The following is a 100,591-nucleotide window of genomic DNA, read 5'->3' on the forward strand; positions in this document are numbered from 1 at the left end:
CCCTCTGATACCCTGGGCTACACACGTGATACAATGGCCGCTACAACGGGACGCAATACCGAAAGGTGGAGCAAATCCTTAGAAAAGCGGCCTAAGTTCGGATTGAGGTCTGCAACTCGACCTCATGAAGCTGGAATCGCTAGTAATCACAGGTCAGCTATACTGTGGTGAATACGTTCTCAAGTCTTGTACTCAAAATTAAAAGCGCCGGGCAGGTGATGAATCTAGGTTGTTAAAATCAACCCACTTTCGAGTAGTTATCGAAAGATGTAGCGAACGGGTAATTGGTTGGCCGCGAGGCTGTCTGATGAAGGATCCTAGTAGCAAAAAGCAGCCCACTCAAAAAAGAGGGATACGACCTATATGGTGAGTTATGGGGAAGTATCAATAGAACCTCGAGTCGGATGCAAGGAATAGAATCATCACTAACCCCAGGGAGATCTCACGGTATCAAAAACAATCGAAGTATCGTGAGAAGTCAGCTGCGTCGTAGTACCATGCGTCAACTTAATGTTATAATTAAGCGAACATGGGAAGGACAAAACCAATAGTATCGAAAGAGTATATTGTAGGATTAACCGATGGAGAAGGATGTTTCCATGCAAACGTGTGGAAATCCGATTCCTATAGGGCGGGGTATGCTGTCCAATTGCATTTTCATATAAAAATGCAAGAAACAGACAGACCCTTGCTTGAAAAGGTTAAAAATACACTCGGATGTGGAAACGTGTACTTCCAAAAAGAAGTGCGTGCGAATCACTGCCAGTGTTACCGGTATACTGTATCTTCTTGCAAGGACATACAGGAAACCATCATTCCTTTCTTTCAAAAACACCCACTGCAAAGTATTTCGAAGCAAAAAAGTTTCAAAGTATTTTGTAAGATTGCACACATTGTGCAGTCGGGTGATCATCTCACAAAAGATGGTATTGAGAGAATCAAAACATTAAAATCTCAGATGAATAAAAAACTATTGGACTCGCGTAGTGCGGGAAATCCGCCCGCTACGTGGGAACGCAAAATGTTTGTTTCATTATTGCCATCCGCCCGTCAACTCAAGGGAGTTGGGAGTGCCCGAAATCCTACCTCGCGTGGGCCTAAGGCAAGCTCAATGACAGGGAGTAAGTCGTAACAAGGCACGGGTAGCGGAAGCTGCTCGTGAATTATTTCAATTTGAAGCCGATATATGTTCCTCTTCGGAGGCATACATCTTATCGAGTCGATGTTGTGGGTCTCGATCGAGTCCATAACGGTTTATGCGATACCTAAAACGCTTTTGACTGTCGGGAAAGGCCGACACCAGAACGGAACAAAACAAAGAATGTTCCTCAGCAAAAAACCGCCCAATAGGGCGGTTTTTTGCTACTCATTACGACACAAATTGACTATATTGACAATAGTGTTGGCTTGTGATATACTACACCTAGCTGTTTTTCCCAGTGTTAAAGCCCTCGATGTCCGAAAGGACAAGGGCGCGCCGCGGCCACCTTAGTTGGTGGTTTGAACTTCGATTCTTCGTGGACGTCCATCAAGGAAAGACAAATATTGCCGCAAGGCAAGAAAGGTAAGTTCAATGAAAGCTAACACGCCCTTCTTGGGAGACCGGTCAGGTCGCCAGGGTTTGACGCTAGTTCACTACGCAACCGCGCCGCTTTGGTTGCGCTGCTTGCGAGTCCTCCTTGAGCACCTCACGAGGTGGAGAGATCTCGCCTTCCCCTCGGCCCGCGATACGTTCATTCGTGTCAGCACCACCTTGTCGGTGGTGCTCGTGCTGTGGGTGATCTTCTACCTCTTCCAGTTGAACTATAGCAACGTGTATACGGTGCATATCAACGGGCGAGATCAGATTGTGAAGGTGTTCGATCCCAGCGGCAAAGAGGTCCATCTCACCCCTCAGGAAGTGTGGAAGATCAGGAACAAGAATCCTATCTACGTGCCCTGATCCGCCATTGGCTGTCCTGTTTTAGCAAAAAGCGTCGCTCGGCTTGTCCAGCGGCGCTTTTTTTGTTATATTGCTGGGGCGTTTCGGTGCGGCTCGGCTTTGTCGTTTCGGTGCCGTTTCGCATGGAGAAGATGCGCGCATAGCTCAGTTGGTAGAGCACATCACTGATACTGATGGGGTCCTAGGTTCGAATCCTAGTGCGCGCACCCGTATAGCTACGGATTTTATTATTCTATTTTTTATCCTCAAGAGTTCCCATGATCAATCTCGAAAAGAAGACCAAGATCGTCTGTACCATTGGCCCCGCGACCACGAGCGTGGAAAAGCTCTCCGCACTACTCGAGGCGGGTATGAATGTCGTGCGCATGAACTTCTCGCACGGCGACTTCGCTGAGCATCAGCAGAAGGTGGATAATCTCAAGGTTGCTGTCGAGAAAACGGGGATCCCTTGTGCGATGCTCCAGGATCTCGCTGGGCCAAAGATCCGCATCGGCACCTTCAAGACCGAACCGGTCATGCTCAAAGAAGGCGCATTTTTTACTTTGACTACCGAGAAGATCGAGGGTGATGTGAACCGTGTTTCGGTAAACTACGCGCCATTACCAAAGGAGGTGAAAGTCGGTGGATACATCATGCTCCACGACGGCAAGAAGAAGCTCCAGATCGTGGAGATCAAGGGAAGTGATGTGAAGTGCAAGATCATTGTCGGCGGCGAGATCAAAGGTAAACGAGGGGTGAACCTCCCCGGTGCCTATTTGTCGATCGCTTCTCTCACTGAGAAAGATAAAAAGGATATCGCTTTCGGCCTCAAGAACAAGGTGGATTTCTTTGCATTTTCTTTCGTGCGTCGCCCCTCCGATGTTGAAGAGCTCCGCGGAATTTTGAACAAGGCGAAGTCTGATGCGAAGATCATCGCGAAGATCGAGGACCAGGAGGCGATCGAGAATATCGACAAGTTGGTTGATCTCGTGGATGGTGTGATGATCGGTCGAGGTGACCTCGCAATCGAGATCGGCGCCGAGAATATGCCGATCACTCAGAAGATGATCATCGACAAGTGCAATGCCGCAGGCAAGCCGGTGATCACAGCAACCCAAATGTTTGAGTCGATGATCAAAAATGCCACCCCGACTCGCGCGGAAGTGTCCGACGTGGCGAACGCGATCTTCGAGGGTACCGATGCCGTGATGCTCTCTGAGGAGACCACGCTGGGTGATTATCCCGTACAGGCCGTGTCGATGATGGCATTGGTGTCGAAGACTACTGAGCACGGCATTGCCAAGGAACATGAGACAAAATGGAAGACGATGGGTGTTGTGGAATCTGTCGGTGCGGCGGCTGTACAGGTGGCTCACGATGTGAAGGCGAAGGCGATCTTTGTCCTCACGAACAGCGGTCAGTCGGTATTTATGGTGTCAAAGAACAAGCCGAATTTGCCGATCATCGGTATGACCCATAATACCCGCACGGCGAATCAGCTTCTCTTGAGCTATGGGTGCAAGCCGGTATTGGTCCCACGTATGTTGACCTTGGCTGAGGTGAGCAAGCAAGTGCGCGAGATCACGAAGAAGTTCAAAATCGGCGTGAAGGGTGATAAAGTGGTGGTGGTCGCCGGCATGCCCCTGGGCAAGACCGCCGAGACCAGCGCGGTGATGGTGGAGGTGATCTAGCCTCTACATAGCAACGCGCCGCGGATGCGTCAGCGCATCTGTAGTGCCGAGGTGGCGAAATTGGCAGACGCACTGCGTTCAGGTCGCAGCGAGAGCAATCTCATAAGGGTTCAAATCCCTTCCTCGGCACAAAGTATCTCGCTTTGACAGGCATCGACTTCCGGAGTATTATTGAAAAGTAATGAAAATTACGACCAACAAATCAGCGTTTACTTTCTGGGCTTTTAGCTTTGCAAAGGGAAGGCTGGTTTAGTGTTGTAGATTTCTCCTAAACAAAAAACCGGCCTACTTGGCCGGTTTTTTGTTTTGGACAGAGCTGTTTGAAAACCGAATACGCAAGCAACCAAGAAAGGAAACCACATGAACATCACCTATTTGGGACCCGAAGGCGCGACATTCAGCGCTCTCGCATACGACCGCCTCGCTGCATTGTGTGGCGGGCCAGCAGCAAATGACCTGCGAAACACCTTGGCGCTGGCCGCGGCAAATGAAGATGTCCTGCCACTCCTCCTCGAACGAGGTGGTTACGGTGCAATCGCCATGGAGACCAAAGCCGAAGGCAGGGTGGATCCACCGGTCAATTCGTTCATCGAATTGCTGAGGGGATACCCTGAAGCCTGCCCGATTGAAATTATCGGTGCGCTGCGGATGAAAATCCATTTCACGCTGATGGTCCTGCCTGGTACAAGGTTGGAAGATATCAAGACCGTCATCGCACATCCGAAAGCGATCGGCGCTTGTCGGCAGCGACTGAAGGCGCTCGGTGTTACGGTGGTGAATTCGCCGAGCAACGGCAAGGCCGCCGAGGATGTCTCGAAGACAGGTCTTCACGAGGGTGTGGCTGCACTAGGTCCGGCACAAGCTGCTCAAAAGTATGGCCTCGAGATCCTCGACGTGGCTTTTGAAGACATGGAAGCGATCACTACCTTCTTCTATCTGGGACCAAGAGTGTGCCAATTGCCGCCATCTCGTCGGGTGACGGTGCTGGCTCCATATCGAGCGCTCACCGTCTTCCAGGTGAAGCATCAGCCAGGCGCATTGGTGAAGGTGTTGCGGCCATTTGAAGCGGAGGACATCAATCTCCGCCTCATCCATTCGCTCCATGTGGAGAACGGCACCTACCATTTCGCTATCGAGAGCGAGAGCGGAAGTGGGTCCGCTGAGCTTGCCGCGCACGAGCGAGCGCTGGTTGGAGCGCGAGAACACATGGAAAAATGCATCCAGTTCGGACCATTTCCGGTGTTTGCGGGGTAGTGGAACATGTGTCGAAGGTCGGTCATTGGCCGATCACAAACCGCGAACGCCAAGGCGTTCGCGGTTTTCTTCTGATGTTGTTCTTTACTCTTTCTTCATCATTTCTCTACCACTTCTCAGCTCTTTCTTGAACACTTTTTAGCAGTTTCTTTAGCGGAGGTATGTGATACTATTATGGCCATGAACGTCGCATACACCATTCGAGATTCCAATTTGATCATGAGCCAGCCTATTCCTGGGCAGCCAAAACAGTATGTTTTGCGTGTGCAGGACATGCCCTCCGACGACAAACCGCGGGAGAAAATGCTCAAGAACGGTCCAAGCTCGCTCACTACGAATGAGCTGTTGGCCGTCGTGCTGAGTACGGGCACTACCAAGGAGGGGGTGATGGAAATGACCTCGCGAATCTTGAAGGAATACGGCGACCGGGCGATCATTGGCCGCGCCAACGCAAAAGAGCTTTCCGAGAGTCTCGACATACCGCTTATCAAAGCGATGCAGATCGTGGCCGTGGGTGAATTGGGCCGACGTTTCTTCGAAAAGAAAGACGGACCGCTCACCACTATCCGCACTGCGCAGGATGTCTTTGAGTATACGAAGGATATGCGCGAATTGCCAAAGGAGCATCTCCGCGGTATCTATCTCAATACGCATCACCGCATTGTCCATGACGAGACTATTTCGATAGGTACGATTAATACCAGCATCACGCATCCTCGCGAAGTGTTCAAGCCAGGCATCGAGTACGGTGCTGTGGCGGTGATCCTTGTGCACAACCATCCTTCGGGCGTCGTGACGCCAAGTGAGGCAGATATCGAGATCACCAAGCAGCTCGTGACAGCAGGGAAGATCGTCGGGATCCATCTCATTGACCACGTCATCGTCGGGAAAGATTCTTTCGCAAGCGTGAGTGTTGATTACAACTAGAATACGAAGCGACGCGCAAAAAACTGCGCTCGGATAAAAATAGACACAATATGCTGCAAACAAATGAATATGTGCTCGCCACAGTGATCTCACTGCTGCGAGACGGGAAAGTGCCGGCCGAAAGGAGTAAAGTGCTGGAGCTGTATTTTAATGACCTGTATAAAATGCTGCTGAGAAAGTTGGCAGATTTTGATTGTCAGGTGAAGGTGGATGAGGAAGACACAAAGAAGCTTCGGTCGCTCCTGGAAGAGCTGATTACGGTGAAAAGTTTGATTTCGGGAAGTGGGGCAGGGCCTCAAAAATAGGCCATATTTTGTAATTGTTGACAAGTGCCTTGAGGGGTGCTACAATACAGCTCAGTTACGAAAAGAGAAACAAACTGTGGAATCTTTTTCTTCCGACGTTCGGAAGAAGTTTCTCGCCACTTGAGAGGTTAACATGTTGTTGTCGACTCAACACGGTTCTGCTGCGGTGATGATTGCACCCGGCTTCTTGCTCATCCTCGGCCTCGACGGTCAGGGTGGCGATGTTGGTGACGGCGAGCCTGTCTATCTGGCGCCGCCTGTCACGACGACTCAGGGTATCCGTATGGCGAAGGGGAATGATGTTCCGTGCAGCGCGCAGCGCATCCCGCCTTCCGTCGGTCGTCGCCTCCGCGAAGAACTCGAAGCCGAATTCCCGCTCGACTGTCAGTGCCACAACTGTCTCCGCGGACGCAACGCGCTCCAGCTCGTCTGAGCCGCTCCGAACGCAGTTCGATCCTCCCACCCCGTGCTGCGCACCGGGTGGGAGTTTCTTTTTATAAAATTTCTCTCTTACTTCCCGCACACCACACAGACCACCGCTCCATCCCATTTCCAACCATTCGCCACGGCTTTTGAAAGTCCTGATACTGCCAATGCGCCATTTGGAGAGGCGAGCACGCCATCTTCGCGCAGCATTTCCACTGCTTTTGCGATCTCGTCATTTGTCATGATCCAGCCCGCTCCGCCACTTTCTAGCACCTCTTTGCTGAGCATATCTTTTCGGTGACCAACTGTGTCCACAATCGCGTCTGCGATCGAGCCTTGCATTTTTGGACTCACGATCGAACGCATTTTGGCGAGCACACCCTCATTCGCGGCACCGGAGAGGGAAGTACCGAGCATGTCCGCGATGGGGTGGCACGATTCGGTCTGAATGATGTGAATCTGAGGAATTTTGAAGTTCGCGCTTCCCGTGTCTTGTGTCTGTAGTTTTTTGAACCCTTCAAACAATCCCTGTGCACCGGTACCAGAAGAGGCCGGCATGAACACGGCTTTTAGGGAAGGAATTTTCGCCAACTCGCGAGCGAGCTCAGCGTAGCCTTCGAGGGCAACGTCGTCGGTAGATTGTCGGAGGCCTGTCACTTTCGGATCTTTGGTTGCTTGCAAAAAAGTCTGCAAAGGTCGGTCCACTTGCGTGATTTGGATTGAGCCACTCGCATGTTCCGAAAGAATCCGGCGTTTCTCATCCGAGATATTTCGTCCAATGAAGACTTTGAGTCGATACAGATCGCCGACATTTTCAGTATTGTGTTTGGTGCAATACATGGCGGCGGCAATACCCGCATTGCCTGAAGAGGAGATGGCAAAATCGCGCGCGTCGGCTTTGGCGTAGTGTTCAATCATCCGCGGCAAAGAGCGTCCCTTGTGCGAGCGCAGAGGGTGGAGATCCTCGCGTTTCAGGTACAGCGAGCCAGAAAGACCGAGCTTTTTGGCCAGTTTTTCGTGGGAGATCTGGGGGGTGACCATGCTTTGAATACTACACCGTTTCTAGTAAGATATAAAGCATGAAACACACATGCACCTGTCCGGAATGTAAGAACGAAGTCGACTTGTCAGCCTTTCCCAATGTCGTTGCGGGCCACGTGATCGAGTGCAATGTTTGCGGTATCTCGCTCCATGTTTTGAGCATCGGCGAGGACAGCAAGGTCGATGTGGAGATTGCGGATGAGGGGAAGTAATCCGACATGCAAAAAGTCACTTTCAGTACTATTCTCATCGGTGTCTCGGACCTGAATAAGGCGCGGCCTTTCTATGAAAAAGTCTTCGGGTTGAAGTTCGATGAGTTCCGTCCGCCGTTTGCTTCGGCGACCTTGGGTGATATCGAATTTAATATCGAAGAAAATGCCGACTACCGCTCGCCGGATTGGGCGCAGAAAAATATCGGCACCAGGAAATCCTGCACTTTCCGAGTCGAAGACATTTTTGTTTTTATGAAAGACGCTGTGACTCTCGGTGCGACGGTCGTTCACGGACCGATGAAACAGCATTGGGGCTGGTATGACGGAGTGATTGCCGATTCAGATGGGAATGAGTTTGTGATCGAGCAGGAGGCTAATTAGTCTTGAGTTTCTCCACCACCGCCTCAATCATCCCGCGGAAGCCGTGTGAGCCGAGAAAGATGACTACATCCTCCTTGCTGGTCATTTCCTGAACTGCCTCGTTCACCAACTTCTCATCGTCTTCGATGTATCGCACCTGTGTATCCTTGCCGAGAATCTTTGCCAATTCGTCACCTTCGAGCGGCTGTGTTTCGGCGGTGAGTGTCGCATCAATCTTCAATTTAGTGAGGCGGGGGATGAGCACAAGGTCTGCTGCGGCAAAGGCACCGGCATACATAGCTTGCGAAGCGCGCTGACGGCCGCCGATGTTGGGTTCAAAAATAGCGACGATTTTACCTTTGTATACCTCACGAACACTCTCGAGTCCGGCCTTCGCTTTGTCGGCCGTCGGAGCATGGGTGTCGATGGCTGTGCCTCGCGCACTCTCGCCGCGTTTTTCCAGGCGGCGTTTCAGTCCGGCAAATTCTTTGATCGCTGATATTGCGACCTCCGGTGCGATCCCGATCTCGCGAGCCATTGCGAAGCAGCCGGTGATATTTTCCGCGTTGTATGCTCCGAGCATCGGACTAACGATCGCGTACTTTTTGGCATCCGGTGCATGAATAATATCAAAACTCAAGCCGGCTTTCGTGTGCGACACGTTTTCATATCGGTAGTCGGTGGAAGAATCTTTGCCGTAGCTCACGTGCTGGACGTGTTTGTTGGCGAGCAAAATCTTCACGAAAGGCGAGTCCGCACAGGCGACAACGCGTTTCTCACGTAGGCTCGAAGGCACTTGGTCGAGGAGTTTCTCGAAAGCTTTCAGGTAGTCGGCTTCGGTGGGGTAGAGGTCGGCGTGATCCCAGGAAATGGCGGTGAGGAGGAGATGGGTCGGTTTGTAATAGAAAAATTTTGCTTTTTTGTCCCAGATCGCCGCTTGATATTCGTCACCCTCGACGACGCTCCAGTCGCTCTCGGTGATCTGTCCGGCATCTCGGCCCACGGCCACACCACCGGAGAAGAAGCTTGGTGCCATGCCGGCTCGCTCCATGATGAAAGCCAACAACGCGCTCGAAGTGGTTTTGCCCCAGGTACCCACGCAGACAATCGAATTCTTTTTCACGAGAAATTGGCCGATCGCTTCGGCAAAAGAGAGGAGGGGAATACCCTTTTCTTTCACATACATCACTTCGGGATTTTGCAGACTGGTGCCCGCGCCGCCCGCTACCACAATATCCGGCATGCCGACTTTCTCCGGATGCCAGCCGGCGTGATATGAGATACCCGCTTCTGTGAGCGTGGTGGAGACGGGCGGGTAGAAGCCTTTGTCGCTACCGGTCACTTTCCAGCCAGCGCGCTTAAAGGCCACGGCCAAAGCACCGGTTCCTACGCCGCAAATACCGATGATGTGGAGGTGTTTTGGCACATTGGCCGCTGAGCCAGTCGACATTGCGTGGCTAGGCGGAAGGGTCATTGAGTACATTTGGGTAGTATAGCGTAATTTAGGCTTTTTTGAACATTTCTTCACGATTTCCTTATCGTTTCTTTGCGGTTTCTCTATCACCCCTTTGCTACGCTTATTAGGTGGATGAGATAGAGAAAATTATCGAGGAATTTATTGCAATGAAGTCTGGAGAGTTGATCAGTGATCCCTCGGGCATTATTCCTATTGGTTGTAAGGCGCAGTTCTCGAGAAGATCATTCAAACATTTTATTGAGAGCCGGCTCAGGGGTGGAAATAGCCGACAAGATATATGCTATCTTGTGGAGAAAGCCCCACAGGTCTTATTGAGTCCTGAGCTTAATATCGTAAATCCTGTTCAAAAGTACAAAGATTCATCATTGTTGGGAAAGTTCTTCCAAGATTCCAATAAGGCCGTGATGATCGTCTTGGATAGTGGTGGGGAAGTGCGAGATATTATCTCCCTCCACTTTTCGAAAAGGAGTGATTTCGAGAGACTTGTTCGAACGTATAAAGAACAGGGCGCTATTCTCGAGAGTGGAGGGTCGGCGTACCCCTCATAGTAAGTTCCTGTTGGAACCTCCGCAGCGAGCCTTTCTGACTTTCGCTCCCGAGAACAATGCCTCGTTCTTTTTTGTAGGTGCCAATAACGTGCTTTTGGAGGGGCGGAATGGCCACGTCTTAGGTGGGTCTATCCCTCATCATATCATCGGCCAGAGTTGAGTCTGGTCAAAGTTTGCAGACTCCTTCCTGCGTTTCAAAAGCACATTGCTGGCATCTACCTTTAAGATACTACTCGCGATATTTTATTCCTCGCTGAGTTCAAAGTCAAATGCGTGAGATACAGAAATTGACGCTGTCCGTCTGTGTGTGGTAGTCTGCAACGCAGATCAGGAGTACCCGAACTGTTCCAAGGCTCTCTTTTGGGGGCCGCAGGGAAAGGACGAACGATCATTGAGAAAGTGAGTCAGTCATGTCTCCTAGAATAACCACAGAAATGCCGGCAACCCCGCGGCAGATCAAAGAACTGATGGGTCACCTGAGCCGGTCCCTTCCGGATCGCTTGAAATGGATGCCAGCATCCCAGATGCAACGTCTGATCTCAAATCCGCAGTCGCTGATCTTGGAGCCCATCACGACGCGCCTCCAGGAATCTTTTGAGGTGTTTCAGGCTCAGATCCTTGCGCTCCGGCAGAATATCTCCTTGCCGGGGGTTCCCTCGTGCACTTTGGGTAATGTCTTACCGGGCAAGATCAAGGACGTCACCATTAAGACGCATGAGCACCCAGACAGTTTCCCGAAAGGTCTTTCGCTGGCAACTGTTTTCCCGAGCTATCCCCGGCGTCGAGCCGCTTCTTTCCGAGCTTTCTGCTGGATGCTCAACCATTACGAGTTTCTCTCCCTTGTGAAGGAAGGCAAATTTGGTTGTGAGGAGTCACAAGTGCACACCTTTGCCGCGGGTTCCGTGATGTCGCCATTGCACATCATTGACTTGATCCGTCGTTCCGAGAAGGGTGACTACCTGCTCAGTCGGACAGACGGGGCGAAGAATTTTGCGATCGTCTCGGATGGGAGGAGTTACTACGCCTGCCAATTTACTCGCTCCAGGAATGAGCGCGGCGTGACCTGGTTCTTGAGTTTTGACCATCTCGAGGATCACACGCGTCACTCTGGCGCCCACTACGTCCTCTGAACAGCTTGTCAGTTTCCACCGCCCCGCGCTGCTTGCAGCGCGGGGCCTTCTTATTTTAAATTTCTGCTATTTTAAAACCTCCTTCAGCGGCTCAATATCTTTCCACCATTTTTCGCCATCAAACCATTCGAGGCCTGAGAACTGCAGCTTGTATGTGTCCGTCGGGCGCTGGAGCGATCCGAGGTATACATACTCGAGGCTCTGGCCGTTCGGTCCGGCGGTCTTCGCCCACTCGATCGCTTTGGTCATCATGCCGAGTCCGAGGCTCGAGAGTGCGCCGCCCGGAGCAGTCTCTTCATCGAGCTTGTAGAAAGGGTAGCTGTAGTGGAGCAGGGTCGAGGTCTTGAGGGCGATGCAGTAGCCGAGAACGCGGCCTTTTTCCGAGCCGCTTGCAGTACCTTCTCGAAACACCAGCAAGGCATTAAAGCTGCTTTTGTCCGCCTCAGTGAGCAGCTCCTTCGCTTTGTTCGCACTGAAGGTGTCCTCGCCGAATTTGGTGGTATAAAAATCTTTCGCGAGCTTGTGGATAGACCAATGGTAGTCGGTGTAGGGCAGTGGATGTGCTTCGAGCGTCACTTTCTCCACCTTTCGCAAGATGCGGCGATTTTCGCTCGACAGCTCAAAGTCCGCGAGGCGGATGCGGACGCTGCGGGTCTGGTTGAAGGTGCCTTTGTCGACACGCGTTGCCACATAACCTTGCTCATACAAAGCATCGAGCGTTGCCGGGCTGAAGTCAGTGACGATTTCGGTGTTCCAGTTGAGGTATGACATGGTGATTATTTAAACAATAGATAAATACCAAGAAACATTACAACTGAGGAGAAACTTCTTTGAATAAGGGTCTTTTTGGTAATGTCTTCCTGAATTAACTTGGGGAATACTAATGTGAGAATAATCCCCAGCACCAGAATGATAAAAGGTTGCAACCCGTTTATTAGGGTTACCACAGCAAGAGGGGCACTTAGCGTTGCGAAGCTCATCAATAGTTTTGCACTTAAGTTCAAGAGTTCTCCCAGCACGTTCATGCTAGGCACAATGAGGCGGTTCTTCTTGATCAGAGTAATAAATTCGATTCGATAGGGTTTGTAAAAAATAAGGAGACCTAGTCCAAATATACCTGCTCCCATGTATTCCCAGAAACCGGTTGTCCAAAAGTTACCTTCTAAGGCGATCATTTTGAAGACAAGGTAATTTACGGCCACTCCAAGAGAAGCCAAACACATCAAGGACAGTGTCCGGATTTTTAGGGAAAAGCCCCTTTTTAGATCTAGTGATATGCCTATGGATCCAGCGATCACAATCAAGCCAGCAATTACTTGCTGAAAACTTAGTTCTTCCTGAAGAAATATGAAGCCCAAAAAGTAGCTGAATACTGGAATTAGCTGATAAAGTGGCACGACTACGCTAGGGTCATCTTTTTGAAGTGCATATAGATAGGGGATGAAGGATGCTACTAGCATTGCCCCTGCTGTAACGATGATAAGAGCATGGCTGTAGCTAATAGAAAAAATATCTCCATGAATTAAGGCAATTACTGCCGCAACTAGAAATCCAGTCATCCCTGTAAAGACTATGAGTGAACCAGCGCCGGTGATACTTGAAACAAGATAACGATTGATCACTATCTTGTCGATGTAGTTCGCGATTGCCCAAAAGAGTGGTGCGAGAAGTGCGATAAAAACCCAATTCGTGTTCATATGTAAAAATTAATGCATCGCCACCCACACGCCGATGACGACGAAGATGAGATGGATGATCCAGAAACGCATGATGGTCTTTTCTTCGCTCCACCCCTTCAGCTCGAAGTGGTGATGGATTGGTGCCATCTTGAAAATGCGTTTGCCAAACAGTGAGCGGACGGCGATCTGAATCAACACTGACAATGCTTCGACATAGAACATGAAGCCGAGCAGGGGCAGGACGATGATGAGCTTCAGGACCAGCACGTTTATGGCCAATAGTGCGCCGAGACCGAGCGACCCGACGTCGCCCATTTGGAAACGCGCGGGCTTGATATTGAAATACGTGTAAGTGATGAGTGCGCCGGTGGTGGTGGCGTTGAGTACGGCCATCGAGCTGAAATCGTTGATCCAACTGAGCAGGGTGAGGGCGCCGAAAGTGGTGATGAGCATGCCGCCGGCAAGGCCGTCCATGCCGTCGGAGATATTTACCGCATTGGCAGTGAACATCACGGCAAAAATAATGAGCGGGATCAGCCAGAAGCCGAGACTCAACGAGCCGTCGAATGGAATATTGATGACGCGCCAATTTTCACCGAGTTTGAAATAGATCCACCAAGCAGCCGCGGCACCGGCGAGGAATTGGAGCAGGAGTTTCTCGTGTACGTGCACTCCTTTGCCCGGATGGCGCGAAAGCATGGTCGCGGCGCGCTTGAAGATCTCCCAAGGTAGGATGACGATGAGCCAAAGTCGTACATACCAGAGCTTGTGCACACGAATGAGTGTGAGGGTTTGTGAGAGTTTGCGATTGCGGCGTTCGGTGCCGAAAATGTTGAGGAGATCATCGATGCCGCCGAGTGCCGAAGAGAGGAGCATGACGCCGATCGGCATCCAGGTGAAGTGTCGATCCCAATTGAAAGTGAAAGTGATAAGGGCCACTGTTACGATCACCAGCAAGCCGCCCATCACCGGCACACCCACTTTGTCGCGGCGAGATTCGAGTGCGAGTGATGGGTCGTATTGGCTTTGGCGGACGATCTTGTATTTATACAAAAAATGCGTGAGGAGCGGCGCCCACAGGAAGGCGAAAATACAGGCGCCGATAGCGAAACCAATCTGGTCCGAGAGACTGTTTTGCGCGATGCTCAGATACTCCATGGATAGGGAAAAGGATAGCACAAAATGGCTATTTTCCAAGGGTTTTTACAGGACGTAGCTCTAGAACCAATTCAAGCGCCGAAGCGAGGTGGTTTCGGCCTTCACGGCGCGACCATGGGTATAGTTTTCTACGCCAGCTTTGCCATGCTCTTCCCAAACCTGGTCGGCGAGCTTAATGAGAGGGTCGGTGACAGTGATAGTGCCGGTGCGTACGCCGTGGCCGTACATACCGTCTGATGGCCAAGCAATAGAGTGGGTGTAGGTGAGGGTGGTGTGGGTCGTGGCTTTGTCGACGTGGGTGATGAGGATAATGTGGTCGAATGAGCGCGCGTCGGAGTTGTGGGTCATGACAATGAAGTCGCCCGCCTCTGCTTCGGCGAGGTCGACCTCGCGGCTATTGGTAGGCTGGGCAAAAGTGATGGCGCCGGCGTTTTGCGCGGGGCGGAGGCGGGCGACGAGTCGTCGCAAAAACGAACGATGATGAAACGAAATGTGCGAATGCATCGCGCCTGCGCCCCGCGCTCGGCTCTCCGCATCGAGGACGTGATATACAAAACCGGAGCAGTCAATACCGAGATGGTGATCGACAAGGAATTTGGTTTTATCGGTCCATGAAATACTCGCAAGGTTCACTTTTTCTCGAATCGAAAATAGTTCAGCTTCTTCCACGATTTCTTCTGGCAAACCCTTGCCGGCGAGGGCACGCAGACCGGCGACCAACTTGTGTCGGCGATTGTTGTAGTACGGTGCCGGCACCTCGAGCGAGGGGAGGGAGAGGTACTGTTCGATGGCAGTACGAGCTGGAACACTCAATGTGTTGGATTGCATAATGGTGAGTCGATTATACCTTTTTTGCTCTGGATGCGAAGCAGGTCACTATTCGGCTTGGTGTTGGCGTATTCAAGGACGGTGTAGCCTTCGGCGCGCAACGCTTCGGCTGTTTCGCGCACGAAATTCTGAGAATCCTTCAGTTTGGCGGCGATTGAGGCGGTGCGACGCTGGATCACTTGGCCGCCATCGCTGATTTTTTGCAGTTGTGCGTTATCGGCAATTTCACCAGTCAATGCCTCGAGGTGCGCTTCGAAGGTGGTGAGGATGGAGGCGGCAGAAGAGGTAGCGTCGGCGCCAGCGCCGCTTCTGCCACGTGCATCGTTCTGCAACTCTGATTCGAAAGTGGTCGAAGCTGGTTGGCGGGCGTTGATCTCGATGAGGTAGAAGCGCTGTGTGGATTCTTCGAGAATAGCGTCGATGCCGAAGAGACCTTTCCAGCCTAATGCTGCCAGGCGCGCGCCGCCGGCGCGCGCCATTTCCTCATACTGCTTGCGGAGCTCCGCCGAAAGTGCCGCCCCCTTTTTCCAGTCATTGCCCACTGTTGAAAAAGGAAGATCGGTGAACGGTGCGAGGCCGGTGATTTGATAGCTGATATTGCCGACGAGTGTCTTCGGTCGAGAAAAAGCGCCGAACAAACCGAAACCGTTTTTGAACATGCGCCTAATCGGTACCACGCAGTTGTTGCTCGTATACATTGATCCTTTCACGAATGGACTCATGCGCACCTCGCGCTGAGGGAATTGTCTTTGGATCTCAGCGAGCTGTTCGACGCTCTGCACCAACACAGTCCCTTCACCTGTATGCGCATGGGCAAATTGCAAGACAAAAGGTACGCCTTCCCATGCGAGCTCCATACAGATGGCGAGGCGAGTGCCAGGGACTAGAAAGCGAGCCGCGGCGCCGAGCGAGGCGACCTGGGTTATCTTGTTTTCGAGGTGTTCAGCGAGCGAGGCGGAAGGGTTCAAAAGTCGCCAGCCTTTTTCGCGCACACAACGCTCGATCCGTGACGTATTTTTGAATACGACGATCGCTGGCTTCTTGCCATGCGCCTTTGCAATATTTTTCACAAACGCTGAAGTAGCTGGATGCTCCAAAAGGTCAATTGTGTCGAGTTGCGCGCTACTACCTTTTGTCGCGATGTTCTCACTTCGCACAAGCAACACCTGCTCAGGGTACTTTGCTTGTACTGCCTCAGCATACGGACTGACATTGGCGACAATATAATAGCCGGCCGGCAGGGAAGCGAAGCCGGTCGCGCGCTCGATATCACGGGTGACGTAGAGGGTCGGAGCCTTCATGAAATTTTCAACAGTATAGCATAATACACAGCCTGGACTTGGCAGATTTCGTGATATGATGGGCGCATGAAATTGAAGATCAGAATCATTTTTTCTTCAGCAGCGCTCACTCTTTTTCTCTTCTCACCGTTTTGCGGCATTCCCACAACCTGGAAATCGAATCTCGCACTTTTGCTTTCATTGATTACGCTCCTCGCTACCTACCTTCTCCATCGGCAAATCCTCATCAGCTCTCTGCTTTCGAGGAAAGGAGAGCGGGTAACTGAAACATATAGCGAGAATGGCATCCAACACAGTACTCATGTCGGTGCGTGATCGGTGGATCTTGGGCAGCATCATAGCCGCGCTCGTAATGGTTTTTGTGTTGGCGTTCGTCATTTTGCCAAAGGCTTATCCGGCATACGGGGAAGGGTTTGGTCCGCATCCGTGGGGCATTGGTTTGCCGACAGCGGAAGATTTACTCGTCCAGTCGCAGCGCGCTCAGGTACTCTCGACGTTTGGCGGAGAAAATGATCCGAATACCAAGGTCAAAGTGACGTATCTCGACACCCCGGAGCCGCTAAAAGGCATCTACATTACTAGCTGGATCGCGGGGACCAAAACGTTGCGCGACAAAGTGCTCGACCTCATCGACGCCACTGGAGTGAATGCGGTGGTGATCGATATCAAAGATGCTACCGGCCACATTGCTTTCCCAGTGAACGATCCGGAGCTCAAGAAAGCAGGATCCGACAGTGCGCGTATTACCGATATCAACCAATTCATCCATGAATTGCACGAGCGCGATGTGTATGTCATTGGCCGTATCGCCGTATTCCAGGATCCGTTGTTGGCTGAACGATATCCGGCGATCTCTGTGAAGCGCGCTGACAAATTGTCAGCCTGGAAGGATCACAAGGGGATCGGTTGGGTGGATGCAGGCTCGAAGAAGGCTTGGGACTACACGATTGCTATTGCCAAAGAATCATATGCTCATGGTTTCGACGAATTAAATTTTGATTACGTTCGATTTCCTTCCGACGGTGACATGAACGATATCTATTTCCCCTATAGTGAAGGGAAGGTGAAAGCTGACGTGCTTGAGGCGTTTTTCGAGTACCTGCACCGCCGTCTCTCTGGTACCGGCATCGTCACTTCGGCAGACCTCTTCGGTATGACCACTACCAACAAAGGTGATCTGAATATCGGGCAGGTATTGAATCGAGCTTTGCCATACTTCGACTACATTATGCCGATGGTATACCCGTCGCACTATCCGGCCGGTTTTTTGAATCTGAAAAGTCCGGCCGCCGAGCCGTATCAAGTGGTGAAATATTCGATGGAGATGGCGCGGGAGAAAGTTGTAGCCGCTCAGACGTTGGCGAGCACGACGCCGATGGCGCAGCTCCGTCCGTGGCTCCAAGATTTCGATCTCGGTGCTATGTATACTGCCGAATTGGTGCAGGCACAGATGAAGGCGGTGTATGATGCCGGACTCACTTCGTGGATTCTCTGGGACCCAAAAGTTCAATACACGAAAGGCGCGCTGCTCGCCGACAAGCTAGCTGTGGACAAGAAAAGGGCTGGCCATTGACAAACAGTCTAGGAGAGGTATAGAATTGTTATCCAGTGAGCGGATGGGGTTGGAGTTGAGGTGGCCTGGGTGGCTGGTCACTCCTGGCATCGCGCTCTAGTAATTGTAGAAACAAGCTCGTTTATGACGAAGGCAACAGCAAAAGCCGGCCCGCAGAGTCCTGTGGGGAAACAGACGCAACCCAAAAAGCACGGTCTCGCGACCCTCGCGCAAATCCTCGGCAATTTTGCCGCCGATGCCCCGGTGCTCGAACCTGGGTCGCGTCAAGATCCCCGCAGTGTCGCTGGCCGGCTGTATGCCGGAAACGTCGCCCAGGCAGGTGCCTGAGGTCGAAGTCAACAAGCACCGCGTGTCCCCGTTTTGTGGGATGCGTCGGTGCTGTTTTTTTGATATAATTCCCGTACGTATATGGATGAGAACAAAGTGACCTACTTTGCTCAGACTGACTCTCGCAACAAGAGGGTGCCTTTTGGTATTAAGCGCAAAGATCGCACCCGACACATGTATGTTGTCGGCAAGACAGGTATGGGAAAATCGACGCTCCTCGAAAATATGGCAGTGCAGGATATCCAATCGGGCGAGGGTATCTGCTTCATCGATCCGCACGGCAAGACGGCCGATCTTCTGCTCGAGTATATTCCGGAATCGCGCAAAAAAGACGTAGTGTATTTTGCGCCGTTCGACCTCGAACACCCGATCGCCTTCAATGTGATGGAAGATGTCGGTTTCGACAAGCGTCACTTGGTGTTGTCTGGCCTCATGAGCACCTTCAAGAAGATCTGGGAGGATGCGTGGTCTGCGCGTATGGAATATATTTTGGGCAATACCATTTTGGCTTTGCTTGAATATCCGGGAGCGACGTTGCTCGGCGTGAACAGAATGTTTGCCGACAAAGAGTATCGTCGTCGCGTGGTGGAAAATGTGAGTGACCCGGCCGTGAAGTCTTTCTGGAACGATGAATTCGCGAAGTACACGGAGAAATTTGCCGCGGAAGCGACGCCGGCGATCCAAAACAAGATCGGGCAGTTTACTGCCAACCCGCTGATCCGCAATATCATCGGTCAGCCGAACTCTTCTTTTGATCTGCGAAAGATGATGGATGAAAAGAAAATCTTCATCGTGAACCTATCGAAGGGACGAGTGGGCGAGTCGAATGCAAACCTGCTTGGCAGTATGTTGATCACCAAGATCTATTTGGCGGCGATGTCGCGTGCCGACCTCACAGATAGCGATCTCAAAAAACATCCGAATTTCTATCTGTACGTGGATGAATTTCAGTCGTTTGCGAACAAATCGTTTGCTGACATTCTTTCCGAGGCGCGAAAGTACAAATTGAACCTCACGATCGCTCACCAGTATATTGAACAGATGGAGGAAGAGGTGCGGGCCGCAGTGTTCGGCAACGTGGGTACGATGATCACCTTCCGTGTCGGTGCATATGATGCCGATGTGCTTGAAAAGGAATTCGCACCAAAGTTTTTGGCGGAAGACCTTGTGAATCTTGGGTACATCCAGATCTACCTGAAATTGATGATCGACGGGATCAGTTCTCAGCCGTTTTCAGCCACCACATTGCCGCCCATCGCTCCGCCGGCGAAGAATATGAAGCAGGAGGTGATAGAGGCGTCTCGTGTGCTGTTCACTCGCCCGCGCGCCCAGGTGGAGGAGGAGATTAAACAATGGCATCAGCCGCTCAAGCCTGAGCCAAGGCCGGAGTCGAGACTGGAAGCGCGACCAAGTGAGGCGGTGAAGACGATTCTCACGCCGCGCAGCGAAACACGTACTGAAGTACGTCCTGAAACAAGACCTGCGTCGGTTCGTGCCGAGGTCCGTTCTGTCCCCGCCCCCGTGTCTGCTCCAGCGCCTGCCCCGGCTTCGGCGCCAGTTGCACGAATCGCGCCCGTTGTTTCGACTCCGGTAGCTGTTGTGGCACCAGCCAAGCCGATTGGCTCCGCTACAACAATGGTCATCCCTGCACCGAAACCTGCAGCGATCCACCATGCCCCAGTGCCTTCGTCACCTTCATCGGCTTTTGCGGGACAGCTTCATCAGTCGCAAGCGAAACCAATCTCTCTGAGTCAACTTAAGTCAAAGACCACACCCGATTCTCAGACTGGTCCGCTCAAAGAGAACATCTCGGCTTTGCGCCAGGCGCTTGCGTCGGCGATGAAGAAGGATCCGAATGATATTTCCAAGGCGGCACCGCGTCCTCTGGCGCCGCCGACTGTGGCCACATCTGTGGTGGCACCATCAGCTGCCCCCGTTCAGGTTGCGAAAAAAGAGCCGGTTGCTCCAATTGCTCCGAGTCATCGACCCGCACAGACCATACAAGAGATTCCGGAAAATGAACTCAGACGTCTGCTAGAAGTGGAGAAGTAGAAGAATGTAAAAATGAATATAAAGATATCGGTTGTTTTGGCACTCATCGTGTCAGCAGTTTTTCCTGTAGTCGCACAAGCAAAAATTGAATTTACCGAAGTGATGTATGACCCAGCTGGGACGGATACTGGCAGGGAATGGATCGAGATTCACAATACCGGCAGTGCGCCGGTTGATGTGTCCGCGATGAAATTGTCCGAAGAAGGCGTACAACATGTCTTGAAAGCGAGTGCGCTTGGCAGTGTGAGTACAGGTCTGCTCGATGCGGGGCAGTATGGGGTGATTGCGGATGATCCAGCGAAATTTTTGGTGGATTGGTCAACCTACTCCGGCCCGCTTTTTGACAGCAGTTTTTCGCTCAAAAATACCGGTGAGCCCATTGTGTTGCGCAGCAAGGATTTCGATGAAGACAGTCTCGTGTTTGATCCGACAATCGGCGCAGCTGGTGACGGCAATTCGCTGCAGAGACAGATCTCTGCAGAAGGGGTAATGACGTGGGTCGTTGCTGTACCGACGCCAGGTGGGGGTCTCAGTGTCGCTGATGTGAGTAGCACAAATGGTACAAGCGGCACAAGCAGCACGACTGATTCTCCACCGCCATCCGCCACTCCTGCTGCGGAAACCTCGAGTCCCGTTCAAGTATCGGCTGAAATGGCGACGCCTGTCGTCACGAAGAGTATTCCCGTGGAGCCACAAATCTTCTGCAAGATCAGCGGAAAAAGCGAGGTGTTTGCTGGTGTCGAGACCGCTTTTTCCGCTCAGGGTCTCGGTTTGAAGAAACAGCCGTTGCAAAATGCTCGATACGTTTGGAATTTTGGCGATGGACAGACGAAAGAGGGACAGTACGTGTTGCACACGTATACGCAACCGGGGACGTACGATGTGTTTTTGGCTGCTGCGTCGGATGTGTACTCCGCGAGTGATCGTTTGAAGGTGACGGTTCGCTCGCCCCAGCTCAGTGTCGCGCATTCGCAGGAGGTGTTGACGATCCTGAATCAAGACACTTCTTCGATTGATCTGTTTGGCCTGAAGATACACCAGGACGGCAGGAATGATTTCCTGTTTCCGGAGCATTCCACTTTGTCTGGTCGTGCGGAAATGAACATTGACACGAGTTTGTTTTCCATGGCGCATGCGGATGTGTCGCGAGCGAAAGAGCTGCCGATCACGTTGCAATATCTGAACGGTCGGGTGGTGGCGACTTCATCTGAACGAGAGATTTCGCCGACGGCCTCGGAGACGGTTGCAAAGGTCGTTCCGCCTAAAGAGACAAAAACGGTGACAAAGTCGACAAGGGCGGTGGCAAAGGTGGTAGCAAAACCGAAGGTGGCAGACAACGCTTCACAGACAATCGACCTCACGGCGAGCAGTAGTGAGGGGCAGATTATCGCGCTCGATACTACTGCGAAGGAGCGAAGGCTAAATTACTACGGTGCCACTATTGGCGTGCTAATACTGCTCGCTTTTGCCTGGTGGTACCTTTTGCGGTAAAATGGGCATAATCTATGAAGCGAATCCTCATTTTTTCCCTTGTCTACTATCCGCGCTTCATTGGAGGGGCTGAGATTGCGATCAAGGAAATCACCGACCGAATTTTGCCTTCGGACATTGAATTCGATATGGTGACATTGCGGCTTGACAGGCGCCTCCCGAAATACGAGAAAATTGGCAATGTGAACGTGCACCGAGTTGGTTTTGCGGGAGATTGTGTCGACTCAGCGGATTCATTGAAGTTTCCGTTGAAATTGAACAAGTACTTGTTGCCATTTATTGGAGCGTGGAAGGCGCGACAATTGCATCGAGAGAAAGCATACGATGCGACGTGGGCGATGATGGCCAACTATGCCGGCTTTGCAGGACTCTTCTTCAAGTGGTTGCGGCCGGAGGTGCCTTTTTTGCTCACCTTGCAAGAAGGCGATCCAATTCCGTATATTAAAAAGCGAGTGGGGTTGCTGTACCCAATCTTCCGACAGATCTTTGTGCGAGCCGATCAGGTGCAGGCGATTTCGCAATACCTTGCTGACTTTGCAACAGAGATGGGACACACGGGAAAAGTGGCAGTGGTGCCGAATGGTGTGGATGTGGAGCACTTTGCACATCGCGTGCCAGACATTGAACTGACCGCGTTGAAGGACGCGCTGGGAAAGAAATATACCGATGAATTTTTGGTGACGACGTCACGACTGGTGGTGAAGAATGCGGTCGGGGATATTATTCGCGCGCTCGCGCTGTTGCCAGAACAGGTGAAATTACTCATTCTCGGTGTTGGCTATTTGGAAAATCAATTGCGTCAGCTCGCGCGCGAGCTCAAAGTCGCCGACCGCGTGCAATTTCTCGGCCACGTGTCGCACGTAGACATGCCAAAGTATCTTCACATCTCCGATGTCTTCGTGCGACCAGCGCTTTCCGAAGGGTTTGGTAATTCCTTCATTGAGGCTATGGCGGCTGGTATTCCGGTGATTGCCACGCCAGTGGGCGGCATCGTTGATTTCCTCACCTCTCCTGAACAGACGGCGAAGATGGAAGCCGAGCGTGGCAAGTATGCAGCGAAGCCCGCAACCGGACTTTTCTGTCAGGTGGAGGATCCAAAGAGTATCGCTGTACAGGTGAAACGATTGGACGATCGACAGCTCCGTGATGTCTTGGTGCACAATGCCAAGGCGATGGTGGCCGAGAAGTATGATTGGTCGCTGGTCGCTCGCAACATGAAAGATTGGTTGGGCAAGGTATAATATGTCCATGAAGCGTTCCCAGCTCCCCGCGGTAGTGATGGTCTCGACCGATCTCTCTATTCTCAAAGAAGGGAGCCCGGCGCATCGCCGCATGCGTGAGTACGGTAATTTGTTTGCCGAATTGCACATTGTGCTGTTTACCCGACGTTTTGGAAAACGTGCGTCGAGAATGGGCGGGTCGAATGTGTCACGTGGCGTTCTTGTGCCCGCGACGATTCAGATCGGTCAGAATGTCTTGGTGCACAGCACACAATCGTGGAGTCGCTGGTGTTTTGTGCGGGATGGCGTGCGCGTGGGTCGCGCGGTGCTCGCGCGCCTGCTCAAGCGCACGCCGTCGAATCAGATCGTCATCTCCACACAGGATCCATTCGAGACCGGCTTGGTGGGGAAGCGACTCGCGGATAAGTTTGCCTTGGCGTTGCAGGTGCAGGTGCATACCGATTTTATGTCTCCGTATTTTTGTTGGCCAACATTCTCTTTCGTCGGCTTGTTGAATCGAATGCGTCGTCGCATTGCGCGCGCCGTGCTGGCGCGCGCTTCTTCGGTGCGAGTGGTTTCGGAGCGCATTAGAAAATCGCTCATGGGTTCTCATGTTTGGCACCCAGATCACATTCAAGTCTTGCCGATCTACGTCGACCCATTTGCCTGGGCGCTTTCGCAAGATGTACACGCTCGAGTGGGTGGCGAAAGGGAGGCAGATTGGGTACAGTTGCCGCATTGGGAAACGACAGGTTTGATGGCCTGCCGGCTCACCAAAGAGAAGCAGGTGGACCTCGCTTTACGGGCCTTTGCCAAGGCGGTCCGGGTGGCACCGAAAACAGGTCTTATTATCGCCGGGGAAGGCCCAGAAAGGCCCCACCTTGAGCGTTTGGCCCGTAAACTAGGAATTGAGCACCAGGTGCTTTTTGTAGGCTGGCAGAGGCGTTTATTGCCCTTCTTCCATTCGGCCGATTTTCTGCTTTCCACTTCGCTTTTCGAGGGGTATGGGATGACGATGGTGGAGGCGATGCTCGCCGGTATGCCGGTGATTTCCAGCGACACAGGTATTGCCGGCAGTCTGCTGATTGATGGTCGAAATGGGTACGTGTTTCCATTGGGCGCAGGGAATGCGAAAGAAGCCGAAAATCAGCTCTTCACCAAAATGACCAAGCTCATCATGCATCCGGAATTGCGCGAACAGTTTGGCGAGGCTGCTGCGCGCGATGCGCGCAAGCATGCCTACCCGAGCCACGGGGCGTATCTGAAGGCGTACCAAGAAGGCGTGCTGTCCGCGTTGAGTTCACGGGTTTCACGCGGCTAATTTTTCTATCATGCCTCCAACTCAACTTCCACTTCTTGAACGCTGTATGTTGGTTGTACGATATGGCATCGCCGGGGGCACTGCCGCGGCCATTGATGTCGGTTTTCTGTATGCACTGACGCATTACGCCGGTTGGTATTATCTATATGCCGCAGCATTCGCCTACACATGCTCTTTTTTTGCTCGGTTCTTCCTCCAAAAACATTTTGCATTCCGCGCCGCCGACACGAAGACAGTCGCTTTCGAATTTGGTAGCTACGCCGTTCTTTCCGGCTGGAGTGTGGTGGCGAGTTTCGGTCTCCTGAAGCTCTTTGTTGACGGCTTCGGTTGGTGGCCGGTATACTCGCAGGTCGCAGTGACGCTCCTCATTGCGGTGGTGAGCTTTTTTGTGTATCGTTTCGTTATCTTCAAGGCCAAGGGGGCGCCAAACGAATGAAACTCCTCATCATCACCCAAAAAGTCGATCAGAATGACCCGGTGCTTGGATTCATGCATGGTTGGCTACATGCCTTCGCCGAGCGATCGGAGAAGTTGACCGTGATCTGTCTCCAAAAAGGCGAGCATGCCTTACCGCCCAATGTGCGAGTGCTGTCGCTTGGCAAAGAAAGTGGTGTGCCGCGCTGCGGGTATATTGCGAATTTTTTCCGCTATGCGTGGCAGTATCGTGCCGACCACGATGCTGTGTTTGTTCATATGAATCAGGAATATTTGCTTCTCGGCGGCTGGCTCTGGAAATTGCTCGGCAAGAAATGCTTTATGTGGCGCAATCATCATTCGGGTGATTGGCGAACCCATCTGGCGGCGATGTTCTGTGGCGCAGTGTTTTGCACTTCGAAATATTCGTACACTGCGCGTTTCAAGAAGACCAAGCTGATGCCGGTGGGGATTGATACGGAAATTTTTAGGCCGACCTCATCGATTTCGTCCGGTGCGTCCTCGATGGTCAATCGAAACGTTCTTTTTCTTGCGCGCATGGCTCCGGTGAAGAAGCCGCACGTGCTCATTGAGGCTGTTTCGATGTTGGCAAAAAGAGGCGTGGCCGTGAAACTTGATTTGTATGGTGACCCGTTGCCGGCCGATGTAGGATATTATGAAGGCTTGAAAGATATGGTGAAGCGCGAAGGGTTGGATGAGCAGGTGAAGTTTTTTGCAGGTATTCCAAATATGCAGACGGTCGCGGTGTATCAGTCGCATGACGTGTGCGTGAATTTGAGTTCGAGCGGGATGTACGACAAGACGATTTTTGAGGCGATGGCTTGTGGCAGCTTGGTGTTGGTATCAAATCGCAACCTGGAAGGTGTGATTGATTCACGTTGTATATTCAAAGAAGGTGATGTTGCGGACTTGGCGGCAAAGCTATCTGCGTTGCTCAGTCTCAGTATTTCCGAACGGTCGAATATCATTGCGCGATTGAGGACTGTCGCGGAAGAAAACAATCTGAAGACCTTGGTGGGAAGGCTAATTACCGCGATGTCATGATTGCCCCTTCTCACATTTCTCTGTTTTGGTATTTATTGAAGTCTGTGTCGAAAGGACAGAGCGTGTTGCGTGCGTTGATGAACCGGTCTCTGTCTGATGAGATAATCCGCAGGAAAGTGGTAGACGTTGGTGGTGGGCGACATCCGGATTATTTTTCTTTTTTGAAAAAAGAAGGAGATGTTTCAATTGAGGCGCTCGATGCTTCGATCAGCAAGATTGATTTTGAAAAAGATGTGTTGCCGTACCCTACGGCTTCTGTGGATACGGTGATCTGTTGCAACGTTTTGGAGCACATCTACCACTACATTTTTTTGACAGGAGAAATGCATCGGGTGTTGAAGCCGGGGGGCTCGTTGATAGGCTTCGTGCCTTTTTTGATAAACTATCATCCCGATCCGCATGATTATTTTCGATACACCAAGGAATCGCTCGTGCGTATTTTTGGGGAGGCCGGTTTTTCCAAGGTGGCCGTGCGGGAGGTGGGTGCTGGACCGATCTTGCTGAATTTCAACAATATTGTGTTGTCGTTGCCGATTTTCTTGCGACCGCTTTTGCTGCCGTTCTATTATTGGGCCGATGTCATAGTCCTGGCGCTGCGGCCGGGTTTGCGTACACGCTATCCGATGGGGTATATTTTCGTTGCACATGCGTAATCTTTTTCTCATTTTTCATGGGAGGTTTCCGAGCGAGAAGGCCGCGGCTTTGTTTGCCGCGAAGAGCGCCGAGGCGTTTGCTGGCCAGGGACTCGAGACCACCATCGTGGCGCCTCGACGCCTCGGCCGCTCGAAGCAGTCGGCCTCGGCCTTTTACGGCGTTCGTGCCACCTTCGGGGTCGAGTATCTACCCGTCATCGATCTATTTTGGTTGCCATTCGTAAACCGCTTTTCGACCACACGAAAAATAGCCTTCTTTGTCAGCTTCGCCAGCTTCAGCCTCTCGTGCACCTACTTTTTTGCCATCCGACTTGCCAAAAGAGCGACGCGTTCCGAGACCATACTCTTCTCAAATGAATGGCTGCCACTTTTGGCACTGTCCTTCCTCTCAAAAAACACATTCTACGAGATGCATGATTTTCCAGAGAGTGGCCATGCTTTCTTTGTCCGCTTTCTGTGCCGGATGCGCTGGGTATTGATCCATAATCGCTGGAAGTCCGAAAAAGCACAGAGCCTTTTCGGAATCGACTCGGAGAAAATCCTATGTCGGGCAAATGCCGTCGACATCACACAATTTGCGATACCGCTTTCGAAGGTCGAGGCTCGCAAGCAGCTGACTCAGGCACATCCATGGATCGCCGCTCTCGCACCAGATACAAAGCTGGTGATGTACACAGGACATCTCTATGGCTGGAAGGGAGTCGACACTCTCGCTGCTGCGAGCGCTCTGCTATCTCCTAATACAAAGACGATCTTTGTCGGCGGAACACCGGCTGATGTTGCATCTTTCAAACTTCGACACGCCGAAGTAATCTCGAACGGCAAGGTGGTGGTGATCGGTCACCGACCTCACACCGAGATCCCTGTGTGGCAGAAGGCTGCCGATGTCCTGGTGCTCCCAAATACCGCGAAGGAAGATATCTCTAAATACTACACCTCGCCAATGAAGCTGTTTGAGTACATGGCGAGCAATCGGCCGATTGTTGCTTCGGATATTCCGTCTATCCGCGAGATTGCCGACGATCACTCAGTCCTTTTTGTACCCGCCGACGACGCAGAGGCACTCGCGAAAGGCATTTCCAGGATGATCGACGAACCAGCGCTTTCCAATAGTCTCGCAAGGGCCGCATTTGAGCAGGTGAAGGCAAATACATGGCAGGCCCGCGCCGCGGAGATTTGCGCTTTTGTCCATCGGCAGAAATAGCGGAATAGCACAGGATACATTCACATGAAACTCACGCTAAAGAATTTTTTCAAAACATATCGCTGGGAGACCATCATTTTTGGTGTCGCTCTCGCGTTACGTCTCGTGCTATTTTTTGTGAACTTACAACACAATCAATACGCCTTGATCCCGACGATCCACGCCGACGATGGTTGGTATGAATTGAGTCAAAGTGCTTTGCGACAACACGGATTTCTTGGGGAAGTGGACCCGCCTTTCCGTGCCAACCCGCTACGACCACCGCTGTGGCCGTACCTCATCGCGCTCTTCGCCTTCGTATTCCAGAGTTACTGGGCAGTGGTTTTCATTGAGTTGATCGCCAGTGCTTGTATCCCGGTGTTCGGCTACCGACTCTGTCGGCAGGTCTTTTTGGGCAGTTTTTTGGCTGACGCCGATCGTGTCGCGAAATGGGTAAGCGTAGCGATGGTCGTTTCGCCATACCCCGTACTTCTTTCGTTTCTTTTGTATTCGGAAACGTGCTTCACTTTCTTCCTTCTTCTCGGACTTATTTTCTTGTTCCGATTTTTCAAGGAGCAGAGTTGGCGTATGCTCGTCTGGTCGGCAGTGTTCCTCGGCTTGGCGACCTTGGTGAAGCCGACCATTCAGTATGTGCCGATCCTCGTGCCGCTTTTCATGCTCTGGTATTTTTGGCAGACGATGACGAAAAAGATAATTTGGCAGATGCTCGCCTTCGTCCTTGTCTTCATGGCAATCTTGATGCCATGGCTGGTACGAAACCGGGTTGAATTCGGCGTTTGGGGGATGAGTGCTCAGCCGGCATTCAACCTCGCGGTGTATCTGGCCCCGACTGTTCTGTCGATCGACAACCGCACGAATTTTCAGACTGAGCTCGATGCTATTAGAAAGCGACCAGGGTTTGATGAAAACGGTATCACTTTGGTGACCAGCAAAACGTACGCCTCTGAAGCTCTTGCGACCATCTTCCAACATAAAACCGCCCTTGTACAATCTGTGGCGAACACGACCATCACCTTTTTCACCCACGACGGCATGCTCACTATTTTGCAATATTCTGGAATTGTCGTGCCCAACATTCTCACCAAGCCTGCCTTGTGGCTGCTACTGCATGAGCCGCTGACCTTGCTGAAGGCAATCAGCCACTACGCATTCTCTCCGGCGATCCTCATTCTCATCTTCCGCATTCTTTGGATAGTGATCACGGTATTCTTTCTCCGGGGCGCATATTCCGCGCTTGCACAAAAAGACAAAAACGGGAACCGCTCAGTCGCAGACAAAAAGCTCCTCGTACTTGCACTTTGTATCGTCCTGTACTTCATGGCCACCACCTCGATCAACGGACTCGGCGTGAATGCCCGTTTTCGCGTACCGGTGGAGGTGTTCATCTTCATGTTCTCGTTCTATGGACTTTTTGAGGCAAGGCGTACTATACTGTCGAAACTATGAAATTGTCGATCATCATCCCGTGCTTCAATGAGAAGGCCACGATTCGTGAGATTCTGAAGCGAGTACAGAGTGTGCCGCTCGTGGGCTGGGAGAAGGAGGTCATTGTCGTCGACGATGCTTCGACCGACGGAACTGTCGATATTTTGAAGGATCTGTTGGCTAAAAAGGGCGAAACGCAGCCTGGTCTGAAGGTCTGTTTCCAATCAAAGAATGGCGGGAAAGGCAGTGCGGTGAAGCGCGGCATCGCCGAAGCGACCGGCGACTACCTGCTCATCCAAGATGCTGATCTCGAATACAATCCGGCTGAGATTCCGAGCTTGCTCAAACTCATTGGCACCAAACTGCCTGATGGACGGATCGTGGATACAGTGTATGGGTCGCGTAACCTTTTTCACGTAGCACGCAAAGGCTTTTTGATCCCCCGCGCTGGTGTGTGGCTGATCACTAAATTAGTTGACCTCATGTACGGACAAAAGCTCACCGATGTCTGGACGTGCTACAAGCTCTTTCCAAAAGCGGCGGGGAAGTATTTTGTGGCCGGCGGCTTTGAATCGGAAATTGTCTTCACACTCGCAGCGATTCGCAAAGGATACGTGATCGCCGAAGGGCCGATTTCCCACGCACCACGCGATGTGGAGCACGGCAAGAAGATCCGCTACCGAGATGGGGTTCACGCGATCATTGCCATTTTTTCTGACCGACTGCTGCATCTCAGAAAGCCGGCTCATGAGAATGTGAAAAATATGGAGACGTACCAGGCGGCTCTGCGTGCACCGCACACATTGCAATCCCTTGCTTCGGAGGTTCTTGCGGCTACGGCTATTCAGGGTGAGCAAAAAGGTTTGCGCGCTGTCGACGGTACGTTTTTTCGTATCGATGAAGCCGGTCGGCCGCATTTGATCGAGAAGGCAGTCTTTGAATTGAACGAAGACGAGCATGTCTCCGGGATCAACTGGCTGAAATCGTTTCTGAAACAGTTTCCGAAATTGTACTACGCTGTGTGGCAGGTGGTGTGTCCAGTGATGATGCTGAAAAATGGACCGTCCATCCTCTGGAAACATGTTGAGAAGATGAATGGTGGGAAGCCGTTGGTGATCGATGTTGGATCCGGTCCGGAGCGTCTCGGCAAGGATCTGGTGAATCTCGACGTCTTTCCATTTCCTGAAGTGGATATTGTGTCTGACGCGACAGCTCTGCCTTTTGCGACTGGTTCTGTGGATGGGGCAGTGAGTGAGTCAGTGTTCGAACATGTGCCACGAGCTGATTTGGTGGCGAAAGAGATGGTGCGCGTGCTCAAGCCGGGCGGCTATTTCTATGTGAGTGCGCCGTTTATCCACCCATATCATGCTTCGCCGGACGACTTCAATCGCTGGACGGTGAGCGGTCTGAAATTCCTCTTTACCGATCCCGAGCGTATGGCTGGCATGGAGGTGGAGATTGTGGAAACCGGCGTGCGATCCGGCCCATGGAGCGCCCTTCTGCTGTTTTTGGCATATTGGCTTGGAGTCCTATTCTCCTTCGGCTACAAGCCAATTGCACCACTTTTAGCCCATATCTTCATGATCCCGCTCGGTCTCCTGAAATATCTCGACTACTTCTTCATGGTGTGGCCAGGCGCCGATGCAGTGGCGACTCATTTGTATGTGATCGGGCGGAAGCGCTAGTAGTGGACCCAGGTGCAATATTTGTTGGGGAAGAAAGTGTTTTTTCCGGCATAGTATCCCCAATCGACTGGTTCGTTGGTCATCACGATGTGCGGAATGTTGCCGTAGTATGCCGCAAAGTCTCCGAAGGTGCTGTTGGAGCCAATCACGACATCGGCCTGGGCGAGCATGAAAAGATCCTCGACTGGTCCGTTTTTTGAGACGACAATGTTGAGACCGGCGAATACTGATTCATCGATCGGGCCGTCGGAGGCGATGACGAAACAGCTGTCTTTCGCGGCAGTACCGGCGTGCTGTAGGTATTCATTCAAGATTTCCCGTACTCGTTTCTGCTCGATGAAGTATGCGCCGTTCCGCCAAGTGCGATAGTCGCCTTGGCGGACATGTACCCCGACAATATTCTGATATCTTTGTCTGATTGGTGTCAGAAGATCGTTCGCCGTTTTTTGGATTGAGGGCTTTGGCGCAAAATACGCTCGAATCTCATTTCGATATTTTTCCAAACCGACTGGGTTGCGGAAGAGCCAGCCGTCGAGGTATGAGCAATGTCCCGGCAAGGCCTCTTTCGATGTGGTCGGTGCAAGATAGAAGGGGATGTTGTCTGGATGCTCGTATGAAAAGATACGTTGCTTTTTGGTTAGAAACATTACGCGAGCATACCAAGAGTACGCTTTGCGCCAAAGTCGGCGACGGAAGGCGGTCTTGCGGCCGCGGTAGTCTTCAAAAGGGAGAAAAAAAGCCACTTTAAAAAGCCAATTGGGCGCCGCAGACATTTCAAAGCTACTGCCATATTCAAAAAAAGATGGGTTTTTGAGGTCGAGTCCGCGCTCCAGGCAGTATGCGTAGATGCTGGCGTAATTCCAGAGCTGGTTGGCGAGCTCGTTGCCGCCGGCCCCTATAATTGAGATTTTTTTAGACATGTTTCGGACTCTTTTTGAAATGATAGAGACCGGTGCCAAAACCACGGGCTCGGTCGTACGTCTCATACATAGAGTCGCCGTAAATATATTTTTCTTCGACGACGACAAGGCCGGCAGCGAGTTCGAGCAGGTATTCGCGAGTGAAGGCCCGATGTGCGTTGAAATACACCTTGCTTTCACTGTCCACTGGCACGGTAAGGTACAGTGAGCCGCCTGGAGCGAGTACGCGAACCAGTTCTTTGAGTGCTTTTTCTGAACCGAGGGTATCGAGGGGATCTCCGTAGCGGCCGAGGCCAATATGTTCGATCACGCAAATAGAGCTGAGCGATGCAATCTCGCCGTCTTTGAAGGGGAGCTCAAGAATACTTCCTTTGACAAAAAAGAGTCCCGAAAGGGAAAGGGGAATTGGTCTAATGTCTACCATTGTTGTCGGCGTGAATTGTGAGATGATGCCGACCATGCTTGCTTGAGAACCAATGTCGTAGTGGTGGGACGGTTTCTGCTCAAAGATTTTTTTCGCACACCAGCAGCCTTGGAAAAAGTACACCGGGTCGAGGTGGTGGTTTGTCGTATTGTCGTAGATGCGAGGGTAGATGTCTTCGGTTTTCTGAATGAACCGAGGGTTGATCGGGAGTTTTTGGAATGCTCGATACTCAGAAAGAAAACGGGACAATAATCTGAGTTTTGTGGCAAAAGAATACTTATTTTTTAGCGCGCGCAGGCAAACTACAGTCACCTTAAGCGGCGCCACTTTCTTGAGCGATTGTCGGAGGTTAAATGACATACGAAGAGGCTTTTCTTTCTACAGGCTTTCCCTGTTCATCCAGTGCAATATAGTACAGATTCCGTTTTGGGAAAAGGGTGCGGTAGGTGAAAGAAAAGATTGGAGTGAAAAGTGGCGAGGATAATTTTGATCTCAACCAAAAGAACATCTTTACTTTTTTGTTGAGTGGGCCGGACTCTCGAGAAAGTGTTGCTTGTTCTTCTCTGTATTGTTTCATGTTGGTACTGAGTTGTCCGACGGAAGATCTGAATGAGCTTACTTCAGCATCGAGTGACCAAAGGGGGGTGACTTTTGCAAACTGTAGCCATAGAGAGTAGTCTCCAGCAAGCTTTAATGCAGGATCAATACCCCCAGCCTTATTCCACAACTCCTTACGCCAAAAGACGCTGTCTTGGTGGATGAAGTATGCGTTGCGGCCGTAGAACCCGCGAGCAATCCACTCTTGGTTGTATAGATAGCATCGTCCTCGTTCGGTAATGGCAGAGCGTTCGTCGATAAAAGACGTGATGCCTTTCAGCCAGAGAATGTCTGGGCGCGCAGAGAAGACAGCAGCGATTTTTTGGAAGGCGCCGGCGGCGTAGATGTCGTCGGCATTGATGTACGCGTAGACATCGCCGCCGGCGCGTGCGAACCCTTTGTTCACCGCATCATACATCCCAGCGTCTTTTTCCGATGCCCATTGCATCGTCACTTTTTTGCAGCGCGCCGGCACCAGACCCTCATCGACTTTTCGTTGCCATTCTTCCAGCAACGCGATAGTGCCGTCAGTGGATCCACCATCTTGCACGATATATTCGATTTCGAAATCTCCCGCTTGCGAAAGCACGCTCTCTATCGTTTCGGAGAGGAAGCGCTGACCGTTGTAGACGGGGGTGACGATGCTAAATTTCATTTCTTCATCAGTCCGAGTGCGCGGAGGGCGCGCTTGATGTAATACTTGGTGTAGCCGACGACGCGCGCCCAAGTCATCGGCGGCTTGTGCGTCTGCTGTGAGTCACTGAGAATCGTCCACGGCTTCTTCAGGATCGGCAATTTCCACTCGTCATTTTCTCGCGAGTAGCGATGCACGAACAATTTCTGTGTCGGATTTTCATACGGAAGGCAGTCGATGAGGAACATGAAAGACGAGTCAATCACGTGGATCTCTTTGGCTTTTTCGAACATCAGACAGTAGTCGATGATGTTTTCCGTAAATTGACGCTGCGGGCTGAACACTTCGAGGCCGGCGCCAATCTTGTCACGCTTGATAAGATATTGTCGAGGCAGGTCTTCGTGGATGAAGGCATAGTCGCCCTTCGGTGCCACTTTGTCGAACAACGCCTTTTCACGTACAGGATCGCGCTCAATATGGAAGCTGTCCCATTTTTTCTCGAGCGGCACGCCGGCGAGGGAGTAGAATTGCTTTTCGAGCTGGCGACCGCCCCATTCGTCGAGGAATTCGAAACCAATCAGCCTCACTTCGTCGTAGTGGTCGGGACCGCTACCGTTGCCACTCTCGCTGGCGATGTATTGTCGAGCAAAGGCATCGTTACCCTGGATGATATTGAGGTTCTTGAGGTCACGATACATGAAGGCGACAGAAGGGTAGTTGTGGGGGTAGCAAAACAGCGCTACTTTGTCGTATTTTTGGCAATATTCACGCACGATGCCGTGACACATGAAGTGGTCTCCGAGCCCAAGATGGTGATACAAAATGACGCTAGACATAGGGTGTTTGTTACGATAATATGGCTCTATATCGGTCAGTATACCATATCTATTTTATCCTCATTAATTCCAATGAAAGACGTCAAAAAAGCGATGAAAGCGGCCATACTCGAGACGATTGACGCGCCGCTCGCTATCGGAAATGTCGAACTCACTGACCTCACTTCCGGCCAGGTATTGGTGAAGGTGCTGGTGAGTGGTATTTGCGGGGCGCAGCTGCAGGAAATCGCGGGGAATAAAGGCAATGCGAAATTCGTCCCGCATTTGTTGGGCCACGAAGGCTGCGGTATTGTCGAGGCACTTGGCCCAGATGTGACGCATGTGAAGGTGGGCGACAAGGTGGTGATGCATTGGATGAAGGGTGACGGGATCGAAGCCGATTTTCCGACCTATATTTTGAATGGCAAAAAGATTCGCAGCGGCAAGGTGACCACTTTCAGTGAGTACTCGATTGTGTCGGAAAATCGGCTTACTGCTGTACCGCACGAGACGCCGAATGACCTCTGTGCGCTGCTGGGCTGCGGACTGTCGACTGCACTTGGTGTGATGGAGAACGAAGCGCAGGTGAAGCCGGGTGAGAGTGTGATGATTGTGGGCGCCGGCGGCTTGGGTCTCAATCTTTTGAACGCGGCGGTAATCGCCGGCGCCAAGCCCATCATTCTCGTCGACGTTCACGAAAGCAAGCGCAAGATGGCGGAGTCTCTCGGTGCACACCTATTCATCAATTCAAAGGAGAAAGGTATCAAGGAAGAATTGACCGAAAAACTGAATCTGAAAGACGTGGATGTGATCGTCGACACTTCCGGCAACAAGCACGCAGTCGAAGCGACCCTTCCGCTGCTCGGCGGAAACGGTCGCTATATTTTCGTCGGTCAGCCGAAACCGGGCGAAACCATTGAGCTCAAAAATGCACACCACATGTTCGACGGAAAAGGGAAGACTATCAAGGCGACTCAGGGTGGAAAATTCAATCCGACAAAAGACATCCCGCGTTATTTGCAAATGCACAAGACCGGCGCATTGAAAATCCACCATATCATTACGCATCGCATCAGCCTCGACAAGGTCAATGAAGCGATCGACATGGTGCGAGCGGGCCAGGCTGGACGAATTATTATTGATATTTGTCCAAACTAACCCGCGTGACGCACACGAACACTAAAATGTCTACATCCCTCCTCGACGCTTACAAAAAAATGCAGTTGATCCGCATCACTGAGCAAGAGATCGCGAACTTTTATTTGGCCAACAAGGTGATGAGCTTCGTGCATTTCTATGTCGGACAGGAAGCGGTCGCAACAGGCGTCTGCGCGGCGCTGGCGAGTGGCGACAAAGTGATGGGTAACCATCGTTCACACGGCCACTATTTGGCGAAGGGCGGCGACTTGAAACGCATGGTCTGCGAGTTGCTCGGCAAGGCGCACGGCTCGTCGAAAGGGAAGGGCGGTTCGATGCACATGATCGACAAGTCGGTGAACTTTGTCGGCTCCACCCCGATTCTCGGTAGCGTGGTACCACTCGCGTGCGGTGCGGCTTTTGAACAAAAATATAACAAGAAAAACGACCTCACCGTGTCGTTTGTCGGCGACGGTGCTTCCGAAGAGGGTGTGGTATACGAGACGATCAATCTCGCCGCGCTTTTTAAACTCCCATATCTCATTGTGGTAGAGAATAATCTCTATTCGGTCAACTCGAAAATAAAAGACCGGCGCTCTGAAGGCTACAATGTCGAAAAGATCGTCACCGGCCTCGGCGCGCAGTATATGAAGGCTGACGGTAACGATCTCGAAGATGTGCTCGCAAAGGCAACCGCCGCCGTCGCGAAGATCCGCGCTGGCGGCGGACCAATGGTGCTCGAGTGCATCACTTATCGTCACATGGCCCACAGCGCGCCGCTCTTTGATGACGCTCAAGGTTATCGCGAAGAAGATCCGCTCGAAAAGCGCCTCGAGCGCGACCCAATCAAGCGCTTGAAGCAAACCTTGCTCACTGCGGGTACTTCCGAGGAGCAACTCGCCAAGATCGAAAAGGAGACTCGAGATACCGTGCTCGCTGCAATCGCCTTCGCGAAGGATGCGCCATTTCCGGCGAAGGAGACTTTATATACTGACGTTTACGCGAAATAACTTTTGAATACTTGTATGCCCGAACGAATCATCAAATGCAACGACGCGATCAGGGAGGCCACCGACCAGATGATGGCCGCTGACCCAAGTGTGTTCGTGATCGGTCTCGGTGTCTCATACAAGAATGGCGCGGACGGGACCACTGCAGGGTTGAAAGCAAAGTATCCGGACCGCATCTTCGATGTTCCGGTCTCCGAAGCGGGATTCACTGGTATGGCAGTGGGTGCGGCGATCAGCGGCTTGCGCCCCGTCATTCATCATGGTCGCATCGAATTTGCACTGCTCGCCTCCGACTCGATCTTCACCCAAGCCGCAAAGTGGAACTATATGTTTGGCGGCGACAATCCGGTGCCGGCGGTCTTCCGCATTGCCATCGGCCGCGCCTGGGGCAATGGTCCGCAGCACACGCTCTCGACGTATTCTATGTTCGGCAATGTTCCCGGCTTGAAAGTGGTCATTCCATCGACGCCATACATGGCGAAGGGTCTACTGGTCTCTGCTTTGCGCGATCGCAGCCCGGTCGTCTTTCTCGAAACCCGCTATTCATACGGCATGAAGCAGCATGTGCCCGAAGAGCTATACGCCGAACCGCTCGACAAGGCGAAAGTGTTTCGAACAGGGAAGAGTGTCACGGTCGTCGCGTATGGTGACGGTTTTGTTGGCGCGCTACAAGCCTGCGAATTGCTCAATGCGAGCGGCAACGGCACAGACGTTGCAGATATCGACCTGATCGATCTCGTGAGCATCAATCCTGTCGACCACGAGACCATCACTCGTTCGGTGCAGAAGACCGGACATTTGTTGTGCATCGATACGACGATCGATTCATTTAGTGTTGGCTCGGAGATCATCGCAAAGGTGGCGCAGAACGGCGCGATCAGACTGAAAAAGGCGCCGGTCTCGCTCGCGTGTCCGAATGTTGCCTGTCCAACCTCGACTGCACTCACTGAAGGCTACTATCCGACCAAAGTGGACATCGCGAACGCTATTTTAGCCCTGCAAGGGAAGCCAGCGATCAAGTACGATCTTTCTTTTGACGATTTTCATACTCACGCCGCATTTGTGATCCAGGGTTAGATTGACGGAAAAGCTTCGAAAATAACGTCAAAAAGCCTTATAATTGGCCGCAAAATAGACATTGACAGTAGCATTAAAATATGCTACAATTGAGACCGGTCAGGAAATGCCCTGTTTGGCATGTTCCGAATTTGAAAAAACAGCAGAAAACGCAATAAACCAGGCCCTAAACAGGCCGCAAACCTCTTGAAAGGAGGCCGCAGTGCAACGTCAACAGTTCAAGCTCATCACGCTCAACGTTGGTCGCGGACTTTCCGGCATCGACCGGATCATTACCTTCCTACGGGAGCAGCAGGCCGACGTGCTTTGCTTGCAAGACATCAGCGCCGACCATATCGCCTCGTTCCCCGGAGTGTTCGGTCCGTCGATGCACTTCGTGCCGATGTGCCGCCACCACTTCAGGGGACTGGGCCATGTTCCGGTCGGCGTCGGCATTTTCTCCCGGTTTCCGCTCGCCAGCACCTCGGCGCATGCTTACGTCGGCAACATTCAGCCGGTCTTGGACATCGACGGCGTCACCTACGGCGAAAATGGCGCTGCCGCTCCGACGGATCTGGATCTGGTCCGCAAGACCGAATCCCGCGTCGCCGTGTTCGCCAACGTCCAGTTACCCGACAACGTTCAAGTCCGGGTTGGCACTACGCACGGGGTTTGGACTCCGGGCGGAAAAGCGGACGAGCATCAACGCAAGGCTACGCGCCTGCTGCGCAACTGCATGAATGAGCAACTGATTGACGGTGGCCTGATAGCCGGCGATTTCAACGCTGCCACTGGCGGCGAGATCTACGGCATTATTGCCGGCTCGGAGCACTATCAGAGCGTTATGCCGGGCAGCATCACCAACACCGTTGACTGGGAAGTTCGCGGCAAGAAAGGCCCGGAACTTGTCGTGGATCACGTCTTCGCCGCGCATGTCGCCGTTCCGGAAGTGGCTGCACACTTCGGTGTGAGTGATCATGCCGCGCTCTCGGCCATTGTCCGGGTGTAGCGGATTACTCGAAATAACAAGTGATACTTCGCAACTTCCTCGCGCCATCCGTGGCCGAGGGAGTTTTTTCTTGTAGACATTTTGCTACTTCCGCCACAGATACAGAGCAATCGGGAAGCAGTAACTATTTTTGAATGTTTCGGCGACTTGGAAATTAAAATCGCGATCAGCGCCGCGGCCCATGAAAGATGGCCAGACCCGGTTTTTGAGCTTTCTGAATTGGACCTTTTCTATCACTTCGCGCTTGAACATTGGACTGTTGCCCGCGCCTGGGTAGGGCGCCAGGTTGCCAAAGAAGAGCTTGTTCAGTACGCGGAGACGTTTGTAGTGAAAATGAATCGCGCTATTTACATACGTCGAGACTTTTGCAACCAACCCTTTTGCTTTCTGTGACAACGTGTAAATCTCTTTAGGTCCAAGGATTTTTCCGTCAATTTTGTATTCCGCTTTCGTCCCCAGGAGCTCTTCTCTGAACGGGACACACTCAGTAGTGATGTGCATCGCGCCATGCTTGGTGAGCAGATCGTGTTGAACCTCCAGTCGGTTCAATAGGGAGGCATCATCGCCGTCCTGGAAGGTGATGAGTTCGCCACGAGCCTTGGTGAAGCCAAAGTTTCGCGCAGCATAGCCTGCGTTGGTGTTGCGTTTCAGTATCGGATCGATGCGCTCGGTGTCGTTGCCGGGTAGTGAGTAATAAGCGACTCGCGGATCTTCTTTCGCGACGTCCTCGACAATCTTTTTGGTGTTGTCGGCGCTGTTGTCGTCCACAACGATGACTTCAAGATGTGTGTATGTTTGTTGGAGGATTGAATCAATCGCTGTTTTGATCGTCTCGGCGTTGTTGTGTGCAGGGATGATGACAGAGATGAGCGGATTTGTTGCGGGGCGTAGTATGTCGTCGATAAAATGTCCGTAAGCGGAAGAAAAATGCTCTTTCGTATGGTGTTCCCGAGCATACATCCAGGTGTTGTGAGCCAATGTGCTGAGCTGCTCCGGTGCAGTCTGTGCGATTTTTTTCGCCTGTGCGCGGATCGATTCAATGGTCGGCTCCTCCAAAATGATTGCCGGGGCTTTCTCAGCAAGACCTGTTTGTCTGGTGACAATCGGGAAGACTCCAGCATGCATTGCCTGTATCACGGCACCGGAAGTACCCTCAGAGGCTGAAGGGTAAATGAGGGTTGCGCATTTATTAGCGATGGCAATGAATGTCGTGTCGCCGACGGTCATTGTGCCAGCCTTGTCCATCTTTGGTCGTGGATAGCAAGTGATATTCGGTAAGGCGAGTTCGGTTGCATAGACTGCTTGGAACGTTGTTTCAGCGGCGGTGGGGCCGATGATATGTAAATGCAGTTCCGGCATGGTGGAGAAAGCTTCTATTACCAAATCGAGTCCCTTTAGGATAGCCCCACCGCCGCTGAAGAAGAGAAAGTGCTTTCGCGCTTCGGCAAAATCTTTTCCGCCCGCCTCGCCAATCTCGGAAGCTTCAAATGTCTGTGCGACGGATATAGGAATGTGGCGAATCGGTTTATTGAATCGAGCAAATGTTGCGTAAACAGTGTCGTTGCCGAAGCCTTCAAGGAAGTCTGCATAAGCAGGATTTTCAGCACCGGTCTCGACGCGCCGAGCTGGCAGAATGATACCGCGTCGCTGTTTGAGTTCGGCGAGACGCTTCGCTTCAGCGGCGTTTTGAAAACCGCTCTCCGACGAAGTGATGTGCATTACTTTTTTGCATGAAGCAGGAAGGAGGGAGGTGCCTGCGAGGCCGGCAGTACACCATCGCTCCAGATTTTGCCGCACATCGACGACGGCATCATATTGTTTGCGCGGAACAAAAGACGTATTTGAGGCATTGATCACGTCGACATCATATCCTCGAACTGAAAACAGCCGAGCAATTTCAGAGCATTCCCAATAGTTGGTGTGTGGGTCGGTGAATCGCTGCCAAGGGAGAAGGGTGAAGGGGCCGGTGAGATATGAGAGGAGAACTCGACCTTTTTTTGTCGACTGGCCACCTGTCTTTTCGCGTGTCGCCGGCACATGCACTACTCCATGTAGCTTGTTTGAGACTTTGTTTTTGAGAGTGCCGATCATGCGATTACTTCGCCGCCTTCTTGATGAACAGCGCGAGGTCGAGCGTATCCGCCTGCTCAGTTTTTGTGATCGTGAATGGTCCTTCGAATGGTCCGTTGACGCAATTCCACTCCACTTCGCCGTGCTTTCGGGTGATCGCATCCAATTCAGCAAATGTCCACTCGCGCAAATGCCAATAATTCTTCGGCGTGCCATCGGCCTTGGTGTACTCTGGTCGCTTGTTCGGTGTAGTCAAGAAGACGCCGCGCTTCGAGACACGCAACACTTCGTCGAGGAAGCGATGGTAGTCCTCCACGTGCTCCAACACTTCCACACAGGTGATCATGTCAAAATAATTGTCAGGATAGTCGAGTTTATAGCCATCGTACAAAGAGAGTTTTTTCAACTTTGGATGCTTGCCGGCAAGTACGCGTTGGCAATAGTCGTAGGCTTTCTTATCGACATCGGCGCCATACACCTCAGTCGCTTTGTTCCCCAAAAGCACCAGTCCATAGCCGGTGCCAAATCCGACATCGAGCACACGGTCGCCCTCCTTCACATAATTATTGAGGGCACGAAAATACACCTCGATCTGGCACGGTGGAATGATTCCTTCGATTCCCGAGACAGCCGAGTATTCCTTCGGATCGGTCTTTTTCGACGTGTTAAAAACCAGGCCAACCGAACTCGCCGTTTTCACCGGCATGATCCGGAATCCGAGCGTGCTGTCTAGACAATTATTGACTGCTTTTAGGGTTTTTTTGATCATATAAATAGGAGCCAATTTTATCACGCCTTTTTTCGGGTCACAAGGCGGTAGAGTTTTTTCAGTAATTCGCTCTTCACCGCGATCGCGATGACTGTTTTCTTCAGGCTAAATGGCTCTGGACGAAAACTCCGTTCGTAAAAGGCTCGGTCGTATTCCATCCCGGCCGCTACCGCGCCTTCGGCAGTTGCCGGATGAACGATAGCTCCATCCGCGTAGAGATCATGTGTCGCTAGGTGCTGGTTGCTGCCGCCCGAATGCGTCCCTTCTGAGCCGATATTGGATACCAGATTTTTGCGAGGGATGATACAAAAGCCGCCACTCCTCAGACAGGCATACAGCCACTGCACGTCCCAGGTGTTTGTCTTTCCGGATACGATGTCGTCAAAGAGACGTTCCATATGATTTCTCATATATTTCTGATCTTCCGGATATAGCTCGTTCAGCATCTTTATGTCTCCCGAGTCGCTCTTGTTTCTTGTTGCTCTTTCCCAATCCTTCATCTGCACATCATACTGCTGCCATGCTCGGCGCCATGTCGCCCAGCCCCAGATCGGAAAGTATTTTGAAAATGCGTAGTCGGTCTCGATGTGCACATCTGGCAGAAAATTGTCGCCAGAGATCATCATCACTCGCTCATCCGATCGATACCGCTTGAGCATCTCTCCTGCGAAACGAAAGAAAGACGGGTGGGGTAGACAGTCGTCTTCGAGGATAATCCCTTCTTCGACGTGTTCAAAAAACCAATTCAATCCCGAGGAGATACGCTCTTTCAGGCCAAGGTTTTTTTCGGCGTAATTGCGACGGACTTCGCATGGCCAGTCAATCTCCGTATCTGCAACGATCGCTCTTGTTTCTTCGCAGAGGGCTGACTCGGCCGGGGTGCGTGGACCATCTGCAATAATGAAGAGCTGTCGAGGCTTTGCCTGGCGGATTTGCTCGAATACCTTGCGAGTGTATTCCGGGCGATTGAAGATGAGAAAGGCAATCGGCAAGGTCGATAGGTTTGGCGTGTTGATATTAGTCTGCGACATGGTATTTTTTGTGAGACTGTAGCCAGATTTCCAGGCAGTACAGTACCCAGATCTTGTAATGATATTCATCTTTACCCTCGACGTAGAATCGGTGAAGCAATGCCTCGACCGCTTCTTTGTTCATCATTGAAAAGATCTCCGCCTTTGGGTCGGATAGCGTCTTCTCCACTTCGGTTTTAAATGCGCCTTCTCTTAGCCATTTCTTCACCGGTGCACCAAAGCCTTGCTTGCGACGATGAACGAATTCCTGCGGCATCACCTCGCCGAGCAGGTCCTTGAGGATGCGTTTGTATGTCGATCCATCGGTTTTGTATTCATCGGGTAGGTTGTACACGAATTCCGCCAGCTTGTGGTCGAGGAAGGGCGAGCGCACTTCGAGTGAGTTCATCATGCCGGCTCGGTCGGCTTTCACCAAAAGGAGGCCAGGGAGGTAGGTGGTGAGGTCGAAGAGGTTGATCTTTCGGGCGGATGAGAGGGTCGAATGCGCGACTTGTGTATTGATGATACCGCCACCTTCATTGCTGCTGCCAGGTTGTTTCTTCCACAGTCGTCTTTTTTCAGATGAACTGAATACGCTGATTGCTCGTATGTATCCAGCAAATGGGCTCAGAAATACTTTCTCAATAAAATTCTTTCGGTACGACAGATGCTTGTGTCGAGTGTACCAACCATAGCCCAGGAAGAGTTCGTCTGCGCCGTCACCAGAAAGTGCCACCTTCACTTTCTCAGCGGTAGAGCGGGAGAGAAGAAACTGAGGGAAGTCCGATGAGTCGGCGTGTGGTTCGTCAAAATATGCGAGGGCACTACGGAGCTCGCCAACAGCGTCATCTTTGGCTTGTAGGGGGTAATGTTCGGTACCGATCTTCTGAGAAGCCTCGAGGGCGAAGGGGAGTTCGTTGATATAGTTTTGGTACCCGATTGAAAAAGTCTTGATTGGGGTCTTGGAAAAAGATTGTGCGAGGTGGGTGACCAGCGTGGAGTCTACGCCGCCAGAGAGGAAGGAACCGATCTCTACGTCGGCGATCATGCGCTTGCGCACTGCATCGGTGAGTAGTCTTCGGACGCCCTCCTTTGCCTCAGCGTATGTCAGTGTTTTTGTGTCGGTTCCGTTCGGTACGGTTTTTTCAAGTTTCCAGTACTGAGAAATCACCAAACGATCTTCAGTGTTTGTATTCTGAAAATCCAAAGTTGCACAAGACGCCGGTGGTAAGGTGTAAATATTTTTGTAGGTAGTTTTCCATGGCGGGATGTACATCAAGGTGAGATAGTCGTCGATGGCGGCTGGATTGAGTACGCCCTTTATTTTCCCCGATGCGAAGATTGCCTTGATTTCTGAGGCGAATATCAACGCACCGTTTTGGTCGTACGCATAATATAATGGCTTTTTCCCAAATCGATCTCGTGCCAAAAAAAGCTGCTGCTTTTCATCATCCCAAATAGCGAAAGCAAACATGCCGTCGAGATGTTTCGGACACTCAGCCCCGTATTCTTGGTAGGCTTTCAAAATCACCTCGGTGTCTGAATTGGTCGAGAAAGTATGACCTTTTTTTTGAAGCACACTGCGCAGCTCGCGATAATTATAGATCTCGCCGTTGAAAGTTACGGTGAGGTTATTTGCGTTGTCCCGCATCGGCTGATGTCCGCCAGAAAGATCGATGATCGAGAGTCGTGTTTGCGCTAGGACACATCGGTTGTATCGCGCGATCCCCTTGTCGTCTGGACCTCTCTTGGCTAGTGTGTCGAGCATCGAGCCGAGCATTCGGTCGTCGTATGTCTCAATGTTTGCGCCGGTAATGCCCAGGATTCCGCACATAATAATAGTTGATTAAATAAAAAATTACGGGTGCTGGGTGAATCTAAAGTCGAACAGCACCTTGCTTGGTACTGGCGGCAGCCGCTTGGTGCGATAGAAGCCGGCATTGTCGACGTTGATGACCGCAGCGTCGACAACAACATCGAGGATCTCGGAGTTCAGGCTATCGGTGGCCATGAAGAGGTCAAGTAGGTACTCACCAGTTTCCAAGTTGAAATGTTTGATCTCTACTTCGATCATGCCTTTTCCGGGTTTGAGTTCGATCTTCTGATCGAGGACAGAGTTGGTGATATTCGACAGGTCTTCGCCTTTCGCATTTTTGATGCCGATGGATACTTTTGCATTCACGTACGGCGTAATCGTTTTATTCACATAGCCGATGGCGAGTCGCAGTAAATGCTTCTCTTGGTCCATCTCGATGACTTCGCACGAGTTGAAGCGTACAAAGCCGCTGCCCTTGCGATCTGTGCGTGCGCCGAGGTCAGAGTCGCTCATTTCTTTTCGAGTGTGTAGGTAGAAATCAATGACCTCTTTTGTGTTGCCGACCATCTTTACTCGGCCGCCATCAATCAGCACACATTTGGTACAGAGCTTTTCGACGGCCGCCATGTTGTGGCTCACGAAGAGGATGGTTCGGCCGGTTTCCTTCACCACTTCTTCCATTTTGCCAAGACACTTCTTTTGGAATTCCGCATCACCAACAGCCAACACTTCATCCACAAGCAGAATGTCGGGCTCCATGTGTGCTGCGACGGAGAACGCCAGGCGTACGTACATGCCGCTCGAGTAATATCGCACTGGCGTGTCGAGGAATTTTTCTACGCCGGAGAAGGCGACGATGGCATCGAACTTCTGCGAGATTTCTTTCCGAGTCATGCCCAAGATCGCTCCGTTTAGATAGATATTTTCTCGGCCGGTGAGTTCAGGGTGAAAGCCTGTGCCCACTTCGAGGAGGGAAGCCACTCGTCCGCGCATGATGATCTCGCCTTCAGTCGGCGGGGTGATACCGGTGAGGATTTTCAAGAGAGTGGATTTGCCGGCGCCGTTCGAACCGATGATACCGATAATCTCACCTTTGTTGATTGATAAATCCACCTCCCGGAGCGCCCAAAAGGCTTCCTTGGTATCTATTCCCATTGCCGTTTTTGCTTTGTGTGCGGCAAAGCGGAAAGGATTTTTAAAAATATTTGCCAGAACGTCGCGCAGTGCAATGTAACCGCCCGCGCTGTGGCTGATGGTGTACTTCTTGCCGATTCCCTTGATTTCGATGATTGGTTGCATGGTCATGTGTTTTGGATGGCGACTAGATCACGTCGGCAAAGTAGCGCTCGACCTTTTTGAAATATACGGTACCGATCACGAGGAGCACGAGGCAGGCAGCGAAAGAGATTGACACCAACTCCCAATTGATGGGCGCTGTGCCCAACAAAGTTGCGCGTGCTGTTTGGATGACACCCATCATCGGGTTGAGTGCGAGTAGCCAGGAGTATTTTCCAGCAATACTCGCTGGATAGATAACCGGTGTCACAAAGAGGAGGGTTTGAATGAAAAAGGGCAACACGAAACGCACATCGCGATACTTCACGTTGATCGCCGCGAGGAAGAGCCCGCCGCCGACCGCGGCCATAAAGGTGATGATGAGTAAGAGTGGAATCACGGCAATACTTGCAAGCTCCGGCACGTATCCGTAGTAGATCATCATGCCGGCGAGAATAAAAGCGGCAATGGCGAAGTCGACGAATTTGGTGGTCACTGAAGAGAGCGGCAGAATCAAGCGTGGAAAATACACTTTGGTGATGATGGCCTGGTTTGAAATGAGTACGTTGCTTGTGTCGCTCAGTGCGCCAGAGAAGAATTGCCAGAAGAGTAGGCCAACATACACGAAGATTGGGTAAGGGACGTTGTCAGAAGGGATTTGAGCCAGTGTGCCGAAGAAGACGCTAAACACCACCATCGTAATGAACGGCTGGAAGATCGCCCAGAGTGCACCGATTGCTGTCTGCTTGTAGCGCACCTTCAGGTCGCGCCACGTGAAGAAAGCAAGGAGCTCGCGATAATTCCAAACCTCACGAAAATCATAAAGGCTAAATGTCTTTTTTGGCCGAATGATATTTTCGATGGTCTCTGTTGAGGTGGGCATGGTGAAGAGATGGGACTGAATTCTAGAATATTACCACTTATTAATCTTCTTCACGACCTTCTTCTTCGCGCTCAAATACGTGCGGACGGCTTCACGCTCGAGTTCTGGAGAGACGAGGCGAAGGATTTCTTTGCCGAGAATACGGTACTGGCCACCCACTTTGTTGGCACGCAACAGGCCGCGTTTTAGGAGGCGCTTGATCGTGCTCTCGCTGATGCGCAGGATGTCCTGCGTTTCGTTGGTGGTATAGATGCCGAGCGGCGCAACTTCCGTAATACCGCTTGCGACAGAGGTGTTTTGGGTCAGTCGATTCATGAAGTACATAGTAGCAGAAAAGTCAAAAGGTGTCAAAATGTGTCATGTGGATAATCGTCGGCGGGGTCGGCGCCGCCTATCGGTGCGTGATGGTTCCCAAAAGGGTGGCACCTTCGGCTTCAGTGCGGTATAGTTATGCCCATGAATACTGAATATATTGCAAAATGGGTGGCTCGCGCAGGCATGTTCCTGCTTCTGATCGTACCTTTCGTCGTGGCCGATGGCATGCTCTTCCCGAATTCCTTCTTTCCATTTATCACCGGCAAAGCTTTCGTTTTTCGTTTTTTGGTGGAAGTGATTCTTGCGGCATGGCTCGTCCTCGCCTTTGTCGATGAACAATATCGCCCGCGCTCGTCCTGGATCGCGCGGGCTGTCGGCGTCTTCATCCTCGTCATGTTCATTGCCGACCTCGGCAGTGAAAATCCGTTCAAAAGTTTCTGGTCCAACTTCGAGCGCATGGAAGGCTTCGTCACGCTCATTCACCTCGGCGCCCTTTTCCTTGTGGCCGGTTCGCTGCTCAAAACCGAGGCTTTGTGGAACCGTTTCTGGCAGAGCTCTCTCGTGGCGAGCGTGCTCATGGCGGCGTACGGCCTGTTTCAGCTCGAGGGTTGGGCGTTGATTCATCAGGGCAGTACGCGCCTCGATGCGTCACTTGGTAATTCCGCCTATCTCGCGGCCTACATGATTTTCCACGTGTTCATTGCGCTTTTCCTCTTGCTTCGCTACGTAAAAAAATACGCCGGCACTTCTCAGTGGTCGGCTTGGTTGCCTTCGCTCTATGGTGCAGCTGCCTTGCTCGACCTCACCGTCCTATATCACACCGCTACTCGTGGCGCCCTCATCGGTACCGCTCTTGGACTTACAGTGATCGCTGTTGGCTTGGCGGCTTTTGAAAAGGAACAGAAAGTCCTCCGCAATATCGGTATTGGTGCGCTCATTGCGATTGTGTTGGGTATCAGCGCCCTCTTCATTGGCAAAAATAGCGATTTCGTGAAGAAGAGCGAAGTACTTTCGCGTTTCAGCAGCTTGGCGACCTTCGATGTTTCCTCGATCGCGCAGGGCGAAGGGAAGTCCCGATTCAAGATTTGGAATATGGCCTGGGAAGGCGTGAAGGAGCGTCCGATTCTTGGTTGGGGACAGGAGAGTTTTAATTACCTTTTCTACAAACACTACTCCCCGGAGATGTATGACCAAGAGCCATGGTTCGACCGTGCGCACAATGTGTTTCTCGATTGGCTGGTGGCCGGCGGCTTTCTTGGCTTGCTATCATATCTCGCGATATTTGCTGCGCTCATTACGCTGGTCTGGAAAAAGCACATGCCATTCAGCTTGCCGGAACGGCTGACACTCATAGCTTTGGTGGTCGCATATTTTATCCACAATATTTTCGTGTTTGATCAGCTCGTGAGCTACCTCTACTTCTTCCTCGTGCTCGCGTACATCCACGCGCTGTATCATCACACTCGCGAGGGGCAGGGCGAGACGAAGGTCGGGATCTGGTGGAAGGCACATCGCCAAACGCTCGAAGATGCCGGCGTGCCTGTGGTGCTCGTACTGTTTGTTGCGGTCGTCTGGGCGGTGAATTGGAGCGGCTTCGCGCAGGCGACTCGTCTCATCGATGCCATCTCTCCACAAAAAGAGGGGTTGGCAAAAAATATCGAAATGTTTAAGGATGTTCTCGACCGTCGATCGATGGGGTTGTATGAATCTCGCGAACGCCTTGCTGAAATAGCGGTGCAGATGAGCCGTGCAAATGTCGATCAGCTGCAGAAGACAGAAGTATTCAATTTGGCATATGCTGAACTCAAGAAGCAGCTCGAAGAGACTCCAAATGATGTGCGCTATCTCTACTTCGTGTCTTCTTTCTTGTCGTCGTACCAGCGATATTCAGAGGCTTTGCCACACGCGCTAAAAGCGGTGGAATTGTCGCCAAAGAAACAGATGTTGTTGATAAATCTCGGCGGTATTTATCTCAATATCGGGCAGGTAAAGGAAGCCTTGGCGGCATACAAGACGGCGTTCGACCTTGCTCCAAAATATGAAGAAGCACGATTGTCGTATGCGGTCGCAGCGGTATATGCAGGTGACGAGGCGTTGCAGAAACAGTTGCTCGAGCCGGTATACGGCACAACGCTCATGACTGATCAACGTTTCTTGCAGGCATATGTTAATACAAAACAGCCGCAAAAGGCGATTCGTGCGCTCAGCGCGTTGGTTGCAGCTACGGTGCCAGATGATTTGCAACTTCGGCTCAAGCTCGCTTCGTTGTATTTGCAGACTGGCGACAAGGCCGGAGCGATTGTCCAGGTGAAAAGGGCTGGCGAACTGCATCCGGAATTTGCTCAGGAAGTGCCGGCGTATTTGAAGGAGATTGCGAACTACAAAGGGAATTAGGCGGTCGCTACAGGTGGTTGCACCCGCCGAGGCCGGTGGTATAATAGACAGGTGAGTGACTGACAACCTGTTGGACACCCAAAAAATGTATACGTGAGTCCCCGCCTTGGCGGGGTTTCGCGTTTTTGGCCGGCGCGGTATGATAGGAGGGCGGGCCTTTCTCGGCCTGTTGTGTCCGGCGATGGTGAGCGGCTGCACTCACATAATACATTACATTTGGAGCCGACTCCGCTCACCATCACTCGACGCAACGTATCTACCGCCCACGTTTTATTCTGACATGATCGCGATCCAAAAAAACGTTCCTTTGAGCAGCCTGACAACGTTTCGCGTTGGCGGTGACGCTGCATATTTCTGTGAAGTGCGGACGCCGGTGGAGCTTGCGGAAGCATCGGCGCTGTTTGTGAAGAACCGGCAAACGTATGGCAGTTTTTTCATCCTCGGCGAAGGTTCGAATACGCTCGCACTCGACGGTGGCTATGCTGGTCTCGCGGTCCGCGTGCTGATCAAGGGCGTGAAGTGGAAAGAGATTGTCGATGCTGCTGCGTGCGACAAGGTGGAGGTGGTGTCCGGCGGCGGGGAGCACTGGGATGATCTTGTTGGACTCACTGTGGGCAAGGGCTATTATGGCTTGGAAAATTTGTCGGGGATTCCTGGGACGGTCGGTGCCGCGCCAGTACAAAATATCGGCGCGTATGGTGCGGAGGTGAAGGATTGCATTTCTTTTGTTGAAGCGTTTCACTTTGAGACCGGTGAGACGCGGATGTTTACGCCCGAAGAGTGCTGTTTCGGGTATCGGGACAGTTTTTTCAAGAGTGTTGAGGGCCGCTTGTGGGTGATCACGAAGGTAGGTTTTTTGCTCGACAAAAAAGGCCGCGTCAATATTGGCTACAAGGATCTGAAGACGCGATTTACTGAGCGATATTCGAGCCAAGTGTCGCTCGCGGAGGTGCGCGATGCTGTTTTGGAGATTCGCAAGCAAAAGTTGCCGGATATTTCGCTGCTTGGTACGGCCGGTTCGTTTTTCAAAAATCCAATCATCCGCGCGGAGCTGTACAAGGAGCTGCAGGAGGAGTATCCGGCCATGCCGGGCTTTGTGGAGAGTGATGGGCGAGTGAAAGTGCCGCTGGCGTGGGTGCTCGACAACGTGTGTGGGCTGAAGGGATGGAAAAATGCGAATGGCCGCGTCGGACTCTACGAAAAGCAGCCGCTCGCGCTGGTGAATTTTGGCGGCGCGACGGCTGCCGAAGTGGCCGACGCGGCCGAAATGGTCGCCCTGGCCGTGAAAGAGAAGACCGGTATCGAGATCGAGTGGGAAGTGCAAAAGCTTGGGGCGTAGTCTTCGGTACTTCGTCGTCAGGTGCTATCAACAAGTTGCTATTGATTTTTTATATGTTAGGTGTACGCTGATAAGTAGGTTTTTCATCCAAGGTTTCCGGCGCTGTTCGCCTCGAGCGAATTAAGCAGTGCTTGAAGGAGGCTGAAGGTGATGAACAACGAAAGGCACACCAGTGAAAGTCAATCAGTGGACATTGGGCATCGCGGCTGCAGGCGTCATCGCCTTCGCCACGCTCTGCTCGATCGCAGGCAAGTCTGATCCGCCGGCACAAGTTGTCATCGGTCAGTCATCGCAAACGGAAATCATCGCGCAGTCCGACACCCTGGCCGAGGACATCTCGCCGCCACGCGTCGCTGTTGCCATCCAAAACGACGCCGTTGGCACCATCGCCAAGACCGACTCGAGCGCGTTCACTGAGAAGGAGGTGGTTGTCTTCGGACCGAAACTTGCCGGTGGTGTCGTCATTTCCAGCTTCGGCACCGCCTACTACGCCACTGTCGCGCACCTACATCCGCGCGTCTTGGCGATCCCGACTGCCGCCGCCGTGGTCGTCTAGGTTTACAAGTTCACAGAAGTCATCTGAGCCTCGCGCTCAGGACCCCCCCGTACGGCTCACGCTGTGCGGGGCGGTTTTCTTTCATTTTTTCACGGAAAACCTACCGAAAAAGGCCTCAATATGCTACTATTGTCCGACCAATGAAACCGAGCTTCTTAGAGCGATTTGGCAAGCTATTTGGCGACGAGAACGAAAAGGCCTTGAAGAAGGTGCGTCCTTTGCTGCCCAAAATCAACGCTTTGGAGCCGGAAATACAGAAGTTGACCGATGTGCAGCTGAAAGCGAAAACTGCCGAATTTAAGGCACGGATCGCCGCGGGCACCACACTCGATGCACTTTTGCCCGAAGCTTTTGCCGTGGTTCGCGAAGCGTCGCGCCGTACCCTCGGCCAACGACATTTTGATGTGCAGCTGGTGGGTGGTGCGATCATCCATGGCGGTGGTATTGCCGAGATGCGTACCGGCGAGGGCAAGACCTTGGTGGCGACCTTGCCTGCGTACCTTAATGCCCTCGCCGGTAAAGGAGTTCACGTGGTGACCGTGAACGACTACCTCTCGCGCCGCGACGCGGTATGGATGGGTAAAATCTATTCCTTCCTCGGCTTGTCGGTGAGCGTGCTCAATCATGAAGCGTCGTATTTGTATGATCCAGCGCATGTTGCACCGACACAGACTGAGGCAGAAGCGTTCGAGAAAAAGGAAACCGAGCAAGGATTTTTCAAGGTGGTGCACGAATTCATGCGCCCATGCAGTCGCCGCGATGCGTACCTTGCCGACATCACCTACGGCACCAACCACGAATTCGGCTTCGACTATCTGCGCGACAATATCGAGTATGAGTCAAAAATGCTTCGTCAACGCCCACCGGCCTGCGCCATTGTCGACGAGATCGACTCTATTTTGATCGACGAAGCGCGCACGCCACTCATCATTTCTGCACCAGCGCGCGACTCCGGAGAAATGTATGCGCAATTTGCGAAGATTGCTGCGACGCTTGAGCAAGAGACCGACTACACTGTCGACGAAAAATTCCATTCCATCGCTCTCACCGATGCAGGCATCACCAAGGCCGAGAAGGCGATTGGTGTCGACAATATCTATACAGAAAAAGGTATTGCGTATGTGCACCATCTCGAGACTGCGGTGCGGGCGAAGGCGCTGTATCATCGCGAGAAGGAGTATGTGGTGAAGGAGGGCGAGGTCATGATCGTGGACGAATTCACCGGTCGTCTCCAGCCAGGCCGCCGTTGGTCGGAGGGGTTGCATCAAGCTGTTGAGGCGAAGGAAGGTGTGAAGGTGCAGCAGGAATCGCGCACGTATGCGTCGATCACGTATCAGAACCTATTTCGATTGTACCCAAAGCTTTCTGGTATGACGGGCACCGCGCTCACCTCGAAAGAAGAATTTTTTAAAGTGTACGGCCTTGAGACGGTTTCGATTCCGACGCACCGCGAGATCACGCGAAAGGATCACAACGACCAGATTTTCCAAACCGAGGCGGGAAAATTTCAGGCCATCGCTCGCAAGGTGAAGGAGCTCAATACCAAGGGCCAGCCGGTGCTCATCGGTACTGTGTCTATTGAGAAAAACCAGCTCTTGTCGGCTTTTTTGAAGCAGGAGGGTGTGAAGCATGAATTGCTGAATGCGAAGCCCGAATACGCGGAGCGAGAGGGCGAGATCGTGGCGCAGGCGGGCAAGCGCGGTGCAGTCACCATCTCGACCAACATGGCCGGCCGAGGCGTGGATATCAAATTGGGCGGTGCGACTGCCACTCCAGCTGAATACGAAGAGGTGAAGGCGCTCGGTGGGTTGTTTGTGCTCGGTACCGAACGCCACGAGGCACGACGCATCGACAATCAGCTTCGAGGTCGTGCTGGCCGACAGGGTGACCCGGGTGACACGCAATTTTTCGTGTCGCTCGAGGACAATTTGATGCGTATTTTTGCTTCGGATACCGTGAAAAAGATGATGGGCCGATTGAACATTCCCGATGATCAGGCAATCGAAAATATCATTATCACCAAATCGCTCGAAAGCGCGCAGACCAAGATCGAAGGTTTCCATTTTGACGCGCGAAAGCAGGTGCTCGAGTACGACGATGTGTTGAATCTCCAGCGATTGAGTATTTATGAAAAGCGCCGCAAGGTGCTGCTTGGCACGCAGGCCGATGTTGATGCCGCCCTCGACCAATATGTGGTTGAATCCGGATCCGTCGAATTGGCTGAGGCAATCCGCAAAGTGATCGCTGAGAAGCGCGAGAAGCTCGGCGAAGCAGAATTTTATGCCACTATCCGCCGCCTGCTTTTACAATCGACCGACCTTTTCTGGGTGGAGCATCTTGAAGCGATGGACTATATTCGCTCGAGCGTACGTTTGCGTGCGTATGGTCAGCGTGATCCGCTCGTGGAATACAAGAAGGAAGGTTTGTTGCTTTTCAAGCGCATGGAGCAAAGTGCTCGCGAGCAGGTGTTGAAACTCCTCCCAAACATTGGCGCCGGTGCCTTTGTTGCCGACGAAAAAGCGATGCGCGAGACGCAGAAGAAGATGCACTTGATCAGCGGCGACGAGTCCGCACCTGCCAACGCTGCTGGCTCGGCAAACTCTGGCAAGGTCGCTATTGGCGACGGCACCTTCGCTAAGGTCGGCCGAAACGACGATTGTCCTTGCGGTTCAGGGAAGAAGTACAAGAAGTGTCATGGTGCGTAAGAGAGTCATAAATGGTAAGCCAACACTCCTGCCCGGCGGCCGCTCGCTCGAGCACTTGTCGCATTTTTGGTGTGCGGCGTGCAAGAAGTGGTGGAGTATTGGCGACGCACCGATAAAGCGCGTACAATGGTACTGTCCGTGGTGCGGGGTGGCGAATAGCTATAAAAAGTAATGTCTGAACAAACTCACGACTGGAAATTCTATCTCACCTCCGCGGAGGCGTGGGAGGGGATGCTCGCGGCTTGTGAGGCGGCAAAGACCGCGATCGATTTTGAGGAGTTTATTTTTGAAAATGATGCGATCGGTGCGCGCTTTGCGGACGTGCTTTCCCGCAAAGCGCGCGAAGGAGTGCGTGTTCGCCTGCTTCTCGATATGGTGGGCAGCATTTTTCTGCTCGGCGCGCCGATCGTGAATCAAATGCGCGACGCAGGTGTCGAGGTGGTCTTTTTCAGCCCCGTCCGCCCTTGGAAATTTCTCCGATTCAAAGTCTGGCTGCTGCGCGACCATCGCAAGCTCATGGTGGTGGATCGTCATGTCGGTTTTGTCGGCGGCGTCTGTATTGGCGATGCTTTTGCACATTGGCGCGATACCCAGGTACGGATCGAGGGGAATATCGTGGTGCATCTACAAGAAGCTTTTGATCATATGTGGTGGACAGGGAAGAAGGATTCAGAAAAAGTCTTTCGTTTTCCGGAGCATCGCACGACCGAAGATGGTTTCCGCTTGCTCACCAATGCGCCCCATGCGCGCCAGCGTTTTATCAACTCCACCTTTGTCGACGTGATGCGCAATGCGAAACGTTCCCTCTACCTCACCACGCCGTATTTCGTGCCCGATCGAAAATTCTTCCGCGTGTTGCGCCTCGCGGCTCGCCGTGGCACCGATGTGCGCCTGTTGGTACCGGAGAAATCCGATCATCCGTATGTCGATCTCGCTTCGAATGCCCACTTCCGAAAAGCCTTGAAATCCGGCGTGCGCATCTATCGGTATCCGAAGGTGATGATCCATGCCAAGACGATGGTGGTGGACGACGAATGGTGTTCGGTTGGCAGTGCAAACCTCGATAACCTCAGTTCTTTTTCCAATTATGAACTAAATCTCACCTCGACCGACCGGCGATTTGTCGAAGAGCTCCGTAACCAATTTTTGGGCGATATCGCCGGCGCAAAAGAGGTGAAAGCTGAAGAGTGGAGGAACCGTCCAGGTATTCTGAAAGTCCTCGAAGGCATCTGTTTGCCGTTCGGTCGGTTTTTTTAGCTTCCCGCCAAGGGGAAACTGACCTGAACAGGGGGGCGGCGCAGTGAAAAAGAGTACCCGCGGATTTTTCATACTTTTCTCATACTTTCGTATGAAAAATCCGCACCTACGCAAAAACGCCTCGCCGCCCAGTCCCATTTTGATACTCACGGCCTACTCGTCAAAACTTTTTTGCTCACTGACGAAAACTTTGCTATGATACGTGTCTTACTATTTTTAATAACGATATTTCCCCTGCAATGAAGCACATCATTTCCAAGATTATTGGCCGAGAGATCCTCGATTCACGTGGCAACCCGACTGTCGAGGTGGATGTCGTTTTGAAAGACGGAACCCTGGGTCGCGCAGCTGTCCCTTCGGGTGCCTCGACTGGCTCTCATGAAGCAGTCGAGCTTCGCGACGGCGACGCGAAGCGATATCTTGGCAAAGGCGTGCTGAAGGCGGTGGCAAATGTGAACGGTCCTCTGGCCAAGGCGCTCTGCGGAAAAGGCAAGGGTCCGAAAAAGGATGGTTGGGAACAGCGTTCGCTCGACGCAGCCATGATTGCTCTCGATGGCACGCCAAACAAGGGCAAGCTCGGCGCCAATGCCATCCTCGGTATCTCGATGGCTTTTGCTCGCGCGGCGGCTGAAGCAGAGGGCAAGGCACTCTTCCGATATTTTGCGATGATTTCCAAGACCGGCAACCAGATGCGTTTGCCAGTGCCGATGATGAACGTTTTGAACGGCGGCAAGCACGCGGAGAAGTCCACCGACTTTCAAGAGTTCATGATTATGCCAGTTGGGATGAAGTCTTTTAGCGAAGCACTCCGAGCTGGTGCAGAAATCTTCCACACTTTGAAAAAGATTCTTCATTCTCGAAATCTCGCAACTACCGTCGGTGATGAGGGGGGCTTTGCGCCGTCGCTTGGTACCAACGAAGCCGCTTTGACTGTGATCATGGAGGCCATTGCCAAGGCAGGGTACAAGGCGGGCAGTGAGATCGCGATTGCACTTGATTGTGCTGCGACCGAGCTCTACAAGGCCGGCGAAAACGGCAAAGAAGGCACTTATCTCCTCGCGAGCGAAAACAAGACACTCACGAGCGCGCAGCTTGTCGACATGTACGCTTCATGGTGTGCGAAGTATCCGATCGTGTCGATCGAGGATGGTTTGGCGGAAGACGACTGGGCCGGCTACGAACTCCTCACTAAGAAGCTCGGCAAGAAAGTGCAGATTGTCGGTGATGACCTTTTTGTCACCAATATCGCACGCCTCAAAATGGGTATCGAGAAGAAGGTGGGTAATTCTATCTTGATCAAGCTCAATCAGATTGGCACCGTGTCTGAGACTATTGATGCAATCAACATGGCCAAGAAGGCCGGCTACACTTCGATCATCTCTCATCGCTCTGGTGAGACTGAGGATTCGACCATTGCCGACTTCGTGGTGGGTACCGGCGCGGGTCAGATCAAGACCGGCTCGCTCTCTCGCAGTGACCGCGTGGCGAAGTATAATCAGCTTTTGCGAATCGAGGAGACTCTCGGAAAGAAGGCGAGCTATCCGGGGAAGGCGGCGTTTAAGGCTTAAACTAGAAGGGGCTTTTTAGGCGCTTGCATTTATTTTTGGCTGTCCTATAATTAGTCCACTCTAGCCGTAAATCCGGCTCCCGAGATTCCTCCCAGCGATGGGATGTTTCGCCAAGCGTTTCGCAACAAGGCCTTCACCTTTTACTTCAGGCATCTTGCGACAACGTAACTCTAGCCGTAAATCCGGCTCCCGAGATTCCTCCCAGCGATGGGAGGTTTCGCTTTTATAGGCTTCTACGCACTTTCTCTAAGAGTTGTTGAAAAGGGGCCGGTTCCATTCTCCACATTATTCTCGAAAGTCTTCGAGCACTTATCGTTCTCAGTTGAGAAAAAATAATGCCGTAGTAAATTCCGTCATGGGTGTGTCCATATATGTACTGCCCATCTCTCTCCTTGCTTGTTGTCGGAGCGATAAGGAGCTTGTCTCTATTGTACTTCTTCAACACAATTACCGGTCTTTCAAATTTTTCATGTTTTCCATCTTCTTCTCTCCCGATATTCACCCCTAGACTAGCCCACCACACCTCGCCCTCCTTGAACGGTGTAAAAATTTCAGTTGCGTCCAACGTTTTCTTTATCGTATTCCACCTGTCGAAATCTTTTTTGTATCCTAGGTCGTCCATCTATTCAGCTTAGCAAAACACCGATAGAGAAACTGCCAAGAAAGGTTCAAGAAATCCCTAATTTCTGATAAAGAAAAAATAAAACCCGACGACAAATACTTGTCGTCGGGTTCGCCTCAAATGACGCCGGTCTTCTGATACTTCTTCCACAGCGGCAGCCAGCTTTCGCGAAACACCGCGAGCCAGATCTCGTCGTAGAAAACGCCATCCCGGAAGAACTGCGCCTTGCGACGAGCTTCTTCCCGATATCCGCACTTTTCGCTGTAACGCTTGCTCCGCCCGTTGAAGGCGAGCACGTTTGAGCTGATCTTGCGGAGTCCAAGGCGATTGAAGGCGTAGTCGAGCATCAGCATCTTCGCTTCGCTGCCGTAACCCTTGCCCAAGTACTCCTTTTCTCCGATCATCGCGCCAGTGGTCGCGGTTCCGTTGATCCAATTGATCTGATGGATTGCCATCACGCCGATCGCCTTGCCGTTTTTGGTGGTAAGGATGAAGACGACATCGGTTTGCTTTTGTTCGGATACGCGCTCAAGCCATTTCTCTTCGTCCTTTTCCAACATCGGGAAATTGACCGCAAGGTAGTGATTTACTTCGGGGTCGTTGATCCAGCGCAAAAGAAGAGGGAGGTCTTTTTTGAGCGGGGGACGCAGATTAACTTTTCGTCCAGCACGGAATACGAGTGTTTTCATGGGATGTGTTTTTTGCAATGAACTACACGGCCGCAAGATCGCTCTTGCTTTTCGAACCGTACTGAACGCGGAACAGAAAATCCCGACTTTCGTTCAGTCGGGATTTGTCTAAATAGTATTGGAGTCAGCGATTACTGATTACAATAGGGATTTACACACATTGCGACTGAATAAAACGGGCTGTCGGTGTCCTTTCGGGACGCGACGAAGACGCCATAGAGGGTGGCGTTTGGTCCGATATTCATATGTTCGCATGGGTAATGCATGAGAGTATAATAGCACGGGTGTAAAATAAAGTCAAATACTTTACATACATTAAAAACCATGTTACGGTGGGTCCAGAAAGCTTGAATTATGCCGACACTATACTCACTATCGACCACCATTCCTTTAGATGCCAACGGTAACCCAATAGGCGAAAGTGCCCCAACAACAGCAGAGATCCTCGCGACATCTGGTCTACTCCATCTGTTTCTGGGCAGTAGGTTTCTGGTGGAGGACGATGGCGGAGTCCGGAGAGTTCAGGTTGACGAAATGCTGACATTTCCCCTGACTGACACGGTCAATTTTCACCCAAAAAGTGCGTGCCCTCAATTACTACTCCTTGCGAACCTGGTTCCATTACGGGAAGCCGAGCCAGCGATTGCGGACAGAGAGGCAAGAACATTTTGTCTCTGCGGAGTCTGTGTTGTATCACAGCAACAATTGAATTTTTACTTCCAAGAGGGAAGACTCAAAGTCCGCATCAGTTGAAGGGTTTGTGTCGAACCACTCCTTGCCCCAGGCAGGAGCGGTTTTTTATTTACCTGGATCCTGTGCTTCCGAAGGGATGGATCGGGGTCGTGCAGGATTTTCAGACAAAGAAAAAACCGCGTGGCGCACTGGGCGTCACGCGGTTCGAGAGTGTCAGTCAGGCTTTACTTTTTCATGTCTTCATCAGGGATCAATTCAGCGGTCTGGAGACACATGGGTGAATCGAAGCAGAAGTAGGTTCCGTCCTTGGACCGACCGAAGCTGGTGAGCCAGACAGTCACCCTGTCGCCAACCTGTAGCGGCTTGCCGCTGAAGGCGAGGGGGCGGTAGGTGGGGTCGCCGTCGGTCCAGACTTCGACCTGATACAGTCCGTGATATTCCACGACTCGGGTCACCGTACCGGTCTGGACCTTTGGCCCGTAGATCGGAACAGACTTGGCGATGAGGCGGATCTCTTGTGAGGATTTGTCATCCGGTGCGAAATGCGCCCAGGCAATGAGAGTCAACACCGCGGCGATAAAAATGCAACCGAACCGGGTGACAGAGCGGAATTCTTTGTCGAGAGTCTTCATGTGTGGAGTGCAAATGAACCGATACATACTGAGGGTATGCGCCTTGTCGGGGTGATGGATTACTCTGCATCAACACCCTAACGCTGGTAGTATTATAGCACGCAATATGGCAAAAAGTCAAGGTCTGGGAAATGGCTCAGATGAAGGTTATTTTGCGCCAAAGAGAAAGAAAAAAGCGCGCAACCGGAGTTGCGCGCTTTGCGTATGTTTGGCCGTTTCCGACCTTTTGAGAAGCCGTATTCACACCCGAAACGTATCGGCCTCGCGGGCGAAGCAGAGCTTGGTGCCGGGGAAAGCCTCGGCAAACTCCGCCTGCATTTCGGCTTCGAACTTGCGGAGGTCCGCATCAGGCCGGCTCGGATCGTGATGGCCGACGAGGATCGTGCCCGGCACGACTTCGCATTGGCTGAGTGCGGCGCGGAGCATGCCTGGTGTCGAGTGACCCCAACCTTTGCGGCTCATGGCCGGTCCACCGGCGATGCCTGCTTGGCCAGCATGCTCTTCGTCGCGATACTGCACATCGACATAGAGAATGGCAGCACCGGAGACAAACTTCGCGTATTCAGCACGATGAGTTTCGTCGGACAACTCCTCGTCGGTGGTGACGACCACGTCTCCGTGAGGGAGAGCGATGCGGAAGCCGGCGGCTTGGCCGGGATGATTCAGCGGCAAGGTCTTCACCGAGACATCGCCGACCTGCAGCGAGCTGCCAAGGGCGAATTCCTGGATCGAGTGCGTGATGCCGAAGGTCGCGGGCGAGACGGGCCAGGTGTCGGGCGAGAAGTCGCCAGCAAGCACTTCACGGAAGGAGCGGCCTGGCAGGATCGGCGTGTGGATCGAGCGCACGTAGCCGTTCTTGAACAGCATGGTGTTGCTCTGGACTCCCGCACGATGATCCATGTGGAAGTGTGTCTGGAGACCGTTCACGCCGGTGACCTGGCGCTCGCGGAAGAACTCCGCGACGCGGGGGACGCCGGTGCCGTTATCGATGAAGATCCCCATGCCACCTGGCAGGACGATCCCGAGGGCCGTCGTGTTGGTGCCGAATTCGGTCCGAAACGAGTGCGGTCCGACCGGAGCTTCGTCCGCGATCGGGCCGGAGCTCATTGGGCCTATCGGGCCGCCATTGATTTTCACAGCCGGTGCAGGGCTAGTGCCGCCGCAGCCGCCGATGAAGAAGAACGCGGTTTCCGATTGCGTGAGCGCCGGGAAGGGCGGGGCCGATACGCTGACGGTGGGGGCGAGACTGTTTACTGAGGCATTGGTGTTCATATGGTTTCCTTTCAATGAGCAACGGCGCGAGGGTTATTAGGTAGTATGTATTTGCTGAAACTCGCGCCGTTGTTCTGGGGTCATCGTATCGCCGAAGGGCAAGTGGCACAATACATTTTGTCGAATAATTCGACAGAAAATTGTGATGGTGCTAGAATAGCCTTATGGCAACAGAACCATTGCAACTCATCAAAAACCTCGGCCTTTCGGACAAGGCAGCAAAAGTGTACCTGGCATGCCTTGAGCTCGGCGAGGCAACGGTCCAAGACCTCGCCCGCCGAGCAAAACTCAAGCGCACCACTATCTACTACACCCTCGAAGAGCTCAAAGATATTGGCGCAATTTTCCAGACCAAGCGCAATAAAAAGATCTATTTTCTTCCCGAAGAGCCGGCGAATCTGCTGAAGCATGTGCGCGAGCGCGTGTGGGATGTCGAGCGTTCCATCCATGTACTCGAAGAAAAGAAGCACGCCATCTTCCGCAAGCCACGCCTGTATTTTCTCTATGGCCCGAGCGGTTTCAAGCATGTCTGGGACATGATCTTTCAATCGAAACAAAAAGAATATCGCATCCTCACCGAAGGTGTGAATTTTCTCGATTTCGTGAAGGAGCGCTATATCCTCGACGAGATCATCAAGAACAAAAAGAAGCTTGGCATCTCGAGCAAGCAGCTTATCGTCGATTCCGAATACGCCCGCGAGATTGTGGAAAAGGATCCGCAGGAAAATCGCCGCTCAAAGATCCTGCCGGCCAAGTATCAACTGCCATTTACTGAGGTGATCACCAAAGAATTCGTCGCTTTCATTTCGCCGCGCTGGGACAACACGCTTTTTGTCGTGGAAAACGAAGCCTTTGCGCAGACCCGCCTGGCGGCATTTGAGATGTTGTGGGAGAAGATGTAGCGAAAGAAGAAAGTGAAAGAAAAATACGAATAAAGAAAAACGCGCGGAGCTTGGGGGCTCCGCGCGTCTGCGTTGGTTGTCGAGTGACGATCGATGATGTGTCGCTCCTGGCGTCAACTCTCCTTCTCGTCTTTGTCCGTCGCGCGGCGCAACTTCTCGCGGAGGCCAGGGTAGCGTTTGAGCAATCCCGCAAGATCCCCTCCTTCTGGACCGGACAAGACACCTTCAAGCACAAGGACGTTTTCAGATCCAGACTCATCATCCTTGCTGCAGGCCACCAAGTGCCAACCGTCTCGGAGGGCAATCGAGTCACTGCGCTCATCGAGCGGATCCATGTGAGCGTCGCGCATCATGGCCCAGGCCAAGTTGCGGACGATCCGCTCTTGGCGTTCGAGAATTTTGTTCTCGCCCTGCATGCCGTTTTTCGCCCTTTCGAGCTCCCGCAAAAGGGCCTTGCCTTGTGTGGGGTTATCGGCCAGATTTTCGAGCACTTCAGCGAAGGCTCGGAGGGCTGCGGCTTGGCAGCGGAACGATTGGCACTTGAGTTTGTCGGCCAACCGCCAGAGCCCTTTGATGCGGCCATCGGTGATGACGGCGATCTTGTCGTCCCCAGATTCCACCTCGCAGCCGAGGTTGTCGTCATCCGGACCTGAACTGTCATCCGCACCAGACCGCATGAATTGGATGAGTTCGAACATGGTCATCCGGACCTGATGCTCAGGTTTCGTCACGAACGGGTCGGCTTCTGCTGCAGCAGCTGGTGACAGGATCTGCCAGGACTCGTCCATGCCGAGGCTCTTGCATGTCGTCAATCCAGGCACTTCCCACCGCGCCATTTCAAAGAAGAGCTGATAAAGCACGTTGGCTTGATTGGCCCAGTGATCGAAAGAGCGTTGGAACTTTTGGCAATCAACTGTGGTGTGGGTAGCCTTGCCATGAATGGCTGCATGTTGAGCCTCCAGCTCGGCGAGCATCTCCTTCAGGCTGAAGCTAAGTGTCAGCAGGCCCTGGCTGAATGGCAGCTTGATCTGCCCCCTCGGAATCCAGTCATCACCAAACTTCGGGATTTTTGCGGGGAAGGGGAGCTGTGCGTTGCTGTCGAGGGCGGCTACATTTGCTAGGAGGCCCATTAAGGCTCCCTTGGTCATCGGACGGGTGGGTGTTGTCGTCATAGATGTGTCGATGTGCACTGCGTTCACTGCCTGAATTGGCAGGGAGCAACGTTGTATTGTCCGCTCAACATACTACACATTTTCTACAAGCTGTCAATACTAGAAAGATGTTGCAAATACAGGGTACAATAGCGCTCTATGGCCAAAAAATCGAACACTGCTTTGAGGTCGCAGATCACCCTCATCATCCTCGACGGCTGGGGTCATCGAGAGGATGCAGAGCACAATGCAATTGCCGCCGCGAAGACGCCGAATTTTACGCGTCTTTGGAAAAACTCGCCGCACGCACTGCTTCAGGCGAGCGGCGCACATGTTGGCTTGCCGGATGGCCAGATGGGAAATAGCGAGATCGGCCACACCACCATTGGCGCCGGCAAGGTGATCGACACTGAGCTTGTGCGCATCGGCAAGGCGATCCGCACAGGTGAATTCGACAACAATCCGGCCTTCCTCGCATTGTTTGATCATGTCAAAAAACATCGTTCGACGCTCCATGTGCAGGGCTTGCTTTCGGACGGCGGCGTACACAGCCACCAGGAGCACCTCTACGCTTTTCTGAAAGCCGCAAAAAAACACGGCGTCACACGTATTGCTATTCACGCCTTCACTGACGGTCGCGATACGGCGCCGCAGAGCGCGGCGAAATATTTGAAAGATCTTGAAAAAGTCCTCGCCGAGGTCGGTGTCGGCTTTATCGCCACTGTTTCTGGCCGCTTCTATGCGATGGACCGCGACAACAATTGGGACCGTCTCGCCAAAGCCGAGCAGGCGATGTTTGAATGCAAGGGCAATGTCTGCACGGTGAGCAGCGACAAAACCGTATCGGCACACGTGGAGGCGCTGTACAAGCAGGGCAAGCTTGACGAGCATCTAGAGCCGATTGTGTGTATTGGTCTTGGTGTCGACGGGGCCGAGGTTGCAGGACCTGGCACGAATGGCTGTGCCATCCAGGACAACGACGCCGTGCTTTTCTTCAACTTCCGCGCCGACCGCGCCCGCATGCTGTCGCAGAAAATGCTCGAGAAGCAGGCGAAGAATAATGTGTGCTTTGCGACGTTCACCGAGTATTCGACTGAATTCAAGTGTCTCGTGGCGTTTCCGCCGGCGACCATCGAGACGACGCTCGCCGGCGAGATCTCTAAGGCCGGTCTGACCCAGGCGCACATTGCGGAAACAGAAAAATTCCCACACGCCACCTACTTTTTGAATGGCGGCCGCGAGGAGCCGTATGCTGGCGAGCGACATATCATGCTCGCGAGCCGCAAGGATGTGCCGACACACGACCTCGCACCAAAGATGCGCGCGGAGGCGATCGCCGACAAAGCGATCGAAGAAATCGCAGCAGGTACTGATTTTATTTTCATAAACTTCGCCAATCCCGACATGGTGGGGCATACAGCCAATGTCCCCGCGATCATTGAGGCAATAGAAGAGACCGACACGCAGCTTGGTCGGGTGATGGATGCGATCGTCGTTCGTGCTGCCAAGGCGGGCACTACGAATCTTGCGTTCATCACCGCCGATCACGGCAATGCGGAGGTGAATATCGACCCGATCACCGGCACCAAACACACTTCGCACACGCTCAGCCCGGTGCCGGCGATTTTGTCGGGCAGCGTGGCAAAGGAGGACGGGGCGGCTCAGAGCGTCGCCGCAACTTTGCCACAAATCCACAACGGTGGCCTCTCCGATATTGCTCCGACCATCCTCGCGTTGCTACATCTTCCACAGCCTGCGACCATGACAGGAAAAAGTCTGTTATAATCTGTACATGTCGATACAAGTGCCGAATCGTCTGCAGCTTAATTTCTTTTACGTTTTTCTCTTTGTCATTTCGGTTACGTGTGTGTTGATTTTCTTGCCGTACGTGAGCGCGCTTTTCTTGGCACTTGTGCTGTCGGTCATCTTTAACCCGCTCTATCAGCGAATTCACAAGTACACCTTCAAGACAAATAGCCTGGCCTCATTTATCACGGTACTCATCGTGTCGGTGCTCATCTTGGTACCGCTCGGCTTCTTGGTGTATTTCCTTTTTCAAGAAGTGAAGGCCGTCTACGGATACTTCACCGACGGTGGTGGCAGTGTGGTGTGGGCAGACTATCTTGGTCGCGGACAAATGTTTCTCGGGAATATTTTGCCGGACAATTTGGTGCCAGAGACTACTATCGGCGACTTGGAAAATTACCTCAACAATTTCTATCAATGGGTCGGAGCTCATTTTCAGACGATTTTCAACAACGCCGTGAGTGTCGCCGGCAACCTCTTTGTCTTTATTCTCGCTCTGTATTTCTTCTTCCGCGATGGCGATAAATTCAGAAAGATGATCCTCCGTTTGTCGCCGCTCAACGACAAGCACGATGAGACGATTTTGAAAAAAATGGCGGTTTCGGTCAACTCGGTGGTGAAGGGGTCACTCCTAGTAGCGGTGCTGCAGGGCCTGCTCACCAGCCTCGGTTTCTGGATGTTTGGCGTGCCATCGCCGGTGCTGTGGGGTATGGTGACCGTACTCGTTTCTTTGGTCCCGGGCGTTGGTACGGCGATCACTATTATTCCCGCTGCCTTGTTCATTGCGCTATCCGAAGGGATGCTGCCCGCAGCCGGCCTTTTGGCCTGGGGGGTGCTCATTGTCGGTACGATGGACAATTTCCTCCGACCGCTCATTATCGAGCGCGGTATTCCGATCCATCCGTTTCTCATCTTGCTCTCGGTGTTTGGCGGTCTCGGTCTTTTCGGGGCGATCGGCTTCCTTGTTGGTCCGATCATTCTCAGCTTGCTTTTCGTACTCATGGAGATTTATTCGGACGTGGTGTCGCCAAAGGAAAGCTAGCTGGACGGACCCCATGCTCAGTGTGTTATATTGAGTAGATGAAATGGTTTCAAACAACTCGCATTGTCACACATAGTGGCAGCTTTCATCCCGACGATTTATTGGCGGTCGCTACACTTCGTGCTGTGCTGAAAAAGCGTGGCGTGAGCCGTGTGAAATTGGTACGTACCCGCGAACAATCGGAAATTGCGAAGGCGGATTTTGTCGTGGATGTTGGTGGGGAATATGATCCGTCGCACAATCGTTTCGATCACCATCAGGCGGCCGGTGCTGGTGCTCGTGCAAACGGTATTCCGTACGCTTCTTTTGGTTTGGTGTGGAAAGCTTTTGGTGTTGAGCTGTGCGGTTCGGAAAAAGTTGCCGCAGTCATTGACGGTGAATTGGTGCAGGTGGTGGATGCGATCGACAATGGTGTGGAGATTTGCTCTTCGGTCATTGGCGACGTGCACCCATACACCTTCGGTCACGCACTTTCATCTTTTTTGCCGAGCTGGAAAGAGCTCGCGGATACGAAGGTGACCGCCGACACGGCTTTTGCTAAGGCGCTCGTGTTTGCCGAGGCAGTGCTGACGCGTGAGATTGCACGTGCGAAAGATGCCGAAGAAGGTCGTGCGAATGTTGAAAAAGCGTATCGTGATGCCGAAGACAAGCGCGTCGTCGTACTTGATCAATCATATGTATGGGGCGACGTGCTTCGAGTGTATCCAGAACCGCTCTACGTGATCTATCCGCAAGGCGCCGACAAATGGCATGTGAAAGCCGTTCGAAATGATCCGAATTCGTTCAAAAATCGCCGGGATCTCCCGACGACATGGGCAGGGAAGCGTGATGCCGAATTCGCTCAGTTGACCGGCGTCGCCGACGCGCTCTTTTGCCACAAAAATCTCTTCTTGGCAGTGGCGGGGTCGCTGGAAGGGGCCAAAAAGCTGGCAAAACTGGCCATTTAAGCGTTTTTGACGTATAGTGTTGAAACTATGGCCTTTATAGACGATATTGTCATCCATTTGAAGGCCGGCGACGGCGGTCACGGCGTAGTGCGTTGGCGTGCGGAAAAGGGTAAGCCAAAGGCCGGTGCGGCAGGCGGCAACGGTGGTCATGGCGGCTCGGTGTTTTTGCATGCGATTCGCGATATCGGCGTGCTGGTTCGCTATGCCACCGAGAAGAAATTTTCTGCTGAAAACGGCCTTTCTGGCATGAAAAAGAGTATGGATGGTCGTGGTGGCAAGGACCTCCACCTTGATATTCCTCTCGGTTCGATTGTCACCAATATGACGACCGGCGACGTGTATCAATTTCTGAAAGATGGCGAGGAGATCTGTGTACTCGATGGTGGCCGCGGCGGCTTGGGCAACGAATATTTCAAATCATCGACCAACGTCACGCCGCTCCAGCAGACCGACGGCAAAAAGGGGCAGGAGGCGGATTTTCATATCGAATTGCAGCTCATTGTGGACGCTGGATTTGCCGGGTTTCCGAATGCCGGCAAATCCAGCCTGTTGAACGCGCTCACGAATGCTCGCGCGAAAGTGGCGAGCTATCAGTTCACCACACTAGAACCAAACCTCGGCGATTTCTACGGCTTTATTTTGGCGGACATTCCAGGACTCATCGAGGGTGCCTCTGAAGGCAAGGGTCTCGGACACAAATTTTTGCGACACATCGCCCGCACCAAGCTCGTGTTCCATTGCATCTCACTTGAGAATGAAGATATTATGAAGGCGTACAAAACCATTCGCGGCGAGCTCGAGGCATACAGTCCTGAGTTGGCTGAGAAAAAAGAAATTATTATTTTGACCAAGACCGACGTGCTCACTCCTGAGCAGGTGGACGCTGCGGTGAAAAAGATGAAAAAGCTCAAGAAGGATGTGCTCACAGTGACCATTGCCGATGATGCTTCGGTGAAGACGTTTGCCGACAAGCTCGTGGCGATTTTGCGTGCTGAAGAAAAGGCGTTTGCTACTGCGGCAGAAAAAGCCGCGCTCGAAAGTGAAGGCGAGTTCAAGTTATAGGGCTAAAATAGGGCTCTAAATATGGTTATACACAGCTGGCTTGCTATACTGGGTATATTCGTGTATTATTGGGTATAGTTGGTATATAACCAATCACGTATGGAAGAAAATCGCCTCAACAAAAGAATACCACTGTCGCAAGACATCCTGGCTAGAATTTCTAAAATAGACCAATTCCAGGGTCTTTGGCAGGGCAGTCTTCGTCTTAGCCCGCAGATCCTCGGGCGTCTTAAGGCGTTCGTGATTATCACCTCAACAGGTGCCTCGACTCGTATCGAGGGAGCTAAAATGACGGACGAAGAAATCGCTCGCTTTTTGCGCGGTCTTAAAAATCAACCTCCAAAAGGTCGCGATCAGGAAGAAGTGGCCGGTTATGCCGATCTCATCGCTCGTGTTTTTGATAATTGGAAAACCATCAAGCTCACTGAGGGTTGGATACAGCAATTCCACACCATCCTTCTCCAGTTCTCAGAGAAAGACAAAATGCATAAGGGCAAATACAAAGATGGCGACAATACAGTCGTAATGGAGAACGACAAAAAGGAAAATGTTGTGCTATTTAATCCTACTCATTCGTATCTCGTAAAAGCAGAAATGCTCGCGGCAACCGAGTGGGCAAATGGGCAACTTCAAAGTCGCCAAATCCACCCAATCTTAGTGATCGCAAATTTCATCTTTGAATTTTTGGCTATTCACCCATTCTCGGATGGTAACGGGCGAGTCAGCCGCGCTCTCACCAATCTTCTGCTCCTTCAGGCGGGATACAGTTATGTGCCGTATGTATCGCTCGACGAGATCATCGAGCAGACTAAGGTTGATTATTATCTCGCGTTACGCGCAACACAAAAGAACCATGGAACTGACCGTGAAGATGTTGCGCCGTGGGTCGACTATTTCCTCACCGCTCTCACCGAACAGACCGAGCGAGCTCGCAAGATCGTGAGCGATGATCAGCCAGAAAAACTTCTCTCTGAAAAACAAAAAGAGGTCTATCAACTATTCACCGAAGATACAGAAAAGGGCAAGGAAATAGGGGTAGCTGAAATGGTCAGGCTTCTTAACGGCAGAATTGAAAGAGAAACTATCAAGCAGGCATTGTCCCGCTTGGTGAAATTGAAGCTCCTTGAACGGGTCGGACAAGGGAGGGGGACGCGATACGTAAAAATCTAAGAGTGATCAAGAAAGGCGAAATTATCAGAGATATGAGAGAATAGTGGTATGACGAAGTATATTCCCACAATCGGCTTGGAGATACATGCAGAGCTCGCGACTCGGACGAAGATGTTTTGTGCCTGCGCGAACAATACCGACGAAAAAATACCAAATACGAATGTCTGCCCGGTGTGCATGGGACATCCAGGGACTTTGCCAGTGATCAACAAGCAGGCCGTGAAGCTCGTGCTCAAAATGGGTGCGGCGGCTGGTGGCAAGCTCGCGGATTTTACCGAATTTGACCGCAAGAATTATTTTTATCCCGACATTCCGAAGGGGTATCAGATCAGCCAATACAAATATCCGCTCGTGCAGGGTGGGGAGATTGATGGTGTGGCATTGACCCGTATTCATCTTGAGGAAGATACGGCGAAGTCGACTCACGACACTGGTGCGGACAGTTTGGTGGATTTCAATCGTGCCGGCCTGCCGCTCATGGAATTGGTCACGGAACCGGTGATCCATGATGCGCAGACCGCTTCTCGTTTCGCGAAAGAATTGCAGCTCCTCCTCCAGAGCCTCGGTGCTGGCGAAGCCAACATGGAGAAAGGCGAGATGCGTGTGGAAGCGAATATCTCCATTGCTCCAGAGGGTGCGACCAAATTCGGCACGAAAGTGGAGGTGAAAAATCTCAACTCGTTTCGAGCAGTGGAGCGTGCTATCGCGTACGAAATCGCGAGACATACGAAGATCCTTGATGCAGCCGAGCGCGCAAAGAGCGAGGGTGGCGCGGCGTCTGTCTCGGCTACTGCAGAAAAGATCGTCCAAGAAACCCGTGGTTGGGACGAAAAAACGCAGTCGACATTTTCCCAGCGCGCCAAGGAGGATTCTCACGATTATCGTTATTTCCCTGACCCAGACCTACCGAAGCTGTACATCAGCGAGATCTCAGAATTTTCTCTCGCGACCCTCAAGGCTGAGTTGCCGGAATTGCCGTGGCAAAAGCGCGAGCGGTATCAAAAGGTGTACGGTCTCACGCCAAAAGAGGCAGAGATGCTGGTCGGCAGTCCAGAGGTCGGCGCGTATTTTGAAGCGATCTTGGCCGGCTTGGCTGCCAATGGCACGGCCACGTCGGGTGCGGTTGATCCAAAGAGCGTGAAGCTTGCGGCGAACTATCTTCTTTCCGACTACATCGGCTTGCTTAAGGCGGCCGCAGTGGAGGGTGAAATCTCGGTCGAAATGTTGGCAAAGATTGCGCCGACCGCTTTCTCCGAGCTGCTGCAAATGATCGCCAATGGAAAGCTTTCTTCACGCGCGGCAAAAGATATTATTGCCATCATGTATGCCGAAGGCGGTACTCCGCAGGTGATCGCCGATGCACGCGGCCTTATCCAGAAAAATGACGAAGGCGAGCTCAAAAAAATCATGGCGGAAGTCATCGCTCAAAATGCCAAAGCCGTCGCCGATTATCGAGCTGGCAAAGCCGCGGCTCTGCAGTCTTTGGTGGGGCAGGGTATGAAGGCGACAAAAGGCGGCGCGAATCCTGAGATCCTGAAGAAAATAACTCTCGAATTACTCGGCGCCTAGAGTACGACTTATCCCCACATTTTGGCCTAAATAAAAGGCGATTTGCGATATAATGACACTAATCAGCATTTAGCCTTTATATCATCCATGACCAGCAAATTCAGCCATTTTGCAGCAGTCGGACTCCTCGTGGCAGCGGGCTATTCGCTCTCACTCGGTGTCGATGGACGTCAGCAGATAGTCGCGATGTCTGAGGTGGTTGCAGATGTTGCTTCAGGCGCTGTTGGGCAAGTTGCCGACGTTTCCAAAGACGTCTTGGCCACGGCGAAGCATCTTTCGTTCGCCAACATCTACAACGCCTTCGGTATACTCACCGGTGCGGTAGAGAATGTTGAAGTGGAGCGATCCGCCGCAGCTGTCTCGCAGGTGTTGGTGGTGACAGAGGCAGACGCCGCTTTATCCGACGAAGAGCAACAAGCTCTCATTCAAGATTCATTTTCTGATACCGTGAAGGTGGTGCCGGATGCTACAAAAAAATCCGGGACGATTATCCCGGTGTTCCGAGGGGTTGAAGGTGAAAAGTATTTGTATGTCGCGGTGCCAGTGAAGAAGTAGGAGGTTTTATTCCACGAAAACATTTAATGATCAAAACATCAACACAGACAATCACAGCTCTCTCCAGAACGCTAGCACTTGCGCTCATCGGTAGCTTGCTCGCACTTGCGCTATTTCCGGCGATCGAACCATCATTCCTCGTCGCCGCTACGGCAACGGATGAAGTCGTGGTGACGTTGAATGTGGGTGCCGGTATCTCGATCACTTCGCCGGCCGACGCCACGATGAGCACCACTATCGGCATCTCGACGACAAAAGCCATCGCCACTACGACGTGGAATGTGAAGACCAACAATGCTGCCGGCTATACATTGGCTCTGAAATCCGCTACGTCTTCGACCCCGGCCATGAAGCAAGATTCCGACAACACCAAGGTCATCGCGGATAACACCGCCGGTGTCACCACGCCAGCTTTGTGGGGTAGTATGGGTGCAAACACTGCTGAATTCGGCTATAGCGGTTACGGTACGGATGTCACTACGGCAACATATGGCTCGGATAGTAGTTGTGGTGCAACGAGTACACCATCTACGGCTCTGAAATACACATCTTTGCGCACTACCGACCGCACATTGGCTTCGCGTTCTTCCACCACGACAGCCGCTGGTGTAGATACTGTCGCCTGCTATGCAGTCGAACAAGGCAGCAACTTCTTCATCGCTTCCGGAACGTATACCGCCACCGTCACTGCGACTGCTACCACACAATAAACACCATGCCCAAGACCACGAGAAAAATTTCCGCTCTCATTTTTCTCCCGCTCATTGCGACCGCGGTCTTCTTTTCCGTGCCGTTTTTGGCAGAGGCCGCCGTTTCGCCGTTTCAGATCAGTGCGGTCAATGTTGAGCCTGTTGGGGACTTCGTGCTCGAGCCGGGGAAGATCGACGTGTATCTCGAGCCGGGGGAGACGGTGACACGCACGATTTTTGTCACCAATCGCAATCCACGCAAGATCAATTTTAGGATCGAGACCGAGGATATTGAAGGAAATCGCGATCCGATCAATCCTGTGACATTGCTTGGCGAAGCTAAAGGTCCGTATCCATTCAAAGATGCGTTGTTGCCGGCGGTTACGGAATTCGAGCTCGATTTCGGACAGAAGATCGCTATTCCGATCCAGATCAAGATCCCGCTCAACGCTTCTCCAGGCGGCCACTACGCGGCGGTAATCATTTCCAACGCGCCGAGCAAATTGCAAAAGGATGTTGGCGGTGCGCGTGTCATCTCTCGGCTCGGCGCCTTGTTCTTTGTGCGCGTGAAGGGCGAAGTGAAAGAAGAAGGGCAGTTGAAGGAAGTGCGTATTGCCGGACCCCAGCAGCTGTTTTATGAAAAAGGCCCTTCAACATTTGAAGTCTTGTTTGAAAATACCGGTACGGTGCACCTTGTGCCATATGGACGTCTGCGCGTCACCAACCTCTTCGGAGAAACCATCAGTGAAGTGCCGGTCGATGCATATTTTTCTCTGCCGAGTTCGCTCCGCTATCGTGAGGTGGAATGGCAGCCGGGTTTTCTGCTCGGCAGATATACGGCGAGTGTGGAGCTCTATCGCGGATACAAAAACTCCAATGACATCAGCGATACCCAAACCGTTTCATTTTGGGTGATTCCGAAAATGTTACTGCTAGAAATATTCATTGTACTTCTTTTGATTGTCCTGGCGATTCGCTACGTTGTCACTCATTTTGAATTCCGAAAACGCAAGGAATAATAAGGCTTTTATGAGGAATATCACTATTCTCATCCTTAGCATCGGCACGATTTTTTCCGCACTGCCGGCGAATGTTTTTTCCGCCGTAATGAGTAGCGGTAATTATCAGATCGAGCGCGACTCACTGAATATTGGCGGACTGGATTCGCAAAGTGCAAGCTACGCTAGTCAAGACACGATCGGCGAGGTGGGGAGTGGGCGTTCCTCGAGTGCCTCCTATGCCGTGAATGGTGGATACCAACAAATGGCCGACTCCAGCATCTCGATCACTAGTCCGTCCGATGTCACGATGGAGGCCGTGAGCGGCTTCAGTGGCGGTACGAGTAATGGGTCAACGACGTGGCGGGTGACGACAGACAATTCGACAGGATATTCGCTTTCCGTGCGGTCCGCGGCATCACCGGCCATGGTCGGGCAGCTGAATGGTAGTTTTATTCCGAATTATACCCCCGCGACCTCAGATCCGGACTTTGCTTTCTCTGTAGGCTCGAGCGCTTCGGTGTTTGCATACACCCCAGAAGGGACACATGTGGTACAGAGATTTTTAGACAACGGTTCGGCTTGCAACACAGGGAGCGGCACGACGGCCGATGCCTGTTGGGATGCCTTCAGCACGAGCAATGTGCAAGTGGCGAGCAGTGCGTCTGCCAATACGCCATCCGGGACTGATACGACGATCAAATACCGTGTCGGTATCGGTGCTTCGCGCTTCCAAGACTCCGGCGTGTATGAGGCGACTATCATCGTGACGGCAACGACGTTATAATATGACAATGACACAGTCCGTGTTTTCCGACTTCGGCTTGCGCCACGTTGCTTTCGCGAGCGTGCTTGTTTTTGTGATCTCTTGCAAGGTACTTGCGGCGACTGCCGCTGATTCCGTGCAGGTTCAATTGCTGGTCGACAACGGTACGTCGACAAGCACCACCACTTCAGATACCGCTACGTCGTCCTCGTCCTCATCTTCGGCGAGTTCTTTTTTCGCCAACGGCATGCCGAACGGACCGCTCTCGCCGGCGGTAAACCAAAGCGAATTACCGTCGCTGCTCGATGGGAATGTGCTGGTCTCTGCCGGACAATCGCCAAATACGCGCACAGTATTCCAATGGAAAACATCCGCGCCGACGTCAGCGGTATTTGAGTGGGGCGAGACCGCTTTTTATGAAATGGGGAGGGTGAGTTTGCCCATAAATATGGCTCAGAATAAGGATAATTTTGGGTATCTGTACCAAGAAGCCGTGCCGGGTTTTGTGCCAGGAAAAACGTACTTATACCGCCTGACGGTGCGGGATGAAAATGGGCGAGTGTCCGGGTATCAGGGCACCTATGCGGTGCCTGTCGAGCCGGAACGTATCTTGCCGGAAAATGTTTCGGCCGTGGTTCTTAAGCCGGTGTCGACGCCGACTGAAAGACAAATTCTCATCCAATGGGAAAATCCTGATGCAGAAGATTTTTCCGAAGTGCGTGTAGTGCGATCGCCATTCGGTTTTCCGAAAGATCCGCTCGACGGTCGAGTAGTGTATGAAGGTGGGGCGGAAAATGTCACCGATGCATTTGCGGTTGGAGATGTCAGTGAATATTTTTATACGATTTTCGCGAAACGAAAAGATGGGACGTATTCGTCCGGCGCCGTCGCGACGACACGCGGTTTGTTTGGCGGTGCGACAGCGCCGGACAGGCCGAGTCGCTCTGCACAATCAGTGGCTGATCTAGCGGCGCTCGCCGCCGCTGATTTTTCGGTGACGCTGTATGACGCCAACGGCGGCGAGCTCGTCCACAGGCTCTCCGAGACCGGTCTTGTTGTGGTGGCGGGGGAGAGGATTACCATTTCCGCACCGTATGAGAAATTCCCCGAAGTCCTGAAGACCATTTTGGTGCATATCACGCCGTCGAGATCGGCCCCGGAAGCTATTCCGAATGCTGCCGGTCCGGCTAACAGCACCATGAGTTTTCTCCTCAGTGTCAATGCGGCAAGTACGGCTTATGAAGCGACTTTTTTGGCGCCGAGTGAAAGCGGCAGTCACGATGTCGAGGTAAAAATTCTTGACTATCACTCTGATATATTACGAAATATCACCGCACAAGACGCCTTGAACGTGAAAAAGCCGGAAACGAATTTACGAAATGTCCTGAAAAATGCAAAAAGTCAATTTAAAAGTGTGGAAAAACCCTTAGTATTAGCCATTTTTATCACCCTGATTCTCCTGACCCTTGCGCTCCGCAAAATAGTGAGGTTTTTTTAGAAAACAGCCATAATAATCCACAGTCTGAATCGGCAAAATACTGCTAAAATAAAGGCTAATCGGGCGGAAACGACGATTCGCAATGAAGCGTGTTTTTCACACAATTTCTGCTGTTGCAAAAAAAGCTTTCACGCTCTTTTTCCTACTCAATTTTGTCTTCTCGCCGACCTTCGAAAATATCCTCCTCAGCTCGAATCTCAGCGCTCCTTTGGCGGCCCGCATCGCTGAAGCCGCCTTCAACCAGCAGATCAACTACCAAGGCAAGCTCACCGACACATCCAACGTGTCTGTGTCAAACGGTTCGTACAATATCGAGTTCAAGTTGTACACGGCGCTCACTGGCGGCACGGCGATCTGGACCGAGACCTGGTGTAAGGGTACTTCGTGTTCCGGTACTGGTACGGACAGCCGTATCACCGTCACGAGCGGCCTGTTCAGCACCATGCTCGGCAGCACCACAGCACTCACCAGTGTCGACTTCAATCAGCCGCTCTACCTCAGCATCAACATCGGCGGTTCCGCGAGCACTCCGACCTGGGACGGTGAAATGTCGCCGCGAAAAATTCTCGGTGCCGTGCCAGCCGCTTTCCAGGCCAAGCAACTCAACGGCTTGAACGACACGCAATTCCTCCGCACCGACGCAAACAACTCCACCTCCACCGCGAGTGCGTTCATCACCCTCACGCAGTCGGGCGCCGGCAATATTTTGAATCTCGTCGGACAAAGCTCCGCGAGCGTCTTCACAGCGCTCTCGAGTGGCAACGTCGGCATCGGCACCACTTCTCCCGGCCAGAAATTGAGCGTGGCGGGTGACATTTTGGGGAACAATATTATCGGGAGTTATTTCACCGGCACCTCAACAACAGCCTCGACTCTCGCAGGCGCCTTCACCTCGTCTGGTATTGTCACTGGCTCTGCACTCGTCGCAAGCTCTGCTTCGGCAACCTCGACTTTTGCCGGTGGACTTGCGATCGAGACTTCGGGACTTGTCTATGACTACTCGACGAACAATGTGGGTATCGGGACGGCGAGTCCAGGGTATAAGCTTGATATAAGTGGAACCACCCATATTACCGGAGATGTTACTCTTGATTCTCGCCTTATGATGCCAGGGGCGGCCGCAACCTTACCAGCTAACTCAATCGGTCTTCAAGATGGAGCGGGTCTTTACAGTAAATACAATGGTGGCTCCTCTCCTCTTTTGATAGCTGGGTATTCCAGTAACATTCTCCAAATTGGAGAAAGTGGTTATCAAATAAATTCCCCAGGCTCTTCGTTCACACTTACTGGTAGTTTTGCTTCAGGAGCTGGAAATGATAATGATGCAGCGTATGGAATGGGAGCAGGAAATGACGGTATGTATTTACCTACCACTAACGAAATAGGATTCACAACCCAGAATACAGAAAAAGTGAGAATTACCGCCGCAGGCAACGTCGGCATCGGCACCACTTCTCCCGGCCAAAAGTTGAGCGTCGCCGGAGACATTTTGGGGAACAATATTATCGGGAGTTATTTTACGGCGACTTCCACGACCGCCACCTCAAACATCGCAGGCCTCCTCACCGTCACTGGCCTCACCACACTTGGCAACGCTTCCACAACCCAGATTGGCTCGACGGGAAATGCATATTTTGCAACGGGTGGTTCTGGGGCAGTGGGAATTGGGACGACGACTAATTTCAGTAGCTTCAAGTTGCTTGTCAAAGCTGGCAATGGCTCAGATACAACTGCCCGATTTATTGATGGAAGTAGCGACAAGGCATTAGAAATTGGGACATATAATGATGGCTCGACTACTTGGGGTATGGTACAGGCATACAATCGTGCACTAAGTCAGTCGGTACCAATTCAATTTGATGCAAGTAAGTACGCTTTCCAGACTGGCTCTGTCGGCATCGGCACCACCTCTCCATCGAGAAAGCTCTCGGTCGCGGGTACTTTTGAAGCAATGGATTATACCGCGGGTACCGGTTCATTTTTAAGATTTAATGATAATGGTGGTGGCGCATCCATCCTTTCTTATGGAGGGACAGCACAATCTCTTTATATCAGTGGTCCGACAAATAACGCTATCATTATTTATGAAGGGTCAACTCAGGAGATCCATCTCGGCCGTTACAATAACACAAACCGTTCGCTGGTTTCTGTCGACGGGAGTCTACGAGTAGGCAATTCATATAGTGGTGGTGGCCAGACTCCACCTACCAATGGGGCGCTCATCGAGGGTAGTGTCGGCATCGGCACCACTTCTCCCGGCCAGAAATTGAGCGTGGCGGGTGACATTTTGGGGAACAATATTATCGGGAGTTATTTCACCGGCACCTCAACAACAGCCTCGACTCTCGCAGGCGCCTTCACCTCGTCTGGTATTGTCACTGGCTCTGCACTCGTCGCAAGCTCTGCTTCGGCAACCTCGACTTTTGCCGGTGGGCTTGCGATCGAGACTTCGGGACTTGTCTATGACTACTCGACGAACAATGTGGGAATTGGGACAGCGAGTCCAACCTCAAAATTACATGTTTTTACAAACACTGGTGCTTCCGCAACAGATTGGGAGAGGAAAAATATAGACAGTAGCGTGTTTGTAAGTACTTTGGATAGAATTTACAGTGCATTAGATATCTCTGACTCCGGTACTAGAGCTGCGGCTATAGGGACAGGGTATAGTTCAGCGCTGTCGGGATACTTTCTTTCCTTTGGAGTAATGAATGGTTCTACCATGACGGAGCGTATGAAAATTTTAAGTAACGGAAACGTCGGCATCGGCACCACTTCTCCCGCTACGACTTTGTCGGTTGCCGGCTCGGCATACATCACCACTGGTCTCGGGGTAGGGAAACTAAACACCGTAGCGAACACCGCCGACCTCGCCCTCGGTACTAACACCATTCCAGGTGCGTATCGTATCAACGGCACAAACATTGCGATAGCTTCAACCACACTTGCAAACTATTATTTCGGCGCTGCTGGTTCTCCAGGTACAATCAATACCACACAAACGGGCACAAACAATATTGGTATTGGCTCAGGTTCATTTGGAAACGCTACTACACTCTCTGGTCTACAAAACATTGGTGTGGGTGTCAGTTCGTTGTACAGTCTTACGTCAGGTAGCTTCAACACAGCTATCGGTTCCCAAAGCCTCGTGAGTGTTACATCGGGAAGTTACAATACGGCTCTCGGGCTTACGGCAGGGTATGCATTGAATACAGGTACCAACAATACTGCTATCGGTGTTCAGTCTTTGTACCAAGCAACTTCGTCATCAAACAACACGGCGATTGGAGCGTATGCGATGGGTTCGGGTGCATCTTGGGGAGACCGAAATACAGCAATTGGTTCATACGCCCTACAAGCTAATACCTACGGAACAGATAACATTGCTATTGGCTCTGCAGGTTCAACTGCAGGTCCACTTGCCTCAAACACCACTGGAAGATACAACATCGCTATGGGTTATCAGGCGTTGAGAGTAGCTACGGCGGTGGATGGAAACATCTCAATTGGATACCGTTCTGGTGAGCAGACTACTGGTGGAGGAAACACGTTTCTAGGACACTTTGCAGGCTTTGGAAATAACAGTGGAACAAACAACACCTACATTGGCGGAGTCACTGCACAAGGCATCAACTCGTACGGTTCAAACAACATCCTCTTGGGCTACAACATTGATGTTCCTGAAGCGTACACGTCCTACTACATGAACCTCGGCGGTGTCATCTTTGCTACATCAACTAACTTCACCAACACGACAAACAACTTTGTCGGTATCGGCACCTCCTCTCCATCGGCTCGCTTTGCGGTAAAAGGTACGGGGACTGGTACGGGTCGATTGTTTGCTCTAGCAGACTCTGGTAATGCTGAGAAGGTTACGGTGCTTGATAATGGCAACGTCGGCATCGGCACAACCACACCAGGCCAGAAGCTTTCAGTCGCCGGAGACATTTTGGGGAACAATATTATCGGCTCATACTTTACGGCGACTTCCACCACAGCTTCCACTCTCGCAGGCGCACTCACCTCATCTGGTGTCGTCACTGGCTCGGCGCTTGTGGCAAGCTCTGCATCGGCAACCTCCACTTTCGCTGGCGGCCTTGCCATTGAAACTTCGGGATTGGTGTATGACTACTCGACAAACAATGTGGGCATCGGGACGGCGAGTCCTAGTGCGAAACTCGACGTCAAAGGTTCCGGTACCGGGCATGTGACCATCGGAGAATATACTGCAAGCAATGCGTATGGAGCAATTTCTTTGGCCGGGAATACGCTCGATACATCCGGATATAACTTTGCAAGTAGTCCGGGTGACACAAATCTTTTTGTAAATCGTCCAACAGGTAAAAGTATTTTTTTCCGAGAAAACAACAGCGACGGGGTCACTTTCTTGACCGGAGGGAATGTGGGCATCGGTTCAACTTCCCCCGCCACCACTTTGTCTGTCGCGGGGAGTGGGTATTTCACTGGCGGAGTTGGTGTAGGAAAGGTGAACACGACGGCGAATACGATTGATGTCGCCAATACAGGAGCATATAAGTTCAACGGCTCAAACATGATCGTCGCTTCAACCACCCTTGCTAACTACTATTTTGCCGGCGCTGGACCTTCTACGCTAAACACGACAGCAACCGGTATAAACAACATCGGTATTGGCCCGAGTGCACTTGTCAATGTCGGAATTGGTACACAAAATGTTGCTATCGGTGCCGCATCCCAGGTAGTAAACACTGCCGGTAACTACAACACGTCCCTCGGCGTCAGCGCTCTCTATTTCAACGGTTATGGAGATGGGAACGTTGCGATCGGTAACCAGGCTTTGTATCAAGCTTCGTCATCAAACAATGTCGGTGTTGGTTACTATGTAATGGCGGGCGCTGTTACTACTGGTTCTGGAAACGTCGGTGTCGGATCAGGGACACTTACCCAGAACACCTCTGGTTCACGAAACGTAGCTGTCGGTGGTGATGGTACTTCAGCCGCGGCTCTTGGTGCGAACACGACTGGCGCCAACAACGTCGGTATCGGATATTCTGCCGGCATCACGAACACTACGGGTTCTGCTAACACTCTCATCGGTGTATCTTCCAATGTGGGTTCTTCTGGGCTGACCAATGCTACTGCTCTTGGGGCCAATGCTACTGTTGGTTGTTCAAGCTGTCTGGTCTTAGGAAATGTTGTGAGTGTTGGAATCGGTACAACTTCACCGTACGCTAAGTTGTCTGTGGCAGGCAGCGCCACCGACGTGATCACTTTTGCTTTGAAGCCGACCGCTTCGCAAACCGCCAACATTCTCGATATTTACAGTAACGACGCAACACCGGTTCTCAAATCGGTTATCACGGCTGGTGGAAATTGGGGTATTGGAACCACTTCTCCCGGGCAGAAACTTTCTGTTGCCGGCGACATCTTGGGCAACAATATTATCGGCTCGTACTTCACGGCGACTTCAACTACCGCTTCAACTCTCGCAGGTGCACTCACTTCATCTGGTATTGTTACCGGCTCTGCACTCGTGGCAAGCTCGGCTTCTGCAACCTCGACACTTGCTGGCGGCCTCGCGATCGAAACTTCTGGTTTGGTTTATGACTATTCGACAAACAATGTGGGTATTGGCACGACAGATGTTGATTCACGACTAACGGTTAAGGCCACTGGTGATGGTGATGCTGCTATCCAGATAAAGCGTTACGACTCCGACGTTGCGTATCAAGTGGGTCTCGGTCAAAGATTCGTGAGCGGTAATGGAGGCATGATGGATATTTTTGCATCAAGCGGAGTACTTGCTGAAAATCTGAGTTCTGCTGATTTGGTTGCAACTTTCGGACCAACTAGTGCTGGTATCGGTACGTCCACTCCGTGGGGTAGACTCTCTGTCACCAACTCTGGCACTAACCCCAGCTTTGTAGTGGAAGACACGACTTCCCCCGACAGCACACCTTTCCTGATTGATGCGAGTGGAAATGTGGGTATTGGGACGGCATCACCTGGAGAGAAACTAGATGTTGTGGGCAATATAAGAGCTTTTCAGGCTAGTGGATACGTTCAAGTAGGTAACGCGGCAGGAAATTATATTCTACAACAGTCGGATAATCCTTTTAGTGTATTTTCCAATGCGGGTGGAGCCATCCTTTATCCTAGTGGAGGAAGCCAAGGAGCTTTTGTCATAGCGCCTGCAGGCACTAGCGATACGAGTAAGTGGACTGTCTTTGCAACTGGTGGCAACGTCGGCATCGGCACCACTTCTCCCGGCCAGAAGCTTTCGGTTGCCGGAGACATTTTGGGTAATGCGATTATCGGGAGTTATTTTACGGCGACTTCCACCACCGCTTCCACATTCACTGGACCAATCACTACGAGCGGTGTCACTGGCGGCTACCGCATCGACGGCAATCTTATTTTGCAGGCGTCTACAACGAACAACTCGATTGGGGTCGGATATCTCGCTGGTAGAAATCTCTTGTCGACAGCACTTCGAAACACCGCACTCGGCGAAGGCGCGCTCCGGTATGCGACATCGAGCAATGACCACACCGCTATCGGTTTCGAAGCGCTCAAGGGTGCCTCAACAAATGGTTCAACAGGCAATGGCAACACAGCAATCGGAGCGTATTCTCTTAGTTTAAATACGACCGGCGCCCAAAATACGGCTACGGGCTACAACACTTTGTATGCAAATACGACGGGTGGAAATAATGCCGCGTATGGGTACAGTGTTCTTGGTTCCAATACAACCGCATCCGAAAACAGTGCATTCGGCTCCCAAGCCCTTGCTTTGAATACCACGGGAAGCGCCAACAACGCCTTCGGCGCGCTTGCCCTTGATGCCAATACTACAGGTCTCAATAACAGCGCGTTTGGGCGTTCGGCACTCGGCGCCAACACTACCGGCTCCTACAACGCCGCTTTTGGTGAGGCCGCACTTGCGGTAAATACCACCGGACTCTCGAATGTCGCCCTCGGTGCCTATGCTTCTCATTCAAATCTTTCCGCAACCAGCACAGTGGCTATTGGCTACTCGGCGGCAGGAGGAAACGGATCAAACTTTAGTGGCGCGCAAGGTTATACTATTGTCGGGTATCAAGCGGGACAAGTTATCCAAGCGAATTCCGACTACAACACCCTCTTCGGCTACCAATCTGGCTACGGTGTCACTACTGGTGCTCGGAATGTGCTGATCGGCCCATCTACTATTTCTGCTTCGCAAAACCAAGTTACCACCGGTTCCAACAACATTGCCATCGGCAACGACGTGGCCGTACCAACAGCTACCGCTTCCAACCAGCTTACGATTGGCAACTTGATCTACGGTACAGGATTGGATGGGACAGGAGCCACGTTGTCGAGCGGGAAGATCGGCATCGGCACCACTTCTCCCGCCGCCACTTTGTCGGTCGCTGGCTCCGCATACATCACTACAGGTCTTGGTGTCGGAATGGTAAACACCACAGCAGGGTCTCTGAAAGTCCTTGGTTCGGCGAGTTCCCCCGCCAACGATGCTACTACGGGAACCATGCTATCGCTCACGACAAATCTTTCGAATACGACATTCGGGGTACGACAAGGTTCTTCGGGTACAGGAATATCAGGCATTACTTATCCTGTGCAGTTGTTTGCAGGAGAAACAGCTACTGCGGGAGCCTTTGAGATATACGGTATCGGAAATTATCCAATGGTCTTTGGAACGAACGCGACTGAAAGAATGCGTATCTCTAATACTACTGGCTCCGTCGGCATCGGCACCACTTCTCCCGCCACCACACTCTCTGTCGCAGGCAACGGCTACTTTACCGGCGGAATCGGGGTGGGGAAGGTGAACACGACGGCGAACACGGTGGACATCATTCCAAGCGGGGCATACAGAATAAACGGTGTTGATGCATTGGTCGCTTCGACGACCTTCAGTTCGTACGGTGTTGGCTCCGGAGCGATTAGTACATACAAAACCACAATGACAGGTTCATATAATAACGCCTTCGGCGAGAGTTCCTTGTCGGCCGTGACTAGCGGTGGCAACAACAACGCATTCGGTCATCGTGCTCTGCAATTGAATACAACAGGAGCTGGTAACGTCGCTTTTGGAACGTATGCACTCCTCAACAATAGCACTGCCGCAAACAACAACGCTTTTGGGTACGGAGCCTTGCAGGCTAATACCACTGGTTCCCAAAACGTGGCGATTGGTGCAAGCGCCTTGAATATTGCCACCACTAGTCAGGATAACATTGCTATCGGATATGCGGCGATGGGTCAAGCTCAATCAGGGTCATCCAACAATGCTATCGGTAGTCTTGCGTTATATAGCAATATCAGTGGTGGTGGTAATAACGCTTTGGGTTCCTATGCATTAAATGCAAATACTATCGGTAACGATAACACCGCTGTAGGTTCTTTTGCCATGTATCTCAATAGTACTGGCAATCAAAATGTTGCCCTCGGTAGCAGTGCTATGTATCAGGTGCGTTCAGCTACCACATCGGTCGCCATCGGCTATCAATCTGGCTATGGAGCGAGTGGGGCGGCGTACACTTCTAACACTATGGTGGGGTACAAGACGGGGGTGGCATTGAGCACCGGTTCGAACAACCTGTTGCTTGGGTATCAGGCAGGTAATGAGTTGGTTACCGGTTCCAACAATATTATTATCGGCTATGACATTGACGCTACCTCTACTGATTCTGTCGGCGGGCTCAATATCGGTAACTTGATTTACGGTACAGGGAACGGAACGGGCTCGACTGTTGGGACGGGGAATATTGGTATCGGCACCACTTCTCCCGGCCAGAAGCTTTCGGTCGCTGGAGATATTTTGGGCAACAATTTCATTGGCAGCTACTTTACTGGTACCTCGGCGGCGACATCTTCTTTGGTTGGAGGTCTATCGGCAAATATTTTGAACATTTCTTCCACCACTGCCTCCTCAACATTTGCGAATGGACTCAATCTCACTGGTGGCTGCTTCGCGATCAATGGATCTTGTGTCGGCGGGTCTGGGGGCGTATCGCTTTCCGCTGCAAATACGTGGACCGCTCTTCAAACCTTCAGCGCCAACGCTTCCACCACCCAGATTGGTTCGACGGGTAGTGCGTACTTTGCGACAAGTGGGGGGAATGTTGGTATCGCCACGACCTCTCCAGGTTGGAAATTCAGCGTGGCAAGCTCGAGCTCGTACATTGTCGGCGCCCCAACCGGTGGTGGTGTTTCTGAGATAAACGTAGGCACCGGCAATTACACCGCGAATGGTGAGAATCATGCGGTCCGTATCTATGCGTACAAGGTGATAAACAGCCGCCGAGTATACTCGCAGACGTATGCGACTGCTTCTGTCACTGTTAATAGTGACCTGCATACCTACGACCTCCGATGGACGTGGAGCGCTCCAGCCAGCGGTGCCGACGGCTATCGTATTCTCAAGAGCGACACGGTGAACGGCTACACCTACAACTATTATACCGACGATGCCGCAAGTCCTTTCGATGAGACTGCTGGCGCCGGCAGCTGGGCTCTCGGCAACACTGTTCTGCCGTCGGCTTTGTTTGATGATCTCGCCATGATCGGCAAGGGTAATCTGCTGGTGGAAGGCGCAGTGGCGATCGGCACGACTACCCCGTGGGCAAAGCTTTCCGTCAACGGCTCGGTGGCGTTGCAAAATTTGAGCTTGAGCACCGGCACTCCGGTTGCTGTCTGTATCGACCCAACTACCTTTGAGATCACGGTGAACACTGGCGCACAGACCTGTTCCGTCTCCTCAAAGCGATTCAAGCACAACATTGAGACTCTCGAGAGCGGCCTCGCTCTGGTGAACAAGTTGCGACCGGTTTCGTTCGATCTCAACAGCAACAACCAGCCACGCATCGGCTTTATCGCGGAAGAAGTGGCGAAGGTCGAATCCCGACTCGTCTTCACGGAGGCAAACGGCAAGTCTCCTCGAGGTGTTCGTTATGAAGACATGACCGCCCTACTCGCCAAGGCCATCCAAGAACAGCAGGTGCAGATCGACCTGCTTCTGAAATTGGCCTCGACTACTGCTTCGTCGACGACTAGCGTTTCTACCGGCTCGGTTTCTGCCGTGGTCGACCAGGTGTTGGTCGCACTTCGTTCGGCGAGCGAATGGGTGGTGACCAAGATCACCGCGACCCTCGGCTCATTTGACCGTGTCGAGACTAATACCGCTTCGGTGAAGAATGGTATTGAGTTCAAGGATACCGCCACTGGCGACACCTATTGTGTCACGATCACTAATGGTGAATGGGACAAGCAAAAGGGCACTTGCGGCGCTCCTACCGGAAACGCATCGGCTGATACGGTCGCACCAGTGATCTCTATTAACGGCAACAACCCAGCCCAGGTCCAGAAGAATGCTTCATATCTCGACTTGGGTGCGATGGTCACGGACAACTTGGATAATAATCTTGGTATTACTGTGGCTGGCGATCAGATCGACACTACTTTGCCGGGGACCTATACCGTCACCTACTCAGCAGTCGATCGAGCGGGGAATCGCACTGAAGCTATCCGTACGGTCGAAGTGATCGATCCTGCTGCGGAACCGGCTCCTGCTCCGACTTCTACTCCAGCAGCAGCTGAACCGGCGGTTGAGCCGGTGGCTGAACCGGTCCCTGAGCCAACGCCCGCAGCAGTACCAGAACCTGCTCCTGCGCCGACATCAGAGCCAGTGTTGGAGCCAGCTCCGGCACCAGCCCCTGAACAAGCTCCCGCTCCCGTAGATGAGCCTGTTGTCGTGGAAGCTTCAGCTCCCACCACTGATCCGCAATGAACAGCCGTACTCCACCAAGGCTCTCAATAGAGTGGAGCCAGTAGGGTATACTATAGACATATAATACACACGCATCGACATGAATACACCAACAAAAATACGAGTCGCAATCAACGGTTTCGGCCGTATCGGCAGAGCCTTTTTGAAGGTGGCTTTTTCACCGGAACGCCTTGCTGACATCGAGATTGTGGCGATCAACGACCTTGGTGATATCAAGAACTTTGCCTACTTGCTCAAGTACGACACGGCGTATCGCGGCAGCGGATTGGATGTTCAGGTCGGTGTGGTGAGCGCGACTGGTTTGCATTCGCCGCTGGCGGGCCAGCCAGCACTATTTGTGAATGGTCGCGAGATCGCTTTTGTGAGCGAAAAAGATCCTGCGAAATTGCCTTGGGGCAAGCTCGGTGTGGATGTGGTGGTGGAGTGCACGGGACTTTTTACCAGCTTCGAGAAGGCGAAGGTGCATCTAGATGCGGGAGCGAAACGTGTGGTGATTTCGGCGCCGGCGAAGGATGAGGCTCCGGCAGCCGCGAGTGTTGCAAACGCTAGTGCCGGTGCCGCGAAAGTTGTTGGCGAGACGGTATTGATGGCGATGAACGAAGAGAAGCTCGCAGCCTGCCAGATCTCTTCGAACGCATCGTGTACTACGAATGCCGGCTCCCCTCTGTTGGCGATTTTGGACGAGGCGCTCGGTATTGAAAAAGCTCTGCTCAATACGGTGCATGGCTACACCGCCAGCCAGGCTTTGGTGGACGGGCCGAGCAAGAAAGATTTTCGGGAGGGGCGCGCCGCCGCGCAGAATATCGTGCCGTCTTCGACCGGCGCTGCTATCGCGGTGACCAAGATCATGACCCATTTGAAGGGGTTGTTTGATGGTGTCTCGATGCGTGTGCCGGTAGTGACCGGCTCTATCGTGGATGTGACATTTGTCTCCAGCCGATCGACCACCGCAGAAGAGGTGAACGGGTTTTTGAAAAAAGCCGCTGTCGACCCGCGCTGGAAGGGTATTTTTACTGTCACCGAAGAGCCGCTCGTGTCCAGCGATGTCATCGGCAACCCGCATGCCTCCATCGCTGATCTCGCTTTCACTCGCGTTGTGGGCGGCAATCTCGTGAAGGTTATGGCGTGGTATGACAACGAGATGGGGTACACCTATACCCTTGTTGATCATGTGGTGAAAGCGGGGAGGTTGGTGAAGTAGCAGGTCGTCAGAAGCATTTTATTTGTAATGATTCATTAGTTATGACAAAAGCGCTAAATAACTTTTTCCTATGGGTGTACGTGTTGTTATTCGTGGCTTCAGCCGGGTTTGCTGTAAATGTTATCTTTGTGAAGGGAACTTTTTTTGATGACTTTGTCGAATTGTTTTGTGGATTCTTTTTTATGTTAGCATTGTTTGCTTCGGCTTATCTGCATTACGGATTGCGCTCGGTGTCTGACAACACCAAACACAGAGTCTATCTTTTCATGACCTCCGTGTGCTTCATCTGGCTCCTTGGCCTAGTATTTCTTGGGTATTTAGGCGGTAGTGATCAGGGGCTATTTATTATGATGCAGCTTTTCTTTCTAATCCCTCTCTGGTTTCTTTCCGTCACTGTAGGCTCCTCTTTGTTGGCTAGGTCAAAAAAGGACGCCGCGCTTGCATCTCCCAGTCTTCATTGAAACTTTAATATTTCTTAGGCATTTCTTGAGCACTTCTTTGCGATTTCTCTATCGCATATTTTCTATAATAGGCGAATGCCTCAAAAAGATTTCGATAGGTGGAATGAGAAGAAAAAATACATCCACGGAAAAGAATACATCCCGTTTTTTCATGAGCGTGAGGTGTGGTGGTGCTCGCTTGGTTTGAATGTCGGATACGAACAGGATGGCGGCGAGGGTTTCGAGCGTCCAATGTTGGTCGTAAAGAAATTTAATAAGGACGTGTTTTGGGCACTGCCATTCACGACATCTCATAAGCAAAATCAGTATCACTTTCCAATATTTGGTGAAGAAGGATCCGTCATTATCCTTTCTCAGCTCCGATTGATGAGTTCTAAGCGATTGGAGCGGTATGTTTATAAAATGTCAGAAGAACATTTTAGGGAAGTAATTCTTCGTGTCCAACGATTCTTTCCAAGCCTGTAGGCTGATAAAATCGAAATCCCGCCACGTGGCGGGATTTCTCGGGGGCCCGACGGCCATTTGTAGAGTAATGATATCACCTGTGCGTTTGTTGTCAATCGTCATACTTTCTCCCTCCCACGAGGGTAAGGCCGAAGCCAACTATGCATAAAGTATACACCACCAAAAAGTAGACACAAGGGGTGTGGCGCCGCGCGGTGTGCTAAAATAAGACCAATATCAAATCAATGAAAAAAGACTTCAAACCCACGATCCTCTTCGCTGCCGATCATGCCGGTTTTGAGCTAAAGGGGCAATTGCTCGAGTTCGTGAAGGGGCTGGGCTACGAGACCGAAGATATGGGCGCACACGCTTTTGATGCAAACGACGATTATCCGCCGATCATGGCTCCGGTCGGTTTTGCTATCGCGGCCGACCCTGTGAAGCGTCGAGCTATCGTCATTGGTGGTTCCGGACAGGGCGAGGCGATGGTCACGAACCGTTTTCCTGGTGTGCGTGCCACTGTCTACTATGGCAAAGACTTGGAGATTATCCGTTTATCGCGCAAGCACAACGATGCGAATATCCTCTCGCTCGGCGCCCGGTTTTTGAGCGTCGTCGAAGCAAAAGAAGCCGTGAAGCTTTGGCTCGATACGCCGTTTGTTGGTGAAGGCCCAGAAGCGGAGAAGGAAAGCGAACGTCACGTCCGTCGTATAGAGCAGATTGACCAAATAGAGTAGAATAGGGTCATGGAGATCATTCCCGCCATCCTGCCAGCGCATTTCGCGGAGCTCGAGCAAAAGGTTGCTCAGGTCCGAGCGGCCTCTATTGCCGAACTCACGACCATCCAGATTGATATTTGCGATGGCAAATACACCCCGAATGCCACCTGGCCATATCGTAAGGCCGACCAGTCTTTCGAGGCGATTTTGCGTGAAGAGCGAGGCCTGCCCGGCTGGGAGGATTTTGATTTTGAGATCGATCTCATGGCGCATGAGCCGGAAAAGTTGCTCGGCGACTGGCTGACGGCTGGCGCAAGTCGCGTCATTATTCATTTGGATGCGTTGGCGGCCGATACTGCTGCGGCGATGGCTGAATTGGGGCGGATCATTGGCACCTGTCGTGGTTTGGTGGAGATTGGTATCGCTGTCGGTGTTGAAACTGTTGCGGAGCGAGTCGCGGCTGTCGCGGCGCAATACAGAGAAGATATCAGTGTTGTGCAGTGCATGGGCATTGCTCACGCGGGTTTTCAGTGTCAGCCGTTTGATGAGCGGGTGCTGGCGAGGATCGCTGAGGTGAAAGCGCTGTTCCCTGGTGTGCCAGTGAGCGTGGATGGTGGGGTGAATCTAGAAACCGTCGGCCGATTGGCGGAAGTAGGCGTCACGCGAGCAGTGGCAGGCTCTGCGGTGTTCGAGATGGGGAGCGTGCGAGAGAATATTGAGGCGTTGGGAGGATTTTAGTCACTGTTCATAAAAATTTTATCAAAAATTAGCTTTTTCTTTATCGGAATTTAGCGATTTCTCTATCGCCTGTTTGATAGGATAGTTGGCATGCCACCGACCCAGCCGGAAAAACCATTTGATGAGTGGAACCAACATAAAAAGTCCATTCAAGGTTCGAATGCTTTTTTCCCGCCATTTTATTATGTCCGGGAAGTCTGGCGTTGCTCAGTCGGTGTCAATGTTGGCGTGGAGGCCGATGGCAAGCACGAATATTTTGAAAGACCGATCCTGGTGATCACTAAGTTTAACAAAGATATGTTCTGGGGCGTTCCGCTCACCTCCCATGAGAAGTCTGGAAGATTTTTTCATCGAGTTGCACATGATACGGGCATCTCTTGGGCAATCTTATCTCAGTTAAGAATATTCAGCTCCAGGAGGCTTATTAGAAAGATGGGTACGGTCTCGGATGGCGACTTTTCGAATATCTGTGACAAACTGACTGATTTTATCCTAAAATCGAAACCCCTCCAGCAAAGGAGGGGAATCTCGGAGGCCGAAGCCCATAATGAGTCTATTATAGCAGGTGGCGGTTCGCCGTCAAGTTGAAAATGAGGTAAAATAGACTCATATGGCGCTCACCGACGCAAAGATGAAAGAGCTGGAGCTCAAGGCGAATGATATTCGTCAGTCTATTATAGAGATGCTCCTGGCAGCGGGATCGGGACACACCGCCGGACCACTCGACATGGCCGACATTTTCACCTATCTGTATTTTCACGCGCTCAAACATGACCCGAAAAAGCCGAGCTGGCCGGAGCGCGACCGTGTCGTGCTTTCCAACGGCCATATTTGTCCGGTGTTGTATGCCACCATGGCGCATTCAGGATATTTTCCAGTGAGCGAGCTGAAGACGTTGCGCAAGTTTGGCTCGCGTCTGCAAGGTCATCCACATCGTGAATTCATGCCCGCGCTTGAGACCAGCTCCGGCCCGCTCGGCTCTGGTCTCTCACAGGTTGTCGGTATGGCGCTGGCTGACCGTATCGACCATGGCCGTACTTCGAGCAAACAGTTTTATTGCCTCACTGGCGATGGTGAGCTCGATTGCGGACAGATCTGGGAGGCGGCGATGCTGGCGGGCAAGGAGAAGATTCAGAATCTCACGGTGTTTGTCGATCGCAACAATATTCAAATAGATGGCTTCACCGAAGACATCATGCCGCTCAATCCGCTCGGCGATAAATGGCGTTCCTTCGGCTGGCATGTCCAGGAGATCGACGGACATAGCTTTACCGCTATCGACCAAGCGGTCGGACAGGCACAAGCTGTGTTCGACAAGCCGTCGGTGATCATTGCGAACACCATCGCCTCGAAGGGCGTGCCCGAATTCGAGCGAATGTTCGAATGGCACGGCAAGCCGCCGAATAAAGATGAGGCAGCGCTGGCGCTCCGCGAGCTGAGGACGTGGCGGGGGAAGATTAAGAGCGAGCATGAGTAAAAGTTTAATTATATGACTGAAGGAAAAACATTTAAAGAGCTAGTCTTCAATTGGGTACTTCTCGCTTTTGTAATTTATGTGTGCTTTTTTGTTGAAAGTATCAATATAAAGTTTTTTGTTGTATTTCTTTTTTTGATTGGATTAGATCTTAAGATAACCAAACACAAAAAGTCTTAAAATCTAAGAAAATGCTCAACCCTTCGCAAAAACTCAATCCAAAGCTCTGGGATAAAGATGTCGAGCAGCTGCCGATCCGGAAAGGATTTGGTGAGGGTCTTTTGACTGCAGCCGAGATGGATGCGAATGTAGTAGGGCTATGTGCAGACCTGACTGAGTCGACTCAAATGCATTTATTTAAGAAAAAGTTTCCTGAGCGATTTGTGGAAATGGGCGTGGCAGAGCAAAATCTCGCCTCGGTCGCGAGTGGTATGGCGGCGATGGGAAAGATTCCGTTCATCACTTCGTATGCGATGTTTTCTCCGGGACGAAATTGGGAGCAGATTCGCACAACGATTGCGTACAACAACCAGCCGGTGAAAATTGCGGGTTCGCATGCGGGTATTTCTGTGGGTCCGGATGGCGGCACGCATCAGGCGATCGAGGATATGGCGCTTATGCGGATCATTCCAAAAATGGTGGTGATTTCGCCGTGCGATGCGATCGAAGCGCGCAAGGCGACTATTGCCCTCGCGAAGACAAAATATCCGACGTACATTCGCCTTGCGCGCGAGAAAACGCCGATAATGACGACAGAAGATTCGCCTTTCGAGATCGGAAAAGCGCAGGTGTTTTGGCAGCCCGCAGTCGGGAAGTCGGAAGTGGGGATTATTGCTACTGGCGCACTCGTATATAAAGCGCTGAAGGTTGCACGCGAACTCGAAAAAGAAAAAATCGGCGTCACTGTGCTAAATCTCGCCACCATCAAGCCTCTCGATGAAAAAGCGATCACTCGTCTCGCGCGCGAATGTGGTCGTGTCGTGACGGTGGAAGAACATCAGATCGCCGGCGGCATGGGCAGCGCGGTGGCAGAGCTCCTCGCGCGCGAGCATCCGGTACCAATGGAATTCATCGGCGTTCACGACGTATTCGGCCAATCCGGCACCCCTGACGAACTCATCGAACACTATGGCATGGGCGAGTCGCACATCGCGGCTGCTGTTCGAAAGGTATTGAAGAGAAAATAAGATTAGAGGACTTTCAAATGAAAATCGCTCGGTGCTTTCTTCAGCCACCCCTTGATCGCTTTTTGATCCAGCAACCCTTCTTGCGCACCGACATATTGCACCACCGACATTGAGTTGATCACCGCCCACTGCACACATTCCTCGAAGGTTTTGCCAAGCGCGAGCGCGGAGACAAATGTCGAGGCATATGAATCGCCGGCACCGGTACGCTCTAATGGTGGCTTTGGATCGGGATAGATCGGCATGAAATAAGCGATTGGAGCGCGTCGATTACGGCCATCGGAAACGTATCCGCCTTTCGGGCCGTCGCTCACATGGACGATGCGCGGGCCGAGGGCATGGAGTGCATTCATGACCGTCTTGATTTCCTTTCGCCCTTCGCCCGAAGATAGGCCGGTAATCCGCTCCGCTTCTTCAACGTTGCAAATAAAAACTTCGGAGCGCTTGTACAGTGCGGCGAGCTTTTTGACGCCAAGCTGCATTTGGAATGTCCCCGGCTGGAAGGCGAGCTTTACTTCCGGATGCTGTGCGAGGTAGCCGATAATCTCCTCGTGATATTCTTCAGAATTCGCACCAAGCGAGCTGAGGTAGATCCATTTTGGCGGCTGTGCGATATGAGGTAGATGGTATGGATACTCCTGGTGCTTCACCAAAATCGTGCGTTCATCGCCGTACCAGAGCACGTAGTGATAGTTGGTCGGGATACCGCGGTGCGCGCTGATGTGTGAGGTCGCAACACCTTCTTTTTTGAGCTGGGCGAGACAGTCGGCGCCGTTCTCGTCTTTGCCAATATCGCTCACGAGTGCGGAGCGAAGGCCAAGGCGTGCAGCTGCCACCGAGGCGTTGGCAGAATTACCCACGGCTTTCACAATAGTCACCGATTCGAACGGCACTTTGTCCGCAAATTTGAGGCAAATTTCGCACTTTGTCTTGTCGATTGCGCAGGTGACGTGCGCATCTTTGAGGCGGATGAAAGCATCGGTCGTGATATCGCCGATCGCGAGAAAATCGATCTGTTTGTCGAGCATAGGGAAATTATAGCACGATGCTTGGGGTGGTCGTGATATAATTGGGGGTATGAAATCTCTTCGAAAGTACATCGCCGAAGCCAAGGCAAATAAGCGCGCGGTCGGCCACTTCAATATCTCAAACATGGAAGGCGTCTGGGCGATCGCGAAGGCGCGGGAAGTGGTGTCAAAGGAGCTCGGCTGGCAGGTGCCGGTGATCATTGGCGTGTCGGAAGGCGAGCGCGACTTTTTTGGTGTGAAGCAGATCGCGGCAGTCGTGAAGAGTCTTCGTGCCGCTGGTGCGCCGATCTTTTTGAATGCCGACCACACCTATTCCTTTGAGCGCGTGAAGGAGGCGATCGATGCTGGGTACGACGCGGTTATTTTCGATGGCACCGAGCTGCCGTTCGAGGAAAATGTTCGAGTGACAAAGCAATGTGCGGCATACGCGAAGCAGAAGAAGGCATTTTTGAGCGAGAAGGTGATCGTCGAAGCGGAGCTCGGCTACATCGGCAAGTCCTCGAAAGTACTTGAAGCTGTGCCGGATGGGGCCTCTATTTCCGAAGAGAGTCTGGTGAAACCGGAACTGGCCAAAGAATTTGTGAAAGCGACCGGCATTGACATGCTCGCACCGGCGGTCGGCAACATTCACGGGATGTTTGCGAAGGGAAAGGACCCGGCGCTCAATATCGGCCGCGTCGCGGCAGTCTCCGCTTCGACCGGGGGCCTACCCCTCGTCTTGCATGGCGCTTCCGGCAATACCGACGAGGACATTCGTGCAGCTATCCGAGTAGGTGTCGCGGTAGTGCATGTGAGTACCGAGCTTCGCGTGGCGTATCGTACTGCTCTCGATGCTTCGCTTGCTGCCAATCCAAAGGAGGTCGCTGGGTACAAGTATCTTGCCGCGCCTCGTGAGGCTGTACAGAAGGTAGTGGAGGAGAAGTTGCGAGTGTTTAATGTAAAATAAACTTTCAATGAACGAACGAACCCCACTTTTCTACATGGCAAATTTAGCCTCTGAGGTACATCGGTATTTTGGATTTCTTGAAAAAAAAGAGCTTGTTTCTGCAGGGTCTTCTCGGCAGAGGATATTTGATATCGTCAAAAAATTATCCGGATTTGAATCAATGGAGCCGCGCCGCGCTGAGATCGATGCACTGCTCTCCGTAATAGAAAACCCAAGTATGCTCGGTAAACAACTCAGCGTCACTCAAAAGCAACTTGATTCCTACTTCACGCCATTTACTCAGCGGCTATTGTCTGTGTAGTTGCGCCGCAGTGATTTTATATAGAGTGGTGGTATACTTTCAATCATGAAAAACGTATTCGTCACCCGCAGGATTCCGCAGAACGGTCTCGATATGCTCGAGCAGAAGGGCTATGCCGTGACTGTGAGCAAGAAGGACCGGCCGCTCACCAAGAAGGAGCTGATCAAGGCACTCAAAAAAGGCTCTCGACACGATGCAAGCTCCGGCGCGCCATACGATGCGGTGCTGTCTCTCCTTACTGATCCCATCGACAAAGAGGTGTTTGATGCGGCACCAACTGTGAAGATTTTTGCCAATTACGCGATTGGTTTCAATAATATCGATGTGAAAGAGGCAAAAACGCGGGGCGTTTTTGCTTCCAATACTCCCGGCGGCGGGGCGGACCGCGTGGCTGAGCATGCCTGGGCATTTATTCTCGCACTCACGTGCCGAATAGTGGAGGGCGACCAATATATTCGAAAAGGGAAGTACAACGGTTGGAATCCGATGATTTTCCATGGCACGAAGCTCGCTGGGAAGATGCTGGGTATTATCGGCACGGGCCGAATCGGTGCAGACGTGGCACATCGCGCGGTGAATGGTTTCGCGATGAAGCTCTCGTACTATGACGTCGTCCGCAACCCAGAGCTGGAGCAGAAATACGGTGCCGTCTTTTGTGCGACTCCGGAAGAGGTGTTGAAAGTCGCCGATGTTGTGTCGCTCCACGTGCCACTTATGCCCGCCACTCATCATCTCATCAACGCCGACCGCCTAAAGTTGATGAAGCCTACCGCCTATTTGATCAATACTGCCCGCGGGCCAGTAGTGGACGAAGTCGCACTTGTCGAGGCTTTGGAGCTCGGTGCCGATCCAAAAACTGCTGGCAAGCAGGGAATCCGCGGTGCCGGTCTCGATGTGTTCGAATTTGAGCCGAAGCTCACTAAAGGCCTCGCCAAGCTCCCAAATGTCGTTCTCACCCCTCATATTGCCTCTGCTACCGAAGAAGCCCGCCTTGATATGGCCCGCATGGCCGCACAGAACATCATCGATGTCCTCGAAGGCGGAAAGCCGACCAACCTCGTATCTTAAGAATAGAGAGTCTTACCTATGCCTTTGATTGCTCGGTAGCTGCTTTCTCGTGCTCCTCTGCGGCCGCATATTGCGCCTCCGTTGCGCCCTTTCGTGCCTCATCCGCGTGCGCTTCTGCCGCTGCTGCTACCGCGTCCTTTGCTTGTGTATGTGACATGGGTGTTGTGTTATGGATAACGCAACAAGGAAACGCTATCGCTACCTTGTTGCTACTAGATGAGACGTCCGGGGAGGGTCGGTATTACAGCTTGGCGGACTTTCTTGCCTTTTTTCGGGAAATAGATATACTAATCCTCTATGATTACCTTACACATCGAGCCTCGAGAAAAGGCACAAAAGCTGGATACATTGCGCCAGACCGGCAAAATGCCCGCTGTTTTCTATGGCCGAAAGGAGAAAGCGACTTCTGTTGCGGTTTCTCAAGCAGAATTCACCAAGGTCTACAAGAAGGCCGGTGACTCTTCTATTATAGAGCTCAAGGATGCCAAGGGCGCAGAGCACCAAGCACTCATCAAAGAGGTAGATGTTCATCCTCTCACTGGAGATTTTCGACATGCTGATTTTTATGTAATTGAAAAGGACAAGAAGCTCCAGATCGAAGTGCCAATGCATTTCGTCGGTATCGCTCCAGCAGTGAAGGACTTCGGTGGTATTCTCGTGAAGGTGCAGCATGCATTGAAGATCGAGGCGTTGCCAAAGGATCTCCCTCAGGCAGTCGAGGTCAACATCGGTTCTCTCGCTACTTTGGATAGCCAGATCCTCGCAAAGGATGTCGTGCTTCCTGCAAATGTCGTTCTCGTGCAGCGAGCGGAGGATGTCGTCGCGTCTATTGCCAAGGCGGTGGAAGAGAAGGAGGAGGTGGTAGCTGCCCCAGATCTCGCCGCGATCGAGATCTCCGACAAGAAGGGCAAGAAGCCTGAGGAGGGCGCTGATGGTGCTGCGGCTGCTCCAGCTGGTGGTGCAAAGGATGCGAAGGCTGCGCCGGCGAAGAAATAGTAACACTCCATTCACGATTTTTTGGTCCAACAAAACCGCCAGTGGCGGTTTTGTTTTGTAGGCAGGTTTCCTGGGCCGAAAAACAGTAGGTGCGGATTTTTCATACGAAAGTATGAGAAAAGTATGAAAAATCCGCACCTACTCGAAAAGACTGCACCACCCACCTCCGTTCACCGTCCAGTAAGCTAATCTGGTATAATTCACTCTATGCGTTTACGGAGGTACAACCTTTTTTTCATCTGCACTTTGAGCCTCACTTTAGGCCTGTTTCTCGACGCACTCACGACTTCTTTGTGGCTGCCACAACAGCTTGAAGCCGCCAGCCTCACTCCTGAGCAGCGCGTTCAGCTCCAGTCGCAGCTGGATGGTTTGGAGAAGGAGATCGACGCCCAGCAGTCTATTCTAGATGCCAAGCGTACTGAGCGCGTGTCTCTTGAACGCGATGTTTCGATCCTCACCGCGCAGATCACTCAGGCGAAGCTCAGTATTCGTGCACGCGACCTCACGATTCAGGGCTTGGCTGCCGATATCAAAGCTAAGGAAAACACCATCGATGTGTTGTCCGACAAGATCGATCAGGAAAAAACCTATGTCGCGGAGTTGTTGAATCGCGAAGCGGAGATCTATTCGGCATCGCCGATCGAAATCTACCTCACGCGCCGCTCGCTCTCTTCGCTGTTTGAAGATGCCGATCAGTACGGTGCGATTCGTGAAGCCCTCCGCACTTCGTATACCAAAATCGGCGAGGATAGGAAGGCGACACAGGTCGCACGTGATGCCTTGCAGGATAAAAAAGACGAGCAGGCGCAGCTGTTGAGTATCCAGAAACTCCAACAGAAGCGGCTTGTGGAACAGGAGGCAGAAAAGAAAAAGATTTTAGCGGTGACAAAGGGCGTTGAATCGGCGTACCAGAACGTGTTGAAGGAAAAGACACAGAGCGCGAATGCTATTCGAGCCCAACTCTTCCAGCTCCAGGGTTCAGCGGCGATCCCGTTCGGCAAGGCCCTTGAATATGCCAAAGCTGTGGAGAAGAAGACCGGCGTTCGCGCGGCGTTTATTTTGGGGATCATCACGACTGAATCCAATCTTGGACAGAATGTCGGCAAAGGCAATTGGCGCGTCGATATGAAGGCACCTCGTGACACGGTGCCATTTCTTGAAATCTGCAAAGAGCTCGGTCTCGACCCAGACAAGATGCCGGTCTCGGCAAAGCAATGGTATGGTTACGGCGGGGCCATGGGTCCGGCGCAATTCATCCCTTCGACCTGGGTGCTGTTCAAGGACCGCATCTCTGCCGCCACTGGCAACAAGCCGCCGAATCCTTGGGATCCGGAAGATGCCTTCATGGCCTCAGGACTTTTGTTGAAAGACAATGGTGCGGCGAAAGGTACCCGCGCGGCTGAACGTCTTGCCGCCACCCGATACCTCGCTGGCTGGGTCAATGCCACCAAGCCTGCCTACGCCTTTTATGGCAACGAAGTGCTGGCTTATGCCGACAAATATCAGGCGCAGATCAATATTTTGGGCGCCAATTAGCCGATATCGGCCTCATTCTGGCCTCGATATTGCCACTTTTTGACCTTTCTGGTATACTCGCCAGACATACAAAAGACACATCACCCCATGAAAAAAGACATTCACCCAAAAAACTACCGCCCAGTCCTCTTCATTGACAACTCCAATGGTGCGCAGTTTCTCATTTCTTCTACTGTGCAGACCAAGGAGACTGCCAAGGGTGCAGACGGCAAGGAATACCCTGCATTCCACGTGGAAATCTCTAGCACCTCTCACCCTTTCTATACTGGCAACGAAAAGCTCCTCGACGCAGCTGGCCGAGTAGAGAAGTTTAAGACTCGATCAGTCAAGACTGTTGCTGTAAAGCCAAAGACCGCTTCCGCTAAAAAGGCCAAATAGATTTGGCCCCAGGCGAAGCCGGGAATGGATCTCCAAAAGCACAAGCAAAATCATAAGACGTCATATCTCGCAGAAAGCTGGGAGCGTTTGGACGTGGAAGAAAAAGAGTTGCGCGGCATGATTGAAAAGGACGCAGGGTTTGCTGAATTGGGCGCGAAAGAGCTCGAAACTATTGCCGAACAAAAGAAGGCGCTCGAGGCTCAGTTGAAGCAGATTGAAGATGCCGACAAAGAGGAGGAAGAGTTTCCAAATGAGATCGTCATGGAAGTCCGCGCTGGTGCCGGCGGGGAAGAGGCCGCTCTTTTTGCTCAGAAGCTTGCCGAAATGTATCAACGTTTCTGCGAAGCTCGCGGCTGGTCTTTCCATCCGCTCGATGAATCGGAGTCGTCGCTCGGTGGTTTCAAAGAAGCCGCCTTCGAAGTGCGTGGCAAGGACGTGTACAAGCTCCTCCGCTTTGAGACCGGTGTGCATCGTATTCAACGTGTGCCGCCCACCGAAAAGATGGGTCGTGTGCACACCTCGACCGCTTCTGTGGCGATTCTCCCAATGCGCAAGAAAGTGAATGTCGATATTAGTCCGGCCGATATTCATATGGAATTCTCTCGTGCCGGCGGCAAGGGTGGTCAGAATGTGAACAAAGTGGAGACCGCCGTGCGCCTTTTGCACAAGCCGAGCGGTATCGACGTGCGTTGTACCAGTGAGCGCAGCCAGGCGAAGAATCGCGAGAAGGCGATGAGTATTCTCATGGCGAAAATCGCCCGACTTCGCGAGGAAGAGGCGGCGGCCAAATACTCCGGCAATCGCTCGTCCCAGATCGGCACCGCCGGCCGTTCCGAGAAGATCCGCACCTACAACATTCTCCAGGATCGTGTCACCGACCACCGTATCAAGCAGTCTTGGCACAACATCGAAGGCATTTTCCGCGGTGAAATCGACGACATTATTCAGGCAGTCTGTGAGGCGGGTGGGGGTAGTGTGCCGGCTGAAGGCGAAGTTGAGCCTGATTTGCAATAATTCCCCTCATCTGCTAGACTATTTCTCTATGTCAGAAACCACCAAAACCCCAAATTCAGGCCTCATTGAAAGCCTTTTTAAAGCAGGCTCTCACTTTGCATTGTCTCGAGCACGACGTCACCCAAGCGCGAAAAACTTCATCTTCGGTGCGAAGAACCGCGTAGAGATCTTCGACCTCGAAAAGACCTCAGAGTCTCTCGAAAAGGCGAAGGCGTTCGTGAAGAACCTCGGTTCAGAAGGCAAGCAGATCCTCTTTGTCGGTGGCAAGAGCGAGGCTCGAGTGGCGGTACAGAAGGGCGCTGAATCTATCGGCATGCCTTTTGTTGCAGGACGATGGATTGGTGGTACTTTCACCAACTACTCAGAAATCAAGCGACGAATCGAAAAGATGGAGTCTCAGATTGCCAAGCGTGAGAACGGCGAGCTTCTCAAGTACACCAAGAAAGAGCGTCTCATGATCGACCGTGAAATCGACAACCTCCAGAAGTTTTTCGGTGGCCTCGTATTGATGAAAGAAATGCCAAAGGCGATTTTCGTGATCGACGCAAAGCGCGAGGAGATTGCCGTACATGAGGCCAACAAGACCGGCATCCCAGTGATCGCTGTTTGTAACTCTGACTGTGACCTCAACAAAGTCCAGCACTCTATCCCTGGCAACGACGGCGCACAGGCAAGTATCGCTTTCTTTGTGAATCAGATTGTGGCGGCGTATCAGGACGGCAAGAAGAATCCAAAGGTGGCGCCAGCGGCTGCAGCAGCCACGACCGCGACAACACAGCCTACTATGGCGAATGCAGCGAAGGCGTAATTAGCCCCCGGTTTGCTTGGCAGTTTTATTGGCGACATAGTATACTATTGCTCATGACTACGATTTCAATGGATCAAGTAAAGGTGCTCCGTGACCAGACCGGCGTCTCTATTATGCAGTGTCGAAAGGCGCTCGAGGAGGCGGCTGGCGATATGGAGAAGGCGATCATTATCCTCCGCAAGAAGGGCGGTGATGCGGCATCAAAGAAAGCCGACCGAACCCTCGGAGCCGCTGCTGTCCAGTCGTATATTCATGGCGCTGGCACCGTCGGTGCGATGGTGCTATTGTCGAGCGAGACCGATTTCGTGTCAGGCAATGAAGAGTTCAAGAAGCTCGCCTATGAGATCGCGATGCAGGTGGCTGCTACCAATCCAGAATTCGTGAAGAGCGCCGATATCACCCCGGAGGCGAAGAAAGTCGCTGAGGAGGTATTTGCCAAGGAGGTGGAGGGCAAGCCCGAGAACATGAAGGCCAAGATCCTCGAGGGAAAAGTGAATGCGTATTTCCAGGACAAAGTGCTCATGGAACAGCCATATATCAAGAATCCCGATCTAAAGATCGCCAATCTCATCGAAGCGGCGATCCAAAAGTTTGGCGAGAAGATCGAGATCAGCAAGTTTGTGCGCTTCTCAGCTAAGTAGCGCCTCCGACGGCTGAGCCGTCCGTTTTATGACGACCCCTTTCACAATCTTTCTCCTCTCGCTCATCGCACTCGCGTTTTTGATTGTGCATAAAGTGTTGGAGTTGCACAAAGGTGCGCCGCTGGTGTCGGCGGAGATGCGCGACCGTGGCGACGAGATTATTATCGACAATGTAGTCGAGAAGGTGAAGCTCTTTTTGGCCAAGGGGTGGTTGGCCGCGCGACGAGGCATTTTGTCGACTCGTGCGGCTACGCAGCGCGTCACTGTAGATGCTCTGCATAAGGCTCAACGCACTATCGTGAAGCTCATCGAGCGGATGAAGCACGCTGGCGGTGGCCGCGGTGAGGCAGGGGCGGGTGCTCGAAAAAAGCCGGCCGGATCCGTGTCGTTCTTTTTGAAGCATGTGAGCGACGAAGCGAAGCGTGTGACGACCGAGAGCGCTGCTGCCACTGCCGCGGAGACGGCAGGTTTGGCGGACGAGAAAAACGCCGCGTCGGCAGAGTTGAAAAAATAACGCCACCTTAGCTCAGTTGGTAGAGCACCCGTTTTGTAAACGGGATCGCGTCA

The 100,591-nt window shown here is 52.2% G+C and carries 89 protein-coding genes, 2 tRNA genes and 1 rRNA gene; 67 read left to right on the forward strand and 25 right to left on the reverse strand.

Translation table 11 applies throughout. The features are described 5' to 3' along the window. The 10 genes from AAB391_03710 to AAB391_03755 form a co-directional block, all read left to right on the forward strand. A 16S ribosomal RNA gene (locus tag AAB391_03710) occupies positions 1 to 249 on the forward strand; the annotation flags it as partial. Positions 250 to 529: 280 nt separating this feature from the next. Further along, entirely contained in the window at positions 530 to 1,132 is a 603-nt protein-coding gene (locus AAB391_03715; GenBank protein MEK7645392.1) for an LAGLIDADG family homing endonuclease, read from the forward strand. A 441-nt stretch (positions 1,133 to 1,573) separates the two neighbouring features. Further along, positions 1,574 to 1,942, forward strand: a complete 369-nt coding sequence (locus AAB391_03720) for a hypothetical protein (GenBank protein ID MEK7645393.1) — start codon at positions 1,574 to 1,576, stop codon at positions 1,940 to 1,942. A gap of 133 nt (positions 1,943 to 2,075) precedes the next feature. Next, positions 2,076 to 2,148 (forward strand) — tRNA-Ile (locus tag AAB391_03725). A 51-nt stretch (positions 2,149 to 2,199) separates the two neighbouring features. Further along, positions 2,200 to 3,612, forward strand: coding sequence for a pyruvate kinase (gene pyk, locus AAB391_03730; GenBank protein MEK7645394.1), 1,413 nt, complete (start codon positions 2,200 to 2,202; stop codon positions 3,610 to 3,612). A gap of 45 nt (positions 3,613 to 3,657) precedes the next feature. Beyond that, a tRNA-Leu gene (locus AAB391_03735) sits at positions 3,658 to 3,741 on the forward strand. Between the two features lie 231 nt (positions 3,742 to 3,972). After that, the gene (locus AAB391_03740; protein MEK7645395.1) at positions 3,973 to 4,866 is read left to right on the forward strand and encodes a prephenate dehydratase domain-containing protein; all 894 of its coding nucleotides are present in this window, start codon (positions 3,973 to 3,975) and stop codon (positions 4,864 to 4,866) included. Positions 4,867 to 5,046: 180 nt separating this feature from the next. After that, positions 5,047 to 5,793 (forward strand): DNA repair protein RadC, encoded by a 747-nt coding sequence (radC, locus tag AAB391_03745; protein MEK7645396.1) that lies wholly within the window; start codon positions 5,047 to 5,049, stop codon positions 5,791 to 5,793. Positions 5,794 to 5,843: 50 nt separating this feature from the next. Further along, a complete protein-coding gene (locus AAB391_03750; protein ID MEK7645397.1) occupies positions 5,844 to 6,098 on the forward strand; it encodes a hypothetical protein in 255 nt (84 codons plus the stop codon). 133 nt (positions 6,099 to 6,231) lie between these two features. Continuing rightward, positions 6,232 to 6,531, forward strand: a complete 300-nt coding sequence (locus AAB391_03755; protein ID MEK7645398.1) for a hypothetical protein — start codon at positions 6,232 to 6,234, stop codon at positions 6,529 to 6,531. Between the two features lie 77 nt (positions 6,532 to 6,608). On the opposite strand, the gene AAB391_03760 is transcribed toward AAB391_03755, so the two are convergent. Further along, positions 6,609 to 7,565 carry a PLP-dependent lyase/thiolase gene (locus AAB391_03760; GenBank protein MEK7645399.1) on the reverse strand — a complete coding sequence of 319 codons (957 nt, stop codon included), beginning with the start codon at positions 7,563 to 7,565 and terminating at the stop codon, positions 6,609 to 6,611. Between the two features lie 38 nt (positions 7,566 to 7,603). On the opposite strand from AAB391_03760, the gene AAB391_03765 reads away from it, so the two are divergent. Together AAB391_03765 and AAB391_03770 are read left to right on the forward strand one after the other, a co-directional pair. After that, positions 7,604 to 7,777: a hypothetical protein gene (locus AAB391_03765; GenBank protein ID MEK7645400.1), complete on the forward strand. Its 174-nt coding sequence runs from the start codon at positions 7,604 to 7,606 to the stop codon at positions 7,775 to 7,777. Positions 7,778 to 7,783: 6 nt separating this feature from the next. Beyond that, the gene (locus tag AAB391_03770; GenBank protein MEK7645401.1) at positions 7,784 to 8,158 is read left to right on the forward strand and encodes a VOC family protein; all 375 of its coding nucleotides are present in this window, start codon (positions 7,784 to 7,786) and stop codon (positions 8,156 to 8,158) included. On the opposite strand, the gene AAB391_03775 is transcribed toward AAB391_03770, so the two are convergent. Further along, positions 8,151 to 9,620, reverse strand: a complete 1,470-nt coding sequence (locus AAB391_03775) for a Mur ligase family protein (GenBank protein MEK7645402.1) — start codon at positions 9,618 to 9,620, stop codon at positions 8,151 to 8,153. The genes AAB391_03770 and AAB391_03775 overlap by 8 nt on opposite strands. Before the next feature lie 101 nt (positions 9,621 to 9,721). Here AAB391_03775 and AAB391_03780 point away from each other — a divergent pair, with 101 nt between their 5' ends. Together AAB391_03780 and AAB391_03785 are read left to right on the forward strand one after the other, a co-directional pair. Next, a complete protein-coding gene (locus AAB391_03780) occupies positions 9,722 to 10,162 on the forward strand; it encodes a hypothetical protein (GenBank protein ID MEK7645403.1) in 441 nt (146 codons plus the stop codon). A gap of 410 nt (positions 10,163 to 10,572) precedes the next feature. Continuing rightward, positions 10,573 to 11,292 (forward strand): hypothetical protein, encoded by a 720-nt coding sequence (locus AAB391_03785; GenBank protein MEK7645404.1) that lies wholly within the window; start codon positions 10,573 to 10,575, stop codon positions 11,290 to 11,292. Positions 11,293 to 11,358: 66 nt separating this feature from the next. Here AAB391_03785 and AAB391_03790 read toward each other — a convergent pair whose 3' ends face one another. Genes AAB391_03790 through AAB391_03810 form a run of 5 tightly spaced genes read right to left on the reverse strand, consistent with a single transcriptional unit; the run spans position 11,359 to position 16,258 of the window. Continuing rightward, complete coding sequence (locus tag AAB391_03790) at positions 11,359 to 12,063, reverse strand: hypothetical protein (GenBank protein ID MEK7645405.1); 705 nt, start codon at positions 12,061 to 12,063, stop codon at positions 11,359 to 11,361. 5 nt (positions 12,064 to 12,068) lie between these two features. Beyond that, the gene (locus AAB391_03795) at positions 12,069 to 12,989 is read right to left on the reverse strand and encodes an EamA family transporter (protein ID MEK7645406.1); all 921 of its coding nucleotides are present in this window, start codon (positions 12,987 to 12,989) and stop codon (positions 12,069 to 12,071) included. 9 nt (positions 12,990 to 12,998) lie between these two features. Then, a complete protein-coding gene (locus AAB391_03800; GenBank protein ID MEK7645407.1) occupies positions 12,999 to 14,129 on the reverse strand; it encodes a phospho-N-acetylmuramoyl-pentapeptide-transferase in 1,131 nt (376 codons plus the stop codon). A 60-nt stretch (positions 14,130 to 14,189) separates the two neighbouring features. Continuing rightward, positions 14,190 to 14,957: a hypothetical protein gene (locus AAB391_03805; protein MEK7645408.1), complete on the reverse strand. Its 768-nt coding sequence runs from the start codon at positions 14,955 to 14,957 to the stop codon at positions 14,190 to 14,192. Then, on the reverse strand, positions 14,939 to 16,258 hold the full coding sequence (locus AAB391_03810; GenBank protein ID MEK7645409.1) for a hypothetical protein: 1,320 nt from the start codon (positions 16,256 to 16,258) through the stop codon (positions 14,939 to 14,941). The genes AAB391_03805 and AAB391_03810 overlap by 19 nt, the downstream gene beginning before the upstream one ends. A gap of 280 nt (positions 16,259 to 16,538) precedes the next feature. On the opposite strand from AAB391_03810, the gene AAB391_03815 reads away from it, so the two are divergent. The 12 genes from AAB391_03815 (at position 16,539) to AAB391_03870 (ending at position 30,688) form a co-directional block, all read left to right on the forward strand. Then, entirely contained in the window at positions 16,539 to 17,831 is a 1,293-nt protein-coding gene (locus AAB391_03815; protein MEK7645410.1) for a putative glycoside hydrolase, read from the forward strand. Positions 17,832 to 17,954: 123 nt separating this feature from the next. After that, complete coding sequence (locus tag AAB391_03820; GenBank protein MEK7645411.1) at positions 17,955 to 18,158, forward strand: hypothetical protein; 204 nt, start codon at positions 17,955 to 17,957, stop codon at positions 18,156 to 18,158. Between the two features lie 81 nt (positions 18,159 to 18,239). After that, positions 18,240 to 20,210, forward strand: coding sequence for a type IV secretion system DNA-binding domain-containing protein (locus tag AAB391_03825; protein ID MEK7645412.1), 1,971 nt, complete (start codon positions 18,240 to 18,242; stop codon positions 20,208 to 20,210). A 12-nt stretch (positions 20,211 to 20,222) separates the two neighbouring features. Next, entirely contained in the window at positions 20,223 to 21,701 is a 1,479-nt protein-coding gene (locus tag AAB391_03830) for a lamin tail domain-containing protein (protein MEK7645413.1), read from the forward strand. 14 nt (positions 21,702 to 21,715) lie between these two features. Beyond that, positions 21,716 to 22,942: a glycosyltransferase gene (locus AAB391_03835; GenBank protein MEK7645414.1), complete on the forward strand. Its 1,227-nt coding sequence runs from the start codon at positions 21,716 to 21,718 to the stop codon at positions 22,940 to 22,942. A 7-nt stretch (positions 22,943 to 22,949) separates the two neighbouring features. Beyond that, positions 22,950 to 24,242 carry a glycosyltransferase gene (locus AAB391_03840; GenBank protein ID MEK7645415.1) on the forward strand — a complete coding sequence of 431 codons (1,293 nt, stop codon included), beginning with the start codon at positions 22,950 to 22,952 and terminating at the stop codon, positions 24,240 to 24,242. 46 nt (positions 24,243 to 24,288) lie between these two features. After that, positions 24,289 to 24,678: a GtrA family protein gene (locus tag AAB391_03845; GenBank protein MEK7645416.1), complete on the forward strand. Its 390-nt coding sequence runs from the start codon at positions 24,289 to 24,291 to the stop codon at positions 24,676 to 24,678. Beyond that, entirely contained in the window at positions 24,675 to 25,721 is a 1,047-nt protein-coding gene (locus AAB391_03850; protein ID MEK7645417.1) for a glycosyltransferase, read from the forward strand. The genes AAB391_03845 and AAB391_03850 overlap by 4 nt, the downstream gene beginning before the upstream one ends. After that, on the forward strand, positions 25,718 to 26,374 hold the full coding sequence (locus AAB391_03855; protein ID MEK7645418.1) for a methyltransferase domain-containing protein: 657 nt from the start codon (positions 25,718 to 25,720) through the stop codon (positions 26,372 to 26,374). The genes AAB391_03850 and AAB391_03855 overlap by 4 nt, the downstream gene beginning before the upstream one ends. Further along, positions 26,367 to 27,578 carry a glycosyltransferase gene (locus AAB391_03860; GenBank protein ID MEK7645419.1) on the forward strand — a complete coding sequence of 404 codons (1,212 nt, stop codon included), beginning with the start codon at positions 26,367 to 26,369 and terminating at the stop codon, positions 27,576 to 27,578. Before AAB391_03855 ends, AAB391_03860 begins: the two co-directional genes overlap by 8 nt. Positions 27,579 to 27,602: 24 nt before the next feature. Continuing rightward, positions 27,603 to 29,024, forward strand: a complete 1,422-nt coding sequence (locus AAB391_03865; protein MEK7645420.1) for a glycosyltransferase family 39 protein — start codon at positions 27,603 to 27,605, stop codon at positions 29,022 to 29,024. Continuing rightward, positions 29,021 to 30,688 carry a glycosyltransferase gene (locus tag AAB391_03870; protein ID MEK7645421.1) on the forward strand — a complete coding sequence of 556 codons (1,668 nt, stop codon included), beginning with the start codon at positions 29,021 to 29,023 and terminating at the stop codon, positions 30,686 to 30,688. Before AAB391_03865 ends, AAB391_03870 begins: the two co-directional genes overlap by 4 nt. Here AAB391_03870 and AAB391_03875 read toward each other — a convergent pair. The 4 genes from AAB391_03875 to AAB391_03890 are packed head-to-tail and all read right to left on the reverse strand — an operon-like array spanning position 30,685 to position 34,099. Next, the gene (locus AAB391_03875; GenBank protein MEK7645422.1) at positions 30,685 to 31,608 is read right to left on the reverse strand and encodes an alpha-1,2-fucosyltransferase; all 924 of its coding nucleotides are present in this window, start codon (positions 31,606 to 31,608) and stop codon (positions 30,685 to 30,687) included. The genes AAB391_03870 and AAB391_03875 overlap by 4 nt on opposite strands. Then, entirely contained in the window at positions 31,601 to 32,392 is a 792-nt protein-coding gene (locus AAB391_03880; GenBank protein ID MEK7645423.1) for a DUF268 domain-containing protein, read from the reverse strand. The genes AAB391_03875 and AAB391_03880 overlap by 8 nt, the downstream gene beginning before the upstream one ends. Beyond that, positions 32,382 to 33,284 (reverse strand): glycosyltransferase family 2 protein, encoded by a 903-nt coding sequence (locus AAB391_03885; GenBank protein MEK7645424.1) that lies wholly within the window; start codon positions 33,282 to 33,284, stop codon positions 32,382 to 32,384. Before AAB391_03885 ends, AAB391_03880 begins: the two co-directional genes overlap by 11 nt. Next, entirely contained in the window at positions 33,281 to 34,099 is an 819-nt protein-coding gene (locus AAB391_03890) for a hypothetical protein (protein ID MEK7645425.1), read from the reverse strand. Before AAB391_03890 ends, AAB391_03885 begins: the two co-directional genes overlap by 4 nt. Before the next feature lie 72 nt (positions 34,100 to 34,171). Here AAB391_03890 and AAB391_03895 point away from each other — a divergent pair, with 72 nt between their 5' ends. The 4 genes from AAB391_03895 to AAB391_03910 all read left to right on the forward strand — a co-directional run bounded on the left by AAB391_03895 (position 34,172) and on the right by AAB391_03910 (position 38,290). Then, positions 34,172 to 35,236, forward strand: a complete 1,065-nt coding sequence (locus tag AAB391_03895; GenBank protein ID MEK7645426.1) for a zinc-binding dehydrogenase — start codon at positions 34,172 to 34,174, stop codon at positions 35,234 to 35,236. A 26-nt stretch (positions 35,237 to 35,262) separates the two neighbouring features. Further along, entirely contained in the window at positions 35,263 to 36,225 is a 963-nt protein-coding gene (locus AAB391_03900; GenBank protein ID MEK7645427.1) for a thiamine pyrophosphate-dependent dehydrogenase E1 component subunit alpha, read from the forward strand. Between the two features lie 15 nt (positions 36,226 to 36,240). After that, a complete protein-coding gene (locus tag AAB391_03905; protein MEK7645428.1) occupies positions 36,241 to 37,302 on the forward strand; it encodes a transketolase C-terminal domain-containing protein in 1,062 nt (353 codons plus the stop codon). A 202-nt stretch (positions 37,303 to 37,504) separates the two neighbouring features. After that, complete coding sequence (locus AAB391_03910) at positions 37,505 to 38,290, forward strand: endonuclease/exonuclease/phosphatase family protein (GenBank protein ID MEK7645429.1); 786 nt, start codon at positions 37,505 to 37,507, stop codon at positions 38,288 to 38,290. A gap of 84 nt (positions 38,291 to 38,374) precedes the next feature. Here AAB391_03910 and AAB391_03915 read toward each other — a convergent pair whose 3' ends face one another. From AAB391_03915 to AAB391_03945, 7 genes are read right to left on the reverse strand one after another with little or no spacing between them, the layout of a single operon-like run. After that, a complete protein-coding gene (locus AAB391_03915; GenBank protein ID MEK7645430.1) occupies positions 38,375 to 40,381 on the reverse strand; it encodes a glycosyltransferase in 2,007 nt (668 codons plus the stop codon). Between the two features lie 4 nt (positions 40,382 to 40,385). Then, positions 40,386 to 41,129, reverse strand: a complete 744-nt coding sequence (locus AAB391_03920; protein ID MEK7645431.1) for a class I SAM-dependent methyltransferase — start codon at positions 41,127 to 41,129, stop codon at positions 40,386 to 40,388. Positions 41,130 to 41,149: 20 nt separating this feature from the next. Continuing rightward, positions 41,150 to 42,160, reverse strand: a complete 1,011-nt coding sequence (locus AAB391_03925) for a glycosyltransferase family 2 protein (protein ID MEK7645432.1) — start codon at positions 42,158 to 42,160, stop codon at positions 41,150 to 41,152. After that, positions 42,147 to 43,973 carry an asparagine synthase (glutamine-hydrolyzing) gene (asnB, locus tag AAB391_03930; protein ID MEK7645433.1) on the reverse strand — a complete coding sequence of 609 codons (1,827 nt, stop codon included), beginning with the start codon at positions 43,971 to 43,973 and terminating at the stop codon, positions 42,147 to 42,149. Before asnB ends, AAB391_03925 begins: the two co-directional genes overlap by 14 nt. 24 nt (positions 43,974 to 43,997) lie before the next feature. Next, positions 43,998 to 45,254, reverse strand: a complete 1,257-nt coding sequence (locus tag AAB391_03935; GenBank protein ID MEK7645434.1) for a polysaccharide ABC transporter ATP-binding protein — start codon at positions 45,252 to 45,254, stop codon at positions 43,998 to 44,000. Positions 45,255 to 45,276: 22 nt separating this feature from the next. Then, positions 45,277 to 46,113 carry an ABC transporter permease gene (locus AAB391_03940; GenBank protein ID MEK7645435.1) on the reverse strand — a complete coding sequence of 279 codons (837 nt, stop codon included), beginning with the start codon at positions 46,111 to 46,113 and terminating at the stop codon, positions 45,277 to 45,279. A gap of 30 nt (positions 46,114 to 46,143) precedes the next feature. Then, positions 46,144 to 46,428, reverse strand: a complete 285-nt coding sequence (locus AAB391_03945; protein ID MEK7645436.1) for a helix-turn-helix domain-containing protein — start codon at positions 46,426 to 46,428, stop codon at positions 46,144 to 46,146. Between the two features lie 141 nt (positions 46,429 to 46,569). Here AAB391_03945 and AAB391_03950 point away from each other — a divergent pair, with 141 nt between their 5' ends. The 6 genes from AAB391_03950 to eno all read left to right on the forward strand — a co-directional run bounded on the left by AAB391_03950 (position 46,570) and on the right by eno (position 56,247). Further along, positions 46,570 to 48,822: an O-antigen ligase family protein gene (locus tag AAB391_03950; protein ID MEK7645437.1), complete on the forward strand. Its 2,253-nt coding sequence runs from the start codon at positions 46,570 to 46,572 to the stop codon at positions 48,820 to 48,822. A gap of 280 nt (positions 48,823 to 49,102) precedes the next feature. Further along, the gene (murB, locus tag AAB391_03955; protein MEK7645438.1) at positions 49,103 to 50,161 is read left to right on the forward strand and encodes a UDP-N-acetylmuramate dehydrogenase; all 1,059 of its coding nucleotides are present in this window, start codon (positions 49,103 to 49,105) and stop codon (positions 50,159 to 50,161) included. A gap of 172 nt (positions 50,162 to 50,333) precedes the next feature. Then, entirely contained in the window at positions 50,334 to 50,717 is a 384-nt protein-coding gene (locus AAB391_03960) for a hypothetical protein (protein MEK7645439.1), read from the forward strand. A gap of 140 nt (positions 50,718 to 50,857) precedes the next feature. Beyond that, complete coding sequence (gene secA / locus AAB391_03965) at positions 50,858 to 53,422, forward strand: preprotein translocase subunit SecA (protein MEK7645440.1); 2,565 nt, start codon at positions 50,858 to 50,860, stop codon at positions 53,420 to 53,422. Between the two features lie 171 nt (positions 53,423 to 53,593). Continuing rightward, the gene (locus AAB391_03970) at positions 53,594 to 54,679 is read left to right on the forward strand and encodes a phospholipase D-like domain-containing protein (GenBank protein MEK7645441.1); all 1,086 of its coding nucleotides are present in this window, start codon (positions 53,594 to 53,596) and stop codon (positions 54,677 to 54,679) included. A 239-nt stretch (positions 54,680 to 54,918) separates the two neighbouring features. After that, the gene (eno, locus tag AAB391_03975) at positions 54,919 to 56,247 is read left to right on the forward strand and encodes a phosphopyruvate hydratase (protein MEK7645442.1); all 1,329 of its coding nucleotides are present in this window, start codon (positions 54,919 to 54,921) and stop codon (positions 56,245 to 56,247) included. A gap of 223 nt (positions 56,248 to 56,470) precedes the next feature. On the opposite strand, the gene AAB391_03980 is transcribed toward eno, so the two are convergent. The 4 genes from AAB391_03980 to AAB391_03995 form a co-directional block, all read right to left on the reverse strand. Next, positions 56,471 to 56,869, reverse strand: coding sequence for a type II toxin-antitoxin system PemK/MazF family toxin (locus AAB391_03980; GenBank protein MEK7645443.1), 399 nt, complete (start codon positions 56,867 to 56,869; stop codon positions 56,471 to 56,473). A 116-nt stretch (positions 56,870 to 56,985) separates the two neighbouring features. Continuing rightward, complete coding sequence (locus AAB391_03985) at positions 56,986 to 57,558, reverse strand: GNAT family protein (protein MEK7645444.1); 573 nt, start codon at positions 57,556 to 57,558, stop codon at positions 56,986 to 56,988. 917 nt (positions 57,559 to 58,475) lie between these two features. After that, positions 58,476 to 58,883: a hypothetical protein gene (locus AAB391_03990; GenBank protein MEK7645445.1), complete on the reverse strand. Its 408-nt coding sequence runs from the start codon at positions 58,881 to 58,883 to the stop codon at positions 58,476 to 58,478. 240 nt (positions 58,884 to 59,123) lie between these two features. Beyond that, positions 59,124 to 59,810, reverse strand: coding sequence for an MBL fold metallo-hydrolase (locus tag AAB391_03995; protein ID MEK7645446.1), 687 nt, complete (start codon positions 59,808 to 59,810; stop codon positions 59,124 to 59,126). A 509-nt stretch (positions 59,811 to 60,319) separates the two neighbouring features. Between AAB391_03995 and AAB391_04000 the strand changes: the two genes are divergently transcribed. Further along, positions 60,320 to 61,057, forward strand: a complete 738-nt coding sequence (locus AAB391_04000; protein ID MEK7645447.1) for a helix-turn-helix domain-containing protein — start codon at positions 60,320 to 60,322, stop codon at positions 61,055 to 61,057. 113 nt (positions 61,058 to 61,170) lie between these two features. Here AAB391_04000 and AAB391_04005 read toward each other — a convergent pair whose 3' ends face one another. Further along, positions 61,171 to 62,229 (reverse strand): hypothetical protein, encoded by a 1,059-nt coding sequence (locus AAB391_04005; protein ID MEK7645448.1) that lies wholly within the window; start codon positions 62,227 to 62,229, stop codon positions 61,171 to 61,173. 138 nt (positions 62,230 to 62,367) lie between these two features. On the opposite strand from AAB391_04005, the gene gpmI reads away from it, so the two are divergent. The 20 genes from gpmI to AAB391_04105 all read left to right on the forward strand — a co-directional run bounded on the left by gpmI (position 62,368) and on the right by AAB391_04105 (position 91,308). Next, positions 62,368 to 63,993, forward strand: coding sequence for a 2,3-bisphosphoglycerate-independent phosphoglycerate mutase (gene gpmI, locus AAB391_04010; GenBank protein MEK7645449.1), 1,626 nt, complete (start codon positions 62,368 to 62,370; stop codon positions 63,991 to 63,993). 7 nt (positions 63,994 to 64,000) lie between these two features. Then, positions 64,001 to 65,056: an AI-2E family transporter gene (locus tag AAB391_04015; GenBank protein ID MEK7645450.1), complete on the forward strand. Its 1,056-nt coding sequence runs from the start codon at positions 64,001 to 64,003 to the stop codon at positions 65,054 to 65,056. 38 nt (positions 65,057 to 65,094) lie between these two features. Next, complete coding sequence (locus tag AAB391_04020) at positions 65,095 to 66,003, forward strand: MYG1 family protein (GenBank protein ID MEK7645451.1); 909 nt, start codon at positions 65,095 to 65,097, stop codon at positions 66,001 to 66,003. Positions 66,004 to 66,030: 27 nt separating this feature from the next. Then, on the forward strand, positions 66,031 to 67,065 hold the full coding sequence (gene cgtA, locus AAB391_04025; protein MEK7645452.1) for an Obg family GTPase CgtA: 1,035 nt from the start codon (positions 66,031 to 66,033) through the stop codon (positions 67,063 to 67,065). A gap of 99 nt (positions 67,066 to 67,164) precedes the next feature. Beyond that, complete coding sequence (locus AAB391_04030) at positions 67,165 to 68,235, forward strand: Fic family protein (protein MEK7645453.1); 1,071 nt, start codon at positions 67,165 to 67,167, stop codon at positions 68,233 to 68,235. A 48-nt stretch (positions 68,236 to 68,283) separates the two neighbouring features. After that, positions 68,284 to 69,804 (forward strand): Asp-tRNA(Asn)/Glu-tRNA(Gln) amidotransferase subunit GatB, encoded by a 1,521-nt coding sequence (gatB, locus tag AAB391_04035; protein MEK7645454.1) that lies wholly within the window; start codon positions 68,284 to 68,286, stop codon positions 69,802 to 69,804. Positions 69,805 to 69,891: 87 nt separating this feature from the next. Next, a complete protein-coding gene (locus AAB391_04040) occupies positions 69,892 to 70,359 on the forward strand; it encodes a hypothetical protein (GenBank protein MEK7645455.1) in 468 nt (155 codons plus the stop codon). Positions 70,360 to 70,385: 26 nt separating this feature from the next. Further along, complete coding sequence (locus AAB391_04045; GenBank protein MEK7645456.1) at positions 70,386 to 71,069, forward strand: hypothetical protein; 684 nt, start codon at positions 70,386 to 70,388, stop codon at positions 71,067 to 71,069. A gap of 5 nt (positions 71,070 to 71,074) precedes the next feature. Next, positions 71,075 to 72,067: a hypothetical protein gene (locus AAB391_04050; GenBank protein MEK7645457.1), complete on the forward strand. Its 993-nt coding sequence runs from the start codon at positions 71,075 to 71,077 to the stop codon at positions 72,065 to 72,067. Positions 72,068 to 72,077: 10 nt separating this feature from the next. After that, positions 72,078 to 72,833, forward strand: coding sequence for a hypothetical protein (locus AAB391_04055; protein ID MEK7645458.1), 756 nt, complete (start codon positions 72,078 to 72,080; stop codon positions 72,831 to 72,833). 1 nt (position 72,834) lies between these two features. Further along, on the forward strand, positions 72,835 to 74,310 hold the full coding sequence (locus AAB391_04060; GenBank protein ID MEK7645459.1) for a hypothetical protein: 1,476 nt from the start codon (positions 72,835 to 72,837) through the stop codon (positions 74,308 to 74,310). Between the two features lie 82 nt (positions 74,311 to 74,392). Then, positions 74,393 to 85,084 (forward strand): immunoglobulin-like domain-containing protein, encoded by a 10,692-nt coding sequence (locus AAB391_04065; protein ID MEK7645460.1) that lies wholly within the window; start codon positions 74,393 to 74,395, stop codon positions 85,082 to 85,084. A gap of 79 nt (positions 85,085 to 85,163) precedes the next feature. Continuing rightward, complete coding sequence (locus tag AAB391_04070) at positions 85,164 to 86,285, forward strand: glyceraldehyde 3-phosphate dehydrogenase NAD-binding domain-containing protein (GenBank protein ID MEK7645461.1); 1,122 nt, start codon at positions 85,164 to 85,166, stop codon at positions 86,283 to 86,285. Positions 86,286 to 86,326: 41 nt separating this feature from the next. Beyond that, positions 86,327 to 86,746 carry a hypothetical protein gene (locus AAB391_04075; GenBank protein ID MEK7645462.1) on the forward strand — a complete coding sequence of 140 codons (420 nt, stop codon included), beginning with the start codon at positions 86,327 to 86,329 and terminating at the stop codon, positions 86,744 to 86,746. Between the two features lie 75 nt (positions 86,747 to 86,821). Then, complete coding sequence (locus AAB391_04080) at positions 86,822 to 87,211, forward strand: type II toxin-antitoxin system PemK/MazF family toxin (GenBank protein MEK7645463.1); 390 nt, start codon at positions 86,822 to 86,824, stop codon at positions 87,209 to 87,211. A 224-nt stretch (positions 87,212 to 87,435) separates the two neighbouring features. After that, positions 87,436 to 87,927, forward strand: a complete 492-nt coding sequence (locus tag AAB391_04085; GenBank protein MEK7645464.1) for an RpiB/LacA/LacB family sugar-phosphate isomerase — start codon at positions 87,436 to 87,438, stop codon at positions 87,925 to 87,927. Between the two features lie 9 nt (positions 87,928 to 87,936). After that, positions 87,937 to 88,647, forward strand: coding sequence for a hypothetical protein (locus tag AAB391_04090; protein ID MEK7645465.1), 711 nt, complete (start codon positions 87,937 to 87,939; stop codon positions 88,645 to 88,647). A gap of 90 nt (positions 88,648 to 88,737) precedes the next feature. After that, complete coding sequence (locus AAB391_04095) at positions 88,738 to 89,235, forward strand: type II toxin-antitoxin system PemK/MazF family toxin (GenBank protein ID MEK7645466.1); 498 nt, start codon at positions 88,738 to 88,740, stop codon at positions 89,233 to 89,235. A 22-nt stretch (positions 89,236 to 89,257) separates the two neighbouring features. Further along, on the forward strand, positions 89,258 to 90,124 hold the full coding sequence (locus AAB391_04100) for a transketolase (GenBank protein MEK7645467.1): 867 nt from the start codon (positions 89,258 to 89,260) through the stop codon (positions 90,122 to 90,124). A gap of 188 nt (positions 90,125 to 90,312) precedes the next feature. Then, positions 90,313 to 91,308 carry a transketolase C-terminal domain-containing protein gene (locus AAB391_04105; GenBank protein ID MEK7645468.1) on the forward strand — a complete coding sequence of 332 codons (996 nt, stop codon included), beginning with the start codon at positions 90,313 to 90,315 and terminating at the stop codon, positions 91,306 to 91,308. Between the two features lie 2 nt (positions 91,309 to 91,310). On the opposite strand, the gene AAB391_04110 is transcribed toward AAB391_04105, so the two are convergent. Further along, positions 91,311 to 92,336 carry a carbohydrate kinase family protein gene (locus AAB391_04110; GenBank protein MEK7645469.1) on the reverse strand — a complete coding sequence of 342 codons (1,026 nt, stop codon included), beginning with the start codon at positions 92,334 to 92,336 and terminating at the stop codon, positions 91,311 to 91,313. Between the two features lie 49 nt (positions 92,337 to 92,385). Between AAB391_04110 and AAB391_04115 the strand changes: the two genes are divergently transcribed. Genes AAB391_04115 through AAB391_04125 form a run of 3 tightly spaced genes read left to right on the forward strand, consistent with a single transcriptional unit; the run spans position 92,386 to position 94,651 of the window. Beyond that, positions 92,386 to 93,282, forward strand: a complete 897-nt coding sequence (locus AAB391_04115) for a class II fructose-bisphosphate aldolase (protein ID MEK7645470.1) — start codon at positions 92,386 to 92,388, stop codon at positions 93,280 to 93,282. Between the two features lie 7 nt (positions 93,283 to 93,289). Then, positions 93,290 to 93,583 (forward strand): hypothetical protein, encoded by a 294-nt coding sequence (locus AAB391_04120; GenBank protein ID MEK7645471.1) that lies wholly within the window; start codon positions 93,290 to 93,292, stop codon positions 93,581 to 93,583. Between the two features lie 45 nt (positions 93,584 to 93,628). Next, entirely contained in the window at positions 93,629 to 94,651 is a 1,023-nt protein-coding gene (locus AAB391_04125) for a D-glycerate dehydrogenase (protein ID MEK7645472.1), read from the forward strand. Between the two features lie 16 nt (positions 94,652 to 94,667). On the opposite strand, the gene AAB391_04130 is transcribed toward AAB391_04125, so the two are convergent. After that, on the reverse strand, positions 94,668 to 94,808 hold the full coding sequence (locus tag AAB391_04130) for a hypothetical protein (GenBank protein MEK7645473.1): 141 nt from the start codon (positions 94,806 to 94,808) through the stop codon (positions 94,668 to 94,670). Positions 94,809 to 94,948: 140 nt separating this feature from the next. Between AAB391_04130 and AAB391_04135 the strand changes: the two genes are divergently transcribed. The 7 genes from AAB391_04135 (at position 94,949) to AAB391_04165 (ending at position 100,538) form a co-directional block, all read left to right on the forward strand. Further along, positions 94,949 to 95,647 carry a 50S ribosomal protein L25 gene (locus tag AAB391_04135; protein MEK7645474.1) on the forward strand — a complete coding sequence of 233 codons (699 nt, stop codon included), beginning with the start codon at positions 94,949 to 94,951 and terminating at the stop codon, positions 95,645 to 95,647. 207 nt (positions 95,648 to 95,854) lie between these two features. Further along, on the forward strand, positions 95,855 to 97,183 hold the full coding sequence (locus AAB391_04140) for a lytic murein transglycosylase (protein ID MEK7645475.1): 1,329 nt from the start codon (positions 95,855 to 95,857) through the stop codon (positions 97,181 to 97,183). 87 nt (positions 97,184 to 97,270) lie between these two features. Next, a complete protein-coding gene (locus AAB391_04145; protein ID MEK7645476.1) occupies positions 97,271 to 97,561 on the forward strand; it encodes a type B 50S ribosomal protein L31 in 291 nt (96 codons plus the stop codon). A 24-nt stretch (positions 97,562 to 97,585) separates the two neighbouring features. After that, positions 97,586 to 98,575: a PCRF domain-containing protein gene (locus AAB391_04150; GenBank protein MEK7645477.1), complete on the forward strand. Its 990-nt coding sequence runs from the start codon at positions 97,586 to 97,588 to the stop codon at positions 98,573 to 98,575. Positions 98,576 to 98,603: 28 nt separating this feature from the next. Continuing rightward, positions 98,604 to 99,383 carry a 30S ribosomal protein S2 gene (gene rpsB, locus AAB391_04155; protein ID MEK7645478.1) on the forward strand — a complete coding sequence of 260 codons (780 nt, stop codon included), beginning with the start codon at positions 98,604 to 98,606 and terminating at the stop codon, positions 99,381 to 99,383. A 53-nt stretch (positions 99,384 to 99,436) separates the two neighbouring features. Beyond that, positions 99,437 to 100,024 (forward strand): elongation factor Ts, encoded by a 588-nt coding sequence (tsf, locus tag AAB391_04160; GenBank protein MEK7645479.1) that lies wholly within the window; start codon positions 99,437 to 99,439, stop codon positions 100,022 to 100,024. Between the two features lie 28 nt (positions 100,025 to 100,052). After that, positions 100,053 to 100,538 (forward strand): hypothetical protein, encoded by a 486-nt coding sequence (locus AAB391_04165; protein MEK7645480.1) that lies wholly within the window; start codon positions 100,053 to 100,055, stop codon positions 100,536 to 100,538. Positions 100,539 to 100,591 lie beyond the last annotated feature (53 nt).

The organism is Patescibacteria group bacterium, assembly GCA_038065315.1.
GTDB lineage: Bacteria > Patescibacteriota > Minisyncoccia > Phycocordibacterales > JBBTRF01 > JBBTRF01.

Excerpts from the sequence above, each read along its gene's own strand:
- AAB391_03715 (MEK7645392.1), top strand. The coding sequence starts at position 530 with ATGGGAAGGACAAAACCAATAGTATCGAAAGAGTATATTGTAGGATTA.
- AAB391_03720 (MEK7645393.1), top strand. The coding sequence starts at position 1,574 with ATGAAAGCTAACACGCCCTTCTTGGGAGACCGGTCAGGTCGCCAGGGT.
- pyk (MEK7645394.1), top strand. The coding sequence starts at position 2,200 with ATGATCAATCTCGAAAAGAAGACCAAGATCGTCTGTACCATTGGCCCC.
- AAB391_03740 (MEK7645395.1), top strand. The coding sequence starts at position 3,973 with ATGAACATCACCTATTTGGGACCCGAAGGCGCGACATTCAGCGCTCTC.
- radC (MEK7645396.1), top strand. The coding sequence starts at position 5,047 with ATGAACGTCGCATACACCATTCGAGATTCCAATTTGATCATGAGCCAG.
- AAB391_03750 (MEK7645397.1), top strand. The coding sequence starts at position 5,844 with ATGCTGCAAACAAATGAATATGTGCTCGCCACAGTGATCTCACTGCTG.
- AAB391_03755 (MEK7645398.1), top strand. The coding sequence starts at position 6,232 with ATGTTGTTGTCGACTCAACACGGTTCTGCTGCGGTGATGATTGCACCC.
- AAB391_03760 (MEK7645399.1), bottom strand. The coding sequence starts at position 7,565 with ATGGTCACCCCCCAGATCTCCCACGAAAAACTGGCCAAAAAGCTCGGT.
- AAB391_03765 (MEK7645400.1), top strand. The coding sequence starts at position 7,604 with ATGAAACACACATGCACCTGTCCGGAATGTAAGAACGAAGTCGACTTG.
- AAB391_03770 (MEK7645401.1), top strand. The coding sequence starts at position 7,784 with ATGCAAAAAGTCACTTTCAGTACTATTCTCATCGGTGTCTCGGACCTG.
- AAB391_03775 (MEK7645402.1), bottom strand. The coding sequence starts at position 9,620 with ATGTACTCAATGACCCTTCCGCCTAGCCACGCAATGTCGACTGGCTCA.
- AAB391_03785 (MEK7645404.1), top strand. The coding sequence starts at position 10,573 with ATGTCTCCTAGAATAACCACAGAAATGCCGGCAACCCCGCGGCAGATC.
- AAB391_03790 (MEK7645405.1), bottom strand. The coding sequence starts at position 12,063 with ATGTCATACCTCAACTGGAACACCGAAATCGTCACTGACTTCAGCCCG.
- AAB391_03795 (MEK7645406.1), bottom strand. The coding sequence starts at position 12,989 with ATGAACACGAATTGGGTTTTTATCGCACTTCTCGCACCACTCTTTTGG.
- AAB391_03800 (MEK7645407.1), bottom strand. The coding sequence starts at position 14,129 with ATGGAGTATCTGAGCATCGCGCAAAACAGTCTCTCGGACCAGATTGGT.
- AAB391_03805 (MEK7645408.1), bottom strand. The coding sequence starts at position 14,957 with ATGCAATCCAACACATTGAGTGTTCCAGCTCGTACTGCCATCGAACAG.
- AAB391_03810 (MEK7645409.1), bottom strand. The coding sequence starts at position 16,258 with ATGAAGGCTCCGACCCTCTACGTCACCCGTGATATCGAGCGCGCGACC.
- AAB391_03815 (MEK7645410.1), top strand. The coding sequence starts at position 16,539 with ATGGCATCCAACACAGTACTCATGTCGGTGCGTGATCGGTGGATCTTG.
- AAB391_03820 (MEK7645411.1), top strand. The coding sequence starts at position 17,955 with ATGACGAAGGCAACAGCAAAAGCCGGCCCGCAGAGTCCTGTGGGGAAA.
- AAB391_03825 (MEK7645412.1), top strand. The coding sequence starts at position 18,240 with ATGGATGAGAACAAAGTGACCTACTTTGCTCAGACTGACTCTCGCAAC.
- AAB391_03830 (MEK7645413.1), top strand. The coding sequence starts at position 20,223 with ATGAATATAAAGATATCGGTTGTTTTGGCACTCATCGTGTCAGCAGTT.
- AAB391_03835 (MEK7645414.1), top strand. The coding sequence starts at position 21,716 with ATGAAGCGAATCCTCATTTTTTCCCTTGTCTACTATCCGCGCTTCATT.
- AAB391_03840 (MEK7645415.1), top strand. The coding sequence starts at position 22,950 with ATGAAGCGTTCCCAGCTCCCCGCGGTAGTGATGGTCTCGACCGATCTC.
- AAB391_03845 (MEK7645416.1), top strand. The coding sequence starts at position 24,289 with ATGTTGGTTGTACGATATGGCATCGCCGGGGGCACTGCCGCGGCCATT.
- AAB391_03850 (MEK7645417.1), top strand. The coding sequence starts at position 24,675 with ATGAAACTCCTCATCATCACCCAAAAAGTCGATCAGAATGACCCGGTG.
- AAB391_03855 (MEK7645418.1), top strand. The coding sequence starts at position 25,718 with ATGATTGCCCCTTCTCACATTTCTCTGTTTTGGTATTTATTGAAGTCT.
- AAB391_03860 (MEK7645419.1), top strand. The coding sequence starts at position 26,367 with ATGCGTAATCTTTTTCTCATTTTTCATGGGAGGTTTCCGAGCGAGAAG.
- AAB391_03865 (MEK7645420.1), top strand. The coding sequence starts at position 27,603 with ATGAAACTCACGCTAAAGAATTTTTTCAAAACATATCGCTGGGAGACC.
- AAB391_03870 (MEK7645421.1), top strand. The coding sequence starts at position 29,021 with ATGAAATTGTCGATCATCATCCCGTGCTTCAATGAGAAGGCCACGATT.
- AAB391_03875 (MEK7645422.1), bottom strand. The coding sequence starts at position 31,608 with ATGTCTAAAAAAATCTCAATTATAGGGGCCGGCGGCAACGAGCTCGCC.
- AAB391_03880 (MEK7645423.1), bottom strand. The coding sequence starts at position 32,392 with ATGTCATTTAACCTCCGACAATCGCTCAAGAAAGTGGCGCCGCTTAAG.
- AAB391_03885 (MEK7645424.1), bottom strand. The coding sequence starts at position 33,284 with ATGAAATTTAGCATCGTCACCCCCGTCTACAACGGTCAGCGCTTCCTC.
- AAB391_03890 (MEK7645425.1), bottom strand. The coding sequence starts at position 34,099 with ATGTCTAGCGTCATTTTGTATCACCATCTTGGGCTCGGAGACCACTTC.
- AAB391_03895 (MEK7645426.1), top strand. The coding sequence starts at position 34,172 with ATGAAAGACGTCAAAAAAGCGATGAAAGCGGCCATACTCGAGACGATT.
- AAB391_03900 (MEK7645427.1), top strand. The coding sequence starts at position 35,263 with ATGTCTACATCCCTCCTCGACGCTTACAAAAAAATGCAGTTGATCCGC.
- AAB391_03905 (MEK7645428.1), top strand. The coding sequence starts at position 36,241 with ATGCCCGAACGAATCATCAAATGCAACGACGCGATCAGGGAGGCCACC.
- AAB391_03915 (MEK7645430.1), bottom strand. The coding sequence starts at position 40,381 with ATGATCGGCACTCTCAAAAACAAAGTCTCAAACAAGCTACATGGAGTA.
- AAB391_03920 (MEK7645431.1), bottom strand. The coding sequence starts at position 41,129 with ATGATCAAAAAAACCCTAAAAGCAGTCAATAATTGTCTAGACAGCACG.
- AAB391_03925 (MEK7645432.1), bottom strand. The coding sequence starts at position 42,160 with ATGTCGCAGACTAATATCAACACGCCAAACCTATCGACCTTGCCGATT.
- asnB (MEK7645433.1), bottom strand. The coding sequence starts at position 43,973 with ATGTGCGGAATCCTGGGCATTACCGGCGCAAACATTGAGACATACGAC.
- AAB391_03935 (MEK7645434.1), bottom strand. The coding sequence starts at position 45,254 with ATGCAACCAATCATCGAAATCAAGGGAATCGGCAAGAAGTACACCATC.
- AAB391_03940 (MEK7645435.1), bottom strand. The coding sequence starts at position 46,113 with ATGCCCACCTCAACAGAGACCATCGAAAATATCATTCGGCCAAAAAAG.
- AAB391_03945 (MEK7645436.1), bottom strand. The coding sequence starts at position 46,428 with ATGAATCGACTGACCCAAAACACCTCTGTCGCAAGCGGTATTACGGAA.
- AAB391_03950 (MEK7645437.1), top strand. The coding sequence starts at position 46,570 with ATGAATACTGAATATATTGCAAAATGGGTGGCTCGCGCAGGCATGTTC.
- murB (MEK7645438.1), top strand. The coding sequence starts at position 49,103 with ATGATCGCGATCCAAAAAAACGTTCCTTTGAGCAGCCTGACAACGTTT.
- secA (MEK7645440.1), top strand. The coding sequence starts at position 50,858 with ATGAAACCGAGCTTCTTAGAGCGATTTGGCAAGCTATTTGGCGACGAG.
- AAB391_03970 (MEK7645441.1), top strand. The coding sequence starts at position 53,594 with ATGTCTGAACAAACTCACGACTGGAAATTCTATCTCACCTCCGCGGAG.
- eno (MEK7645442.1), top strand. The coding sequence starts at position 54,919 with ATGAAGCACATCATTTCCAAGATTATTGGCCGAGAGATCCTCGATTCA.
- AAB391_03980 (MEK7645443.1), bottom strand. The coding sequence starts at position 56,869 with ATGGACGACCTAGGATACAAAAAAGATTTCGACAGGTGGAATACGATA.
- AAB391_03985 (MEK7645444.1), bottom strand. The coding sequence starts at position 57,558 with ATGAAAACACTCGTATTCCGTGCTGGACGAAAAGTTAATCTGCGTCCC.
- AAB391_03990 (MEK7645445.1), bottom strand. The coding sequence starts at position 58,883 with ATGAAGACTCTCGACAAAGAATTCCGCTCTGTCACCCGGTTCGGTTGC.
- AAB391_04000 (MEK7645447.1), top strand. The coding sequence starts at position 60,320 with ATGGCAACAGAACCATTGCAACTCATCAAAAACCTCGGCCTTTCGGAC.
- AAB391_04005 (MEK7645448.1), bottom strand. The coding sequence starts at position 62,229 with ATGACGACAACACCCACCCGTCCGATGACCAAGGGAGCCTTAATGGGC.
- gpmI (MEK7645449.1), top strand. The coding sequence starts at position 62,368 with ATGGCCAAAAAATCGAACACTGCTTTGAGGTCGCAGATCACCCTCATC.
- AAB391_04015 (MEK7645450.1), top strand. The coding sequence starts at position 64,001 with ATGTCGATACAAGTGCCGAATCGTCTGCAGCTTAATTTCTTTTACGTT.
- AAB391_04020 (MEK7645451.1), top strand. The coding sequence starts at position 65,095 with ATGAAATGGTTTCAAACAACTCGCATTGTCACACATAGTGGCAGCTTT.
- cgtA (MEK7645452.1), top strand. The coding sequence starts at position 66,031 with ATGGCCTTTATAGACGATATTGTCATCCATTTGAAGGCCGGCGACGGC.
- AAB391_04030 (MEK7645453.1), top strand. The coding sequence starts at position 67,165 with ATGGAAGAAAATCGCCTCAACAAAAGAATACCACTGTCGCAAGACATC.
- gatB (MEK7645454.1), top strand. The coding sequence starts at position 68,284 with ATGACGAAGTATATTCCCACAATCGGCTTGGAGATACATGCAGAGCTC.
- AAB391_04040 (MEK7645455.1), top strand. The coding sequence starts at position 69,892 with ATGACCAGCAAATTCAGCCATTTTGCAGCAGTCGGACTCCTCGTGGCA.
- AAB391_04045 (MEK7645456.1), top strand. The coding sequence starts at position 70,386 with ATGATCAAAACATCAACACAGACAATCACAGCTCTCTCCAGAACGCTA.
- AAB391_04050 (MEK7645457.1), top strand. The coding sequence starts at position 71,075 with ATGCCCAAGACCACGAGAAAAATTTCCGCTCTCATTTTTCTCCCGCTC.
- AAB391_04055 (MEK7645458.1), top strand. The coding sequence starts at position 72,078 with ATGAGGAATATCACTATTCTCATCCTTAGCATCGGCACGATTTTTTCC.
- AAB391_04060 (MEK7645459.1), top strand. The coding sequence starts at position 72,835 with ATGACAATGACACAGTCCGTGTTTTCCGACTTCGGCTTGCGCCACGTT.
- AAB391_04065 (MEK7645460.1), top strand. The coding sequence starts at position 74,393 with ATGAAGCGTGTTTTTCACACAATTTCTGCTGTTGCAAAAAAAGCTTTC.
- AAB391_04070 (MEK7645461.1), top strand. The coding sequence starts at position 85,164 with ATGAATACACCAACAAAAATACGAGTCGCAATCAACGGTTTCGGCCGT.
- AAB391_04075 (MEK7645462.1), top strand. The coding sequence starts at position 86,327 with ATGACAAAAGCGCTAAATAACTTTTTCCTATGGGTGTACGTGTTGTTA.
- AAB391_04080 (MEK7645463.1), top strand. The coding sequence starts at position 86,822 with ATGCCTCAAAAAGATTTCGATAGGTGGAATGAGAAGAAAAAATACATC.
- AAB391_04085 (MEK7645464.1), top strand. The coding sequence starts at position 87,436 with ATGAAAAAAGACTTCAAACCCACGATCCTCTTCGCTGCCGATCATGCC.
- AAB391_04090 (MEK7645465.1), top strand. The coding sequence starts at position 87,937 with ATGGAGATCATTCCCGCCATCCTGCCAGCGCATTTCGCGGAGCTCGAG.
- AAB391_04095 (MEK7645466.1), top strand. The coding sequence starts at position 88,738 with ATGCCACCGACCCAGCCGGAAAAACCATTTGATGAGTGGAACCAACAT.
- AAB391_04100 (MEK7645467.1), top strand. The coding sequence starts at position 89,258 with ATGGCGCTCACCGACGCAAAGATGAAAGAGCTGGAGCTCAAGGCGAAT.
- AAB391_04105 (MEK7645468.1), top strand. The coding sequence starts at position 90,313 with ATGCTCAACCCTTCGCAAAAACTCAATCCAAAGCTCTGGGATAAAGAT.
- AAB391_04110 (MEK7645469.1), bottom strand. The coding sequence starts at position 92,336 with ATGCTCGACAAACAGATCGATTTTCTCGCGATCGGCGATATCACGACC.
- AAB391_04115 (MEK7645470.1), top strand. The coding sequence starts at position 92,386 with ATGAAATCTCTTCGAAAGTACATCGCCGAAGCCAAGGCAAATAAGCGC.
- AAB391_04120 (MEK7645471.1), top strand. The coding sequence starts at position 93,290 with ATGAACGAACGAACCCCACTTTTCTACATGGCAAATTTAGCCTCTGAG.
- AAB391_04125 (MEK7645472.1), top strand. The coding sequence starts at position 93,629 with ATGAAAAACGTATTCGTCACCCGCAGGATTCCGCAGAACGGTCTCGAT.
- AAB391_04130 (MEK7645473.1), bottom strand. The coding sequence starts at position 94,808 with ATGTCACATACACAAGCAAAGGACGCGGTAGCAGCAGCGGCAGAAGCG.
- AAB391_04135 (MEK7645474.1), top strand. The coding sequence starts at position 94,949 with ATGATTACCTTACACATCGAGCCTCGAGAAAAGGCACAAAAGCTGGAT.
- AAB391_04140 (MEK7645475.1), top strand. The coding sequence starts at position 95,855 with ATGCGTTTACGGAGGTACAACCTTTTTTTCATCTGCACTTTGAGCCTC.
- AAB391_04145 (MEK7645476.1), top strand. The coding sequence starts at position 97,271 with ATGAAAAAAGACATTCACCCAAAAAACTACCGCCCAGTCCTCTTCATT.
- AAB391_04150 (MEK7645477.1), top strand. The coding sequence starts at position 97,586 with ATGGATCTCCAAAAGCACAAGCAAAATCATAAGACGTCATATCTCGCA.
- rpsB (MEK7645478.1), top strand. The coding sequence starts at position 98,604 with ATGTCAGAAACCACCAAAACCCCAAATTCAGGCCTCATTGAAAGCCTT.
- tsf (MEK7645479.1), top strand. The coding sequence starts at position 99,437 with ATGACTACGATTTCAATGGATCAAGTAAAGGTGCTCCGTGACCAGACC.
- AAB391_04165 (MEK7645480.1), top strand. The coding sequence starts at position 100,053 with ATGACGACCCCTTTCACAATCTTTCTCCTCTCGCTCATCGCACTCGCG.